Here is a 115343-nt window from a genome sequence, read left to right as displayed (position 1 = left end):
TAACCCGGGCAACACTTGAATCCTCCGACACCGTTACTTTGGGTGATACTTCCGTGGGCGTCGTTGCCCTTTCCCGGAACCACGGCGGGGCTCCGTCGTCGCCGCTGGTGGATTTCAATCGCTCCCCGCGTGTGTTGCCCAGGTTCGAGTCGCCCAAGCGCGTGCCGCCTGCGGGGCCGAAGCGCCCGGAACACCAGCCCTTCCCTTACATCATGCTGATCGCGCCGCTCCTGATGGGCGGCGTGCTCTTCGCTTTCACGCAAAACCTGCTCTCCGTGATTTTCATGGCGATGATGCCGCTGTTCATTGTGGGGCACTATGTGGACCACAAAATGCAGAGCAAGCGGCAGGCCAAGGAAGGCCACAAACAGTTCAAAGCCGCCATGCTGGCGTTCCGTGAGGACATCGACAAGCAGCAGAACATTGAGCGCGCTGTCAGGCTCCAGGAAGCGCCGTCCGTGAGCGACACCGTGGACGCGATCTACAAACTCGGGCCCCTTCTCTGGACGCACCGCCCGGAGCATCAGCACTTCCTGGGGGTGCGCTTCGGATTGGGCTCCGCACCATCGCGCATCCAGTTCGACGAACCGGGCGCCAATGAAACTGAACCGCAGTACATGCGGGAAATCCAGGAGTGCCTGCAGCAGGTCCGGGTCATTGAAGGCGTTCCGATCGTGTCGCAGCTGCGCACCTCGGGTTCCTTTGGCGTGGCGGGGGACCGCAGCGTGGTGGACGACGTGGCCCGCGGCATGGTCCTCCAGCTGGTGGGACTCCATTCACCGGCCGAAGTTGTCCTCACGGCACTGACCTCGGCCCGTTCCCGTGAGCGCTGGGACTGGCTGCAGTGGCTCCCGCATGTCGGTTCAGGCCACAGCCCCATATCCGGCGATCATCTCGCTGCCGGCCCCGGTGCCGGTGCTGCCCTGTTGTCGCGGCTCGAAAACCTCGTGGAAGAACGCGAATCCATGGCCAAGGAGCCGGGCCCGCATCCGCGGCCTGGGCTGAAGAACGAGCATGAAGAAGTTCCCGGTCCCGTGGTTCCGGCCGTCCTGGTGATCGTTGAAGACGACGCCCCCGTGGACCGTGGCCGTCTCACGCGGTTGGTGGAACGCGGCCCCGACTACGGCGTGCACGTCATGTGGGTGGCGGCCAACGTACAGTCCCTTCCCGCGGCATGCCGTGACTTCCTCTCGGTGGACGGCGATCACGGCACCACCACCGGCCAGGTCCGGTTGGGCCGCCACACGTACCCGGTGAGCTGTGAAAGCCTCGATGCGGACCTCGCCACGCAGCTGGCACGCATGATGTCGCCGCTGGTGGATGTTGGAAACCCGCTCGACGACGACTCCGACCTCCCGCGCGCTGTCTCCTACGCCACGCTGATCGGCAAGGATCTGATGGACAATCCACAGGCCGTGGCCGAGCGTTGGCAGGAGAACAACTCTGTCCACGCCACGGCCGTGCCCAACCGGAAGGACAACGGCAGCCTCCGCGCGCTGGTTGGTTCCAAAGGTGTGGAGCCGTTCTACCTCGACCTCAAGAACGAAGGTCCGCACGCACTGGTCGGCGGAACCACGGGTGCCGGTAAATCCGAGTTCCTCCAGTCCTGGGTGATGGGCATGGCTGCCGCCTACAGCCCGGACCGTGTCAGCTTCCTGTTTGTGGACTACAAGGGCGGCGCCGCATTCGCCGACTGCCTGCACTTGCCGCACACCGTTGGCCTGGTGACCGACTTGTCCCCGCACCTGGTTCGTCGTGCGCTGACATCCCTGCGGGCAGAACTCCACTACCGTGAACGGCTCCTGAACCGTAAGAAAGCCAAGGACCTCTTGGCGCTGCAACGCGAAGCCGATCCCGAGGCACCCCCGTACCTCATCATCATCGTGGACGAATTCGCGGCGCTGGCTACCGAAGTTCCCGAGTTCGTTGACGGTGTGGTGGACGTCGCCGCCCGTGGCCGGTCCTTGGGCCTGCACCTGATCCTGGCCACGCAGCGGCCCGCCGGTGTCATCAAAGACAACCTGCGTGCCAACACCAACCTCCGCGTTGCCTTGCGCATGGCCGATGAAGTGGACGCAACGGACATCCTTGGCGTCCCGACAGCCGCTTACTTTGACCCGTCCATTCCCGGCCGTGGTGCCGCGAAGACAGGTCCCGGCCGCATCCAGGGCTTCCAGACCGGCTACGCCGGCGGCTGGACGACGGAAAAGCCCCAGCGACCCCGGATCGACATCGTGGAGATGGCGTTCGGGTCCGGCCCCACATGGGAACCGCCCTTGGTGTCGCAGGTTGAAGAAGAACCCGCCGGACCCAACGACATTGCCAGGATGACCGGAAACATCATCCGGGCAGCTGACGTCCTGTCCATCGAGCCTCCCCGGAAGCCATGGCTCAACGAACTCGCCACTACCTACGATTTCTCCAAGCTTCCCAACCCGCGGACCGATGAGCGGCTCTTGCTCGGCGTGGCGGATGACCCCGCCCACCAGGACCAGCCCACAGTGTTCTACGAGCCGGACAAAGACGGCAACATGGCCGTCTACGGCACGGGCGGATCCGGTAAGTCGGCGGCACTGCGCGGGATCGCCATCGCCGCAGCTGTCACACCGCGTGGTGGGCCGGTTCACGTCTATGGCATCGACTGTGGTTCCTCGGGACTCAAGATGCTTGACGGCCTTCCGCACGTTGGCGAAATCATTAACGGCGACGACGTGGAGCGCGTAGGGCGCCTGCTGCGCTGGCTCAAGGAAGTGGCGGACGACCGGGCAGCACGGTTCGCTGAGGTCCGGGCCTCCACCATCGTCGAATACCGGCAGCTGGCCAACCGCCCGGAGGAGAAGCGCATCTTCATCCTGGTGGACGGAATGTCTTCGTTCCGTGAATCCTACGAGTACAGCAACTTGTCTGCGCTGTGGGACATCTTCCTGACACTGGCCACCGACGGACGTCCCTTGGGCATCCACCTGGTAGTCAGCGGTGACCGCACCAACTCTGTTCCGGCGTCGCTCCTTGCCTCCATCCAGAAGCGGCTGGTCCTGCGCCTCAGCTCCGAAGACGACTATATGACCCTGGACGTCCCCAAGGATGTCCTCAACGCTGCATCGCCTCCCGGGCGTGGCCTGCTGGACGGGTTGGAAGTTCAGCTCGCCGTGTTGGGAGGGAACTCGAACCTCGCGCTCCAGGCCCGGGAAGTGGCCAAGCTCAGCCAGGCGATGCTCCGCCAGGGACTCGAGCAAGCACCGCAGATCCAGCGGCTTCCGGAACTGGTGGACCTGGACATCCTGCCCACCGGCGCCCCGGACAACCCAGTGATTGGTGTCGACGACGAAACGCTGGGTTCGGCGGCCATCGCCGCCAAGGGATCACTTCTGCTGGCTGGCCCCCCAGGCGCCGGACGCACAGTCGCCCTGGTCACCTTGGCCTACGCCTTGCGGCGTTCCAACCCGCGCACTGATTTGATCTACATCGGTTCCCGGCGTTCCGCCGTGGCATCACTGAACATCTGGAGCAGGTCATTGGTGGGGCCGGACGAGGTCTCGGACGTAGTGGACGACCTGATCGACAAAGCCTCGGATAACCCTGGCACCATGGCCATCTTCATCGAGGGCCTCACTGAGTTCACGGACACCTTGGCCGAATCCGGCGTGGGACGTTTGGTCACGGCCGCAATCAAGGCTGATCAGTGGGTGGTGGGCGAGTCTGAGACCTCCACATGGTCCCAGGCATGGTCCCTTGCCCAGCCGTTCAAATCCGGACGCCGCGGGCTTCTGCTCAACCCCGGAGATGTGGAAGGCGACAGCCTCCTCAACACCTCCTTGGGCCGCATCAGCAAGGACTTCATCCCGGGCCGCGGATACATCGTGGGCCGTGGAAAGGTACGCAAGCTGCAAATCGCCATGCCGCCTGAAAACCGTAGCTAGGAGGCTGCCTACATGCGACGCCCCGTAATTCCAGCCGTGGTGCTGGCTGTTGGATTGCTGTGTGCGCCCGCTGCAGCCGCACACGCTGCGCCGTGCGATGGGAAGATCCTCTGCGTACCCTCGGAGGCACCCACGGAACCGGAAGCCACGCAGCCCGGGCTCGCTCCGGAAACGGACAAGATTCCGTCATCCAAACCGGAGCCGACCCGGGTCAGGGAGCCTGAGGTTGCTCCTGCGCCTGCCCCGCCGGTTCAAGCCCCGCCGGTGCAAGCCCCGGTTCAAGCCCCGCAGCCTGTTCAGGTTCCGCCACAACCGGCGGCGACCCAGTTCGTCACCGTAGCGCCTCAGGGGACCGATGCGGCGTCGAACTCGGCCGAACCCACCGCAACCTCTGGTGCGACGTCCGCGTCAGCAACGCCGTCGTCCTCTCCTTCCACTGGTTTCGCAAGCGCAAGCCCGGGCAAGTCCTCCAACTGGAACACGCCGGTGGATAAGGGCAAGGAGACGGAAGCGGCCGCGTTGGCTTCGAGCTCATTCTCGGGTCCCAACATGCTCGGACTGTTCGGCCTCCTGGGGGCCGTCCTGGTGGTTGGCCTGGGAGGGCTGGCATTCGCGTTATGGAGCAAGAACCGGCTGTCGTCCCACTAGCAGCTCTTTAATGTCCGTGGGTTACGGCAAGATAGACCTGTGAGCACACCAGAGAATCCGGATCCGGTCGACACCACAACCCAAGACGCCGCTGCGGCAATCGTCGCGGAGGAAGGGACTCCGCCGTCGGAGTCCCTGCGGGATGAGTACGAGCAATTAGCGGACCTGGTCCGTAAGTACCGGTATGCCTACTACCAGGAAGACTCGCCAACGGTTTCCGATGCGGAGTTCGACGAACTGTACCGCCGGCTGGAGGAACTGGAAGCACTGCACCCGGAGCTCGTCTCCAATGACTCGCCCACCCAGGAGGTTGGTGGCGAGGTCTCGTCCGCTTTCGCGGCGGTGGAGCATCTGCAGAGGATGTACAGCCTTGACGACGTCTTCTCCTTGGACGAGCTTGAAGCCTGGGTCCGCAAGGCTGCAGCGTCGGTGGCGAAGCTCGGCGATTCCGTCCCGCCCATCGCCTGGCTGACTGAACTGAAGATCGATGGCCTTGCCGTCAATCTGCTGTACCGGGACGGGAAACTGGTCCGTGCCGCCACCCGGGGCGACGGCACCACAGGTGAGGACATCACTCACAACGTCCTCACCATCAAAGAGATCCCACGGCAGCTCAGCGGTTCAGGCTATCCGTCGGAAGTAGAAATCCGTGGCGAGGTGTTCATCCCCTCCAAGGCCTTCGTCGAGTTCAACGAGACGCTCGTCGCCGCCGGCAAAGCACCGCTTGCCAACCCCCGCAACGCCGCCGCTGGATCGCTTCGCCAAAAGGATCCAGCTGAAACCGCCAAGCGTCCGCTCAGCATGTTCGTCCACGGCATCGGCGCCCGTGAAGGGCTCGAAGCGAAGAGCCAGTCAGAAACGTACAAGCTCCTTGAAGAATGGGGGCTCCCGGTCAGCCCATACCTCAAGGTGTTGGACACGTTCGACGACGTCCTGAAGTTCATCGCCGACTATGGTGAGCGCCGGCATAAGCTCCTGCATGAGATCGACGGCATCGTGGTCAAGATCGATGACTTCGCCACCCAACGTGCACTTGGTTACACCTCCCGGGTTCCCAGGTGGGCTGCTGCCTACAAGTACCCGCCCGAAGAAGTCCACACCAAGCTCCTGGACATCGCCGTGAACGTTGGCCGAACAGGGCGTGTGACTCCCTTCGGCCTGATGGAGCCGGTGAAGGTGGCCGGTTCCACGGTGGGAATGGCTACCCTGCACAACCAGGACGTGGTCAAGGCCAAGGGTGTCATGATCGGCGACATCGTCGTTCTCCGTAAGGCAGGAGACGTCATTCCGGAGATCGTCGGCCCGGTGCTGGCCCTGCGTGACAAACAGGATCCGCCGGTTCGCGAATTCGTGATGCCCACGGAATGCCCGTCATGTGGCACGCCGTTGGCGCCGTCGAAGGAAGGCGATGTGGACATTCGTTGCCCCAACGCCAAGTCCTGCCCCTCGCAGCTGCGGGAGCGCGTGTTCCACCTCGCGGGCCGCGGCGCGTTCGATATCGAGGCGCTCGGGTGGGAGGCCGCTATTGCCCTCACACAGCCGGCTGAGCCTGAGACGCCGCCCCTCACCAGTGAGGCCGGCCTGTTCAGCCTGACGCGTGAAGACCTGGCGGACGTCAAGATCCGCAGGGAAAAGCGGTCCAAGGGTGTGGGAACGGGCGAATACGAGCTCGTCCCGTACTTCTACACCAAGGGAACGGCCAAGTCTCCCTCCAAGCCCACTGCAACGACGGAAAAACTGTTCGTGGAGCTGGAAAAGGCGAAGACGCAGCCGCTGTGGCGAGTACTTGTAGCGCTCTCCATCCGGCACGTCGGGCCAACTGCTTCGCGTGCTCTTGCCACCGCATTCGGAAGCATGGATGCCATTCGCAATGCCACGGAAGAGCAAATGGCTCACGTTGACGGCGTCGGACCCACCATTGCCGTGGCGCTCAAGGAATGGTTCGCCGTGGACTGGCATAACGAGATCGTGGACAGCTGGGCGGCCGCCGGGGTGCGCATGGAGGATGAACGGGACACCTCGGTGCCCCGCACCCTTGAGGGGCTCACGGTGGTAGTTACCGGTACGCTGCCTAACTTCAGCCGCGACGAAGCCAAGGAAGCCATCATCATCCGCGGCGGCAAAGCCTCCGGCTCCGTCTCCAAGAACACCAGTTACCTGGTGGCCGGTGAAAGTGCCGGCACCAAGCTGGACAAGGCCGAGCAACTCGGCGTGCCGGTGCTGGACGAGGACGGCTTCCGCGAGCTCCTGGCCAACGGGCCGGCACAGACCGGGACGGAAGCTGAAGCCGCAACGGATGAAGCAACCGTAGTGGATAAAACAGCAGCGGAAGCGGCCTCCGAATGACGGACGCCGGAGAACTGCTTGCTGTAGCAAAACGTGCGGCGGCTGCGGGCGCTGCTGTCCTTGCACAGTGGTCCGCCACCGGCACGGGCGGCGACGGTCTGGAAACCAGCAACAAGGGCGAGGCCGGTGACTGGGTCACCGCTTTTGACGTCGCAGCTGAGAACGCGGTCCGTGAAGCGATCATTGTCGAACGGCCCCACGACACGATCACGGGGGAGGAACACGGTACTATCCGGCCCGAACGGCCCTCGGGATACCGCTGGTCCATCGATCCCCTGGACGGGACCACCAACTTCATCCGCAACATCGTCTATTACGCCACCTCCGTTGCCGTAGCAGATTCCGACGGCGTCTGGCAGGCCGGCGTGGTTCACGCGCCGGCGTTGGGGCGCATCTATTCCGCGGCCCGCGGACATGGCGCGTGGATGGAAGCCGGGGGAGAGGCGACGCGCCTGGCGGGTCCGGTTCCCGGGCGCACCGGCCTCATCCTGGCCACCGGCTTCAGCTACGATCCCGCTACCCGGGCAAGCCAATCTGAAGGCCTCGCAGGGCTCATGGACGGATTTGCCGACGTCCGACGTTTGGGCTCGGCTGCACTGGACCTCTGCTTGGTGGCGGACGGAACCTTCGACGCCTACGGTGAGCGGGGCCTCAACGAGCACGACTTCGCTGCAGGTGCGCTGATTGCGGAAGAAGCGGGTTGCTGGGTGCGCCGGCCTCGCCTGGAGAGCCCACTGGATGGCGGTCCGAGCACAAAAGACCGGTTGTCGGCCTGGATGTGTGCAGGGACCTTGGAACTCTCCGGCAAATTCCCGTTGTGACTATTCGCAAGTGACCATCAACCATTGATCAAAGCACTCGCCATCGCCAACTACCGGTCCATCCGGGATCTCGCCATCGAGTTGCATGGCCTGGACATCGTGACCGGAGCCAACGGCAGTGGGAAGTCCTCCCTCTATCGGGCACTTCGGCTGCTCGCCGAATGCGCCGGCGGTGACTCCGGAAACGTGGTGGGCTCCCTGGCCCGGGACGGCGGGTTGGCTTCCACACTGTGGGCTGGGCCCGAGTCCATCAGCGAGGCTATGCGCCGTGGTGAAGTACCCGTCCAAGGGACGGTCCGTCGGGAGTCGGTAAACCTGAAGCTGGGCTACTCCAGTGACGACTTCGGTTATCTGGTGGACCTTGGCATGCCGGCATCCAGCGGCGCCGGGTTTGACCCGGAAACCGGCCGTTCCCGGCCTTCGGCCTTCAGCCTGGACCCGGAGATCAAACGGGAACAGATCTTTTCCGGTCCCGTGGCACGGCCCGGTTCGTTGCTGGTGGACCGCAAGGGCAGCCTCGCCAAGCTGCGCGGACCGGATGGCGAGTGGACCGAACTGTCCCGGCGTTTGGACACCTTCCAGAGCATGCTGACGGAGGTCTCGGACCAGGACCGTGCACCGGAAGTCCTGCGGGTCCGTGACTCGGTTCGTTCATGGCGCTTCTACGATCATTTCCGCACTGATGCCGAAGCTCCTGCACGTCAGGCGCAGCTCGGGACACGCACCCCTGTGCTGCATCACAGCGGCAAGGATCTCGCCGCCGCACTCCAAACGCTACGCGAGGTGGGCTTCGAGCGGCAGTTGGATGCCGCCGTCGACCACGCCTTTCCCGGAAGCCGTTTGGAGATCGCCGTCAGCGACGGCCGGTTCAGTGTGGAGTTGCGGCAGCCGGGCATGCTCCGGCCCATGAAAGCCGCTGAACTTTCGGACGGAACGCTGCGCTTCCTCCTGCTCACCGCTGCATTGCTGACGCCGCGGCCCCCGGAGCTCATGGTCCTCAACGAACCCGAGACAAGCCTTCACGTTGACCTGATGCCGGCACTGGCCGGACTGATTGTCCAGGCCAGTGCCAACAGCCAGATGATCGTGGTGACCCACTCCGAGGCCTTGCTCAAGGCACTTCGCGAAAGCGGAGCCGCCCACGAGCATGAGCTCTACAAGGACCTGGGCGAGACCAGGATCAAGGGTTTGGGACCGCTGGAAGGTCCGTTGTGGAGCTGGCCCAAGCGTTGAAGTGCTTTACCTCAAAGAACGACGACGACGGGCCGGCTCAGTCAGCCACACCGGTTCATAGCCGGCATCAGCTGCGTTGAGGGTTGTTCCGGGCGGCACGATCTCGTCGATCCTGTCCAGCACATCGGGGGACAACGTGAGCTTGTCTGCCCCGAGAGCTGCTTCGAGGTGGTCGAGGGTTCGTGGACCGATGATCGCCGAGGTGACGGCAGGGTGTTCGAGAACGAAGGCCAAGGCCAGATGAACCAAGGAAAGCCCGGCCTGTTCCGCCAGCTCCGTCAGCTCGAGCACGGCCTTCGTCTTGAGGGCGTTCCCGGGAAGGTTCGGGTCGTGCCGGGCTGGTTGGCGGGCCGCTCGGCTCGACGCAAGGTGACCGCCGTCGGCCTTGATCCTGCCTGACAACCACCCACCGGCGAGCGGACTCCATGGCAGGACGCCGAGTCCGTGCTGCTGCGCCAAAGGCAGGACTTCGCGCTCGGCGCCCCGTGCCAGGATCGAGTAGGGCGGTTGTTCGGTGACCGGCCGCTCCCGATGGCGCTCGCGGGCCACGTACTGGGCTTCGACGATCTGGCCGGGGAGGAACGTGGACGTGCCGATGTAACGGATCTTGCCTTGGGTGACGAGGTCGCTGAGCGCTCCCAGGGTCTCGTCGATGTCCGTGTCGGGATCGGGCCGGTGCACCTGGTAAAGGTCGATCCAGTCTGTCTGCAGCCTGCGGAGGCTGTCCTCGACTTCCCGGATGATCCAACGCCGCGAATTGCCGGCTTGGTTCACGTCGTCGCCGAGGCGTCCGTGGACTTTCGTGGCCAGAATGACCTGATCGCGCCGACCCTGCAGGGCCTTGCCCACAATTTCCTCTGACTCGCCCTGGGAATACACGTCGGCGGTGTCCACCAGGTTGATGCCGGCGTCCAGTGCCCGATGGATGATGCGGATGCTGTCATCGTGGTCGGGATTTCCGATGGCCCCGAACATCATGGTCCCCAACGTCAGCTGGCTGACCTTGACGCCCGTTCGGCCCAGGTTCCGGTATTCCGTCATCAGAACGCCGACCCGATGGACGTGAGCTGCTTGCCCTCGGAACCGGCAAAACGGTTTTCAGGCCGGGCCAAGCCGTAGTGCCCCCGCAGTGTGGACTCGGTGTATTCGGTGCGGAACAGGCCGCGTTGCTGGAGGATCGGCACCACCTGGTCGACGAAGATCTCCAAACCGGAGGGGAGGACCGGCGGCATGATGTTGAAGCCATCTGCGGCGCCGGCAAAGAACCAGTCCTGGATGGCGTCGGCAACCTGTTCGGGTGTTCCGGAGAAGGTGCGGTGCCCTCGTCCTCCACCCAGGCGGCCGATCAGCTGGCGAACGGTGAGCTGCTCGCGGCGGGCCAGTTCCACGATCAGCGTGTAGCGGCTCTTAGCTCCTTCAATATCGTCCTCGGAGGGCAGGTCTGCGGGCAGTTGGCGGTCCAGGGGAAGGTCTTCCGGGGCCAGGCGCAGTGTCTTGGCCAACTGCTCCCGGGCGTACTCGGGCTTGATGAGTTCGTCGAGCTCGCGCTCAAGCTTCAGGGCTTCAGCCTCCGTGGAACCTATAACGGGGACGATGCCCGGCAGGATCTTGATGCCTTCCGGGTCGCGGCCCACGGCTGCTGTACGTGCCTTGAGATCCGAATAGAAGGCCTGGGCATCGGCCAAGGTCTGGTGGGCGGTGAAGACAGCTTCGGCGTACTGCGCCGCCAGCTTCTTGCCGTCCTCGGAAGAACCGGCCTGCACGATCAGCGGGTGCCCCTGCGGCGAACGGGGGACATTGAGCGGTCCGCGGACACGGAAGTGCTTGCCTTCGTGCTCAATGGCCCGGATCTTGCTGTCATCGCCCCACACGCCCTCGGCCTTGTCCGCCAGCACGGCGTCGTCTTCCCAGCTGTCCCAGAGCTTCTGCGCCACCTCAATGAACTCGGCAGCCCGCTCATAGCGGACGGCGTGTGCCGGTTGGTCATCGACGCCGAAGTTGCGCGCGGCATCCGGTCCCGCCGTCGTGACGACGTTCCAGCCGGCGCGGCCGCCGCTGACCCAGTCCACTGAAGCAAAGCGGCGTGCCAGGTTGAAGGGGTCGTTGTAGGTAGTCGAGGCGGTGGCGATCAAACCGATCCTCTGCGTGACCGCTGCAATGGCGGTCAGCAGTACCGTGGGCTCCAGTTTGCCAGCAGGACGGCGACCCACCTCGCCGAACAGGACGGGCGAGTCGGCGAAGAAGATGGAGTCCAGCTTTCCGCGTTCAGCGGTGCGGGCCAGATGCTGGTAGTGCTCCACCTTGGTGGAGGACAAAGGGTCGCTTTCGGGCAGCCGCCACGATGCTTCGTGATGGCCTGTGCTCATGAGGAAAGCGTTCAGGTGAAGTTTGCGCTGTGGTTCGGTCATGGGGTTTCTCCTTGGATTGAATATGAGGGTTTAGGCAGCAGCGTGGACGCCGAGGGCTTCGAGCAGTTCGCCCCTCAGCGTTGAATGGTCGACGGCGGTCCCGGCTTTGCGCTCAAGGGAGACGCGGCCGTCGCGGAGGACGACGACGCGGTCGGCCAGCGTGATGGCTTCGTCGACGTCGTGGGTTACGAGGAGGACCGCCGGGCGATGGGCGGCGACGAGGTCCTTCAACAGCACATGCATCTTTAGCCGGGTGAGGGCGTCGAGGGCACCGAAGGGTTCATCGGCCAAGAGCAGCTTGGGTTCACGAACCAGCGACCACGCCAAAGCGACGCGTTGCTGTTCACCGCCGGACAGCTCATGCGGCCAGGCCTTCTCGCGGTCGGCAAGTCCCACCTCGGCGAGGGCGTGGCGCCCGCGGGCATCGGCGTCGTGATCCCTGAGTCCCAAAGTGACGTTGCCCAGTACGCTGTCCCACGGCAGCAGGCGGGAATCCTGGAAAACTACGGACACCTGGTCCGGCACCTTCACCACGCCGCTGCCCCGGACATCGCGGTCCAAGCCTGCGAGGGCCCGCAGCAGGGTGCTCTTGCCGCAGCCGCTCGGGCCGAGGAGGGCCACAAACTCGCCGGGTGCAATGTCGAGGTCGACTCCGTTGAGGACGCCCTTCGGGCCGAAGCTGCGGATGAGGTTGCGGACAGAGACCTCGTGGGAGGGGCCGGTGCGCGGTGTGCCTAGCCCGCCAGCGTGCGTTGCCATGACAGTGCCTTTCGTTCGAGGAGCCGGACAGCGGCGTCGGAAAGCAGGCCGAGGATGCCATAGACGGCCAGGCCCAGGACGATGATGTTCGTTTGGCCATACGTGCGGGCGAGCTCCATCATGTAGCCGATGCCACTGGTTGAGTTGATCTGTTCCACTACCACCAGCGACACCCACGCGCCGGTGACTGCGAAGCGGAGTCCCAGGAAGAACCCCGGCAGAGCCCCCGGCAAGACGACGCGGCGGATGAATCCGGCCCGGCTAAGGCCGACGGTTTGTGCCAGTTCGACATACCGCAGGTCTATGCCCCGCAAACCGGCATGAGTTTGGAGATAGATCGGAACGAACACTCCCAGAGTGATGGTGAGGACCTTCATGGTTTCGTCGATGCCAAACCAGAGGATGAGCAGCGGGATCAGGGCGAGACCGGGAATCGCCCGCTTGATCTGCACCGGACCGTCGATCAGGGATTCGCCCACGCGGCTCAATCCGGACAGGACCGCAAGCAACGCACCCACCACGATGCCGAAGAAGAGGCCCAAACCTGCCCGCTGTGCCGAGATCGCCAGGTTCTCCTGTAGCCGGCCATCGGCGATCAACTCGCCCGCCGTGGACACCACGGTCCACGGTTCGGACAGGATGCGCGGGTCAAGCAGGCCTGTAGCCGAGGCAACCACCCATATCAGGATCAGCGCGGCCGGACCCACCAAACCCGCAAAACGGCGACGCTTGCCAGGACCCAGTCGACGGCTCGTCGGGCGGACGTCAGGCCTTCCCGTGAGGGCCGGGTCAAGGTGAGGCTCGACGACGGCACCCGGGGGAGCTGCGACGTCGCCCCTTGGCGGGGGAGTGGTCGGCGTAGTTGCGTGCCGGGCGGCAGTTGTAGTCATGGCTATGCTCCCTTCCCGGCTGCCGCGTAAGCCGTCCCGGCAATGGCCTCGAACCGGAGGTCGTACAGCTTGGCGGCGTCCAGCTCGGGCTTCTTCTGTTCCTTGGCTAGGAGGTTGATAGTCTGCTGGTGGCGGGAAATGGCTTCCGTCCATGAGGTGGGGAGGTCGCGCTCGCCGGCGGCATCAATCAAGTACTGGCCGTCCTCAGCGGATAGCCCTTGGTTCTTGACGTAGTAGCCTTCGAGCCATTCTTTGGGGTGGTCTTGGATCCAGCGTTGGGCCTGGCCCCAGAGCTCGACGTATTGGGCAAGCGCTGCCGCTTTGGCTGGGTCATCCAGCACCTTGGCTGGCGCGTAGAGGTGGCCGGGGTCATCCCTGAGACCGTGCCGCAGGGTGGTTCCGCCGTCGGCGCCGTATTTGGCGAGGTAGCGCTTGATCTGGACACCGCCGAGTGGCGCGGCGTCCACCTGCTTGCTGGAGAGGGCTGTGGAGTAGGTGTCGCCGGTGCTGGGCAGTTCCACGAGCTTCACGTCGCTTTGCTGGAGTCCGGCCTTTTCGAGGATCCGCAACACCAAGGCGCCCTGTGCCTGGCCGGGGCTGTAGGCGATTTTCTTGCCGCGAAGGCCTTGAAGGTCGGTGATGCCGGCCCCGGGTGCCACGCCGAGTTCGTACAGGGGGTGGTTCACGGCATCCTGCCGATAGACGCTGGCGACGATGCGGACATCCAAGCCGGTCCATGTTGCGTGAATGGGTGGGATGTCGGCCACGGATCCCACATCAAGGGCGTTGGCCCGGAACGCTTCAGTAGTGGCAGGGCCACCGGAAATGTTGGCGAACTTCACGGGGAAGCTGAGTTTCTTGTCCAAGCCGGACAATTCCAGTGCGACTTGTACGGAGGGGTCGCCCACCACCAACGTGGTCCCTTCCGGGACGTTGGTTGCCAGTGGTGCCGTGACTTGGGCCGCTTGCGTTGCTTGTCCGCCTGCGGTGGCTGCTCCGCCGCAGGCGGTGAGCAGGCCGAGGGCGGGAATGGCCAGGAGGGCGGCAAGGACGTGGCGGCGGTTGGGTGTTTTGGGGAGTTTTTGGGCGCGGAGGGACGCGGGTAGCATGCAAAAGCCTTTCAGGTGCGGGAGGGTTTCGCTGGACCGGAGCCGAAGGCTTCAACGGGCAGCGCTGCAGATCGCTAGTTCTGAAGGCAGGACGGACAGCAGGAGTGAGCCTGCGCTACGTTTGTTTGGAAATCGGTCGCGGGCATCTGTTCCTCCTGTTCTGTATCCACGAAGTTGTCACGGCTATGAAGGCGTCAGTACTTCGCCGTGTGGCAACTCAAGCACGCCCGCAATACCCTGCGCCAGCGTTTCGACATTTGCCCGCAACAGCACGAAACCGGGGTTCACGGCACGCAACGCGGCTCAATTGGACGCCACAGGAGGCAACACAATCGGCAGCCCGACGGAACCGGAGAGGAACAGCGGGAGTCAACCACCCGGCGTCGTGCGTTCCGTTCGAGACTGATAGTTCCATCACGGAAAGGCGCATTTAGCGTTGTTGGTGCGTGAAGGGCGACTACCATTGGTAGGTGCTTTCGCCGATTACCGTCCGTCCCGCCCTGCCCGAAGACTACGACGCCGTTGCCCGCATTACGCAGGACTCCTACGTCACCGCGGGGTATTACGGCGACGCCGATCACCCGTACCTGAAGAAGCTCCAGGACGTGGCCGGACGCGCGGAGCACGCAGAGATCCTGGTGGCAGAGCGCAACGGTGAGGTCATCGGCTCCGTGACGGCAGCACCGGCAGGCGGCGGCTTCTCCGACATCGGCCTGGAAGACGAACTTGAACTGCGTACCCTCGTGGTGGATCCGGCAGTCCAGCGCTCCGGTGCGGGCCGCGCGTTGGTGCAGGCCGTCGTCGACCAAGCCAAAGCCATGAATGGCATCAAGGCTGTGTCCCTGACTACGGGCGCCACGTGGGAAAGCGCCAACGCCCTCTATGCGCGGACGGGTTTTGAGCGGGCCCCGCACCGCGACTGGTTCGTTCCCGGCACCGACATAAAGCTGTTCGTTTACCGGCTGGACCTCCCGCGGTCATAAAGTTTCCTTCGTAAACGCCGGTCAACGGACCGTGCGAAAGCGACAGGAAAGGCGCGGCATGCGCAAGACATTCGGCACGGGTTCAGTCTGGGAGCAGACTCTGGGTTACTCCCGCGCAGTCCAGGTGGACAACACACTCTTCATTTCTGCCACGGCTGCCTCAGGGCTCGTTGATGGCAAACAGGCGATTGTTGGCGATGACTTCTACTCGCAGACCAAGTACATCCTGGAGAAGCTCGGCGCTGTGCTCGAAGACGCCGGGTTCTCTTACGATGACGTCGTCCAGTCCAAGCTGTACCTGACGGACATCAGCAAATGGGAGGACGCCGGCCGCGCTCACGGTGAGGTCTTCGGCGAGATCCGTCCCACGCTGGCCTTGGTGCACGTCCTGCCATTCCTGGATCCCCAGATGCTGGTGGAGATCGAGCTCGTGGCGCAGAAGTCCGCGTAACCCACCTACCGCGCCCAACTAAGTCGCATTTGTGCGCGTTTTGAGCCCTCAAAACGCGCACAAATGCGACTTAGTTGGGTCAGGCGGGGACGCCGTAGCGGTGTTCGGGGCGGCCTGTGCTTCCGTAGCGCAGTTGGATTTCGACGGCGCCATCGTCCGCTAGCGAGGACAGGTACCTTTGCGCTGTGGCCCGGGAAACGCCTACCCGCTCAGCAACCTCGGCGGCCGAATATTGCTCTCCGGGAAGCAACGATTCCAGAACCGCCGCCTCCGTCGCGGACCGCGGCTTGGCTGACGGTGTTACATCGCCCGGAATCAGGGACCGCTTGGCTCGCTCAATGGTGGTCTGGTCAACGGCTGTCTGCTGCCCCAGAATCCGGCGATACCGGGCGTAGGACCGGAGCTGTTGAGAAAGGGACTCGGCCGTGAACGGCTTCAGCATGTATCCCAAGGCGCCGCGCCGCAGTGCAACCTTGATGGATTGCGCGTCGGAGGCAGCAGTAAGCATGATCGCGTCAACGTCCAGCTGACCCAGCAGGTCCAAGCCTGAGCCGTCCGGCAAATACACGTCCAGCAGCACCAGATCGGGACGCAGGCTGTGGATCGCCTGCAGCGCTTGGGAAACCGACCCCGCCGGCGCCAAGGCCATGAAGCCGGCCACGGAATCCACATAGGCTGCATGGAGTCTTGCCACGTGGAAGTCGTCATCCACGATCAATACCCGCAAATCCTCAGCCATTGCTGTCCTCCCTCAACGTTAAGTCCGCCCCTGCGCCCGCGTGCTCCGCGGAATCCATGACGCCAGGGATGGCGGCCATGAACACTGCCCCGGGTCCGCCGTGGCTGCCGGGCTCCAGAACGCGGACATCACCTCCGCGCCGCCGCGCAAGCTGCCGCACCAGCGCCAGCCCCAAACCTTGTCCAGCCCCCGAGCGTACCGGTCGTTCCGACGTCGTAAATCCCTCGGCGAAAACCTCCTCCGGCTCCAGGCTCCCCAAGCCGTCGCCCGAATCGCCCACCACCATGTGCAGGGTTCCACCGGTTTGGGTGACATCATCCAGCAGCTCAACTTCCACCCAACGTTCCGTTGAAGAACCGCCGACGGCGGCACTCACCGCGTTGTCGATCAGGTTGCCGAGCACGGTGGTCACGTCCTGGGGATCGGCCACGTGTCCACGGACCAGCGTTTCGGGTCCGATGCGGAGGGATACCCCGCGCTCGGATGCTTCCACCCCCTTGGCGCCAATGAACGCCTGAAGGTACGTATCCTGGAGCAGTTCGGCCTGCTCCACCGGGAACTTCAATGGCCCTGTGGCCGAGATGCGGGCGAGGTACTCTTTGGCGGCATCATGCTGGCCGATGCTCATGAAACCGGCGATGGTATGCAGTTGGTTGGCGAATTCGTGGCGCTGGGCGCGGAGGGCCGTGGACATGGTCCCCACGGCGTCGAGCTGGCGGGTGAGTTGCTGCAATTCCGTACGGTCGCGCAGCATGACAACCCAGCCCAGGTCCTCCTGGCGGTGCCACGCTTTGCGCGCGCTGGCGACCAGGACGCGTCCGCCGGCAACAATTTCCACGGCTTCGGCGTCACGGGCTGCGGGCTGGGTGAGCTGCTTGAGTTGCTCGGGAACGGTGGCGGACGCCCAGTCCTGACCGGTGGCGTCGGGCATGTCCAAGAGTCGTGCAGCGGCGGCGTTAAACACCGAGATGCGTCCGTCCGCGGCGATGCCGATCACGCCATCATCCACACCTTGGAGCACGGCAACCTGGTCGTGGACCAGGGTGCTGATTTCTTCCGGTTCCAATCCGAGTGTGAGCCGCTGCAGCCTGCGCCGGAGCAGGAAGGACGCCAGGACGCCGGCAAGAAGTGCACCGCCGGCGGTGAGTGCAATGGGCACGATGTCGCGGGCCAGGCTGTTGCTGAACGACTCCACGGAATAGCCAACGCTGACTTCGCCCACGATCGAGTCAGAACTCTCCGGCGCGAACACGGGGACCTTCGCCCCTGCCGATGGTCCTAACGTTCCCGTGTTGCGTGTGGTGATTTCCTGCCCGCCCAGTGCAACTGATGGATCCGTGCTGACGCGTTCGCCCAATCGTGCCGTGTCCGGGTGGGCCAGCCTCAGCCCCGTTTCATCGGTGATCACCACGAACAGGGCCCCGGTCCGGATCCGAACCGCTTCGGCCGCAGCCTGCAGCGTGCCGCCGGCGAGGACATCCGGGGGAGGCGTTCCTTCATCTTTGCTGATGGCTTGGACGCCGGACCTTATATCCGGATCCGCGGCGACCGTCCTTGCAAGGGTGAGTGCTTGGTTTTCGGCTTCGGTACCGATCCGTTCGTACACTAGCCAGGCATGGACCGTGCCGCTGAGCAGGACCACCAGCAGGACAACCCCCAACTGCAGGAGAAGGGTTTGGGTGGAGAAACGCATGCTGACCCTGCTGTTGCGCGGCACCTTTGCTCCTTTCCTCCTGATCCATTGAATCACTGAGCACAATGCGCAAAACGTTCGCAACGAGCAGTATTCCCAACAATTCCCGGAAACCCCTGTCCGTGACGGCCGCCACCATATCGTCTGTAGTGCGCATCACACCGACGTGGCGCCATTCACAGTAGTAAGGAGCCGGCCGTGCTGGTTTTGCTTGGATTCGCAATGATTGCGGTATTCATGGTCCTGATCATGACCAAAAAATTGACGCCAGTACTGGCGCTGATCATCGTCCCCACAGTCTTCGGCCTTTTCGCCGGAGCGGGTCTCGGCATCGGCGACATGGTGATGGACTCCATGAAGTCCATGACGTCCACGGCCGCGCTCCTCATGTTCGCCATCATCTACTTCGGCCTGATGATCGACGTCGGACTGTTCGACCCCCTGGTGAAGTTCATCCTGCGCAAGCTGGGCAACGACCCCGCGAAGGTTGTCCTCGGCACCGCCATCCTGGCGGCCGCTGTCTCCCTGGATGGCGACGGATCCACAACCTTCATCCTCACCACGGCTGCCATGCTCCCGGTCTACCTGCGTCTCAAGATGAGCCCAGTGGTCCTCACCTGTGTAGCGGGCCTCGCCAACGGCACCATGAACATCCTGCCCTGGGGCGGCCCCACGGCGCGTGCAGCCACCGCGCTTAAGCTTGATGTGAACGACGTCTTCGTGCCTATGGTCCCTTCGCTGATCGTCGGCCTCATTGTGGTCATGGTCTTCGCGTGGCTGCTCGGCCTCCAGGAACGCAACCGCCTCCGTACCACTGCCCCCGAGATCTGGGGCGACGTCGCCGATCCTTCGGAAGCGTTCGACGGCGGCACGGGCCGTGGCGGTTCGGTTGCCGCGGGTTCGGGTTCAGGATTTGGCGCTGGTCGTTTCGGCTTTGGCCGCACCGGCGCAACTGCAGGCAAGCCTGGCAGCGGCGGAGGTTCCGGCGTCGCGGTTCTTGAAGATCCGGCCACACTGGTGGACGATCACGACACCGCCATGGCAGACACTGCCCTTGACCCCAACCGCTCAACGCTGCGTCCCAAGCTGTTCTGGTTCAACCTGGGCCTGACCGTTGCCGTCATGGTGGTCCTGGTGGCCAACATCGTTCCGCTGCCGTTCGTTTTCATGGTCGGCTCCGCGATCGCCCTGCTGGTCAACTTCCCCAAGGTCAAGGACCAAGGCGCACAGCTGATCGCCCACGCGCCGTCCATCGTCGCCGTCGTCAGCATGGTCATGGCCGCCGCGGTGCTCACAGGTGTCCTCAACGGCACGGGCATGGTCAAAGCAATGTCCGAGTGGCTGGTCCAGATCATTCCCGCCGAGATGGGCCCGTTCATGGCGGTCATCACCGGCCTCCTCAGCATTCCGATGACGTTCTTCATGAGCAACGACGCCTTCTACTTCGGAGTCCTGCCGGTCCTTTCCGAAACCGCCGCGCACTACGGCGTAGATGCAGTGGACATGGCCCGCGCCTCCATCACCGGGCAGCCTTTCCACCTGCAAAGCCCCTTGGTTCCGGCGATCCTCCTGCTGGTCTCCCTCGCCAAGGTAGACCTGGGCGACCACCACAAGAAGGTCCTCTGGCGCACGGCAGTCATCTCGGTGGTCATGCTGGCGGTAGGAGTCCTGACCGGAGCCATCGGCATCGGCTAGCTAAATGGCGCGGCCTAAAGCGGCCGCCCTCCGGCCGCTGCGGAGTCAGACCCAGTCCGCCCCCGCAAACCCACCCATTCCCCAACCCAAAACAACAAACGAGACAGCAAAGCGCGAATGGTCCGCTTTGCTGCCTCGCTTGTTGTGGGTGACTCGGCGCTGGGTGGGCACTGACCGCAAGGTGAGCTGGCCACAAGGCGGCGGTCGGGGACATCGCGCAGGCTGCGTCTAAGCGAGGAACGAGCGAGCAGCTAAGGGATCGTCCCCGGCAAGCCGCCGTAAGGCGACTAGCCGCCCTGCGCGTCAGCGCATCAGTTCGAAGGCGACCCACAGCCAAGTAGACTGGTTCGGAAAACCATTTGAACTTTGCAGGGGAGATCCATGGCTGCGATCAACCGTGACGACGTCGCGCATCTTGCGCGTCTGGCTCACATTGAAATGAGTGCCGAAGAACTGGACAGGATGGCTGTTGAGCTTGCTGTCATTGTGGATTCGGTGAAGAGCGTGAGCGAAGCTGCGGGGGAGGACGTCCCGGCGACGTCGCACCCGATTCCGTTGACCAATGTGTTCCGCGAGGACGTTGTGGGCCACACGTTCACGGCTGAGCAGGCGTTGTCCGGCGCTCCGGATGCTTACGAGAACCGTTTCAAGGTCCCGGCAATCCTGGATGAGGACTAATCACTATGACTGAGCTGAAGAACGAACTCATCCACCACTCCGCTGCCGATCTCGCTGCGAAGCTGGCCGCCCGTGAGGTGACCGCCGTCGAGGTGACGCAGGCGCATCTTGACCGCATTGCCGACGTCGATGGTCAGGTTAACGCCTTCCTGCACGTCAATACTGAAGAGGCTTTGGCCGTTGCCGCCGAGGTTGACGCTGCCCGCGCCGCCGGTGGTTCCGCTGCAGAGGAGCTGCATGCCCTCGCTGGTGTGCCGATCGCAGTGAAGGACCTTATTGTCACGATCGGCCAGCCCACCACGGCTGGTTCGAAGATCCTTGAGGGCTGGCACAGCCCGTACGACGCTACCGTGGTGAAGAAGCTGCGCGCGGCTAAGATGCCCATCCTGGGTAAGACCAACCTGGACGAATTCGCCATGGGTTCCTCCACGGAGCACTCGGCGTACGGCCCCACCCGCAACCCGTGGGATCTGGACCGGATTCCCGGCGGTTCGGGCGGCGGTTCTGCTGCCGCCGTCGCCGCTTTCGAAGCGCCGCTGGCGCTCGGTACCGATACCGGTGGCTCGATCCGCCAGCCGGGTGCCGTCACCGGAACCGTTGGCGTGAAGCCGACGTACGGTGCTGTTTCCCGTTACGGTGCCATTGCCATGGCGTCGTCGTTGGACCAGATCGGCCCGGTTTCCCGTACGGTCTTGGACTCGGCGCTGCTGCAGGAAGTCATTGGCGGCCACGACCCCTTTGACTCCACGTCGCTGACCGATCCGTTCAACGATCTTGTTGCTGCCGCGCGCGTGGGCAACGTTGCCGGCATGAAGATCGGCATCGTCAAGGAACTCCACGGCGAGGGCTACCAGGCCGGCGTCGAGAACCGTTTCAACGAGTCCCTCCAGCTGCTGAAGGATGCCGGCGCTGAAATCGTCGAGGTTTCCTGCCCCAACCTGAAGTACGCCCTGGGCGCTTACTACCTGATCATGCCGTCCGAGGTGTCCAGCAACCTGGCCAAGTTCGACGGCGTCCGCTTCGGCATGCGCGTGCTGCCCAAGGATGGTCCCATGACCATCGAGCGCGTCATGGGTGCTACCCGTGCTGCCGGCTTCGGCGACGAAGTGAAGCGACGCATCATCCTGGGGACCTACGCGTTGAGCGCCGGCTACTACGACGCTTACTACGGCTCGGCACAGAAGGTCCGGACGCTGATCCAGCGCGACTTCGACGCCGCCTTCGCGAAGGCCGACGTCCTGATCTCCCCGACGGCGCCCACTACGGCGTTCAAGCTGGGGGAGAAGCTGGACGATCCGCTGGCGATGTACCTGAACGACGTCGCCACCATCCCGGCCAACCTTGCTGGTATCCCGGGCCTGTCCCTGCCGGGCGGCCTGGCTGACGAAGACGGCCTGCCCGTCGGCATCCAGCTGCTGGCTCCTGCCCGCCAGGATGCCCGTCTGTACCGTGTGGGTGCTGTCCTCGAATCCATCCTTGAAGAGAAGTGGGGCGGCCCGATGCTTGCGCAGGCGCCTGTTCTTGGTTCTGCCACAACCACCGCCGGAGGTTCCAACTAATGTCCGTCGATGCAACCCTGAGCTTCGAAGAGGCTATGGAGAAGTACGATCCTGTCCTGGGGTTCGAGGTCCACGTGGAGCTCAACACCAAGACCAAGATGTTCTCCTCCGCACCGAACGTCTTTGGCGACGAGCCGAACACCAACGTCAATGAGGTTGACCTGGGCATGCCCGGCGTCCTGCCCGTGGTGAACAAGACGGCCGTGGAGTCCTCCATCAAGATCGGCCTTGCCCTTAACTGCAAGATCGCCGAGTCCTGCCGCTTCGCCCGGAAGAACTACTTCTACCCGGACACCCCCAAGAACTTCCAGACCTCGCAGTACGACGAACCGATTGCCTACGACGGTTACCTCGACATCGAGCTTGAGGACGGCACGGTCTTCCGCGTGGAGATCGAGCGCGCCCACATGGAAGAGGACGCCGGCAAGCTGACCCACATGGGTGGTGCTGCGGGCCGTATCCAGGGTGCCGACTACTCACTGGTGGACTACAACCGTTCCGGTGTACCGCTGGTTGAAATCGTCACCAAGCCGATCGAGGGCGCCGGTAGCCGTGCGCCTGAGCTGGCCAAGGCGTACGTCGCCGCAGTCCGTGAGATCGTGAAGAACCTTGGTGTTTCCGACGCCAAGATGGAACGCGGCAACGTCCGTTGCGACGCCAACGTTTCCCTGCGCCCGCACGGCCGGGAACGGTTCGGCATCCGTTCGGAGACCAAGAACGTGAACTCGCTGCGCGCCGTCGAGCACGCCGTCCGTTACGAGATCCAGCGCCACGCTGCCGTCCTCGATTCCGGCGAGCCGGTCATCCAGGAAACGCGACACTGGCACGAGGACACACGTTCGACGACGTCGGGCCGGCCCAAGTCCGATGCTGACGATTACCGCTACTTCCCGGAGCCGGACCTGGTTCCCGTCGTTGCCTCCCGTGAGTGGGTAGAGGAACTTCGCGCCACCCTTCCCGAGCCGCCGGCCGAGCGCCGCAAGCGCCTCAAGGAAGCTTGGGGCTACTCGGATCTGGAGTTCCGCGACGTTGTGAACGCCGGCGTCATGGACTCCATCGAGGAAACCATCGCAGCAGGTGCGTCCGCGGATGTCGCCCGCAAGTGGTGGATGGGCGAGATCGTGGGCCGCGCCAAGGTTGCCGACGTCGATCCTTCCGAGCTTGGTGTCACACCGCAGGTCATCGTCGAGCTGAACAAGTTGGTTGAAGACGGCAAGATCAACAACAAGATGGCCACCCAGGTCCTGGACGGCGTGCTCGCCGGCGAAGGCACCCCGGCGGAGATTGTCGAGAAGCGCGGCCTCGCGGTTGTGTCCGACGACGGTCCGCTCCTGGAAGCCATCGACGCAGCACTGGCAGCACAGCCTGACGTGGCGGAGAAGATCCGTGGTGGCAAGGTCCAGGCCATTGGCGCGATTGTTGGCGGCGTCATGAAGGCCACCCGTGGCCAGGCCGACGCCGGACGTGTCCGCGAACTCATCCTGGAGAAGCTCGGCGTCGAGGGCTAAGTCCCGCAGTTTGATGCCCAGGTAGCTCGCAGTTGTGGTTGTTTGAAAGCTCAGAACAGCCACAACTGCGAGCTGCTTTTGTGTGGAGAGGGCGCACAATGGATGCATGGCCACTCTCAAACCGGGCCTTCGCAAGGGCCTTCTTGCCGGCGGCATCGCTGTCGCCCTGACCGGCGGCGGGGCCGCCGCTGTGTGGGCGGGCACCCAACCCAGCCCTTCGCCGTCGAGCTCTTCTACTTCTCCCGGCTCTTCCGCATCAGGGAAGGCCAAGTCCACAGAAGGCCGTGGGCAGGCTATCCACGGCGAACACGTGGTGAAGCAGCAGGACGGGAGCTACCGCACCGTCGTGACGCAAGCCGGAACCATCGAATCGGTGAGCGACACCGAAATGACCGTGAAGAGCGAAGACAGCTTCACGCAACGGTATTTGATCACCGCGGATACACGGATCACCCAGGTTCCCACCGACCTTTCCGAGCTCAGGAACGGCAGGGGCAGGCCATCGCTGCCTGCCGCCACCGTTGCCGACCTCAAGGCCGGCGACAAAGTAAGAGTCAGCGGCGCCAAGGACGGCGACGCCGTGACAGCGACAAAGATCGTGTCAGGAGAACTGCCGGCGGGCGTCAAGGGTCACGGACCAAAGCGCGGCCACGGCCCCAAGTTTTAGAGCGCCACAGTCCTGAAGCCCAGGTTGCCACTGGCAGAGTCCGGCGTGTTTGAGCTCCGCGCTGCGAGGCGGTAGCGGTTGCAGTACGAGTCGTGGCAGAGGTAGGAGCCACCGCGCATGACCTTTCCGCGGCCGACGCTGGGCCCTTGCGGGTTCTCCACCGTTCCTTGTGCCAGGCACGTCTTGTAGTACTTGGGCAGGAACCAGTCGCTGCACCACTCCCAGACATTTCCGCTGGTTTGGTACAGCCCGTAGCCGTTGGGGCGGAATGACCTGGCGGGCGCGGTGGTGAGGTAACCGTCGTCGATCGTGTTGCGGGACGGGAATTCCCCTTGCCAAATATTGCAGTTATGAGCGGCTTGGTTGGACGCATCGTTGTGCAGGTCATTGCCCCAGGGGTAGCGCTGCCCGGACAGCCCGCCGCGGGCCGCGTATTCCCACTCGGCTTCCGTGGGCAGCCGGCGGCCGGCCCATTGGCAGTACGCCAAGGCATCGTTGTGCGAAACATGCGTGACGGGATGGTCGGGGATGTCTGTCCAGCTGGAGAGTGGTCCGGCCGGGTGCGCCCAGTCGGCACCACGGACGTTGAGCCACCACGGGACGTTGTTGACCCTGTTGAGGATGTCGCGTGCATCTGCCTTCACGGCAAGGTGGAACACTGCTGACGTTCCGTAGGTTTCCGACTCGGTGCGGTGGCCAGTGGCGTCGACGAACCCGGCGAACTCTTCATTGGTTACGGTGGTGGCGCTGATCCTGAATTTTGAGACGGACACTTCGTGCACAGGCGACTCGCCGTCGTCGCCGTAGCCCTCGTTGAAGGGATCGCCCATGGCGAAGGTTCCCGCGGGAATCTCGACATCGTCGCCTTCGTCTACATGTGAGGCACCGCCGGCGGCGGAAGGTTCGACGGCGGTGCGCGCCTTCGGATGGTCGCCGGCCATTCGAAGGGGGAGTCCCAGCCCCGGCTCGGAGTGCGCCCGGGCGGCGGCGCCGGGGCTACAGCAATCTGCCATCTCAACCTTCTGTCTGATTTCCACCTGTTAGTACTTTAGCGGGGTCCGGTTGCCTGCTACACGCTCCCGCTCAACCCCTCGCGAGCGCGCCCGCTGCTAGGCGTACCCGCTGCTAGGCGCATCCTCGTACGCTTGTGGTGCACCCCTTGCCGCCGTCCGCACCACTCATACGCCTGTGGCGCACCCCTTTCCGCCGGGCGCGCCCGTTCTTACGGAGGCGATCGGCGGGAACGGGTGCGGGCGAGATTCGAACTCAGCCCCTCCCCGCGCACGCCACCACCGTACCCAGGTTGGCGCGCCCCGTTTCCGCACGCGCACCGCTTGCCGCTCGGCGCGCCCGCTTCCGCCTCGCTCACCACCCGTACGCCTGTGGCGCGCCGTTTTCCGCCGGGCGCGCCCGTTCTTACGGGGGCGATCGGCGGGAACGGGTGCGGGCATCGGGCAGCCCCGCACGCGCAGAGTGATGAAAAGTGATTTCTGTGGTCAGTTTCGATCATCATCTTGCAAAAAGCGATGCGAGTCACTTATGGTTTGTTAAACGGTTAACGAGCGTGGTCTAAATCACATTAGTGGTTTCGGCTCAGCACTTGAGGAGACAGCATGAACTCGACGACGGAACAGGCTCCGGCATTGCCCGAAGCTCGCCGAGTCCCGGGTCCGCCAGGCGGAAACGCCTCCGGACCCGGTCATAAGAAGCGGAAGAGGAGCAAGGTCCCGCAGCAGAGTTTCCGATCGCGCCTGCGACGCGACAAGCAGATGCTGCTCATGATGCTCCCGGGTGTGGCCTTCCTATTGCTCTTCTTCTACATACCGATCCTCGGCAACGTCATAGCGTTCCAGGACTACCAGCCCTATCTGGGCATCGGTGACAGCCTGTGGGTCGGCTGGCAGAACTTCGTAGACCTTTTCGGTAATCCGGACTTCGTTCACGCCTTCTGGAACACCTTGTACCTCGCCGCCTGGCAGCTGGTCTTCCTGTTCCCCGTGCCGCTGGTATTGGCGCTGATTGTGGATTCACTGATCAGCACCCGGGTTCGGCGGATCTTCCAAAGCATCGCCTACTTGCCGCATTTCTTGTCCTGGGTGTTGGTGATCGCGTTCTTCCAGCAAATGCTGGGCGGTGCAGGCTTCGTCAACAACCTGCTCCGGGACTGGGGCATGGAGCCAATTCCCTTCATGACCAACCCGGAGACGTTCCCGGTGATGGTGGTGGTCCAGATGATCTGGAAAGACGCCGGCTGGGCCATGATCATCTTCCTCGCTGCGTTGGCCAGCATTGATGCTTCGCTCTACGAAGCTGCAGCGGCTGACGGTGCGGGACGATGGCGCAGGATGTGGCACATCACCCTGCCCGGCCTCAGGCCCGTGATCGTCCTCCTCCTCATCCTTCGCATCGGCGACATTCTTTCCGTCGGATTTGAACAGTTCATCCTGCAGCGGGACGCCGTGGGAGCCGGAGCCGCGGAAGTACTGGACACCTTCACCTACTACACCGGCGTGGTAGGAGGCGGCTGGAGCTCGGGCGCGGCCGCCGGCCTGGCCAAGGGCGTAGTCAGCGCGCTGCTGATCTACGGCGCCAACAAACTTGCCCACCGCTTCGGCGAAGACGGAATCTTCGCAAAACAAGTGCGCTGAAAGCCACGCTGACCCGCGCGCCTGTCGCACAAGGAGAACCCCATGGCAACAACACTTTTCACCAAGAAACCCCGGGAGCTTAGCTACAACCCCAAGCGCCCCGTGTGGAAGGAAAAGCCTTCCGCCCTGTATCAAACGGTCAAAGCGGTAGTCCTGATTGTCTTCAGCTTGTCCATCCTGACGCCCATTCTGCTGGTGGTCTCAACCTCCCTCGCTGACACCGAACAACTCGTGGAGGCCGGCGGGTTCGTGCTCTGGCCCGAACGTCCCACCCTGGAGGCCTACGCCACCATTTTCAAAGGCCCCATGGTGTTGCAATCACTCGGGGTCAGCATGCTGGTCACAGCCGTCGGCACCATCCTGGCGCTGTTCGTGACCATCACCATGGCCTACGCCACCAGCCGTACGGTTCTCTTTGGCCGACCGGTGATCCTCGCAGTCTTGTTCACGCTCCTGTTTGCGCCAGGCCTGATTCCGTCATTCCTGATGATCCGCCAACTCGGTCTGCTGGATTCGTTGTGGTCGCTGATCCTCCCGGGAATCTTCGGGGCCTTCAACTTTGTGGTGATGCGTTCGTTCTTCATGAACATCCCGGGCGAACTGATCGAAAGTGCCAGGATCGACGGCGCCAACGACTGGCAAATCCTGTGGCGAATTGTGATGCCGCTGTCCAAAGCCGTGATCGCCGTCGTCGGACTGTTTTACGCGGTCGGGTTCTGGAACTCGTTCTTCAACGCCCTGCTCTACATCAACGATCACAGCAAGTGGCCCATCCAGTTGCTGCTCCGCAACTTCGTGGTCCAGGGCAGTGGTGCAGCGGACCAGTTGGGAATCACCACCACTCCGCCGCCGCAGTCCATCCAGATGGCCGTCGTGGTGGTGGCACTCGTCCCGATCCTGATGGTCTACCCGTTCCTCCAAAAGCACTTTGCCAAAGGCGTCATCACAGGCGCCGTCAAGGGCTGATACAGCTCCTCAATGACCGAAACTCAAAATCCTCAGAAATGAAGCAAGTAACCAGAAAGGGTTATGCCATGACGAGCACTACCTCTCAGGCTGGATTCAGCCGCCGCGGTTTCCTTGGCCTTGCCGGCCTGGCCGTGACCGCTGCAGGTTTGTCCGCCTGCGGTGGTGGCGGAGCCGCGAGCAACGGAGGCGCCGCTGCCTCCGCGTCGGTCAAGCTGCCAACGTACAAGGAATTCACCGGCGTCACCCCGGACATCGCCGGCAACGCCAAGGGCCTCCAGGCCGGCTACTTCAAACTGCCCACTGCTGTGCAGTCCGTCAAGACGCCGCCGCTCAAGGGCAAGGTCACCGGCCTGACCGAAACCTTCGACACCATGAGCCCGGGCCTGAAGGACAATCCCTTCTGGCAGCGCCTCAATGCCAAGCTCGGCGGCGACCTGGAGCTGCAAATCGCCGAAGACATCGGAGACGGGTACCCGGCCAAGTTCGCCACTGTCCTGGCCAGCAACGATCTTCCGGACATGATGTGGGTTCCGCCGAACCAGGGCATCCCCAACGTCGGTCCGATGCTCGAAGCCAAGTTCCAGGACCTGACGCCGTATCTCTCCGGTGACGCTGTCCTTGAGTACCCCAACCTGGCCGCACTTAAGCCCGATTCCTGGAAGACCGCCGTCGTGAACGGCAAGATTTGGGGAGCTCCCATCCCCAGCACCCCGTTCGGTCAGGTGTACCTTGGCAACCACGATATGTGGGCCCAGGTGGGTGGCTTCGAAGCGGCCAGTGCCGAAGAATTTTTGGAAAAAGCCAAGGAACTGACCCGTCCGGGCGACCAGAAGTACGCGCTGGAACCCGCGTACATCAACGCCCTCCACATGGTCACTGAATGGTTTGGTGCCCCGAACAGCTGGGCCGTCAATAAGGACCGCACCCTCACCCACCTGTACGAAACCGACGAATACATGGCCGGCGTCGAGTTCACCGCCAAGATGTTCGCAGCGGGAGTCTTCTACCCTGACTCCAAAGCGACGGATATCCGGTCGCGCGTCGCCAACGGCAGCGTGGCAGCCCAGGTGGTGGTGGGGCCGCACGACATCCGCAGCTACCGTGCCCTGAACAAAGACGCCCAGTTCGACATCCTGATTCCATTCAGTGCAGACGGCAAGGTCAAGCCCGTCTACGACATGGGCTACGGAACCGTGGGCTTCACCCCGTTCAAGAAGGCTGAAGAGGGCAAGATCCGCGAGCTGCTGGCGCTGATCAACTACCTGTCGGCGCCGTTCGGCACGGTGGAGTATATGCAGAAGAACTTCGGCGAGCTGGGCCAGGACTACACCATCGACGCCGCGGGCAACCCGGCGCGCACCGAAACAGGCACCACCAATGCGCCCGGCCTGGTTTCGGCGTTGAACATCATGTCCAGCCCGGAGAACGTCATCTTCAATCCGGGTTTCGACGACGACACACGATACGTCAGCCAGCAGGAAGAAAAGCTGCTTGAGTTCGCGTGGCGCAACCCCACCAACGGTTCCTACTCGGACACCAACGCCAAGGTGGGCGCCAAGATCACGAAGCAGCTGCGCGACAAGGTAGTGGACATCATTACCGGCCGCGCCAAGATCGACGAACTCAAGGACGCGGTCAAGCGCTGGAAGAGCGAAGGCGGCGACAAGATGCGCGATGAATACCAGGCCGCGTTGGACCCCAACGCGCCGGTATTCAGGAGCTAGCCTCAAACCAACAACGAACCAACACGCAGATACGAAGAACACAGCAGGGGGAACCATGGCAAAAGCGGGCAGCACAGGAGTCAGGCCGACCATCCGCATGGTGGCCGAACTGGCGGGCGTCTCCACGGCCACGGTTTCCTACGTGTTGTCGGGCCGCCGCGGTGATGGCGGACCAGGAGTGTCGGATCCGACGGCGGAAAAGGTCAAGGCCGCTGCGGAGCGGCTTGGCTACCGCCCCAACCAGGCGGCCCGGGCCATCCGGACGGGACGCACGAATACAGTGATCCTGTCATTGACCATGCTGTCCGATCCGTGGTCGTTGTCCGTCATTGAGGCTGTTCAGAAGGCGGCAGTCCCGCAGGGCGTCACACCGATGATCCTGGGCGACGCCGATTGGGTCAAAGTTCTGGGTACTCATAATGCCGATGCTGTGTTCGTGGATGCGGTCCGTCCTGACCAGCGGGACGCCCTGCGCAAGCTCGCCGAGCACGGCACCACGCTGGTGGTCTTTGACGAAGAGGTACAAGCGGACGGCTTCGATGTCATCCGTTCCATCGCCGGACCCGGCTGCCGCATGGCCGTGGAGCATCTGCTCCACGGCCACCGGAGGGTTGCCTGCCTGACCCCGGCAACGGCAGCGGGCACCTCTGGCGGGACCAGGTACCGGGCCTACTCGGATGCCTTGGCCGCGGCGAAGATCCAGGAACGGGACGACTACGTGGGCCTGTTCGACGGCACCAGCGCGGGGGCGTACGCGGCGGCAACGCGACTGTTGAGCCTGCCGGACCGTCCCACCGCCATCTATGCCACCACGGACTACGCAGCAGTAAGTGCCATCAACGCAGCCCAGCGCCTGGGCCTCGCCGTGGGCACCGACGTGGACATCATCGGTGTGGGCAACACCGTGGAGGGCGAACGGATGTCACCGTCACTGAGCACCGTGGGCCCTGTTGACTTCTTCGACAAACTCGCCCGTCTGCTCCTACGGCGGGCAACAGGTCACCCCGCGCCGGAGTCACCCGGCGTCCTCGACTTCCCCTGGCACTTGTTCGTGCGAGAATCGGCGCCGCACCGCAGCGCTGCAACCAAGCTTTACTAGGAATCAGCAGAAGGAAATTGCACATTATGGAAAAGGATTTGAAGGTCGGCATCGTGGGTTTCGGCCTGCGTTCAGGGCTGTGGAAGCACGCCCACAAGCCGGGCCAAGGCTCCGAGGTCACTGTTGTTTGTGACCTCAGTGAACGTGGCCGGGCAGACGCCGCTGAACGCATCCCGTCGGCCCGCGTCACAGGGGATCTTGAGGAGCTGCTGAGCAGCGGGATCGACGCCGTCCTGGTCCTGACCCCCGATAACCAGCACGCCGCCGTCGCTGTCCGAACGCTCAAGGCGGGTATCCCCACCTTCTGTGAAAAGCCACTGGACATCACAGTGGAGGCTGCGGACCTGATCCTGAAGACGGCCTACGAGTCCGGGACGCGTTTGTACGTGGGCCACAACATGCGCCACATGCCCGTGGTGGTCCAGATGCGCCAACTGATCGAGGACGGCAGGATCGGCGACGTCAAAGCTGTCTGGTGCCGCCACTTTGTGGGGCACGGGGGAGATTACTACTTCAAGGACTGGCACGCCCAGCGCGCCAACGTCACGTCCCTTCTCCTCCAAAAAGGTGCCCACGACATCGACGTGATCCACTGGCTGGCCGGCGGATACACCAAGCGGGTTGCCGCCGTCGGAGATCTTGCGGTCTACGGCGACGTGGCCAACCGCAGCAACAACGCCGGCAAGCGCATGGGGGACTGGTTCTCCATGGACAACTGGCCTCCCACCGAGCAGAAGGACCTGGCGGAAGTGATCGACGTCGAGGACATTTCCATGATGAATATGGTGCTGGATAACGGCGTCCTGGCCAGCTACCAGCAGTGCCACTTCACGCCGGACTACTGGCGGAACTACACCGTCATCGGCACCAAGGGCCGGATCGAGAACCTTGGCGATGGACCGGGGGAAACCATCAACGTGTGGACCAGCCGGACGTCCGGCTATGCGGCGCCGGACGAGGTCATCACCATTCAGGACGGCGAGGGTGGCCACGGCGGTGCCGATCCCCGGTTGATCGAGGAATTCCTGCGCTTTGCCTCCGACGGCGGCCAGACCCAGACAAGCCCGATTGCAGCGCGACAGGCTGTAGTGGCCGGCATCCTCGCGGCAGAATCCCTACGCGGTGACGGCTCGGCCCGCGAGGTACCGGAGCTGCCGGCCGAACTGGTGGAGTATTTCGACGCCGGCCAGCCCGCCCTGGTCCGCGACTGAGCAAGTAGGTCGCAGATGAGGCCGTTCTCAGCACTCATAACGGCATGTGCTGCTACCTAGTTGGGCGAGCGGGGGCTCGATAGTTCGACAAGCTCGGTCATGACGGTTTGAAGTGACTCGCAAACCGTCATGACCGATTTTCGCTTCAGTGTCTCCGGCCGGGCCAGGATGTCGATCTTGCGAACGGAATTCACTCCCGACAGCGGACGCAGCAGCACTCCGGCGTCCAACACACGGCGTGCCGTGAACCGCGGCAACAGCCCGATCGCGCCACCGGCAGACACCAGCGCGGCCACCGTCGAATAGTCGTTAATGCGGTGCAGCACCTCGGCCGGTCGTCCGCTAACTGCAACGACGGCGGCAAGGACGTCTGCAGGGGAGTAGCCGTCGCGGCTGGTCACCCAGGATTCACCCACGACGTCGGACGGCTCCAGTTCGCGCCGGGATGCCAGCGGGTGATCCGCGGGGAGCGCAACGTCCAGAGGCTCATCGGCGAGTGGAATCACCGCTACCTTGTCTTCCGGCCAGGACGGGCTGTTGTCCATGCGGTGAGCCAAAACGAGGTCGTACCGTGCGGCCAACCCCGGGAAATCCTCCTGGGCCACATCCTCATCGGACAGGCGCAGGCGAGGCGACTTCCCGCCGTCGGACGCCAACAGTGCCGCCAAAGGCGCAAACAGCGCCTGCCCCGCGCTGTGAAAAGCGCTGACGCTCACCGGCGCGTCCGGAGCGTCGTGATAGGCGCCGATCGCGGCCCGCGCGTCTGCCATGGCGTTCACGACGGCGGCACCCGCCTCTGCCAGGACGCGGCCTGCATCCGTGAGCACCAGAGCCCGGCCTTCTTTGCGCGTCAACGGCACGTCCACAGATTTCTGTAGCAGTGCGAGCTGTTGTGAAACTGCCGACGGAGTCACCATCAAAGTCTCAGCGACAGCCTTCACGCTTCCCAGGTCTCCGAGTTCGCGAAGCATCTGCAACTGATGAATTTCCATTAGCAAATACTAAATCGTTGATTGAGAAGATTCTAGTTGTGCTAAATCATGCGCCGGGGCTCTAATGGATTCAGCAGCAGTGAAGCAGCCCCGGCAGTGAGGAATTCCATGAAGGCTCTCTACAAATCCGGACCCCACGCAGGGTTCGAACTCGTCGATCGTCCAGAGCCCCAAGCGGGCCCCAGCGACGTCAAGATCCGTGTGATGACCACCGGTATCTGCGGCACCGACCTCCACATCCAGAGCTGGGACGCCTGGGCGCAGGGCATCATCGAAACGCCTCTCATAGCCGGCCACGAGTTCTATGGCGAAGTAGTGGAAATCGGTGAGGATGTCCGTGACGTCAAGGTAGGGGACAAGGTCTCCGGCGAAGGCCACGTGGTGTGCGGAATCTGCCGCAACTGCCGTGCTGGACGTCGCCAAATGTGCATCCACACCGTCTCCGTCGGCGTGCAGCGCGACGGTGCCTTTGCTGAATACGTCGTCATCCCGGAAACCAATGTCTGGGTCCACCACGACGAGTCAGTTACCCCTGAACTTGGCGCCATCTTCGACCCCTTCGGCAATGCCGTCCACACCGCACTGAGCTTCCCGCTGGTCGGCGAAGACGTGCTCATCACCGGTGCCGGGCCCATCGGACTGATGGCCATCGCCGTCGCCCGCCACGCAGGTGCCCGCAAGATCGCGATTACGGACGTGTCCGCACCGCGCCTGGAGCTGGCCCGCCAGATGGGCGTGGACCTTGCAGTCGACGTTTCAAAGATGCGCGTTCGCGAAGCGCAGCAGGAACTGGGCATGCGCGAAGGCTTCGACATCGGACTGGAAATGTCGGGACACCCCACGGCACTGCCTGAGATGATCGACAACATGAACCACGGCGGCCGCATCGCCATGCTTGGCCTACCCAGCCAGTCCATCGACATTGATTGGGGCAAAGTAGTGACCCACATGCTCACGCTTAAGGGCATCTACGGCCGTGAAATGTTCGAGACCTGGTACGCCATGAGCGCCATGCTGTCCTCCAACCCCGTGCTGCACCGCAGCATCTCCGCCGTCGTCACAGACAAACTGTCCGCAGCCGACTGGGAAAAGGGCTTCGAAATTGCCCGCAACGGAACCGGCGGCAAAGTGGTCCTCGACTGGACCGAACTGTAACCGGAACGCACTGCCAACGGATCCCCAAAGACTTTAGGAGCACCATGTACTCAGCCATCAAAGACCAACTGCAGGGCGAACTGGACGAGATCCGCAGCGCCGGACTCTTCAAGACAGAACGCCACATCGATTCCCCGCAGGCCAGCCACATCGCAGCGGGCCAGCTCGGCGAGCCGGCCAACAAGGTCCTGAACTTCTGCGCCAACAACTACCTGGGCCTGGCCGACCACCCGGACATCATCGCCGCCGCCAAGTCAGCGATGGACGAGCGCGGCTTCGGTATGGCGTCCGTGCGCTTCATTTGCGGAACCCAGGACCTTCACCTGGAGCTTGAGAACCGCGTCTCCAAGTTCCTGGGGACCGAGGACACCATCCTCTTCTCCAGCTGCTTCGACGCCAACGGTGGCGTGTTCGAGTCCCTCTTCGGTCCTGAAGACGCCATCATCTCCGACTCCCTGAACCACGCGTCCATCATCGACGGCATCCGCCTAAGCAAGGCCAAGCGCTTCCGCTACGCCAACCAGGACATGGCAGACCTCGAAGCCAAACTGGTTGAGGCCGAGGGCTCCCGCCGGAAGATCATCGTCACGGACGGCGTCTTCTCCATGGACGGGTACCTCGCTCCGCTTGAGGCCATCTGCGACCTCGCCGAGAAGCACGACGCCTTGGTCATGGTGGACGACTCCCACGCCGTCGGCTTCATGGGCGAAACCGGCGCCGGCACCCCTGAGCACGCCGGCGTTTCCGAGCGCGTAGACATCTACACCGGCACCTTCGGCAAGGCTCTCGGCGGCGCCTCGGGTGGTTACGTTTCCGGCCGCGGCGAAATCGTGGCGATGCTCCGCCAAAAGGCGCGCCCGTACCTGTTCTCCAACTCGCTTGCCCCGGCCATCGTTGCGGCGACCATCAAAGCGATCGAACTCGTGCAGGAGTCCGGCGAACTCCGTACCCGCCTGTTCGAGAACGCAGCGCTGTTCCGTCGCCGCATGAGCGAAGAAGGCTTCGAACTCCTCGAGGGCGAACACGCCATCATCCCCGTGATGTTCGGCGATGCCGTGGTTGCTGCAAAGATTGCCGACGAAATGCTCAACAACGGCGTTTTCGTCACGGCCTTCAGCTTCCCTGTGGTGCCGAAGGGTGTGGCCCGCATCCGCGTGCAGCTCTCCGCTGCGCACAGCGCGGACGACGTCGAAGCGTGCGTTCAGGCGTTCGTCAAGAGTCGCGCCGCGGTCGCCTAAGCAACGCTCTCTCACATCCCGCGGGTTTGGGGCGGACCGTCTCTCACATCCCGCGGGTTTGGGGCGGACCGTCTCTCACGTCCCGCGGGTTTGGGGCGGACCGTCTCTCACGTCCCGCGGGTTTGGGGCGGACCTTCTCTCACGTCCCTAGGGTTTGGGGCGGACCGTCTCTCACTTTCTTGACGAAAGTGAGTGAGCCTTCGGCTGAAGGGCTTGGGATGTGAGAGAGCGTCCGGTCTGTCAGGATGGAGCCATGGCTTCGAACTATGACGTGGTAATCGTTGGCGGCGGCATTGGCGGACTCTCGTTGGCTGCGGCGCTGGCAGGCAAGTGCACTGTAGCCCTTGTCGAGGCTGAGCAGTCCCTGGCTTTCCACACTTCTTCCCGCTCTGCCCGGCAACTGATCCCCAGCTACGGTCCGGCGGTGGTCCAGGATCTGACCATCCACACCCTCGAAATGCTTGCCGCCCGGGACGCAGAGGCAACAACGCCTATCCTCACACCCCGTGGCTTCATGCTGGTGGGCGACGAAGAAACGGTAAAGGCCGAGGCCAGCGGCAATATGCACACCATTACCCACGACGAGGCGATGAAGCTGTGCCCGGCACTGAAGCCCGCATCCTTCACAGCAGCAGGACTGGATAACGGATCTTTCGGCTGCAACGCGCCCCTGCTTCTCGAGGAGCACCGGCAAACGGCGGAATCTGCGGGCGTGGACATCATCACCGGGGCCAAAGTGCACTCAGCGCAGCGGCTGGGGAGCGGCTGGCAGCTGGGCGCGGGTACGGAGGGTTTCCAGTCCGGCGTCGTGGTTAACGCAGCGGGTGCCTGGGCGGACGAGTTGGCTGTCATCAGCGGTGTGGAAAAGCTGGGACTGCAGCCGTACCGCCGGACTGCGGCGATTGTGAACGTTGAGAATCCACTGACGCCGGAAACGCCCATGGTGTGTGCCGCTGATAACTCGTTCTACTTCCGCGCTGAGGGCAACCAGGTGTTGATTTCGCCGTCGGAAACCGTGCCCAGCGGAGCCGAGGACGCCAAACCCTACGCCGGGGACGTGGAGACATTGATCGCCAAACTCAACACGGTCACTTCCCTTGGAATCCGCTCCGTGGACCGTGCCTGGACGGGCCTCAGGACAGAAGCGGCAGACGGAATCCCGGTAGTGGGTTTCGACGCCGAAGCGCCAGGTTTCTTCTGGCTCGCCGGTCAAGGGGGCTACGGTTTCCAAACATCCTCCGCCATTGCCGGGCTGGCCGCAGCACTGATCCTCGGCGAGGTGAAGGAGGACAGTCCGGAATCCCGGACAGCGGAGCAGCTTGCGGCCGTACGCTGGTCCATCCGACGCTGAACAATAGGGGCATGAGCGGAATCACGAGCGGGAATAAAAGCAGCACCGTCATTACCAACATCGGCGAACTGATGACCCAGGACCTGGAGCGTCGGGTCCTGAAGGATGCCGCCATCGTGATCGAAGGCGAACGGATTTCATGGATCGGCACTGCCAAAGACGCCCCGTCCGCTGACGAAAGGATCGACGCCGAAGGCCGCGCCGTCCTGCCCGGCTGGGTTGACTCGCACTCGCACCTCGTCTTCGCAGGTGACCGCACTGCCGAGTTCGAGGCCCGCATGGCCGGTGAAAGCTACAGCGCAGGCGGGATCGCCGTCACCACGGGTGCCACGCGCAGTGTCAGCGACGACGAACTTACCCGCCTCGTGCGGGACCGTGTAGCCGAAGCGGTCTCGCAAGGAACCACGTACTTGGAGAGCAAGACCGGCTACGGGTTGGACGTGGAGAACGAGGCCCGCAGCGCCCGCATCGCAGCAGCCGAAGTGGACGAGGTCACCTATCTGGGCGCGCATCTGGTTCCGAACGGCTCCGATCCTGAGGAGTATACGGACCTGGTGTGTGGCCCCATGTTGGAAGCCGTCCTGCCGCATGTCCGCTGGGCTGACGTCTTCTGCGAGCGGGGTGCGTTCACGGAGGATCAGTCGCGTCGGGTCCTCACTGCTGCCCGCAACGCCGGGCTGGGCCTCAGGGTCCACGGCAATCAGCTCGGGGAGGGCCCGGGGGTGGCGCTGGCTGTTGAGTTTGCGGCTGCGAGCGTGGACCACGTCAACTATCTATCGGAAAAGGACATCGCGGCGCTCGCGGAAACGTGGGAGAGCTGGGACCCTGCCAGTGGCACGGGTAATCGCGGTACCGTCGCAACCTGCCTTCCTGCTTGTGATCTGTCCACCCGGCAGCCCCTGGCGCCAGGCCGTGAGTTGATCGACGCCGGCGTTCAAATCGCCCTTGCGGCCAACTGCAACCCGGGGACCTCGTACACCAGCTCCATGGCCTTCTGCGTCACCACGGCTGTGCTTCAGATGCACTTGAGCGTTCACGAAGCCGTCCGTGCAGCGACGTACGGCGGCGCTTTGGCGCTGGGCCGTGAGGCCGGGAACGACGTCGACGGCGAACGGGCGGTGGGTTCGCTCGCAGTCGGACATCGCGCAGATTTGCACATGCTGAAGGCTCCGTCGGCCACGCATCTGGCGTACCGTCCCGGGATTCCGTTGACTCATTCGGTGTGGCGGGCCGGCGTCCGGGCTGTCTAAGGACAGCAGGACAAACAGCAAAGAGGGGCGGCGTTCCGGTGGGAACGCCGCCCCTCTTTGCTGAGGGATGAACAGGACTTACGCGCAGCTGAACTTCGCGTCCGCCCAATCACCCCAGTCGTCGCCAGCGTCGTCGCCGTTCTTGTCAGCGATCAGCTCGACGTTTTGGACACCGGTGATGTCCACGTTGAGGGGGAGTGCGGCTGAGTCGGCGCTGAGAACGGGAGTCCGCAGCAGTTCACGGCCATCACCCTTGACGATGAACACCACTGATCCGTGCAGTCCCTTGTTCAGCTTGGCGTCGTCCACTCCCGCCACGGCGGTGAAGGCCGTGCACTTGGCCTCGGTGGCGATGCTGATTTTCGAGTCGGCGTGGACTCCAATGCCTTTGGAATATACGACGCCGTCGAGCCGCAATGCTGGTCCGTCACCGGCGTTTTGCTCACCGTTGGCCCGGTCCCGTTCGGCGGGGCCCCAGCCGTTGGTGCTGCCGATCCATGGCAGGTCCGAAGCGAAGACGGTGCCGGAGAGGACGGGGGCCGGAGGTTCCTGCGAGGTGGACGAACAGGTGAACTTGGCATCGGCCCAGTCGGCGTGGTCGTTGCCGTTAGAGTCGCCGGCGTCGTTGGCTACCAGTTCAACGTACTGGGCGCCGGTGACGTCCACGGTGAGTGGCAGGGGAGCGCTGGTCGCTCCGAGTACCGGGGTGGTAACCCTGGTGGTGCCGTCGGCTACCACGGAGAACTTCACGCTGCCCCGCGTCGGCTGGGCGTCATCAATTCCCACTGTTGCTGTGAAGGCGGTGCAGTAGCCGCCGAGGTAGTAGCGGACAGTACCGTTGGCGTGGGCGCCGAGGCCCTTGGCGTAGACGGTTCCGTTCAGGGTGAGCGGTGTTCCGTCGCCGGCCCCGGTTCCGCCGTTGGATTGGTCCTTTTCAACAGGTCCCCAGCCGTTGGTGGTGCTGACCCAGGGGTGGTCGCTGGCGAACACTGTGGCCTGCGGCGGCTTGGGCAGCGTCCGCACGGTGGTGGTGGTGCTGATGGTTCGGCTGCCGGCCGGATCGGTCCCTGAAGAAGCGACCGTGTAGCTGGCCTTGGCGGTAACGGGGTAGTCACCGTCAGCGGAAGCCGGTGCGGTGATCTTCCACGTGGTGGTGAGGGTTCCACCGGCGGGCAGTGTCGGAGCCGTTGCAGGCGTGGAAGGAGTTGCCGTCCAGCCTTCAGGGAGTTCCAAAGCAACGGCCAGATCGCTGATGGGGGCTGGTTCATCGGAGACAAACGTGGTGACGAAATCCTGGGCCTTGCCCTGCTGGACTACGTCGCCCTGAAGTTCTGTGGAGAGTTGGGCACAGGCCGGGACGGCTTCCGAGGCGCCCAGGTCTTCCACCAGGAAGTTGTCCAACGTGAAATCAGAACCGTTTGAGCTACCCGTGCGCTGCAGCCCCACAAAGTAGTCTCCGCAGAAGCCCGTGTCCAGGATCTGCTCGAACCGTGTGGTGGAGGTTTTCGCGTCGATTGCCTGGCTGCCCGTCACTGCCGGCCCTGCTTGTGAGTCGTAGCCGGAAACCCAGGCGTACTGCCCGGCTTTGGAGTTCTGGTAGTCGAAAGACACCTTGTACTTGTGGCCGGCTTGGAACGGCACGGATGCCTCGGTGGTGCGGTAGACCATGCCCGGTCCGCCATTGGGAGCGCGGTTTTCGTCATGCGCGATCAGCGACCACGTGCCGTCCAGGACTTCGTCGATGACGTTGGCGTCCCAACCTTTCTGGGTGAAGGGTTCGTGACGTTCGGTGATGTGCGTCCGCGGGTCCGTGGAACCTCCGGCGTCGCCCTTCACGAAGGGCCCCCAGCCTTGGTCCACGTTTTCGAAGTCTTCGCTCAGCACCCCGGTGGTGGCCACCCGGGTGGTTTTCACCGCCCGGAAGTCGTCCACGCGGACCGTCGCGTCGCCGTCGGCCGCTTTGACAGAAACGGTGGCCTTGCTGTTGTTCCCGGGCACGTCCACCAGTGCGCGAATGCGCTGGAATGACGTCCCGTGCTTCTCGTCACCGGCCACGTAGTTTTCGGCGTTGGACGAATCGATGGTGATGCTCTCGGTCTTGCCGTCGATGTCCACGGAGAGCGTGGTGGGCCGGATCTTCCCGGGCTGGATTTCAACCCATGCGCTGACGGATTGCGTTCCGGCGTCCAGTTCCACTTCCTGGCTGATCGACGACGGCGTTGCTCCCAGTTCGGCGAAGCGGCGGCCTTTGTCGTCACGGACCTGGGTAACGTTGCCGGTGGGATTCCATGGGGAAAGATCTGCGCCGTTGAAACCGGGGTCGTTGAAGGCGGTGCCTTCGCCGAAGCCGGCCTGATTGGGCAGGTCTGCCTTGTTGTTCTTGGGAGCCAGGACGTAGGGCTGCCCGGGGTCGGCAGTGACGGTGACCTGTCCGTTGACTACGGCGACGTCCGAGACCTTCACGCGTCCGTTGTCGGTCAGCTTGAATAACTCAAGCGAGCCGGACTTGGCGAACTCCGTGGTGAGCGTCCACGTGCTTGCTCCACCGGCGGGGTTGTAGTGGTAGAGCTTGTCTGCCTTGCCGTTTTCCTTGGAGGACCATGGCAGCAGGTATGTTGCACCCTGTAACACGGAGGTCCCGCCTACCGTGATGTTGCGTTGCTCAGCAGTGTTTCCTGTGACCGACACGCCGTCGGCGAGGTCGATCCGGTCACTGGTCCACTTGGTGATTTGGTGGTGTTGCAGGAACTTCGCCGGGAGGTTCGCAGTCCACACGTTCTCACTGAAAGCGTTGAAGTCGTTCTGCCCGGTCCAGCCTTCGAACTCCACAATGTGACTCACCCCCAGCTTGGGGTCCGGGTTCCAGACGTCGGACTGCGTGTTATTGATGAAGCGCAGGATCTGGGAGTTGACGCCCTTGTTGGTGGAGCCGCCGTATTTTTCGTCGTTGGCCCAGTGGGACCAGGTGTTGTTCCGCGAGAGGTGGTCAGCCCATTCGGAGCCGACCCGGAACCCGTTCTTCACCAGCTCCTGCTGCAGCCTTTCGGCGAGCCAGCCGAATTCGTAGTAGACGTCCACATAGGCAAAGTCGAGGTTCTTGTCCGTGGCCTGGCGCAGTTCCTTGATGCGTTGGGCGAGCTTGCCGGAGGTGATGTCCTCCCGCTGGTTCATGTAGTACGACTGGTCCAGCCAGTTCCAGCCCAGGCCCTTGTCTGCGCGGAGAAGGTCTTCGCTGAATGACTTGGCTTCAGGATAGATCTCGGTGGCATTGATGTGGACGCCGAAGCTGGCGTTCCAGTCCTTGCCTTCCTTGACCAGCTTGTTAAGGTCCTCGAGGCCGCCTGCACGGGTGTTGAAGTTGTTACCGTAGTCCGTGTTGGCGGAGTCGTGGCCTTCGCTGGTGTAGCCCTTGAGCATGGCCACTTGGCCGAGGCCGTCCGTCGCCAGGGAAATGCGCTTCACGTCATCAAGGGTCCGCAGGAACGGGTGTGTCGCTTGTGAAGCAAAGTTGAACGGGATATGGGTGATCACGTTGTCCGGGGTCTGTTCGCCCTTGTTGGGGCTGACCTGAATGGACCTCATGGCGATCGCCGCGTCCTGCCAGTCCACGCCGCCGTCAGCATTGGCATCGGCGGTAATGGCTACCCGTGTCCACGGAAGTTCCTCCGTAGTAGTGGAGCCTTCTGCACGGTAGAGCCATTGTCCGCTGGCGACTCCCATGGAAACGCCACCGGCCCCATCGCTGACTGCCTGGCGCCAGAATCGGCCGCGGTCCTTGGCTCCAGGACCTGACGACGTGTCGTACAGGGTGTTGGATTCGACGGCGGCACCCAGGGTTGATGTGTTGGCCAGGGCGTACGCAGAGCTTTTGGCGTCTGCAGCCAGTGGGGTCGAAGCGGTGATCGGAGTGAACTCGTCACCAGTAACGCCCCGGTCCACCGAAAGGTTGGCCGTGGATACCTGGGCGCCGGGTTGCGCCGACCCTACGGTGACCAGGTTCAGCCGTGGGAGTTGCAGCGTCCTCACCAGGTAGTCCGCGGAGTCGTTGATTTCCGTGACGTTGAACGAGACCACGTTCTTCTTCACTGACAGCCGGGCTTTGATCTGCGTGTTGCCGAAGTCCGGGACGTTGAGCAGGTAGTCCCTTCCGTCTGGTCCGGAAGGGACGGAGGTTCCGGTGACACCGTATTCCACGCCATTGAGGGTGATGCTGTTGAGTCGGGTGAGAGTGCCATCGAGGCGGGCCGTGGTTGCGGCATCGGCGTAACCGAGGACTTGGGGGAACGAGGTGGCGACGTCCACACGGAGGTGGTCGGACGAAATGGTGGCAGTGTCGGCGGCGCTGACAACGTCTGCCGGTTGGGTAGCCGGGGCGGCGGTGGCGGGCTGCACAGCCAAGAGACCTAGCGAGGACGAAGCGACGACGCAGGCCAGGCTCAGCGTGGTGAGGCGTCTGGGGGATGACAAGCCGAGCATGATGCTCCTTCTTGATTTTTCCGAGCGGGTAACGAGCATGTTCTTGCGGACCAGATCAACACTGCGGCATGAAACAGAAGTTGACAAGAGTTAACAAGCAGTTAACTAAAATGCACATCCCGGCACACTCTTTCTCTTATGGACGTCGACTGCGCGTAACGCGCAGTTAGTGTGCAGCCTTTGCACTCGGATGATCCTTGTGAGATCGAAAATGATCGTTTAGTGTTTCTATAGATCAGAAAACGTCATTAAGCTGAGCGGGAGCGGAACACACGATGAGCGAGAACACACTGGGTGCCTTCATGGAAGAAGAGCTGGTTTCCCAACCCGAGGTTTGGCAGCGCGCCGTGGAGCAGGCCCGTACGGAGCAGTTGCTTCCAGCGGACGGCAAGCGCATCGCCGTGATCGGCTGTGGCACATCGTGGTTCATGGCCCAGAGCTACGCCGCTGCCCGCGAATCCGCCGGTAAGGGGGTCACCGATGCGTTCGCCGCGTCGGAGGCTTTCCTGAACAGCAACAGCGCCGATCGCCAGTACGACGCCGTTGTGGCCATCACCCGGTCGGGTACCACCACTGAGGTGCTCGAGATTCTGGCTGAGTTGAAGGGGATTGTCCCCACCGTGGCCATCATCGGTGACACCTCCTCACCGATCGTCGGGCTGGCAGACGCCGTGGTGGGCCTCCACTACGCCGATGAACGCTCCGTGGTTCAGACCCGCTTCGCCACCACGGCGCTGGTCTACATGCTGACCAGCCTTGGCATCGATGTGCAGCAGGCAATTGAGGATGCCCGTGACGCAGTGACGGCAGAGGTCTCCCAGGAACTCCTGGACGCCGAGCAATTCACCTTCCTCGGCACCGGCTGGACGGTTGGGCTGGCCCACGAAGCCGGTTTGAAAATGCGCGAAGCCGTGCAGGGTTGGACCGAGTCATACCCTGCCATGGAATACCGCCACGGCCCCATCTCCATCGCTGCCCCCGGCCGGGTCACCTGGCTGTTCGGAACCCAGCCCGAGGGTTTGGACAGTGACATGGCCGTCACCGGCGCCCTTTACATCCACACGGATAAGCACCCCCTGGCCGAACTGGCACGTGTCCACAAAGTCACTCTGGAGCGTGCACGCGTCCGTGGGCTGAATCCGGACCTGCCCCGCAACTTGACGCGCTCCGTTATTCTCGACGCCTCGGCCTAGGCAGTCGATCATGGTTCTCGGAGCCGCAGAATCACCGGTCCTGTCTTTCGACGTTGGCGGGACGGACATCAAGGCTGGTTTGGTGGACGCCGGTGGAGCCGTCCTGGGCATGCGCCGCGTCCCTACGCCGTTGGATCCGGCCCGCCCCGGCGAAGCGGTCCTGGACAGGCTAGCTGGGCTTAAAGCCGAGTTGGCCTCGGAGTTTCCGGAAGCCCCCGCCAAGGCAGCAGGCATCATCGTCCCCGGAATCGTGGACTCCGTGGCCGGAGTGGGTGTCTACTCCGCCAATCTTGGATGGCGCAACTTCCCGTTCAAAGCCGAAGCCGAAAAGCGGCTCGGCATACCCGTCGCGTTCGATCACGACGTCCGGTCCGCTGCAGCTGTGGAACACAGCTTTGGCGGTTCCAAAGAGTTCAACGATGTTGTGGTGATGGTGGTGGGAACCGGCATTGCTGCAGCTGTGTTCTCGGGCGGCAAGGCCGTTACCGCAGGGGGATTCGCCGGGGAACTCGGCCACGCCCAGGTCCCGGACCCCGACGCCACAGGCTCCACCATCCTGGAAGCAGTGGGCTCAGCAGGCGCAATTGCCAAGCGTTACCACCGGGCATCGGGCACCAGCGTGAACGGTGCCCGCGACGTCCTGCTCAAGGCCAAAGCCGGCGACGCGCTCGCGGCCCGAATCTGGAGTGAAGCTGTTGATGCCCTGGCCTTCACTATCTGCCAGTGCGTGAACATCATGGGAATAGAAGCCGTGGTGATCGGCGGAGGCCTCGCTGAAGCAGGCGACGAGCTGCTCGAGCCACTCCGTAAGCGGGTTGACGCCATCCTGGACTTCCAGCGCAGGCCCCATCTCATCCGTGCGCAACTGGGGCAGGACGCCGGCTTGCTCGGCGCGGCACTGAACGCCCGGGCACTATTGGGAGGCACACGATGAAGCGAGCCAACGTGAACCGCATTATTACCGTCACTCCCAACCCGGCCATCGACATGACCTACACCGTCCACGGAATCACCGAGGGCTCCAGCCACCGGGTACCCACGCCCTTGAGCCGTGCGGGAGGCAAAGGCATCAACGTAGCCCGTGTCACTCACCAGTTGGGGTACCCCGTGCTCGCCATTGCCCCCACCGGTGGTGCGGCAGGGCAGACCCTCGCAGCCGAACTGTGGACCAGCGGCGTGCCGCACACCCTGGTGGGAGTCGCAGCTGAAACCCGCCGCAGCATCGCGCTGGTGGACACCGTTGCAGGGGAAACGTCCATTTTCAACGAGGAGGGCCAGGCACTTCTGCCGGATGACTGGCGCTCATTGCGGATCGCCGTAGTGGAGGCCGTGAGCGGGAACCGAAACCTGCCGGCCTCCGTCCTGGTCGGTTCGGGAAGCCTGCCGCCGGGCGCTCCCGCGGACTTTTACCCGGAACTGGTGCGCCTGGCCCACGACGCCGGTATCCCGGCCATCATCGACACCTCCGGCCCCGGGATCATCGCTGCGGCCAAAGCCGGCGCCGACATCCTCAAACCAAACCATCACGAGCTGGCCGAAGCAACGGGCGAGTCCAGCCTTGAAGCAGCCGCCCTCGCCCTGATCGACATGGGTGCCCGCACGGTCCTCGTCAGCGCCGGCGCGGACGGCATGCTCGCCTTCGACCACGCCGCCCCGGGCGGCTACTGGAGCGCCCGCTTACCGGAAGCGCTCAGCGGCAACCCCACAGGGGCAGGCGACGCCGGTGTGGCGGCTGCCGCCGTCGCACTCGCCGAAGGCATCACCGAGCCCCGCGAAATCCTTCGCCGGGCCACCGCATGGTCGGCCGCGGCCGTGCTCATGCCTGCCGCAGGTGAAATTTCGCCGCGATACCAGGAACTCCAGGACCAATTGATCGTGACATGGAAGGAGACCCGGTGACCCTGGTCAACACTCGGGAACTCATGGACAGGGCCGCCGACGCGGGAACAGGCCAAGGTGCGTTCAACATCATCCACATCGAAACTGCCGAGGGCCTGGTGGCAGGGGCCGAAGCGGCCGGCGTCCCACTGATTCTGCAGATTTCCGAGAACTGCGCCAAGTACCACGGCGGACTCGAACCCATCGCTTCGGCAGCCCTGGCAATCGCGCGCTCCGCCGCTGTACCCGTTGCCCTTCACTTGGACCACGCAGAATCCGAAGATCTCGCGATCGCCGCCGTGGACCTTGGTTTCGGTTCCGTCATGTACGACGGCGCTCACCTGCCGTACGAATGGAATGTGGAAGTCACGCAGCGCGTGGCAAAGTATGCCCACGAGCGCGGTGTCTACGTGGAAGCCGAGCTTGGAAAAGTGGGTGGCAAGGACGGAGCCCACGCTCCCGGTGTCCGAACAGACCCCGGCGAGGCCCACTCATTCGTTGAGGCAACCGGCGTGGACGCGCTCGCCGTTGCTGTCGGCTCCTCCCACGCCATGACCGAACGGAGCGCCGCGCTGGACCTGCACCTCATCACCAGACTGAAGACCGCGGTGGGAAAACCACTGGTCCTCCACGGCTCCTCCGGTGTGACAGATGACATGCTCATAGCCGCTATCCGTTCGGGTATGACTAAGATCAACGTATCCACACATTTGAACGGGTTCTTTACCCGCGCCGTCCGTGAGTACCTCGATGCCAACCCTGCAGTGGTGGATTCCCGGAAATACGTCAAGGCCGGCCGGGATGCCCTTGTGCTGGAGTCCGCACGTATGCTGACGCTGTTCGCCAAAGCGAATTAGCTGGAAACCCGCGAAAGGCTCGTCATGACCCGCACCGATCGGCTCACTGCCATACTCGACCTCCTGGCCGAGTCCGGCCATGTGGAAGTCGAGGACATCGTGACCCGCCTGGGCGTCTCACCTGCCACGGCCCGCAGGGATCTCGACAGCCTTGCCAAGCAGCGGCTGCTCAGCCGCACCCGCGGCGGCGCCACCACTGGTTCCGTGGCCTATGATCTCCCAGGGCGCTACAACAGGGACGACCACGCCGTGGCCAAGCAGGAGATCGCTCTGGCAGCGTCTGCGCTGATCCGTCCCGGTGCTGTGATCGGGCTCAGCGGTGGCACCACCAACACGGCGTTGGCGCAGCTACTCTCCACCCGCGAGGACCTCAACGCGCCGTCCCACACGCCCACGCTGACCGTGGTCACCAACGCCATCAACATCGCTTCCCAGTTGGCGGTGCGGCCGAACATCAAGATCATGGTCACCGGCGGGATCCTCAACCCCCGCTCCTACGAGCTGGTGGGTCCGTATACAGACGTCATCATGCAAAAAGTTGCCCTCGATATTGCGTTCATCGGTGTCAACGGCGTCGACCCGGACCTCGGCCCCACCATCACCGACGAAGGCGAAGCCATGGTCAACACGGTGATGGCACGCCGTGCCACCGAGTCCTATGTGGTGGCCGACTCTTCCAAAGTGGGCCGCCGCTCCTTTGCCGCCATGGCAGGCTACGACTTCAGGCACCTCATCACGGACTCCGGCATCAGTGCCGAACATAAAGCTGCGTTCGAGGCCAAGGGCACCGAAGTCATCGTCGCACCCGCCGGCTGAGACCAGCCGGCTGAGCTGGAAAGGCTAGAAGCGCATCCTCGGTGCGTGCAGCACTGAGTCGTCTACCTCCCGGGGCACCCACTGGCTGAACGGTATATCCAGGCTGTACTGGTCGTCGTCGTTCTTGATCAGGGTCCGAAGCTCGGCGTTGTCCGGGTTGTTGAGCGACTCGAAGTACTCCACCGTCCAGTGGAACCAACGCATGCAGAAAAGGCGCATGGTCAGCCCGTGCGTGACCAGGAGCGTGTTTGGTGCGTAAGTAGGCTTCTGCCAGTGCCGGTACAGCGTCTCCATGAAGGAAGACACCCGGTCATAAACGTCCGAACCGGACTCGCCCTCACGGAACCGATAGAAGAAATGGCCGTAGAGGTTGCGCAGTTCCTTTTGGTCCTCGATCTCCCCGGCGATCTGGAAGTTGGCCCAGTCCTGCTCGCGAAGCCTGGGTTCCTCAATCACCCGCTCGATCAGGGAACCGAGGTTCATGGCTTCGAGGGTCTGGTACGCGCGCAAATAGGGGGAGACGTAGACGCAGACCTGTTCTCCATCGAGCTTGCGGCGCAGGTCCTCCCCGGCAATCCGGGCCTCCTCCACTCCGCGCTCCGTCAGCGGGATCCGGTAGTCCGGCACACGGTTGTAGATGGACGTGTCGGCATTCGCGGCAGACTGGCCGTGCCGGATCATGAAGATTCTCTCAGGGGCACCCATCCCACCAAGCATAGGGTGGGTATATGTTCCTTGCTTCCCGTCGCCGGCTGCGCGCCGAAGTACTTATTGTGCTGGGCCTGTCCTTGGGCCAATCAGCCGTCTACTCCGTAGTTCAGCTGCTGGACAAGATGACGAGGGCACCTTTGGCGGATGCCACGTCAACGCTGAACAGGTCCCAAAGCACGCGTGAGTACTTCGACCTCACCTACCAATTGCTGGACATCGTGTTCGCTTTGGTGCCCGTGGCCTTGGTGTTCTACTTCCTGTCCACCCATGCACCTGGCGGCCGGGAAGGCGGGGGCGGCTCGGCGTTCGCCCGGCTTGGCTTCAATTTTGCCCGGCCCGGCAAGGACCTTCTCCAAGGTGTTGGTCTGGCCGCTTCGATCGGCATCCCCTCGCTCGGCCTGTATGCGGCCGGTCGTGCGCTGGGAATCACCACTGCAATTGTGCCCAGCGGCCTTGACGCTTACTGGTGGACGGTGCCGGTGCTGGTCCTTTCGGCCATGCGCCATGCGATCGTGGAAGAAGTGATCGTGGTGGGGTACCTCATGGACCGCTTCGGCAAATTCGGGTGGAGCATGCCGGTGGCCATTGTGGTCAGTGCCGTCCTGCGGGGAAGCTACCACCTGTACCAAGGCTTTGGGCCGTTCATAGGGAACGTGGTCATGGGTTTGCTGTTCGCGTGGATCTACACCAAGACCAAGCGGGTAATGCCCTTGGTGATTGCCCACGCACTGTTGGACATCGTGGCGTTCGTTGGATTCAGCCTGTTCGGCAAGGCAATGGGCCTGGGGTAGAGGTCCGTTAAAAGTATCCGGCCGCCATCTATGGGTGACGTCGTTGGCACCCGCTGATGGCGGCCGAAGCTTAGCCCGGACATGATTGACTCCGGACATGGCTGACCGGGGCCGGGACCAGCCCGGATGGATGGATCGGTCAGATGGTGACGGCTCCGGAGGCGGTTTCGAAAGTTACAGCGAGGATGCCTGGAGTGCCGTGCGGTGCCATCCACTGGACGGCGACATCCTCAAGCGGCTTCTCCACTGGTTCGCCCAACCATTCGGTGACGCGTTCAGCCGAGCCCGCAATGGTGAGGCTGGACATCTTGACGTCGCTCTCGTAGATCCTTGACGGGTGCAGCGAGGGGTCGCCCTCCCATTTGAGCAGGTAGGGCACTTGGGGATCCGCGATCAGGCCGAGGATGCCAATCTGTTGCCACACCAGTTCGCGTCCGTCGGGGAACTTGCGGTTGCCCGGAACAGCCGAGCGGCCAAGGCGGTCTTCGAACGGGGCAAGGTCGTCAACGGCGACGCACCAGCCCATCCATCCACCACCGGCAGCCGAGCGGGCACGGACGGCCTGGCCAAAGGGTGCTTTGTCGGAAGCGGGGTGGTCCAGGACCTCCACCACTTCCAGGTACTTGTTATCCGCAAGGGGAATGATCATGTTCCGGGTACCGAAGCGCGGGTGCACTCCGCCCCGGACAGCGTCCACTCCCAATGCCGCGGAAATTCGTTCGGTAGTGGCCAAAAGGCCATCTCGTTCACAGGCGTAAGAGACGTGATCCATGCGCATGGCTTCATCTTGGCACTTTGTGATCGGGGTCTCAGCTAAGTCAAGCCTAACTAAGGTGGGATGTGTATAACCGGTGGTAAGGGGCGTCATGGAGGGACGCGGGAAGACCGAAAGATTCCACAGGCGTCACAAAGCTGTCTTCGCCTCCGGACAGTTCCTAGACTGGCCCCAGCTCACACCGCTTCACCCTGCCTGCCAAACCCATGCGTCACGAACAGGAGAACTCCATGTCCCAAGGATGGTCTTTCGAAACCCGCCAGATCCACGCCGGCCAGGAGCCCGACGCCGCCACAGGGGCGCGCTCGCTTCCGATCTACCAGACCACGTCCTTCGTGTTCCCCAGTGCCGAGAGCGCCGCCAATCGCTTTGCCCTGGCCGAGCTCGCTCCCATTTACACCCGAATCGGCAACCCGACGCAGGATGCAGTGGAGCAGCGGGTTGCGAGCCTTGAGGGTGGCCTCGGTGCCCTCTTGCTCAGCTCCGGACAGGCTGCGGAGACGTTCGCCATCCTGAATATCGCCGAGGCGGGCGACCACATCGTAGCGAGCCCCAGCCTGTACGGCGGCACGTACAACCTGCTGGCGCACACGCTGAAGAAGTTCGGCATTTCGGTCACGTTCGTCGAGGACCCTGACAATCTGGACCAGTGGCGTGACGCCGTCCGGCCGAACACCAAGTTGTTCTTCGGCGAGGTCGTCTCCAACCCGCGCCAGGATGTCCTGGACATCGAGGGCATCGCCCGCACCGCACACGCGGCCGGCGTTCCCCTCATTGTGGACAACACCCTGTCCACGCCTTACCTGATCCGGCCCATCGAGTGGGGAGCGGACATCGTGGTCCATTCCGCGACCAAGTACCTGGGTGGTCACGGCTCGGCAATCGCCGGTGTGATTGTGGACTCCGGCAACTTCGACTTCGGCAAGGACCCGGAGCGCTTCCCTGGTTTCAATACCCCGGACCCCAGCTACAACGGTCTGGTCTACGCCCGGGACCTCGGCAAGGACGGTGCACTGGGCGCGAACCTCTCCTACATCCTCAAGGCCCGAGTCCAGTTGCTTCGCGATCTCGGCTCTGCCGTGTCCCCGTTCAACGCCTTCCTCATTGCCCAGGGACTGGAGACCTTGAGCCTGCGCGTGGAACGCCATGTTGCCAACGCCACCAAGGTGGCCGAATGGCTTGAAAACCACGACGACGTCGAATCGGTCGCCTATGCGGGCCTGCCGTCCAGCCCGTGGTACGACCGCGGCCGGAAGTACGGACCCAAGGGCACGGGCGCCATCGTTGCCTTCAACGTCAAGGGCGGCGTCGAAGCCGGCAAGCGCTTCGTGGACGGCCTGGAGTTGCACTCGCACGTTGCCAACATCGGTGATGTCCGCTCGCTGGTCATCCACCCGGCGTCGACTACACACAGCCAATTGACGGTGGAACAGCAGGTCGCTGCCGGCGTTAACCCCGGCCTCGTGCGCTTGTCCGTGGGCATTGAGCACGTTGATGACATCATCGCCGACCTCGAAGCGGGCTTCCGGGCCGCCAAGGGCGCCTAACGCCGCGGCTTTGAGTCTCAGCCCGGCTGCCGCCCGCGTCGACGATTATTCGCCGGGCGGCAGTTCCGGGTGCTCGTTCGTGAACGAAGACGCCCCAAACCGTCACACTGTTGTCACATTCTTCGCCAGAACCACCCTGCATTTCCTAGACTCTTGGTATTAGGTCATGAGTGCCAGCACACAGCCCCGGCTTGCTGGCCGGCAACCCTCCTACGCGGTGGGGTGCCCCGGGTGAAGACCTGGCCTGTTCGCACGCAAGGCGACGGGCAAGCGCGAGGTTAAGGTGTCAAAGGAATGACCATTACTGCTACAGCCCTTCCCAAATCCGGAGAAGAAGACGGAACCGTCAAGTACGCCGGCATCGGGCCGTTGGAACTTGAGGCCGGCGGATTCCTCCCCGATGTCGTCCTCGCTTATGAGACCTGGGGGCAGCTGAATGCCGAGGCCTCCAATGCCGTCCTCATCCAGCATGCGCTCACGGGCAGCACTCACGTAGCCCGTGGAGCCACCGACGAGCAAGGTTGGTGGGAGCAACTCGTTGGCCCGGGTGCCACCATCGACACCAACAAGTTTTTCGTCATTTCCATCAACATCGTGGGCGGTTGTTATGGCAGCACCGGCCCATCGTCAGAAGCACCGGACGGACGTCCTTGGGGCTCACGTTTCCCGTTGGTCACGCTGCGCGACAGCACGGAGGCTGAGGCGCGCCTCGCCGATGCCTTGGGAATCGATGCCTGGCACGCCGTGTTGGGCGGTTCCATGGGCGGCGCCAGGGCCCTTGAATGGGCTGTGACGTTCCCTCACAGGGTCAAACGCTGCGCCGTAATTTCGGTGGGCGCCTACAGTACGGCCGAGCAGATTGCCTTTGCCCAAGCCCAAACCTTGGCCATCAGGCAGGACCCGAACTTCAAAAACGGTGATTATTACGGCGGCACTGCACCCGAACATGGTTTGGCACTGGCCCGACGCATCGCCCACATCACTTACCGCTCAGCCTTGGAGTTGGATTTCCGCTTCGGCAGGGAAGCACAGCACCAGGAGACACCACTCGCTGCCGCGGTGTTGGGGGAGCGTGGCCGCTACCAGGTGGAAAGCTATTTGGACCACCAGGGAACCAAGCTGGTCCGCCGTTTCGATGCCAACAGCTACATCGCCATCACCGAAGCCCTGATGTCCCACGACGTCACCAGGGGCCGCGGCCCGCTGGAACAGGCGTTGTCGCGCGCTACGGCTGAGTTCTTCGTGGCGGCGGTGGACAGCGACAGGCTCTACTTCCCTGCACAGTCGCGGGAACTTGCCGCGGCGCTACCTGGGGATGTGCCGGTCCACCTCATTGAGGCTCCGATTGGTCACGACGGCTTCCTCACTGAGATCGGCCAGCTCTCGGCACAACTCCGGGAATCATTCTTCGCCTAGCCCTAGCCGTTCATGATTTCGCCGCGCTGCTTCATGTAATCCTCCATGGCGATCTCGCCGTTGCTGAACTTCGTGTCCAGCTCCGCCAGCTTGCGAGCGCGGAATCCCTGCGGCTCCGAAGCGCCAGCTGAGGGGAACGGTGCGGGGGATGAAGGGTTCGACGGCGGCCCGGCCTGCGGTGTCGAATCCGCGGGGCGGAGGACGGTCGGCTCGGAAGGGTACCCGGGGTAATTCTGACCTGGGTAACCCTGCGTCGGGTATCCCTGACCTGGATAATTCTGCTGCGGGTAATTCTGTGGTGGATACCCTGGTCCGGGCAGATTCTGCTGTGGGTAGCGGGGGTCGCGGAAGTTATTGTCCTGGATCCGACGCGCCCGGGAGCGGTTGTACATGCGGATCCCGAGCGGAATCAGCCAAGAGCAGACGATGATCCAGAAGATCAGATTGTTCACAGTGCAGGCCTCCTAGGTCTCATCCCAGCTTAGTCCTGACCAGCAAAACCACTGCGGCTGCTTCAGACCAGCTCGGTCTGCATGCCCAGGAACCGGCCGTAGCGATCCACCTCCGACTGCAGGGCCTCCTGCTCTTTTGCGGTGGTGGGCCGGTTCATTCGGACGTCCACTTCGCAGGTTCTGCCGGAGAAGCCATGCCGCCACCATCCGGCCAACCTGCCGTCCAGCAGAACCACGTGCATGGGTCCGTTGTCCTCGGGGAAGATGGGCGCCGTGCCACCAAGGAAGTGCCGGGACTGTGAGTAGCCCATCACGTATTCGTCGTAGCACTGGATGAGGTCGACGCGGGGAAGCCCGGGATCCTCGGCGGGCGAAGGATCGCCACCACCCGCGAGAGCGTCCACTTCCTCGGGAGCCAGATAAAAGTCGAAACCATCACACTGCGCCGCCCCCAAACTCCCGGGGGACATGGCACCCGCCACCTCGATTCCCCGCTTTACGTCTTTCATGGTCAACCCGGACCACGCCGCACAGTCCTTGACCGTGGCGGGTCCCCGGCTGGTGAAGTATCGGAGTGCCAACCGTCCAAGAGCCTGTTCGCGGCCTTCGGCGGTCAGAGGCGTAAGAGCCGAACCGGGTACCCGTTCGTCGAACAGGGCATACGTTTGTTTCAGGGCGCCGCCTGCGGAACGGACGGGTGTGCCGCTGACCAGGACACCGCTGATTTCCGCGTGCATGAGGTGGTAGATGAAGCCCAGGCCCTTGCTGGGAAAACCGGACTGTCCCAGGACATCGGCCAGTTCCTCGCGCGTCTTGTGGGCTCCATCGGCCACAGCGGCGGCGAGGATTCGGCCGCTCTTGGCAGCAGAGTCGTCATCGATTCCTGTTTGTCGGTACATGCCTTTGTTGCCTTGGTGGAGGCGATCTGCGGACAACGCCATCAACCAGCCAAGATCGTCCCGATGCACGAAATGCCACGTGGGCCGGAGAATATGCGTCCGCAGGATGGTTCCGTCGGCTACCGCCTGCTCAACGCTTAAGGCAGTGACCATCGATGAAGCGCTGGTGGAGCTTCTCTGTGCGAGAGTCCACCTCGCATAGGGGAACTCTTGCGATTGGACGGCCAGAAGGTTGCGGACCACGTCCCCGGGACTTCCGGCGTAGGGAGCCCGCAACTGCTGCCGCCGCAACCGAATCCTCCGAATAGCCTCCGCATGCAGGGAGCCGGCACCCGACGTCACGTCAGCGGCGCGGCAGCAAGGTGCCGGTGGAACCGAAGACGGGTCCCGGCGTCGGACGCTTTGGCGTGATTCCGTCGCCGGAGGACTGATGCCGAAGGCGCCGGATCACCCATGGGACAAAGAACTCACGTGCCCAGACAAGGTCGGAAGACCGGGCCTGACGCCACGTGCGCGGCGGAAGGGGCTTGGGCATCAGGGGCTCAAGCGTGTGCTCGACGTTCAACGCCTCCAAAACCATCATGGCGATGGTGTGGTGGCCCAGCGGCGAGAAGTGAAGGCGGTCAACGTTCCACATCTGGGGATCCGCCAACTGCCGCAAGGACCACATGTCCGCGATGATGGCATCGTGCCGCGCAGCGACCGTCCTGAGGTTCTCGTTGTAAATGGCCACCTTGCCGCGGATGCGCCCGAGTACTGATGCTGCCGTGTCCGGGCCATTGAAAAGCACCACGGTGGCACCTCCCGAGCTCAGCTCCGCGACTGCGGCGTCGAGTTTTTCCGCCAACAGGTCGGGATCGCCGCCGGGACGGATGAGGTCGTTGCCGCCGGCTGAAATGGACACGAGGTCAGGCTGCAGTTCCAAACAGGGGCCTACCTGTTCATCGATAATCTGCTGCAGCAACCTGCCACGGATAGCAAGGTTGGCGTAGGCGAAATCTTCCTGGCTGCGGCCCAGTTCCTCGGCAACCCGATCCGCCCAACCACGATAACCGCCGGGGTTCTGCGGCTCGGGGTCGCCGATGCCCTCCGTGAAGGAGTCACCCAGGGCCACATAACGGGTCCAAGGGTGCTTTTGAACGGGCTCGCCCGGCTTCAGTAAAGGATTGTTCTCACTCACGCTCATATCCTGCACCGTGACGTCGACCCTACGCCACCGTAGGTTGTTACTGGTGGGTAACTGTAAGAATGGACCCATGACTGAAGCACCCACATTTCCCGCTCCCGTTGTCCTGTGGTCCCACGACGAATCCGAGCGTGCAGGCAAGCCACTCCTGGTCCTGCTGCACGGCTACGGCTCCAACGAGGACGACCTGTTCAGCCTGGCCGGATTGCTGCCCGAGGGTTTTGTAGTAGCCGCCCTCCGAGCACCGATGCCCATGGGGCCGGGCTTCACATGGTTTCCTCTCACGGCGTCCATCGACTACTCGTTGGAAGCTGTAAAGCAGGCAGCCGAGTACGCCCTTGAGTGGCTGGACACAGTCAAAGCCAACCACTCGTCCGTGACGTTGCTGGGCTTCTCCATGGGCATGGCCATGGCCACCACCATGCTCCGCTACCGTCCCGCGGACTTCGCTGCTGTCGTCGGGCTTTCAGGCTTTGTGATCGACGCCGGCGCTGACGCCGCATTCCGGGACGACGAACTGGACGGAACGCTACCGATGTTCTGGGGCCGCGACCAGCAGGATCCCGTCATCACCCAGGACAAAATCGAATACACCATGGGCTGGGTGCGCAAGCACGTCGACCTCACCAAAGTGCTTTACACGGGGATGTGGCACGGCATCAACCAGCAGGAGATCGGACACGTGGGCGAATTCCTCACCCACAAGGTGCTCACTGACTGAGGTTCCGATGTGTCAGGCGGCGGTGATCCGGACCGTCTGGCCATTGACGGTCACGGTATCGCCGACGTGGAGCTGGCGTCCGCGGCGGTCATCGATTTCGTTGTTGACTTTGACCAAGCCGTTCTTGATGAGCTCCGTGGCTTCAACGCCGTCCTCCACCAAGTTTGCGAGCTTCAACAGCTGGCCGAGTCGGATCATGTCGTCGCGGATGGGGATCTCTTCAATTTCGGGGTTGCTCATACAGCAATGATGCCTGAAGTAGTGTGGTGACGGTGCCGCAGCCTTCTCCCCGTCCCGCCCTTCCGCTGGTCATTGGCCTTCCCATTGCAGTAGCGACGGGCCTGGTGATCCCGCTTCAAGGGAGGATCAACGGGGCCCTCGGCGCCAAACTGGACGACGGCATCGCCGCGGCTGTGGTGAGCTTCACCACAGGACTCCTGCTCATTAGTGCCATCTCACTTGCCACCCCCAAAGGCAGGGCGGGGCTCCAGCGCATCATTCCTGCCGTCCGGAACCGCAGCTTCCCCCGGTTCTACGTCATGGCCGGTGCCATCGGCGCGTTGTTCGTCTTTGCCCAGTCGTTCACTGTTGCCCTGTTGGGTGTCGCGTTGTTCACAGTCGCAGCGGTGACCGGCCAGACGTTGAGCGGACTGCTCGTGGACCGAATGGGTATTGGCCCGGGAGGAAAACGCGCCATCACGGGAGTCCGGGTCCTGGGCAGTGTCCTGACGGTGGCCGCCGTCGCCTGGGCAGTTTCCCCGCGCTTCAGCGGCGACACGGACATCGCCTCGCTCGTCCTGCCCGTCCTCCTGCCGCTGGCCGCCGGTTTCTTCATGAGCTTCCAGCAGGCAATGAACGGAACTGCCACAGTTCATTACGGGACGCCCATCGCAGCCACGCTGGTCAACTTCATTGCCGGGTCAGTCATTCTGTGGATTGCGTGGATGATCAAGCTGGCTGTGGCCGGGCCGGGAAATCCGCTTCCCAGTGAGTGGTGGTACTACCTTGGCGGCCCCATGGGCTGCCTCTTCATCGGCCTGGCGGCGCTGCTGGTCCGTAGCCTTGGGGTCCTGATCACCGGTTTGGGCATGATCGCCGGGCAGTTGGTGGGGTCGCTGGTGCTCGACGTCGTGATCCCCAGTCCCGGCGCAGTGGTCGCCTTGCCCACGGTGCTGGGTACGGTCCTGACGCTCGCCGCGATCATCGTGGCCACACTGCCCTGGCCCAAGGGAGCTTTCGCACGAAGAGTCCCTCCCAAAGGCCGGTAGGGTAGGAATCAACAAACTTCCCCCCAATACCCCGCCGGACAACCTCGTCCGGATTCCGGGGCAAACCACCGCGGACCGCACCCAGCGGCCCTGTAGAACAAATGGAGTTACCCATGGCAGCAAAATCCGTCCTTGACCAGGTCATTTCCCTCTCCAAGCGGAGGGGCTTTGTCTTCCAGGCCGGTGAAATCTATGGTGGCTCCCGTTCGGCCTGGGATTACGGTCCCCTCGGCGCTGAACTGAAGGAAAACATCAAGCGCCAGTGGTGGCAGAGCATGGTCCGCGGCCGTGAGGACGTTGTAGGCCTGGATTCCTCCGTCATCCTTCCCCGCCAGGTATGGGAAGCATCCGGCCACGTGGATGTCTTCTCCGACCCCCTGGTTGAATGCCTTTCCTGCCACAAGCGCTACCGTGCCGACCACCTCGAAGAAGAGTACGAAGAAAAGAAGGGCCGCCCGGCAGAAAACGGCCTGGCGGACATCGCCTGCGCAAACTGCGGCACCCGCGGCCAGTGGACCGAGCCCCAGGAATTCTCCGGCCTGCTCAAGACTTTCCTCGGCCCGGTGGCCAGCGACGAAGGCATGCACTACCTGCGTCCGGAAACCGCCCAGGGTATCTTTGTGAACTTCAACAACGTCCTCACCACCTCGCGGAAGAAGCCGCCGTTCGGCATTGGCCAGATCGGCAAGTCGTTCCGCAACGAAATCACGCCGGGCAACTTCATCTTCCGTACCCGCGAATTCGAGCAGATGGAGATGGAGTTCTTCGTCGAGCCCGGAACCGATGAAGAGTGGCACCAGTACTGGATGAAGGAGCGCATGTCCTGGTACACGGACCTGGGCATCCGTGAAGACAACCTCCGTTTCTTCGAGCACCCGCTGGAGAAGCTCAGCCACTACTCCAAGGGCACCACGGACATCGAATACCGCTTCGGTTTCCAGGGCTCCGAGTGGGGCGAGCTCGAGGGCATCGCCAACCGCACGGACTTTGACCTTTCCACGCATGCCAAGGCTTCCGGCACGGACCTGAGCTACTTCAACCAGGCCACCAACGAGCGCTACACCCCGTTCGTGATCGAGCCCGCCGCCGGCCTGACCCGCTCCTTCATGGCTTTCCTGATCGACGCCTACACCGAAGACGAGGCACCCAACGCCAAGGGCGGCGTCGATGTCCGCACAGTGCTGAAGCTGGACCCGCGCCTGGCCCCGGTCAAGGCCGCCGTCCTGCCGCTGAGCCGCAACGAGGACCTGTCCCCGAAGGCCAAGGCTTTGGGCGCTCAGCTGCGCAAGAACTGGAACATCGACTTCGATGACGCCGGCGCCATCGGCCGCCGTTACCGTCGCCAGGACGAGATCGGTACCCCGTTCTGCATCACAGTGGACTTCGACACCCTTGAGGACCAGGCCGTGACCATTCGTGAGCGCGACACCATGAGCCAGGAACGCGTGTCCCTGGACAAGGTTGAGGGCTACCTGGCTGCACGCCTGATCGGCGCCTAGTCGTGGCTTTGGAGTACCGCGAATGGAAGGAGGGCGACGACCTCGCCCTCTTGGAAATCTGGGGCGGCCCGGAGACCCTTCCCGCCGAGCAGTTCCGTGCAGCCCTGGCGCCGTCCAGCAACCAGCCCTGGCGCCGCTGCATCGTGGCCGAGGACGTGGTGGACGGCGTGCGGATTCCCGTTGCCGCCGGCGTTGTCCACGAGGCATCCCTGCACCCGGAGCGACTCTGGGCCTACATCGAGGTTGCCAAGGACCACCGCCGTGAAGGCGTGGGTGCAACCCTGCTGACCATGCTTCGCCGCGAAGCCGGGAACTCGCCGTCGGGCGTTTCCAAGCTGCGCAGCAAGGTGGAGCCGGATACCGCAGGTGCGGCATTCGCTGCGGCTGCGGGGCTTGCGCCCATCCAGCGTTCGCAGCTTGTTGTGGTGGCACCTGAACCCCTGTCATTGCCGCGGTTCGGCGATGGTTCCGAGGAAGCCGCTTCCGAGCGCGTGGAGGACCTGGCCACGGGTTCGGTGGAGCTGAGCGACGTGGTGGGGAAGTACTACTCGCATGTCCACCACTGGGACAGCCCGGGGGAGCTCAGCATCCCCACGGTGCAGCGCTTGTTCCTGCATGACCTGACTGGCGCCCACGGCGCAATCGTCCTGCGCGCGCCGAAGGCCAGTGCCTTCGGCCAAGGCGTTCCGGCGAGCCGCAAGGGCAAAATCCAGGCGTTCGCCATCAGTTACGCCCAAGGCGACTCGGATGAGCCTTCGGATGTCTTCCTTGGACACGACCCCCAGCTGTCCGCCGAGGAAGCAGCTTTTGCAGTGCGTGACCTCTTGGCGCTCATCGCCTACCAACACCCGGTCCTGCTGGAAGTTGACGAGTCCATGACGGCACTGCGCACGGTTCTTGATCCGCTGTTGGAATCCGGAAAAGCCCACGTGCGGGGTGCCGACACCCTGATCGTCAGCGACTGATCACAGCTTTCGCGCCAGGATCCCACGCCGCCCGTTTTCTGCGGGCCGCGTGGGATCTTGCGTTAAGTGACTGACTTGCGGGTGTTCGGTCCCGCGTAGGGTTAAGGGCATGAGGTTTTGCTGCTGATGGGCCACTCCCACGGTCATTCTGAAAATTCCGAGCCAACGCCGCAGGCTCTTGCATCGCGGAAGAGGGCCAACTGGATTCTGGCGGCCATCCTTATTCCGCTGGGCGTCCTGACGCTCGTGGCCATGATGGTCATGTGGCCCTCAGGCAGTCGGGAAGGGATCTCGTTCTCGAGCCCGTACCAGGCTGCCCCCGGGGTCACGTTCGATACCGGCCGGATTCAGAGCGTGGTGGTGGAAAGCTGCACGCAGACGGGCCAAAGCAACACGGGCCAGCCCAACACCGGCCAGACTGACACTGGCCCAACGGACACCGGTCAAAACAACCAGTCCGGCGGGTCGCAGTGCACCTTCGCCTTCACGGAGCCGGACAAAGGCGGGGACGTGGTCAAGGTGGTCATCAACCCTGACGTCGCCATGTCCCACGGCGTGGACGTGGGGGACTCCATCCGGTACCTCAACCTGTCCGCGGTTCAAGGTACGAACGCCGGAAGCGGCGCTCCTGCCTACGTTTTCGTGGACTTTGTCCGCAGCATCCCCATCGCGCTCCTGGCAATCCTGTACGCAGCGGTCGTCATCGCGGTGGCCCGTTGGCGCGGCTTCCGGGCACTTCTTGGCCTGGTGGGTGCCTACTTCGTCCTGGTCAGCTTCATCCTGCCGGGCTTGGTGGAGGGCAAGCCGCCACTGTTGCTGGCGTTGGTGGGATCCACGGTGATCATGATCGGGGTCCTGTACTTCGCGCACGGATTCTCGGCGCGAACGTCCACCGCTTTGTTGGGCACAATTTTCGGGCTTAGCATCACAGCCCTGTTGGCGGCGTGGGCTACGGACGCCGCCAACCTGGCGGGAGTGGGAAACCACGATGCCTCCACGCTGGTGAACATGTCACCCCAGATCTCCATTTCAGGGATCATCCTGTGCGGCCTCATCATCTCCGGCCTGGGCGTGCTCAACGACGTCACCATTACGCAGTCCTCTGCGGTGTGGGAACTCTACGAACTCGCGCCCAACACCAGTGCCCGTAAGCTGTTTTCCTCTGCCATGAGGATCGGCCGGGACCACATTGCCTCCACGGTCTACACCATCGCTTTTGCGTACGCCGGAGCCGCGCTTCCGATCCTCATCATCGTGATGCTTTATGACCGCCCCCTCGATGAAGCACTGACCAGTGCTGAGCTATCCGAGGAAGTAATCCGTACCCTGGTGGGGTCCATCGGCCTCGTCCTCGCCATCCCGGTCACTACGCTGATTGCCGTCCTGGTGGTTAAAGCCACCGGAATGAAGCGCGTCGTCGCAGCCGGTGGGCTGACCGTAAATGCTGATGAGCTTAACGACAGCGGTTCGCTGGCAGCAGCCGCCGCCGTCGTAGGTTCAGATCAGCATGACAAGCACGACGCCGGTACGCGCCTTGACGATTCCGGCAAGCCGGCGCGGCCGGGCAGCCGCCGTGCGCAGCGGGAAGCTGAGCGGCGTGGAGACACGAACGACGCCACCTAAACCCGAGCCCTGCTCTTGTTCGCCACACCCGCCGTACTGCGTACGCGTGGGCGAACAAGCACGGGATTCGGCTGGCTGTCCGCCGATTTGCCCCGCTTTGCAACAATGGATAGGTGACTGTAGTAGCGACGCCCCCTGCACCAAAGCTCGAGCTCCCTCCTTTGAAGCTCGGTGGGATCACCGTGGACACCCCGGTAATCCTTGCCCCCATGGCGGGCATTACCAACTCTGCCTTCCGCAGGCTGTGCCGTGAATACGGTGGCGGGATGTACGTGGCCGAGATGGTGACCTCCCGTGCCTTGGTGGAGCGCACGCCGGAATCGTTGCGCATCATCTCGCATGATGAGGACGAGAAAGTCCGGTCCGTGCAGCTCTACGGTGTTGATCCCGTGACGGTAGGCGCCGCAGTACGGATGCTCGTGGAAGAGGACCGTGCGGACCACATCGACCTCAACTTCGGCTGCCCGGTGCCTAAGGTCACCCGGCGCGGTGGCGGCTCGGCCCTGCCTTGGAAGATCGACCTCTTCACCTCCATTGTCCAGACAGCGGTCAAGGAAGCGTCCAAGGGCGATATTCCCTTGACCATCAAGATGCGCAAGGGCATCGACGAGGACCACCTGACATACCTCGACGCCGGTCGAATCGCGCGCGACGCAGGAGTGGCCGCTGTTGCCCTCCACGGCAGGACCGCAGCCCAGTTCTATTCCGGACAGGCCGACTGGTCCGCCATTGCCCGGCTTCGTGAGGCGCTCCCTGACATCCCTGTACTGGGCAACGGTGACATCTGGTCAGCCGAGGATGCTGTCCGGATGGTGCGCGAGACCGGCGTCGACGGCGTGGTTGTGGGCCGCGGCTGCCAGGGCAGGCCATGGCTGTTCGGTGACCTGCAGGCCGCCTTCGAAGGCAGCGACCAGCGGCACCGCCCGGGTCTCCGCGAAGTTGCCGAAGGCGTCTATCGTCACGCCGAGCTCATGGTGGAAACGTTCGGGAACGATGAATACAAGGCACTCCGCGAGATCCGCAAGCACATGGCCTGGTACTTCAAGGGCTACGTAGTGGGCGGCGAGCTCCGCGCCAAGCTGGCCACCGTACCCACCCTCGAGGTGCTGCGCGAATACCTTAACGAACTGGACATGGACGCGCCCTACCCCGGAGTCGATTCCGAGGGACCCCGCGGCCGCGCCGGTTCGCCCAAGAAGCCTGCGCTGCCCAAAGACTGGCTCGTGAGCCGTCAGCTGAACGCTGAACAGAGCGCGGATATCTCGGCCGCGGAGCTGGACGTTTCGGGCGGCTAGCCTCACACGTGTAAGACTGACTCAAGAAGCTCCACACCCCGGCGCTTGAAGGAGGCAGATACCCATGGGAACCGAAGCGATACTTGGCCAAGACGGGACGGCTCACGATTTTGTGCTGGCCATCCCCGGTTACGCCGAGGCAGATTCCGCGCGGTGGGTCGAAGAGCCACGCAAGAGCAACTATCGCTCGGATTTTGAACGGGACCGCGCGAGGGTCCTGCACTCCTCGGCGTTGCGCAGGCTGGGCGCCAAGACTCAGGTAGTCGCACCGGACACGGACGACTTTGTCCGAACCCGGCTCACACACAGCCTCGAAGTAGCCCAGGTGGGCCGCGAACTCGGTCGCTCCCTAGGGTGCGATCCTGACGTGGTGGACACTGCCTGCCTGAGCCATGACCTCGGGCATCCGCCCTTCGGCCACAACGGTGAGTCCGCCCTGAACGAAGTAGCGCACACCATTGGTGGTTTCGAAGGCAACGCCCAGACCCTGCGGTTGCTGACCCGGCTCGAACCCAAGGTACTCGCTGAGGATGGCAGGCCGGCAGGACTCAACCTGACCCGCGCCAGCCTGGATGCTGCGTCCAAGTACCCGTGGTCCGCCGTCGACGCCCCCGTCATCCATGGCCACCGCACCAGTAAGTTCGGCGCGTACGAAGACGATCTTCCGGTGTTCGAATGGCTCCGGGAAGGCGCACCGGGCAACCGTTCGTGCATCGAGGCCCAGGTGATGGACCTTGCCGACGACATCTCGTACTCGGTCCACGACGTCGAGGATGCGATCGTCGCCGGCCATTTCCAGCTCAAATGGATGGAAAACCCGGACCATCGTGCGCGCGTGGTGGGGTACACCAAGCAGTGGTACCTGCCACACAACGATCCCGCTGACATTGATGCCGCCCTTGCGCGGCTGGAGGCCACCAAAGTCTGGGTCCGCGAAGCTGATGGCAGTCGGAAATCCATGGCTGCCTTGAAGGACATGACCAGCCAGCTGATCGGCCGCTTCTGCCAGAGCGCGATGGAAACCACGCGCGCTCATTTCGGACCAGCAAATCTGACCCGCTATGACGCTGAACTCATGGTTCCCGAGGACACCGTCACCGAGATCGCGGTCCTCAAGGGCTTGGCTACCACCTTCGTGATCTCCACAGACCATCGCCAGCCGGTGTACGAGCGCCAACGCGAAGTGCTTCATGCGCTGGTAGGTGTTTTGAATGCCACGGGCGACCGTCACCTTGAGCCGATGTTCGCCGCGGACTGGCGTGACGCCGTCGACGACGGTGCGCGTTTGCGCGTTGTGATCGACCAGGTGGCGTCGCTGACGGACGTGTCTGCCCTGGCCATGTATGAGCGGCTTGTGGGCAGCCTCCCGTCGCTCTGGTAACCCTTCCTGCTTTCCGTTAACGGCGGGGACTCTTGGGGCAAGCGACTAGGATGGTCACGTGGCTGGCCTGATCAAACGTGAAGATATCGACGAAGTACGCCAGCGCACGGATATCAAGGAAGTCGTTGACGGTTACGTCACCCTCAAGGGCGCCGGGCTGGGCAGTTTCAAGGGCCTGTGCCCCTTCCATGACGAACGCTCGCCCTCCTTCACTGTTCGCCCGCAGGTGGGCAGGTACCACTGCTTCGGCTGCGGCGAGGACGGCGACGCCATCTCCTTTGTGCAGAAGATGGACCACAGTTCCTTCCACGAGGCTGTCGAGAAACTTGCCGCCAGAATCGGTTACGAGCTGCGCTACGAGGACGGCGGCACCGGTCCCAGTCGTGAGGAAGTGGGCAAGCGCCAGCGCCTGCTGGACGCCCACAAGATCGCCGATGAGTTCTTCCGCGCCCAACTGCTGACCCCCGGCGCGGCCGAGGGGCGCAACTTCCTGGATGGCCGTGGCTTTGACCGCGCCGCTGCCGAACACTTTGGCGTGGGATACGCGCCCCAGGGCTGGGACGCGTTGCTCAAGCACCTCCGCGGACGCGGGTTCACTGATGCGGAACTGAAGCTCACAGGCATGTTCTCCGAAGGAAACCGGGGCATCTACGATCGCTTCCGCGGCAGGCTGATCTGGCCCATCCGGGACATCGCGGGCGACACCATCGGGTTCGGTGCACGCAAACTCTTCGAAGACGATCAGGGCCCCAAATACCTGAACACCCCTGAGACCACGCTCTACAAGAAGTCCCAGGTCCTCTACGGGATCGACATCGCCAAGCGGAATATCGCCAAGGAACGGCAACTGGTAGTGGTCGAGGGATACACCGACGTCATGGCCTGCCACCTCGCAGGGGTCACGACGGCGGTGGCCACCTGCGGTACTGCCTTCGGTACCGAGCACATCAAGGTTGCCCGGCGGCTGCTCTCGGACGACGGCAGCGGGGGAGAGGTCATCTTCACTTTCGACGGCGATGCAGCCGGCCAGAAGGCCGCTCTGCGGGCTTTCGAGGAAGACCAACGCTTCACCGCCCAGACATACGTCGCAGTGGAGCCCTCCGGCGCCGACCCCTGTGATCTTCGCCAACTAAAGGGCGACGCCGCGGTGCGCGAGCTCATCAGTACCCGCAAGCCACTCTTCGAGTTTGCTATCCGGGCCACTCTCCGCCGCCACAATTTGGACACCGTGGAAGGCCGTGTAGCTGCCCTGCGCGAAGCCGCCCCTGTGGTGGCACAGATCCGGGACTCCGCCACCAGGCCTGGCTACACACGCAACCTGGCAGGTTGGTTGGGCATGCCCATCGAGGAAGTCAGCGGTTACGTCGGGGCGGCCGCCAAGCGAGCCGCTTCCGGCGGCACCGCTGGTGCCAGCACTGCAGGCCCGGCCGGACAGGCGACGACGGCGGCAGCACCGCCGTCGAGCGGCCCGGTCTTCCAACGACCCGACCCCAGGGACCCCATAGCCGGTATGGAACGCCAAGCGCTCGAGGTTGTCCTCCAGGAGCCGGGAGTGCTCGGCGGGGGGGCCTGGGAACGCTTCGAGGCCTCACACTTCACTACGCCTGCTTATGCGGCCGTCCACACTGCCGTGCGGGCTGCGGGCCTCGCCCACTCGGATGACCCTGTGGCCTGGGTGGAACAAGTCCGCCAGGAAGTCCCGGAACCGCTACGGCCTTTGGTCTCGGAGTTGGCCGTAACGCCCCTGCCGGCGAGCACCCCCGAGGCCATGCAGCGATACTGCCGCGACATCCTGGCCCGTCTCTTCGAATTGCAGATCACTCGGATCAAGGCCGACAAGATGGGGCAGCTGCAGCGCTTGGATGCAGGAGCCAATCCGGAGGAATTCCAGCGGCTGAACAGGGAGCTGATGCAGCTTGAAATGGAGCGCAGGGCACTACGCTCGGACGGCTAAAAGCCCCGATTTCGTTTTCCGGCGGGCCCCTGTTAAGCTAGTAACCGCTTCATTCCTCCGTAGCTCAATTGGCAGAGCATTCGACTGTTAATCGAAGGGTTACTGGTTCAAGTCCAGTCGGAGGAGCGCACAATACCCCCGTTCCGATCTTTCGGAACGGGGGTATTTTTATACCCCCTAGGGGTATCCGGCGCCGATTTCGCATTCCGGTAGAACCTTTGCTAAAGTCATAACCGCTTCATTCCTCCGTAGCTCAATTGGCAGAGCATTCGACTGTTAATCGAAGGGTTACTGGTTCAAGTCCAGTCGGAGGAGCATAAGGACCCCGTGCCGGCATCACTGCTGGTGCGGGGTCCGCCTTTTATCAGACGAAATCCATCTCCACTTGCAGGAAACGGGCGGCCTCGGCCACCGCAGCCAGGAATGAATCCTGCTCGGTTGGCGGAGTCCTGGGCTCGCGGGGATGCCACTCGTGGGGCGCCGAGTAGACGCGGGTGAAGCCACCACCTGGCGGGGCATAGAAGATGCCGAAGCGCTGGACCGGCCATTCAGGTGAGGTCTCCGGCGCGACCAGGAGCGCGGCGTCCGTTTCGGGGTTGTACCACTGGGCAATCGGGCGGCGACGGTCGTCTGTAAAGAGCCCGGCGGCGTAGAGGGCGGCCGACTGGGGACTGGTCACGGAGCACAGCCTGTCCCACCACAGCGGCAGGATGCGTTCATCCCGACGCTGCCACGGTGCCGGTAGCGGCTGCAGCTCTTGCCAGTGTGGCACATCTCAACTTTATCGCCCGGGCGTGGGCCGGAAAAGGGTAAGGCCTACTTGGACAGGCCCAGCCTCGGATAAAGAACCTCAAAGCCCTTCGTGAGTCCCGCATTCAGCGCCAGGCCCACGTGACCGCCGTTGGGCACCTCGTAGTACGTCACAGTCATTCCTGCATCCCGGGCGGCTGCGGAGACCGCCTTGGCCGCCGCCACATAGGTTGTGTCGTCCGAGCCCACGGTGAAAACGGCCGTCGTATTGGGGAACTGCCTGCCTTTCATGATGTTGATGGGCTTCTGGGCGTCGTAGGCAGCCTGGTTGCCGTTGAAGATCGCCGCGAGGTTGCCGGCCGGATCCTCTGCGCCAGGGAATTCTTCGCCGGAGATGTCCACCACGTTGCCCCACATCTGCGGGTATTTGACCGCGAAGGAAATGGCACATTGGCCGCCGTTGGAGTACCCGGCTATGGTCCAGTGTTCGCGGTCAGGCAGAATGTTCAAATTGGCTTTGGCCCAGTTCACCACGTCCTCGTTGATGTACTTCTCCACGTTGCCGTACTTGGCGGTGTCCAGGCAGAGGGTGTCATTTTGGTCCGGGCCTATCTGGTCCGCGACGATCGCGATAGGGGCCAGGCCGTTGTTCCTGGCAGCGAACTCGTCCAAGGCGGCCGAAACGTATTGCGGATCAGGGAGTCCCGGCTGGCCCATCATGAGGACGAACAAGGGCAGCTTGGGCGGATTGGCAGTCAGGGCGGCAGGGGGCAAATAGATGCCCGCGGGTCTGGCATCGAAACCGGAGGCGGTGGCTGGAATGACCTGGGTGCCCGCTTCGCCCTTCGTGTGCAGGTTGGCCGGGGACTTCCAGCTTTGCCACAGGGGACCCGCCGGAATGGAGGCGTCCGGGTCCGGTTTGGCCAGTTGAATGGCATCCTCCGTAGAGATTCCCAAGGCCGAGCCCAATGTCTTGTTCAGTCCGAACTCCGTGTTGATGCCTAGGGCCGCGACCACCACGAACACTGGAATGGACACTGCAGCCACCGTTTTCCGCCACCGTGGGCTATGACGGAAGCTAACCACGGCAAGACCCAGGGCCGCGAAGCAGGAAATCGCCCAGAACCACACCCGCGGGGTGAGCCCCACATGGAAGACGTCCATCACGTCCTCTACGATCCACACGGTCAACCATCCCAACAGGGCTGCGACCACGACGGCCGTGATCGCGGTGAGGGCCCAGCGCGCGGACGGCCTGAGGAACAGCAGCAGGAAGAACCCGACGCCGATCACCCCGGCAATCGTCATGACCACGGGTCCGCTGATCTCGAGCTTCAGAATCTCGTTCATGGCCGGGAGACCCGCTTCGGTGTCATGCGGCGGGCTCCTTGGCTACCATCTGCCGCAACAGCCCCGCGCTTTGTGCGGGGGAGAGCCCCGGCAGGTAGGCGGAACCCACAGCGATACCGATGGACGGCAAGGCCAACGGGTCCTGGTAGTACATGTACAAGGTCCGATGCTCAGGCTGGAAACGGGACTTGAAGGCGGCTAACGACTTGAAACCGTACATGGGTTCCAGTGCGTTCCCGAGAAGCGCAAGGACCCGGTCCAGGGTGCTGTGGTCCACGGTGCTGTGGTCTCCCTCGCCGGCATCGGATCCTGCATTGGCAAGCGGAGAGCCGGACAACGAGATTTGGGGTACTTCTTCTTTGAAGTGCGTCACGGCAGAAGCAATGAGGAACTCCATGACGCCCTTGAAGCCTGTGGTGCGGCGGCGCATGAAGTCCAGGGTCCACCCTGAGATGACCCCGTCGCTGAAGACGGGCAGCCAACTGGTGACTCCATGGACCAGGCCGTCATCGTCCACGGCTACACAGCAGAGCACCTCGGGGTCTTTGAGCTCATTCAAGCCACCCAAGGTGAAGCCCATCTCAGGAAGTGCTTTGTCAGCCACCCACTCTTCGGAAATCTCGGCGAGCTGTGCCCTGATTCCCGGCGGCATCCCGGGGTAGCTGTACCAGTGGTCCTTGATGGAGAGCTTGTCTGCGCGGTTCAGTGCCGTGCGGACGTTCTGCCATTCCTTCCCCTTGAAGGTCATGGCCTGGACGTTGAGGAGTGTCTCTTCCGCTACTTCCAGTTTCCTGAAGCCATGGGGGATGAGCGCAGCGTCGAGCTCTGCCGTGGCTGAGTAGAAGCACGGAACCAGCCCAAGGCTGGAGCAGTGCTTTACGAAGCCCGTGGCCGCCTCAGGATGGAGTTCGCCTGCGCCAAAGGGCCCCGCAACGGTGAGGGCCACGCCGTTGTGGACCTGGTACGCAACACCGGCCTTCCTGTTCGGGGTAAACCAGTACTGGTTGTTGTCCCATAGAGCCATCCAGGACAGCGTTCCGCCGCCGTCATGCAACAGCTCCCTGGCATGGCCCAGATCTGCTGCCGGATCAGTGGCGAGCATCCGGAACCGACGGAAGTTGTTCAGGACAAGTACAAGGATGCACAGCCAAATGATGTCCCCGCCCAGTCCGTACACCACCGTGCTTAGCAGGCCTTGCGGGAGAGCCACCACGAACGGGACAGGGAAGGGAACCAGAATGTGTGTCAGCTGCCCGGCCAGATCCAGCAGCGTGGAGCGTCCCGGGTTGCCTTCGATGAACCAGAACGCGACGTAGAAGATCACGGCAGCAACGGCGAGGATGAGCGAGGTCCGGCCAAGGACCCTGTAACCGGCGTCGCTCGACTCGACCCGGAACTTATGCCGGTTTACCAGAAGCAGCGCCACGATGATGACAGGGGCGAGGACCGCAGGGACCGCGTACAGGAGGAGGTACGCGAAGTCGTCGTCGCCTAACGTGACGTCCGGATCTGTAACGTACTGGACGATGGACAGGACGGTTACGGCAGCCAGATACAGCTGGATAACGAGTGTCAGCCTGTATGCGAGCCGGCGGCCACGCCGGAGCCCCTCGGCGCAGACGAGCAGCAGAAGAACCGGAATCAGTGTCAGGATCGCCGCTCCGAAGCTCTGGACGCCGACGATGCTCTGCAACGTGACACAGTTGTTGTCGTTATTGCACGCTTCCTGCACCTCATCGGCGTCGGGACTGGCCTGGAGCATGACCTCGGAAACAACGGAGAGGGGCCCGATTTCCCACGTTCCGGTCAGTTGGGTGAGCAAAGGTCCAACCGCGAAGACACCCACCACGGTGCCCACCAGGAAGCGCGTCTCTCGAAGGCTTGAGGAGTGGAGCGATCCCGCCCGGTGGCGCAGCACCATCGACTGGATGACCCAGCCCGCCAGGATGCCGATCACGGCTCCGGCAAGAGCCTGCAGGGTTTGGGCGACCCCCACGAACAGGGCAAACATCAGCGTCGCGGCCAGCAGCCACGTCCTCAGGCGACGTCGCCACAAAGCCTCGAGTGCCGCCGTCGAGCACCCTAACGCAGCGGCGGCGCCGCCGTAGGCACCCACAACGTATTCGCCGCCCAGGAAACTGAGCCATTGGTCGCTGGCATCCGTTCCGAAGGTTACGAGTGCTACAAGCACAAGGGCGCTGAGGGCTGAACCGGCTACGAAGGCGGCCAAAGCAAGCCAAGGGCCCATGACGCGTTCGGCGATGCCGACACCCACCAGGATCGCGGCTGTACAGGCCAGGTAATCCAGCAGGGAGGAGGCGAAGAATGCTGATGTGAAGATGGACCACCACGGTCCGGGTTCCACCGCCAGGCCGATTCCCACTTGATCCAACAAGACTTGGCCGGGGCCGTTGACGAGGCTACCGGAGACGGCACCCAGCACCCAGAAGAGCCCTACGAGACCCAGCGTCAGCGGCAACCTCCGCACGGTTGCCAGCCCGCGCACGTTGCCCCGAAATCCAACAGCCGTGCTCATGTGATGTCCCCTTCACCGGTTGCAGCACCGGTAACCCCGGCTGGCCACCATTCTGCCCTGCAGCAGGCGGTTAGGGGAGGGTTTGGTAACTCTCGACGGCGGCGGGTCGCCGGTGGCAGTTAGCCTAGTCCCGCTTCCAAGGGCCAGGATTCACGCGGTACAGCACAGCGGCGCCGATCACGGCACCCAGGATGGCGCCAAACAGCGCACTGCCGGCGGCGCGACCGAGAAGGGCACCGGCCACGGCGCCGAGCAAAGCACCGAGGAACAAGCCCCTGCCGTTGCGGTGCGGTTTATTAGTCATGGTCACAGCCTACGGGGCTGCTGCTAATGGATGGAGGGAACAGAGCGGGGCCGGACTACCAGCCACAACGCGGCAATCGCGCCGGTGATGCAGGCCGCCATGACGGCGCCCATGGGGACGGCGGAACTGACGCCCAACCAACCGACGACGGGCGGGACAATTCCGGCCATCATGAACTGGGACGCGCCCAGGAGGGATGCAGCGGTGCCCGCTTGTGCGCCGTGGTTGGCCAAGGACAGCACCTGGACGCACGGGAACATGAAGCCGGTTGCGCAGATGTAGAACCACAACGGAACGAGGATTCCCCACAGCCCCACATGGAACAGGTCAAGCGCCACGATCAGCAGGGCAGTGAACAGCATGAAGACCGTGGCCCCCGCCACGATCCACTGCGGGGCCACCCGCCGGATCAAGCGCGAGCTGATCTGCACGCCTGCCACGATACCCAGGGAGTTGATGCCGAACAGGATGCCGTATTCCTGCGGGGAAAAGCCGTAGACGTTCTGGAAGAGAAAGGTGGAAGCCGAGAGGTAGGCGAAAAGCCCGCCAAAATTCAGGCTTCCTACCAGAACCATGCCCACGAAGATCCTGTCCGTCAGGACGGTCTTGTAGCGTTGCCCCACTGTGATGGTGGACTTTCCGCGCTGGGCTGCCGGAAGTGTCTCCCGAATGAAGAAGATGGAGGCAATGATCACCAGCAGGCCATAACCGGCCAGGAAGTAGAAGATGCCCGGCCAAGGGAATGCCAGCAGCAGTTGGGATCCTATGACCGGTGCCAGGATCGGTGCCAGGCCGTTGACCAGTGACATCCTTGAAAACATCCGGACCATGGAGTAGCCGTGGAAGAGGTCCCGGACCATGGCCATTGCCACCACGCCACCTCCGGCAGCACCGATTCCCATGAGCACGCGGAAGAGGGAGAGCATCCCGATGTCCGTGGCCAGCGCCGCCCCCAGCGAAGAGCCGATGTGCACAGCCGTCGCCAGGATCAACGGCAGCCGGCGCCCCACTTTGTCGCTGAAGGGCCCCACCAATAGCTGGCCGAGCCCGAAGCCAACCGTTGTCCCGGTCAGAGTGAGCTGGATTGCTGCCGCCGAGACATCAAAACTCTCTTCCAAGGCGGGGAACGCCGGAAGGTACAGGTCGATGGTGAAAGGACCCAGGGCCGTCAGTGCACCCAGCAGGAGAATGTAGACAAGTTTTTCGCGTCGGCTCAGAGAATCGCCCGGAGCAATGGGAGGGGTCACGATCATCTATCCTATGGCCCGGATCATATTTATTGGATGTATGACAGGCGCGCCACGGCGGGATCCCGAAAGTTCAGCAGGAACCTGAATGATAGCTTTGAGGACAGGTGTCCGTGGCAATGGTTTTCCGCCGCGTTCGCCCTACACGATGCCCAGAGGAAGCAGTTAGGCGGAACCCATGAGTGGACGTCACACCGGCCGGCCCAGTCAAGGACCAGCCATTCGTACTTTGCCAAAGACCCTCAAGCTCGTAGCAAGGCTGGCTCCGAGGCAACTCAACGACGAAATCGCCCTTGCGAAGGTAGAACTCAAGCGAAAGGCCACTCAGGTTGGCATCGCCGGCGCCTTCTTCGGAGTGGCGCTTGTCTTCCTGGCGCTACTGGTGATTGCGCTGGTTGTCGCGGCGATCCTTGGGTTGGCCACCATCATGCCCGGCTGGCTCGCGGCACTCATTGTTGCAGCCTTTTTCCTGATAGTTGTGGCTATCGCATCCTTGATCGGCATCGCCAAGTTCAAGAAGGCCATGCCCTTGGTTCCCGAGGACACCATCCGGGGAATCAAGCACGATCTCGGAATCGCCAAGGAAGGTTCCGACTTCGACGAGTCGATCCTGGATCCCAACTCACCTGCTGCCAAGGCTGCCAAGGCTGAAAAGGAAGCAGCGGCAGAGAAGGCCAAGGCAGAAAAGGCCGCGAAGGAAGCCGCCAAGGAAGCAGATGCCGTCAAGGCGCCCACCGAAGCTGAGCTTCGCTCGCGCCTGAAGCGGCGCCGTGAACACCTGACCGGTGTCCGCGATGAACTTGGTGAACAGCTGGACGTCAAGAAGCAGGGCCAGGCTTTGCTGGAAAGCGCGAACGGAAAGTTCCAGGAAGGCAAGGAATTTGCTGCAGCGAAGTTCGCAGCCCTTGAAGACTCTGTCCCCGAAAGCCTGACCGAACGGCTTGCGGCCCGGTGGAAGGACCTCGCAGCGTTTGCCACTGCTGCCGTGGTCTTCGTTGTTGCGCTGCGGAAGTTGCTGAAGAAGTAGCAACTGCCGGCGGCGCCAAACACGAAAGACGAGGAAGGGGGGACAAGATGAGATTGATCGGAGCTGGGTCGCACCCCGACCGTCCGCAGGTTGATCATGACCTCATCTTCACTGTCCCCAACATCCTTACGGTCCTTCGCTTCATGGGTGTTCCCTTGTTTGTCTGGCTCGTGTTGTCGGAGCAGGAGTATGGCTTCGCGGTACTGGTGCTGGTGATCATGGGCAGCACCGACTGGGTGGATGGCTACATTGCCAGACGCTTCGACCAGACCTCCAAACTTGGCCGGATACTGGACCCGATGGCCGACCGGGCCGCCCTCCTTGCCGTCGCGTTCACGTTGGCGATTGCCGGCGTCGTGCAGTGGTGGTACCTGGCCGCGCTGCTGGTACCTGACGCCGTCCTGGCCATCGCATCTTTGATCTACTTCCGCAGCCATCCGGACCTGCCGGTGAGTATCATCGGAAAAATCCGCACGGCTCTGCTGCTGGTCGGAACTCCATTGCTTGTCCTGTCCAAGCTGCCCATTGCTTTTACCGAGGTCTACTTCGTGGCTGCTTGGACGTTCCTGGGCTTCGGCCTGATCGGCCACTGGATTGCGGCCTACAACTATTTTTGGGCCATCTTGCGTAAGGGTAAAGAATTGAAAACCGACGATGGCGGACGAGGCTGATGGTCTGGCTGGCGGTATTTCTCGCGGTAGTTGGTGCCTTCTTCCTCGCTATCGGTGCCCAGCGGCAAGGCAGCGCGGTGAAAGCCGATACCGGGGGCCTGGCGCTCAGCTCCAATGGCTTCCTGAGGCTTCTGCGTAATCCCCGCTGGATGCTCGGGCTGTTGTTCCTTGCCCTCGGGATGGTGATGAACGCTATAGCCTTGGTGTCCGCACCCCTCACCGTGGTGCAGCCGATCGGTGCCATCGCGTTGGTCATCACCACGGTGGTCAACGCCAAGGACCAAGGCCTGAGCATCAACCGTGCCACTGTGGTTGCCATCAGCGCCTGTGTTACGGGTTCAGCGCTGTTCGTGCTGCTGGCAGTCAATGTCACGCAGGAGAATCATCACGTCAATAGCGACGACGAACTGACGATTGTTCTCCTCCTGGCTCTTGCAGTGGGCATTTTTGGAACCCTGGCCGTCATGTTCAAGCACCGCATGAGTGCCTTTATCTACATCCTGGGTGCCGGTGTCCTGTTCGGCTTTGTTGCCGTCCTGACCCGGATCATCGGCAAACACTTGCTCGATCCCAACGGCCTGTTCCTGCTCAACGTCCAGTGGTACACCCTCATCGCCATCGTGGCCGCCGGAGGGCTGGGCTCCTGGTTCGTGCAGAGTGCATACTCGGGCGGTCCGCCGGATCTGGTCATCGCAGGGCTGACCGTTATCGACCCCATGGTGGGCATTGCAATCGGCATCGTGATTCTGGGTGAGCTTCGTCCCGATGTCCACGCCGTGATGGCCATCGCCATGGCCGCGGCCGCTACGCTTGCTATCGTGGGGGTTATTGCCCTGAGCCGGCACCATCCGGAAGTCACCAAACGCAAGAAGGACGCGAAGGCGGCTGCCAGCCGGAAGGCTTAGGGCAGGGCTTTACCTTGCGCCGCCCCTATTGCGGGCGGCAACCCGGCGACATCGCAGCATTGCCACAGGCAACGCTGTCCGCACCGTGACCATCAGGAGTTCTCCACGTGACCATTCCCGACACCAACAAGCCCCTCACTATTCTGATTGCCGCGGATACCTACCCGCCGCACGTCAACGGTGCCGCCCAGTTCGGCTACCGCCTGGCCAAGGGGATGACTGCACGTGGGCACAACGTGCATGTGTTGGCCTGCCGTCCGGACACGGGCAAGAGCTACACAGAGTTCCGCGACGAAGCCACGGTTCACCGGCTCCGCTCCCATGGCGTCTTCACCCACGAGTACTTCCGGATCTGCTTCCCGTGGGAAATCAAGAAGGAAATCAGCCTTCTTTTCGACAAGGTCCAACCGGACGTAGTCCACATCCAGAGCCACTACATGATCGGCGAACACGTCCTCTATGAGGCTGTTAAGCGCGGAATCCGGATTGTTGCCACCAACCACTTCATGCCCGAGAACCTCAACCCGTTCCTTCCGTTCCCGCAGTGGTTCAAAGACATCGTTGGCCGTATTTCCTGGAAGGACATGGGCAAGGTCATGGGCCAGGCGGATGTGGTCACCACGCCCACGCCCCTTGCTGCCAAGGCCATGCACCAGCACGCCTTCCTGCGCAAGGTCCTGCCCCTTTCCAACGGCATCGACTCTTCGGCCTATGAGCTCCAGCCCGGTGAGACCATCGAGCCCCACGCCAACCCCACGGTCCTGTTCGTGGGCCGTCTTGCCGAAGAGAAGCACATCAACGTGCTGATCGACGCCGTCGCTAAAACCCCTCGCGAACTGAACGTGAACCTGGAAGTAGTGGGTGGCGGCGAAGTCCGCCCTGCCCTTGAGGCCCAGGTTGCGAAGCTTGGCCTGGGAGATCGGGTGAGGTTCCTCGGGCTGGCCAGCGACGAGGACCTGCGTGAGGCGTACATCAAGGCCGATATCTTCTGCATGCCCGGTACGGCCGAGCTCCAGTCACTGGTGACCTTGGAAGCCATGTCGGCTTCCACTCCTGTGCTGCTTGCCAACGCCATGGCGCTTCCTCACCTTGTTCGTGACGGGGAGAACGGCTACCTCTTCACCCCCAACGACAGCAACGAACTCGCTGCCAGGATCACCCAGCTCGTGGAGCTGCCCAAGGACGAGCTTGATGCCATGGGCAAGCTGAGCCGGGAGATGGTGGAGCCGCACAGCATCAACGGCACCCTCCAGACATTTGAGGACCTCTACCGGGGCGCTTCTTACGAGGACATGGTGGTGTGACAAAAGCACTCCCCGGCACCTATTAGAATTGCTGGAGTGCTTTGCCCGGAACTGTTGCTTTGCGGCGGCTCTCCCGGGCATCACGGGGCTATAGCTCAGCTGGTTAGAGCGCGGGACTCATAATCCTAAGGTCCTCGGTTCAAGTCCGAGTAGCCCTACATTTCACACGGGAGCCGTGGCCGACGATTCATTCTTCGTCGCCCACGGCTCTTTTGCCGGCCTTTCAGCCCAATGCCGCTGCCAGTTCGGAGCGTATGCGGGTTTCCTCCCCGCTTCCCGTGGTCGGCAACCGCAGAAGACGGATCTTATGTGCACGGCAGATGGCATCTTTGAGGTCATCCCGGACTTGCTGCGCGGGATTGTTTTCGTGGTAAGCGAAACCGTCAACTTCAATGGCCAGGACGGGCATGTTGGTGACGCGGTTATAGACCACGAAGTCCAGGCTTGCCCGGTTCTGGACAAAAGAAGCCTGTTGGGACGTGAGCATCGCAGGATCGCGAAGCAAATTCTTCAGCAGGACCTGTGGCGCCACAGCTAAGTCGGAGAACAGTTCGTCCTCGAGGATCTCCGACAGGAGGGTCCAGATAATATTCTCCGACGTGTACGTGGAGCTGTTCCGGAGCCGGGCGGCCAAAGGGCGCAGCAGTGCTGAGTATTCTCTGTACAGGAGGTCAAAGACGGACAGGACGTTGCTGTCGAAGACGCCATCCTCCGGATTTCGGTAGCGAATAAAGTGCACCAGGTCTCGAAGGTGTCGGCTTTTCGGCAGCATCTCATTGTTGGTAACAAGCACGAACCGTTTCACTGCGCGGGAAACGGCGACGTTGACGAGGTGCGGGTCATCGACGAAGCTGACGCCTTGGTGACCGCTGTTTGTCTCGTCCAGGACTGTGCTCATGATGATCACGTCCTTCTGCCGCCCCTGGAACTTGTGGACTGTGTCGGCGTGGATGCTGTTGAGCAAGGCCTCGGTTACTTTGTCCACTTGCCGTCGATACGGGGTCACCACGCCGATCTGCTCGTTACTGATACCTGAGCAGAATTGCCCGAGGACCTCCTTGGCAATAACGTCCGCTTCACGCTGGTTGGTTCGGCCCCCGCTGTTGTGCTGCCGCATGTGGTTCCCCTCGGCTGTCCGGACCACCACCAACGGCTGACCGCCCGACCCGCTAGAGGTGTAGGGGACCAGCCTCCCGCCGTAGAACTTCCTGTTGCAGAAGTCGATGATCGCCGGATCGCAGCGGTAATGCTCCCGAAGCATGGTGCGGGGAAGGTCATCGCCGAACTGATCGATGATTGAGGACAGAATGTTGTGCTTCCTGTAGTCCACACTGGTGGACGGGGCCTTCTTGGAGTTCCTTGATGCTCTCTCATCGGCGATGTGCTGCAGTTGCTGAAGGTCGCCGACCACAATGACGTTCCGGGCGCGGGAGAGTGCCAGGCCAGCGGCGAGCAGATCAACTTGGGAGGCCTCGTCAATGATCAGGTAATCGAGGAGCTGTCCTGTAGGAACACTTCGTCGCAGGGAGTGGCACGTGCTCAGAATTACCGGGTAGTCAGCGGTGAATTCCGCGTAGGTTGACCTGTACGTGGCTTCTGAGTGGACCCGCCTGCGCGTCTGGGCGTAGCGGCTATGGAGAGATGCTTCGAGCGTCTGCCTGGAAGCCAGCCGATGCTCCTCCTCAAGACGTCCGTAGTCTTCATTCGCCAGCAGCTGCCCCGCTTGATTGATACGCTCTTCAAGCTCCTTGACCTTGCTGTCATAGTAGGCGCCCTGAAGCCGCAGAACGACGTCAGTGTCGTGGGGATCAACTCGTCCGAGTGGTCCGTATCGGAGGCGAAGTCTCAGGCGGCGGAAAAGTTTTCGGACCCGTCCGGACTCGACAGGCATGAATGCGGTATCGGCCAGGAATTCGAGGATCCGAGCGGACGGAGCACGCAATAGCGGGACGCCTTCCAGTGCGGGCAACTCACGGGTATCGGCCTGGAGCAGGAAATGACGCCTCTCGAGCTGGTAGGCGTCGAGCTCTTGCTTCCACATGGCCAGTTGTCTGGCGGTCCCTTGCAGGGTCTGCAGGCGGCTGTCGAGTTCGGCCACATATTCTGCCGGGGGTGCCTTGGCGGGTGATTGGCCGGCGAATTCATCGACCGCGGCGTTCCTGGCTTCCTGCCTGGCGAAGAATTCGGCAATTTTCTCCTTCCGACCGAGGTCAGCCACGATGTGTCCGTAGCCTTCCTCGGCCAGTTTGTCCCGGACATTTTCCACGGCGGCGTTGTTGAAGGAGACGATTCCAACTCTCTGGCCCGGAACGGTAACGATGTTGGCCACAAGGTTCAGTATGGTTTGGGTTTTTCCCGTGCCGGGTGGACCGTCGATCACCGTTATTCGATTGCTAAGTCCTTTCAGGAGAGCTTCGCGCTGGCTGATGTTTGACGAGAAAGGCAGTATCGGATGCCGCTGAATCTTCTCCGGGGAAGTCAGGGTTTGGCGCTGGAGCAGGACTTCCAGGGCGCTTCCTGCCGGGACGCGCTTGAAGTCCTCGTATTGCCGGCGTAGCGGATCGTCCTCCCTCAGTTTCGAGGCGACGTCACGCCAATAATCCAGCACGACCTGGGCTTCTATTTCTTCCTCGGACGGCTGGGAGATTGTTATCTGGGTGTCTCGACAGGTTTCATATCCGGGTCCTGCGTCACCCGTGTGAAACACGCGCAACCAGGTTCCGTGGGGCGAATCGAAACGGAGGACCTCGGTGACTGCCTCAAACACTTTGCCCCGCACCGTGACTGTGTCGCGCGGCTTGAGGAAGATGGGCGCTGGATTTCGGAGAACAACGACCTTGTCGGCCGAGTATTTGTATGTCTTTCCGGAACTAAAGGTGATGTGCGTGAAAGCACCGGCGGGACGATACCTGGTCACCTCCGGGGTCTTGTCATCGAGGCCATTCTGGTGACGATTGCGGACCAGAATCGCCTCGTAACGTGGATTGATCACTGTGCTTCCCCCAAATTCATCTGCACCGTTGCACTACCGACGTTACAGAACTGTCCGCTGCGACAAGAGTTCTTTGGAACCAGAAAGGAAAACTCCGTTGCGGGGAACGAAGAACCTGCGGTATGTTACTGATCAGTAACTTACTACTCGCCGGTAACTTGGCCGCCCTGGCGCCCCTTGGGTTCAGCGCGGTTGGTCCGGATCTGATGTGGTCGCAGGTGACCACCCTTGAAGGAGCGAATATGTCCAACGCTGCATTTGACGCCGCAAACCTTCCGTATGCCGACGGCGACTTCTATGCCTTTGAGCAGATGCTGACAGAAAAAGAGCAAGATCGCCTGGCGGAGGTCCGCGAATTTCTTACACGTGAGGTCAAGCCCATCGCGGTGGATTGCTGGAACCGTGGCGAGTTCCCGATGGATCTCATTCCCAAGCTCGGCGAACTTGACCTTGTCAGCCCCGTCAGCCGCCAGGGGTACTCCAACTTGTTCGCCGGCATGCTCCATGCGGAAGTGACCCGTGCGGATGCTTCGATTGCAACCTTTATGGGTGTCCACGACGGCCTCTTCACGGGCTCGATTGAAGCCCTCGCATCGCAAGAGCAGAAGGATGCCTGGCTGCCGGACATTTACTCCCTGAAGAAGATCGGCGCCTTCGGGCTGACCGAGCCGCTGGGTGGCTCGGACGTAGCAGGTGGAACGCGCACCACCGCCCGGCGCGACGGTGACAACTGGATACTCAATGGCGCCAAGCGCTGGATCGGCAACGCCACGTTCTCCGATTGGGTGGTCATCTACGCCAAGGACTTGGCAGACAACCAGGTCAAGGCGTTCCTGGTGGACACTTCGCTGCCCGGCTACTCGGCCACCAAGATTGAAAACAAGATCTCCCTGCGTACTGTGCAGAATGCGGACATTATTCTTGACAATGTGGTGGTGCCGGACTTCTTCAAGCTCGCCAACGGCAATAGTTTCCGCGACACAAACAAGGTCCTCAAAGTAACCCGCCTGGCTGTCGCGTGGCAGGCCGTGGGGCTGCAGATGGCTGCCTTCGATGTCGCCCGCAGCTACGCCGTGGAGCGTCAGCAGTTCGGGCGTCCGCTTGCAGCGTTCCAGTTGGTGCAAAACCAACTGGTGCAGATCCTCGGAAACACTGTGGCCTCCATGGGCATGATGGTTCGTCTGGCCCAACTCGAAGACGCCGGAGTGGCCAAGGACGAGCAGTCAGCCCTGGCAAAGGCCTTCACTACGGCGCGCATGCGCGAAAGCGTCGCCCTGGGACGCAGCATCCTGGGCGGCAATGGCATCGTCACGGACTACGGCATGGCCAAGATCTTCTCGGATGCCGAGGCCATCTACTCCTACGAGGGCACACACGAGATCAACACCTTGGTGACCGGACGTGCCATCACAGGCGTTTCGGCCATCGTCTAGAACATTCGCTGACCTGGCGGGGAGATGCGGCGGGAACGCGGCGGGGACTTGGACGTTGCCGGGGGCTCCGTGGAGCGGCAGCAGTATGGATGGCCGCATGTCCGATACGAAGCCCAACGGATTGACGTAGTCCTCGCCGCGCCGCACCCCCCAATGCAGGCAGGTGGCGCTGCTGCAGTGGCCGGGTTCCAGGGTGCCGATGACCTGTCCCTTGCGGACAGCGTCACCTGTTTTCAATTCGCTGGTCACAGGTTCGAAGCTGCTCTTGAGGCCGTTGCCTTGCTCGATGGCTAGTACCGGACGATCAACTACGACGCCGGAAAAGGTCACCACGCCATCAGACGGCGCGGTGACGGGAGCGCCGTCGTGAGTTGGCCCCAGGTCCACGCCCCGATGCCCGCTGAGCCACGGTTTGTCCGGTGGGTCGAACGTCCGCAGGACGGAAGGCTTGGGGGAGAGCGGCCAACTCCACTGTGGTTCGGCTGGAGCAGCTGCGCCTGCGCTGCCAGTAACGACGGTGGAGACTAGAAGTGTGGTCAATGTGAGCTTGAAAACGGTCATGGAACCAGCCTCCCGGGGCAACCCCGGCGACGCGATACGTTGACTGCCGTATGTGGACAACGGGTGGTTTCCCGCGGTCAAATCGGTGGGGTCGCTGTAGTACACTTGGTGGAGCAGTTTGCTGTGCCCTCAAGCTTGTTCAGGAGCATGTCTCATTCAGATATGTGAGGGTCCCAGGCTGACTACGCGTATCCAGCCCTCCACCAGCTAAGCTTCAAGGCTTTATGCTGCGGAGGATTGCGCCTCTTGCGGTCCGGCCGAGCTCAGGCTCCGTGCCGGATGAGAAGTGCAATGGATGCCAGGAGCCACGCCCAACCGGGCAAAGGCTAAATAACCGTCAACTATTGGCAGGGTAAGAGCAGCCCCATGGGCTCTCTCATGAATGACCTGCCGGAAGGAGCGTCGGCATGCCCGTCGTAACTATGCGCCAGCTGCTTGACAGCGGCGTCCACTTTGGACACCAGACCCGTCGTTGGAACCCGAAGATGAAGCGCTTCATCTTCACGGAGCGCAACGGCATCTACATCATTGACCTCCAGCAGTCGCTGTCCTACATCGACCGCGCCTACGAGTTCGTCAAGGCTACTGTCGCCCACGGCGGCACCGTCCTGTTCGTTGGCACCAAGAAGCAGGCTCAGGAAGCAATTGCCGAGCAGGCTACCCGCGTTGGCCAGCCGTATGTCAACCAGCGTTGGTTGGGCGGTATGCTCACCAACTTCCAGACCGTCGCCAAGCGTATCCAGCGCATGAAAGAACTCGAAGAGATCAACTTCGACGACGTCGCCGGCTCGGCTTACACCAAGAAGGAGCTCCTGCTCCTCAAGCGTGAACTCACCAAGCTTGAATCCAACCTCGGTGGTATCCGCAACCTGACCAAGGCTCCCTCGGTTCTCTGGGTTGTTGACACCAAGAAGGAACACCTTGCTGTTGACGAAGCCAAGAAGCTGAACATCCCGGTTGTTGCCATCCTGGACACCAACTGCGATCCCGACGAAGTTGACTTCCCGATCCCGGGTAACGACGACGCCATCCGCTCCGTCAACCTGCTCACCCGCGTTGTTGCCGACGCCGTAGCTGAGGGCCTCATCGCCCGCAACCAGCGCGCAACGGGCACCACCGAAGCTCCGGAAGAGCCGCTGGCTGAGTGGGAGCGCGAGCTCCTCGAAGGCAGCAAGGCCGAAGAAGCAGCGGCAACCGAGGCTCCGGCAGCAGAAGCTCCCGCAGCCGAGGCTCCCGAAGCGACTGAAGCTGCAGCCGGCGAAGCCGAAGCAGCCAAGTAAATCTGGACCTTCCCTGATGCTGGATACAGCGTCAGGGGCAACTGACAGGATGGCGGCTCACACGGTGGGCTGCCGTCCTGTCAGTCCGTAAACACACAAATTTCTAGACAGAGGGGTTCACATGGCGAACTACACTGCTGCTGACATCAAGGCCCTGCGCGAGCGCACCGGCGCCGGCATGATGGACGTCAAGAAGGCTCTTGACGAAGCCAACGGTGACGCTGAGAAGGCCATCGAGATCATCCGCATCAAGGGCCTCAAGGGTGCTACCAAGCGCGAAGGCCGTTCCACTGCTGAAGGCCTGGTTGCTGCCAAGGTCAACGGCGGCGTCGGCGTAATGATCGAGGTCAACTGCGAGACTGACTTCGTCGCCAAGGCTGACAAGTTCATCCAGCTGGCCGACAAGGTCCTCAACGTTGCAGTCGAGTCCGGTGCAGCCGACCTCGAGACCCTGCTGGCCACCGAGGTCGACGGCAAGCCGTTGTCCGAGGTTGTTGTCGAAGAGGGCGCAGTCCTCGGCGAGAAGGTTGTTGTCCGCCGTATCTCCCGCGTTGAGGGCACCACGGTTGACGCTTACCTGCACAAGACGTCCAAGGACCTCCCGGCTCAGGTCGGCGTCCTGTTCGCTGTCGACGGTGAAGGCGAAGCCGCTGCCACCGCCGCGCACGACATCGCTGTCCACGTTGCAGCCATGGCTCCGAACTACCTGACCCGCGACGACGTCCCGGCCGAACTGGTAGAGTCCGAGCGCCGCATCGCCGAAGAGACCGCAAAGGCTGAAGGCAAGCCCGAAGCTGCTCTTTCCAAGATCGTGGAAGGCCGCGTGACGGGCTTCTACAAGGGTGAAGTTCTGGTTGACCAGGCATTCGCCAAGGACTCCAAGAAGACTGTTGCACAGGTCCTCGAGGAAGCCGGCGTGAAGGCTACCGCAGTAACCCGTTTCCGCGTCGGAAACTAGTAATTCATGAAAAGGGGTGGTCACTTCGGTGGCCGCCCCTTTTTCATGCACCCGTCCGGGTAGTACCTGCGCGGACCCACAGCACGATAATCTAGCCAGAGTCCACCAACGGGAAGGCACCATGGAAACCGTCAACACTGCTATCCAGCCCGAGAAGACCCGCCGACGTGTACTTCTGAAACTTTCCGGCGAGGTCATCGGCGGAGGCAAGCTCGGCGTCGATCCCGAGACCGTACGCGCCATCGCCAAGCAAATCGCGGCAGCAGTCACCGAGGTAGAAGTGGCAATCGTTGTCGGCGGCGGTAATTTCTTCCGCGGCGCCGAACTGTCGCAAAGCGGTATGGATCGCTCCCGCGCCGACTATATGGGCATGCTGGGCACTGTGATGAACTGCCTGGCGCTGCAGGACTTCCTGGAGCAGGCTGGTGTAGAGACCAGGGTCCAGAGCGCTATCACCATGGGCCAGGTCGCGGAGGCCTATATTCCCCGCCGCGCCATCCGCCACATGGAAAAGGGCCGCGTGGTCATTTTCGGCGCAGGCGCCGGCTTGCCCTACTTCTCCACCGACACCGTGGCGGCACAGCGGGCCCTTGAAGTGCACGCAGACGTGGTCCTCATGGCCAAGAGCGGTGTGGACGGCGTCTACACCGCCGATCCCAAGAAGGACCCCACAGCCGAGAAGTTGGATGTCCTCAGCTACGACGACGCCCTGCGCCGTGACATCCGGGTCATGGACCAGACTGCAATGACCATGTGCAAGGACAACAGTCTTTCCATGGTGGTGTTCGGCATGGAGGGCGAGGGCAACGTTACCCGCGCCATCCTGGGCGAAACGCTGGGAACCTTGGTTACTCCCTAGCAAGGGCTAGGATATTTCTAGGACCGTCCGCCCCTGGTGGCGGATCTTTACTGTGCATTGATTTACTGTGCATTGCCGCCTGCAGTTGGGTAGCAACTATTTCTGAGGAGAAACCCGTGATCGAAGAGACCTTGCTCGAAGCCGGCGAGAAGATGGATAAGGCGGTGGAGGTAGCCAAGGACGATTTCGCGTCGATCCGCACTGGCCGGGCCAACCCCGCCCTGTACAACAAGGTGATCGTCGAGTACTACGGCACACCTACTCCGCTTCAACAGCTGGCCTCCTTCGGTGTGCCTGATGCCCGGACCATCCTGATCACCCCTTACGACAAGACAGCGCTGCGCGACATTGAGAAGGCACTGAGCGACTCTGAGGTTGGCGCCAACCCTTCCAACGACGGCAATGTCATCCGCGTGACCATCCCGGAGCTCACCAAGGAGCGCCGCAAGGAGTACGTGAAGATCGTCAAGGGCAAGGGTGAGGACGCGAAGGTATCCATCCGAAGCATCCGCCGTAAGGCCAAGGACTCCCTGGACAAGCTCGTCAAAGACGGCGAAGCCGGAGAAGACGAGGGTGTACGCGCTGAGAAGGAACTCGACGCCCTGACCAAGCAGCACGTGGACAGCATCGACGAACTGCTCAAGCGCAAGGAAGCCGAGCTGCTCGAGGTCTGATGAACCAGGCTGAGCCGGCACCCGCTGAGCGGGTCCCGACACGCGATACCCCCAAGCGCGTCAGGCGCGTGCGGAAGAACCCCACACCCAAGGCAGGCCGGAATCTTCCGGCGGCCATCGGCGTCGGGCTTGCCATGCTTCTGGCCGTTTTGGGTGGATTGCTTTTCCTCCCGCTGGGATTCGTCCTGCTCACTACTGCTTTCGCGGTACTGGGTGTTTGGGAGGTTTTCCGGGCGCTTGAGGCGCAGGGAACCAGGATGCCGATCGTTCCCGTGATGATCGGCAGCCTGCTGATGCCGGTGTCGGCCTACTTTGGCGGACTTGAGGGTTTGCTTTTCACTATGACGGCGAGTTCGGTGGCGGTTTTGCTGTGGCGCTCCATCGAGAGCGCTGCGGGGGCGCCGCGCAGCGTGTTTGCCGGCGTTTTCACCCTGGCTTGGATTCCGTTCCTCATCAGCTTCGCGGCATTGCCGCTCCACGCCACCGGTGGTGCCACCCCGTTCGGCTTTTGGCCGAACGGGATACCCGACGGCGCGTGGCAGATAGCGACTTTGTTGCTGTTGGTGGTCTCGAATGACACGTTCGGCTACATCGTTGGTGCTACTTTCGGTAAGCACCCCATGGCCCCCAAGATCAGCCCCAAGAAGTCCTGGGAGGGCTTCGCGGGATCAGTGGGCGGGGCCATGGTCATCGGCGTCCTTGCCTGCATCTTCCTGCTCGACAAGCCTTGGTGGGTGGGCCTTGTGCTGGCCGTGGGCATGGTCGCCGCATCAACCGCCGGAGACCTCGCCGAGTCCATGGTCAAACGCGAACTTGGCGTCAAGGACATGAGCAGCATCTTGCCCGGCCACGGTGGCGTGATGGACCGCTTGGACTCCATCGTGTTCGCAGCCCCTGTAGCCTATGTTCTGTTCGCGCTGCTGAGCGGCGTCTGACAACCAATGAAGGAAAATTAGTGGCCTTGGATATTCGACGCCAGATTCCCGCAACGTTCGATCGCGTGGAGCGGAGCAAGTACGGCTATAACGCCAAGCAAGTGGATGAGTTCCTCCAGCGAGCCAGGACGTCGTTTGAGAATCCTGTGGGCACGGCCGACCAAGTGGCCAGCGTAGATGTACGTGCTGTGGCTTTCGACCCCGTCAAGGGCGGCTACGACGCCAACAGTGTGGATGCTGCGCTGGACCGGCTGGAGGACGCGTTTGCGCGTCGGGAGAGGGACGAGCTCATCAGCCAGCAGGGCGAAGAGGCCTGGCTGCGCGAGATCGGCAAGCTCTCCGGCATCCTGCGCGGCAGGCTGCACCGCCCTGACGGCGAGCGCTTCCGGCGCCCGTCCGGGAAAAGGACCCGCAGCTACAACGTCCAGGATGTCGACGCCTTGTGCGCCGAGCTTATTGGGTACCTCGAGCACGATCAGGCCTTGAGCGTGGACACAGTGCGGCGTGCTGTTTTCCGTGCGGCCAAGGGCGCCGATGGCTACGAAGAGGCACAAGTAGATGCCTTTCTCGCCCGTGTTGTAGAGCTCATGGCGGCCATCGATTAGTTCGAAGGGTGGGCTAATGCGGGGTGGGGGAGATTGGCTGGTTGATCTTCCACACCGCGTAATACCGGCGCCCGCCGCGGACCATGGTGAATGCGAAAAAGGCCAGTGCGGCCACCACGGCCACGCTGATTGAGACGGGCGCGGGCACCTGAAGGACAGTCAAGACTGAGCCGATCAGCAGTGCAAGCAACGCCGAGTTGGCCGTCATGATGAACATCATGCTGCTGCCTGCTACTTGGCTGAATGAGCCCCGCCCGCCCAGGAAGTAGTACGTCCGCTCCGAGCCTGCCTCGTCGTCGTGGTAGCCCGCCATCAAGTAGCGCGCCATGCCGGGATCGAGTTCGACGTAGGCGGCACGCAACCTGTTCATGGCGATGACGTACATGAGGTCCTCCATGCCGACGTTCAAGACCCGGATCTGTGTTAGCAGTCCTACGACGACGTCGATGCTGAGAATCGTCAGCGCGAAGGCCCTGAAGTCATCTGAAAATTGGGTAGCGTTACCAACAAGCGCCACACTGAGCAGGCTTGCCGAGGTAAACGTCAGGAACATGCTGATGCGGGTGAGGACTTCGCCTTGGGTGGTGCTCCTTGAAGCGAGCAGGCTCCAGTGCTCCGTAGCCAGCAATTGCGCCCGGACGCTGGGAGATAGCTCCGTCGTGGGCGCCGGCGGTTCGGGACCAGCTGCACCCGCTTCATCGGACATGGCGTCATTGTCCACCCTGTAGCGGCCACGGACAACGGCTTGCTGCCGCTATCGCTCCGTGACTACCGGACGTTCCGGCACATGCAGGCGTGACATTACCCGGTTCACCGAGGCCGGTACGCGGTTCTTCGTCATGATCGACACCGTCACGGTCACCGCGAAAGCGGCCGGGACGCTCCACGCTGCAGGCTGCGCCAACCACGCGGGCGCGTTGCCTGGGCCCATGAGGGTGCCCGCCACCATGGCGCCGCCACAAAGAAGCGCACCAATCAGCATCCCCGCGATGGCGCCCGCATCCGTTAGCCCATGCCACCAGATCCCGAGCAGCAGCACCGGGCAGATAGTGGATGCCGTGAAGGCAAAAACCAAGCCGACGCTTCCAGCCAGCGCAAGTGTGTCAGTCATCAGGGCAAAGCCCAAAGGCACGACGGCGGCGAGTAACGCCGCGAGGCGGAAGCCTTTTACGCTTCCCCCAAAGAGGTCCTGGCTGATGACGCCGGACAGCGAAACCACCAGCCCGGACGTCGTGGACAGGAAAGCGGCGAAGGCGCCCGCCACCACCAACGCAGACAGCATGTCACCGGCCACACCGCCGACAAACCTCCCGGGCAGCAACAGGACCAGGGCGTCGGCCTGGCCGGACTGCGCGAGGTCGGGTGCGAACATCCTCCCCAAGGCACCCGACAGCGTTGGAAACAGATAGAAGACGGAGAGCAGCCCCAACACGATGAGCGTGGTCCGGCGGGCCGATTGGCCGTCGGGGTTGGTATAAAACCTCACCAGGACGTGCGGTAGGCCCAGGGTTCCGAAGAGCAACGCCACCAAGAGCGATATGTGTTGGTACGCCCCGGCGGCACTTTGGCCGGTGGGGTTGAGGGGCAGGGGCGCCTGTGGTTGCGCACCAGTGCCTGCCAGTACCAGAAGAACGAAGACCACAGGCACTGCCAAAGCGGTCAGTTTCAGCCAGTACTGAAAGGCCTGAACAAAGGTAATGGAGCGCATTCCACCTGCCACAACCGTGAGGCACACAACCAGAACCACCGCCGTCGAACCTACCCACGACGGCAGTCCTGTGGTGATCCGGATTGTGAGCGCTGCGCCATGGAGTTGGGGAACGATGTACAGCCAGCCGACGGCCACCACCACCAGGCTTGTCACCCGTCGGACCAGCTTGGAGTCCAGCCGGGCTTCGGTAAAATCCGGAATGGTGTAGGCGCCGGAGCGGCGCAGGGGAGCGGCCACGAAGAGCAACAGCATCAGGTAACCGGCGGTGTACCCCACGGGGAACCAAAGTGCGTCAGTTCCGGAAAGCAGGATCAGCCCCGCGACGCCCAGGAAGCTGGCGGCGGACAAGTACTCGCCGCCGATTGCGGATGCGTTCCACCATGGGGGGACTGTTCGGGAGGCGACGTAGAAGTCGCCGGTTGTGCGTGAGATGCGCAAGCCGTAGAAGCCAATGACCGCCGTCGCGATGGAAACGGCCAGAAAAGCGATGAGCCCAACAGCAGGGTTCACTTATCCTCCACAAGGTCCTGGTAACGCGCCTCATTGCGGGCTGCCGCGCGATTGTAGAGCCAGGCGCTCAGTCCGATGACGGGGTAGATGCCCGCGCCCAGGACCAGCCAATCCAAGGGAATGCCGAAAATGCGGGTCTCCGCCACCCCGGGTCCATAGACCAGGAATACTGCGATCACGGCAAGAATGACCAGGAACCCGCAGGCCACCACCAAGGCCAACCGCAGCTGGGAGCGGATGAGCGAGCGGATGAAGATCCGGCCGGCATCGGAGTCCTCGGCAAGTTCCCCCGGGTACGGCAACTTTCCCGAGGCCCCCGGTGTCGCCGTGGCTGATTGGCGCGGGGCAGTGACGCGGACGCGTGTCATCCTTGGGGCCGGATGCGGGTGGACTGCAGCTTGTCCCTTACCGATGGCAGGTGCCTGCGGCTGATGGGCAGCTCGGCGCCGGCAACTGCCACGCTCGGCCCCGTGGCCGAAAGCTTGAGGTGCTGCACATGGTTCAAGGCGATGAGATACGAGCGATGAATCCGGATAAAGCCGGCGTCTGCCCACTTCTGTTCAAGGTCGCTGAGGGGAACACGGATCAGATAGCTGGCCTCGGCCGTGTGCAGTCTTGCGTAGTCACCCTGGGCCTGCACGTAGGTTACGTCGTCGCGGCGGATCATGCGGGTTGTGCTGCCGAGGTCCACCGTGATCATCTCCGGCGCGGGGGTTCCGTCCTTGATGAGCTCACTGATGCGGTCCACGGATCGTGAAAGCCGTTCAGCGCGCAAGGGCTTCAGCAGATAGTCGATGGCGGCGAGGTCAAAGGCTTCAAGTGCGCAGTCTTCGTCTGCGGTGACAAACACGACTGCCGGCGGACTGCTGCTGCGGGATATAGCGCGTGCGATGTCCAACCCTGAGAGCGCCGGCATGTGGATGTCGAGGAATACGGCGTCCACTGACTCTGTTTCCAAGGTCCGTAGCGCCTCTGCGCCGGACGATGCCCGGTGGATGGCGCCAATCCGCTCATCCCGGCCCAGCAGGAAGGCGAGCTCCTCCACGGCGGGCAGTTCGTCATCAGCGACGAGGACGTTGATCATGATTAAAGACTAACCGGCCTCAGGCGTCGTGCCCGGGCTGCGATTTCGGCACCCGCATGGTGATCATGGTTCCTTCGCCCGGGGCCGTGTCGATGATGAGTCCGTGCTCGTCGCCATAGACCTGTCGCAGGCGGGCGTCCACATTGCGAAGTCCCACGTGGACCCCGTCCGTGTGCCCTGCGAGCACAGACCGCAGATGCTCCGGGTCCATGCCGACGCCGTCGTCCTCGATGGTCACTTCGGCGAACGCGCCGGAATCATTCGCGCAAATGGTGATGTGTCCGGGTCCTTCCTTGGCCTCCAAGCCGTGCCTGACGGCGTTTTCAACCAGCGGTTGGAGGCTAAGGAACGGGATGACCGTGCTGAGGACCTCCGGAGCGATCCGCAGGCTCACTTGGACCCGCTCGCCGAACCTTGCGCGCTCCAGCAAGAGGTAGCGATCAATGCAGCGGAGTTCCTCCGCCACAGTAGTGAAGTCGCCATGCCTCCGGAACGAGTACCGGGTGAAATCGGCGAATTCCACCACGAGCTCCCTGGCCCGGGCCGGATCGGTGTTGATGAACGAGGCAATGGCATTCAACGAGTTGTAGATGAAGTGTGGGCTTATCTGGGCCCGCAGGGCACGGACCTCGGCCTCCATCAGGAGGGTGCGCGAAGATTCCAGCTCCGCGAGCTCCAGCTGCGCGGCAATCCAATCGGCCACCTCGCTTGTTGCCCTCACCAAACCGGCCCCGGCCGCAGGGGCAAGCGCGGCCACAGAGCCGACAACCCTGGATCCAGCCCGGATCGGTGCGATGACAGCACTGAAGTCGTGGTTGCCGTGATCCGGCTTAGCGGCTGAGGGGTACCCGACAGCCACTACCACCGTCCGGCCAGTGGTTAGTACTTCCTCCGCGAGCCGCATCAGCGATGGCCGGAGTTCCTCGGCGGCACCATCCCAGGCGAGCACGGCGTCGGTGTCCGTGATGGCCAGGGCATCGCAGCCCAGCAGCGCCCGTAATTGCTTGCTGGCCTTGGCTGCGCCGGCGGGATGGAGACCAGCACGAAGATGCTGCCCTGCCCTGGAGGCTGCATGGAGTGTGTTGTAGGTTGCACGTTCGGCGTCCGTGCCAAGGTCGCGGAACGAGCGGATCACTTTGAGGCCAACGCCCACGACGACGGCGACTGCCAGCACGATCACGGCGATCGCGGCTGCGGTGAAAAGCGGGGAATCGGGCATAAGGCCAGCGTAGCCGGACGCACTGGCGGGTCCGCCCGGTTGCCCTGATGCTCCCTCACGGCCACCGTTTGGCGCAACGTCGCAACCGTTGGGCGACGGCAGTGGACGTTTCTCTGGAACAGGTGCCACAGAGCGTTCGATAGTGATTGCAGTCACATTGGCAATGCGTGTGGAGCTGATGTGGACACATCACAATCAGGAGGAACCATGGGTAATGAGGCCCAACCCCAGGACGCAACGGCGTCCGTGGACTTCCAGGAAGTCCAACAGACGGAACGGTTCAAGACACTGCGCAAGCGGCATCGCAGCTTTGTCTTTCCAATGGCAGTGGTATTCCTGCTCTGGTATTTCGCCTACGTTCTCTTGGCCGACTACGCAGTCGGCTTCATGTCCATCAAGGTTTGGGGCAACATCAACGTCGGCCTGATTCTCGGCCTGCTGCAGTTCGTCACCACCTTCGGCATCACGGCCTGGTACGTGAGCTACTCCAACAGGAAACTGGATCCCATCGCTGCTGAAATCCGCAACGAGATCGAGGGCCACGAATTCGATAAGGACGGCAATGTGATCAGCGGGGCAGCCAAATGAACACCATCGTCCCGGCAGCAGTGAACGTCGAAGCGCTGAAAGACACCACCCTGCTCAACATGGGCATCTTCGCCCTCTTCGTGGCGGTCACCATGGTGATCGTCTTCCGGGCAAGCCGGAACAACAAGACCGCGGCAGACTACTACGCTGCCGGCCGGTCCTTCACCGGCTCCCAAAACGGCACGGCCATCGCCGGGGACTACCTTTCGGCGGCATCATTCCTTGGTATCACCGGTGCCATTGCCATCAACGGCTACGACGGGTTCCTGTACTCCATCGGCTTCCTTGTTGCCTGGCTGGTTGCCCTGCTCCTGGTGGCTGAACTGCTCCGCAACACCGGCAAGTTCACCATGGCTGACGTCCTGTCCTTCCGCTTGCGCCAGCGCCCGGTCCGTATCGCGGCGGCGCTGTCCACCCTCGCCGTTTGCTTCTTCTACCTTCTCGCCCAGATGGCAGGTGCAGGCAGCTTGATTTCGCTCCTGCTGGGAATCAGCGACTGGGGTGGCCAAGCCTTGGTGATCATCGTCGTCGGTGCCTTGATGATCATGTACGTACTGATCGGCGGCATGAAGGGCACCACCTGGGTGCAGATCATCAAGGCCATCCTGCTGATTGCCGGTGCCGGAGTCATGACGGCTATGGTGCTTGCGATCTATGGCTTCAACCTGTCCAGCCTGCTGGGCTCCGCAGCCGAGGCCGCCAACAACCCGGCCATCCTGAACCCCGGCCTGCAGTATGGCAAGACCGAAACATCCAAGCTCGACTTCATGTCCCTTGGACTCGCCCTGGTTCTCGGAACCGCGGCCCTGCCACACGTCCTGATGCGCTTCTACACCGTCCCCACGGCAAAGGAAGCCCGGAAGTCCGTTGTCTGGGCGATCTGGCTGATCGGCCTGTTCTACCTGTTCACACTAGTGCTGGGCTACGGTGCTGCAGCCCTGGTGGGTGCAGAAACCATCAAATCCGCACCCGGCGGCGTCAACTCCGCCGCACCGCTGCTGGCCTTCCACCTGGGTGGGCCGTTGCTCCTGGGCTTTATTTCGGCGGTTGCCTTCGCCACTATCCTGGCAGTGGTGGCCGGCCTGACCATCACGGCGGCGGCATCCTTCGCCCATGACATTTACGCCAATGTCATTGCCAAGGGCAAAGCCGATGCCAATACCGAGGTGAAGGTGGCTCGGCGAACGGTACTGGTGATCGGCGTCCTGGCTATCCTAGGTGGCATCTTCGCCAACGGCCAGAATGTGGCCTTCCTGGTGGCTTTGGCCTTCGCAGTTGCAGCCTCGGCTAACCTGCCCACCATCGTCTACTCCCTGTTCTGGAAGAAGTTCACCACCCAGGGCGCGGTCTGGAGCATGTATGGCGGCCTGGCTGCGGCCATCCTGCTGATCACTTTCTCGCCTGTAGTTTCGGGAGCCAAGACCTCCATGATCCCGGGAGCAAACTTTGCCCTCTTCCCGCTGAGCAACCCGGGCATCGTATCCATCCCGCTGGCATTCTTCCTCGGCTGGCTGGGTACGGTCCTGGACAAGCGGCGCGAGGATCCGGCCAAGCAGGCGGAAATGGAGGTGCGCTCGCTGACCGGCGTCGGTGCTGAGAAAGCTGTAGACCACTAGCCCTGCCGGCACCGAGCCAAGCAGGGCCAACGCAACAGAAGGCTCCTCCTGCAAACATCAGGAGGAGCCTTCTGCAGTCAGGATCATTTACTTCTTCAGGTTCAGCCACTCCTTTAGCTGCTCCAGCGGCCACGTGGTGACAATCCGTTCCTTCGGCACCCCAAGGGCTTCCGCCCGCTCCGCTCCGTATTGCAGGAAGTCGAGTTGGCCGGGGGCGTGGGCATCGCTGTCGATACTGAACAGGCAGCCGGCGTCGAGGGCCATCCTGATGAGGTTGTCCGGTGGATCCTGCCGCTCTGGCCGTGAGTTGATTTCAACAGCCACACCCCATTCCGCACACTCTTTAAACACTTTGGCCGCGTCGAACTCAGACTCAGGCCTGGTACCCCGCGATCCTTGGACAAGGCGGCCCGTGCAGTGCCCCAGGACGTTGGTATGGGGATCACTGATGCCGCCCAGCATTCGTGTGGTCATGGTCTTCTTGTCTGACCGAAGTTTCGAGTGAACGCTAGCCACCACTACGTCCAGACGGTCCAGCATGTCCGGTGTCTGGTCCAAGGTTCCATCCTCAAGGATGTCCACCTCGATGCCCTTGAGCAATCGGAAGCCGTCCTGGGCAGCATTGATGCCTTCCACCACGCCCAGTTGTTTCTCAAGCCGTTCGACGCTGAGGCCATTGGCGATGGTGAGGTTGGGGGAGTGGTCCGTCAGGGCAAGATACTCCCGGCCGAGAGTGCGGGCTGCGGCAACCATGGTTTCGATCGGTGAGCCGCCGTCGGACCAGTTGCTGTGGCTGTGAAGGTCGCCGCGCAAGGCGGCCCGCAGGGTGTCGCCGCCGGCGGCCAAGGATTCTGTTCCGCGTTCACGCAGATCGGCCAGATAGTCGGGGGTACGGTCCTCCATGGCCTGCGTGATGACTTCGGCACTCCGGCTTCCGACGCCTTTGAGGCTGGTTATCCGCCCGCTGCTGACAAGCGTCGCCAGATCGTCCGGCGCAAGCTGCCGGACGGCGTCGGCTGCCTTGCGGAAGGCTTGGACCTTGAACGTGGGAGCTTGGCTTCGTTCCAGCCAAAAGGAAATTTCGTCGAGCGCCTCGATGGGATCCATGGCTCCATGATCCACGAACCAGGCGCACCATCAACAGTGGGCAGTGTTAATGGTGCGCCGGTCCAGCCGCCGCCTAGTGGTGGCGACCCGGGTCCAGGGCGGGATTGGAGCCCTGGCCGTTGTTTCCGTCCGGCGACTGGCCGTGTTCGCCATGGGGGACGGCGTGCTGCCCGGCCATCGAGGCTGCCAGGCCGGGTGTTGCCACTGTTGCAACAACGACGGCGGCTCCGAACGCGGCTGCCAGAAGCCGCCCGGTCCTTGGCTGGCCGTGGGCGCCGCCGTCGTTGGTCTTGTGCTGCCGCCTCAACCAGCCCGCTCCGGCTAGCGCCATGAGCGTCAGGCCGAGGGCGGCGAGGTGGCTCACGTCAAGTGAGCGCTGGGTGGAGACGCCGGCCGCCATGACTGCGACGTGGGCCGCGGCAGCCACTGCCAAGGCTGGAACGGCATAGCGGGCGAAGACAAGTGCGTTGCGATGCAGGCCCCACAGAGACCAAGCCAGGAAGGCCAAGCCAGCCGTGAGGGTTGCCACACCGGCAATGACCAAACCGGGCGTCACCGAGTTGATGCCGGTGAGATACCCGGCGGCAAGGGAAAGCTCGACCATCCCGGCCGCCATGGCAGCGAAGTACACGAACAGTAAGCTGGCTGCCTTCAACGTGGGGTGATTTCTGCTTTCCATGGCTCCCGCCGTCCTTTCGCTTTTAGTGGCGCGTAGTGGGTGATCAGGCGCGGGCGGAAGCTACGGCGGCCTTGTCCTGGGACAGTGCGACACCCAACAGGACAACTGCGCTGGCAAGGTGCAGCACGTTGTCTGCTCCGTTGAGGGCGATGATGTTCAGTGAGGAACCCACCAGGAAGAGCCCGAGGATACCCACCAGAAGGTAGACGCCTCCTACAGCCGTATTCACGGATTTGGACAGCGTGACGCTGTTCATGCCGGCATAGAGAAGGGCAGCGCCGATGGCCAGGTGGATGATGTTGTGAAGCGGGTTCACAGCGAAAATGATCAGGTTGGCGCCCTCGGTGGCGAAGAAGCCGATTCCCGAGGTGACAAAGAATCCGAGCACGCCTACCAAGAGGTAAACGGCTCCGAAGATGGTGGCGATCAAGCGATTGGGCGAAGTACGCATTGGTCCGAACCTTCCGGTGATGGCCGGAAATCCCGGCCGTCCTGCTGAGCCCCGGGTGGGGCTCTCAGGAAGTGATTCGGACCATTCGCGCAGGTGGATGGGTGGTGGGAAGGATTATTTTCCTGTCACTTAGGGGCGGAGTCGGATGCTGCTCATCTTCAGCTCGTTGGTGCCCTCGAAGATGTATTGAAGATCGATGGTCTTGCCGTCGCATTGGAGCTTGCCGGCAAGGTCCGCCTTGTTGTTTCCGTTCTCCGAGTTCACGTTCACGGAGTTGTAGTTTGGTTTGCATGAGCTGTCCAGCTCCAGGCTGGCAATGCCATCAACGAACGATTGCTTGTCCAGTTCATCCTTCAACGGCTGGCTCAGGTAGTTGTCGTAGGCCTGCTCCGTTTGGCCTGACACCACCAGATTAGTGAATTCATCGGCCAGGGATCTTGCCTTGGAGGTTGCGTTGCCCACCACGTTGACGAGCACCAGTATGCCCACCACGGCCAGCACAACAACTCCCGCCACAACGCTGAGGACGATCCACAGCAATTTCCGGCTCTTTTTCGGTGGCTGCTGGCCGTATTGCCCCGGGGAATATTGCCCTGGCGGGTACTGGCCGGGCGGGTACTGGCCCGGCTGGTATTGGCCCGGCGGGTATGGGTTTTGGGGCTGGCCCGGCACGCCGTATTGCGGGTTGCCCTGGGGAGAAGCGGGCGACGGCGGCTGTTGCCACTGCGGGGAGCCACCACTCTGCGGGGGGTACCCGGGTCCCGGCGGAACCGGCGGCGGGTTATACCCGGGTTGGTGATCCGGCTGGCTGGGTTCTTGCGGATTGCTCACGGTAGTGCCCCTTTCGGCAGCCTTCGGCAGCGCCACCACCTGGCCGGGAACCTCTGGACGGTCCCCGATGCGTCCTCTTGCATCAAATCGCATGTCCGCTTCCATGGGCAAGAGCGCGCCAGGAATAACTGCAGGTAGAAAGGGAATTCAGGCCTTCGTGCGCCGCCCCAGCAATGGTTGCACCCGATAGGGGATCATCTCGCGCATGGCCAGTGCCGTATCCGTCCGCTCCACGCCGTCGCAGCCGAGGATCTTCCCGTTGATCCGGTACAGGTCTTCCGCATCCAGGGCCACAACCCGCAGCAACAGGTCCGCGGAGCCCGTCAGGCCGAAACCTTCCAGGATCTCCGGAATGTCCGCGAGGTCCTGGGCAAGTGAGGCCAATTTCTGCTGTTGCACATGGACCGTGATGAACGCCGTCAACGGATAGCCGAGGGCCACCGGATTGATTCGCCGCTCGAATGACAGGAACGCGTGTTTCTTCTCGAGCTGGGCCATGCGGGCCTGCACTGTATTGCGGGACAACCCCAACTTTTGCGCCAGTGCCACCACCGTCCCGCGGGGGTCCTTGGCCATGGCGGAAAGGAGCCGGGTGTCAGTGCCATCCAAGGGTTGCATAATGCGCAAGATTAGCACGGAGCCTGAGCTCAAAACAGGGCAGAATGCTCAATTTGAGCAAGGGTAGTTGTACCCGATGCGCGTTGTGAGTAGGGTCACAATTAACTCCGGCGAAGGTGCCGGAGGGCCGGTCTGCGACAGGATCACAAGTCCCGCCAGCGCCGACGAAAACGAGCCGGAAGGTTGCGATCACCTGTGTTAACGGATCAGGCGGGCAAGGGAGTGCACCACGACACTCCACGCCCAGGACATAGTGCACAAAATCCCTTGAGGACTGGCGGCGATCTGCTCCAGTTGGTGTCGCCGGACGGCGAGCGCATCAGCCACCCCGAATTTGATATCTGGGTCAAGGACGTCGGCGATGAGCAACTGTGCTCCTTGTATGAGGATATGACGGTGATTCGCCGTATCGATGCGGAAGCTACGGCGTTGCAGCGGCAGGGAGAGCTTGCATTGTGGCCCCCGTTGCTGGGGCAGGAAGCGGCCCAGATCGGTTCAAGCCGCTCGCTGCGGGACGATGACTTCGTCTTCCCAAGCTACCGGGAAAGCGGTGTGGCCTATGTGCGAGGCGCCCACCTCTCCGAAATTGCCCGCGTATGGCGAGGCAACGCCTCCTACGGTTGGGATCCCCTGCGCATCAACCTGGCGACGCCTCAGATCATCATTGGCTCGCAGAGCCTGCACGCCACCGGCTATGCCATGGGTGTCCAGTTGGATGGTGCCAACACTGCGGTCCTTGCCTACTTTGGCGATGGTGCCACGAGTGAAGGCGACGTGAACGAGGCCATGGTGTTCGCCGCGAGCTACCAGGCTCCCGTGGTGTTCTTCTGCCAGAACAACCATTGGGCAATATCCGAGCCCGTTCGTGTGCAGTCCCACGTGCAGTTGGCTGACAGGCCCACCGGATTCGGTATCCCGAGCATGCGGGTTGATGGCAATGATGTCCTGGCCGTCATGGCTGCGACTCGTGTTGCCTTGGATCGGGCGCGTAAGGGCGGCGGACCTACCTTCATCGAGGCGGTTACCTACCGCATGGGTCCGCACACCACCGCTGATGACCCCACACGGTACCGTGACCCCAACGAGCTGGAGGATTGGGCCGCCAAGGACCCGATCCTGAGGCTGCGCAAGCTGTTGGAGGCCAAGGGCCTCCTGACCGAGGACGTTGAAACCCGCGTGAAGGCTAAGGCTGATGCGGTGGCCGCGGAACTTCGGTCCAGCTGCATCGACATGCCGGACCCGCAGCCGCTGGATGTTTTCAACCACGTCTACAGCACCCCCAATTCCTGGATTGAACGCCAGAAGGACCACTACTCGCGCTACCTGAACAGTTTCAACCAGCCTGTCGAGGAAGGTGCACTCTGATGTCCAAGCTCACTTTTGCCCGGGCCATCAATGCCGGCCTCCGGAAGTCCCTCGAGAACGATCCCAAAGTAGTGCTCATGGGAGAAGACATCGGTTCGCTCGGTGGCGTTTTCCGCGTCACGGATGGGCTGCAGAAAGATTTCGGGAAGCACAGGGTGATCGATTCTCCGCTGGCTGAGTCCGGCATTATCGGCACCGCAGTTGGCCTGGCCTACCGTGGCTACCGGCCCGTTTGCGAGATCCAGTTTGATGGTTTCATCTACCCGGCGTTCGACCAGATCGTCAGCCAGGTAGCCAAGATGCATTACCGGACCCAAGGGCGGGTCAAGATGCCCATCACTATCCGTGTTCCATTCGGTGGTGGCATCGGATCGCCGGAGCACCATTCCGAATCACCCGAGGCGTACTTCACGCACACTTCCGGCCTCCGGGTTGTAGCTGTGTCGAATCCGCAGGACGCCTACACCATGATCCAGCAGGCCATCGCGTCCGATGATCCCGTCCTCTACTTTGAGCCCAAACGGCGTTACCACGACAAGGGAGACGTGGACGAGGCCATTGACCTTTCCACTGCGCTTCCTTTGGACAAGGCTGCCGTGGTTACACCAGGTTCCGATGTGACGGTGGTTGCCTACGGTCCACTGGTCAAGACGGCTAAGGACGCTGCCATGGCGGCGGCCGATGAAGGCATTTCCGTGGAAGTCATCGATCTTCGCTCCCTGGCCCCTGTGGACTACCCCCTGGTCGAAGCTTCTGTCCGCAAGACCGGTCGGCTGGTTATCACCCACGAGGCTGGCCAATCCGGTGGCCTCGGCGCCGAAATAGCTGCAAGCATCACCGAACGCTGTTTCCATTACCTGGAGTCTGCTCCGGTCCGCATCACCGGCTTCGATGTTCCGTACCCTTACTCGAAGCTCGAAATGCACCACTTGCCGGACTTGGACAGAATTCTTGACGGCGTGGACCGTGCCTTGGGCCGGCGCAACTCCCTGAGCGGACTGGAAGGATGACCGCCACCATGATCAAGGAATTCAGGCTGCCGGACCTCGGCGAGGGCCTGACCGAATCGGAAATCCTGAGTTGGAAAGTGGCGGTGGGTGACACCGTCACGCTGAACCAGGTCATCGCTGAGGTCGAAACCGCCAAGGCCGTCGTCGAGTTGCCCTCGCCCTTCGCGGGAGTGGTGGCGGAACTTCATGAGCAGCCCGGCACTGTGGTGGAGGTTGGCAAGCCGATCGTTTCGTTCGAGGTTGACGACGCCGGGTCCTCCAACGGGGGCGGCGCACCTATTGCTGTTAAAGAGTCTGCCGGGACGGGGTCCGCAGGTGACCGTGCCGCCGTCGAGACATCTGCCAATGGTGCCGCCGCCGCTCCCGCCGATGGGGTGGGGAGCCCAGCGAAGCGTGAGCCGAACCTGGTAGGTTACGGCGCCGTCGTCGAACATTCCGGTCGCCCGACACGGCGTGCCCGCGTACAGGTACAAAACGTGAAGGCCCCAGCGCCGGAGGCGCCCGCGACCGCCGATCCCGTGGTGCCACGTCAGACGGAGGCCGAAACCTCCGAGCGACCGCGCTCCACCCCTCCGGTCCGGAAGCTCGCCCGTGACCTGGGGGTCGACCTGGAGCTCGTTCCCGGGACCGGGCCGGGTGGGCTCATCACCCGCGAGGATGTTCAGAACTTCTCCGGTACACCGGAAGCTCCAGCTGAGGCTCCAGGTTCTGCTGCACAAGGTGAGCGGGAAACCCGAACGCCCATTAAGGGCGTTCGCAAGTTCACGGCCGCAGCCATGGTGCAGAGCGCGTTCACTGCCCCGCATGTGACGGAGTTCCTCACGGTGGACGTCACGGCAACCATGGAATTGCTGGCCAGGCTCAAGGGCAATAAGGCATTCGAAGGCTACAAGCTGACGCCCCTGACCATTGCGGCCAAGGCGGTTCTGGTGGCGTTGCGGAACAACCCATCGTTGAACTCGCGGTGGGATGAGGCCAACCAGGAGATTGTCCAGTTCAATTACGTGAACCTGGGCATCGCGGCCGCAACACCCCGGGGCCTGACGGTCCCGAACATCAAGGACGCGGACCGCTTGACGCTTCGTGAGCTCTCCACGGCTTTAACTGAGCTGACCGATACGGCGCGGGCAGGTAAGACGTCGCCGTCGGAGTTGTCTGGCGGCACCATCTCCATCACCAACATCGGCGTGTTTGGCATCGACGCCGGCACTCCCATCCTGAACCCGGGCGAGGCCGCGATTGTGGCCCTTGGCGCTGTGAGGAAGGCGCCGTGGGTTGTTAACGGTGAACTCGCGGTTCGGCAGGTCATGTCGCTCAGCCTGTCCTTCGACCACCGCTTGGTGGATGGGGAACAGGGTTCACGATTCCTTGCGGACCTCGGCTCAATCCTGGCCGACCCTGCCATAGTCATGACCATGATCTGACGCGTCCGAAGCTGCGCCGGCCCATCCCTTTACGAGTGCTTGCAGGAAACTGCAGCTAAGGGGTGGGCCGTCGCGCGTCGGCCGGTGGGCGGCGTCAGTCTTCGGTTGGCGTGGTGCGGTTGGAGTGGACGTTGCGCCAGCTATGCTCCGGTTCAAAGCCCAACAGCCGGCGGGCTTTGTCGATGGACAGCATGGTTTCGTGCTCGCCCAGTTCCTTGAGGACCTCGACGCCGGGGAAGACTTCGGCTGCCAATTCGGCGCTGCTTCGACTCATCACGGTATCGGCGGCGGCAATGATGAAGGTCTCGAAGCCCGGTTCCCCATGGTTCAGGGACCGCACCACGGCAAGGGCGCCGTCCCGGGCGTCGATGTAGCCCCAGAGGTTCCATTTCCGGAGCGTTGCGTCGGAGTCGAAGGCCGGGAAAGCGTCGTAATCCTCGGGGTCCATGACATTGGAGAATCGCAGTGCCGTGATGCTCAGTTCCGGATCCCAACGTGTCAGTTGGATGGCCATCTGCTCCTCGAGGTGCTTAACCAGCGAGTAGGTGCTTTCAGGTCGAGCCGCGTACTCCTCATCTACGGGAATGTAGGGAGGCTTGATGTCGAAGGGGAGACCCAGCACGGTCTCGCTGGAGGCGTAGACCACCTTCTTGATGCCCGCCCTCCGTGCCGCTTGAAACACGTTGTAGGTGGACACCATGTTGTTCTCAAAGATCGCGGCGTCCGGGGCCAGTCCCGGAGCTGGTATGGCTGCCAAGTGGACTATCGCGTCCAAGCCGTCGTGTTGGTCATCCAGGCCCAGGACGACGTCCAGGACCTGTCCGTAGTTCCGGAGGTCCACGTTGACGTAACCCCGGCCGCGCGTGCCTGCGCGGTCCATGTTGAGCACCTCGTGGCCGTCCTGCGTAAGACGTCGGACCACGCTCCTGCCCAGTTTTCCGCTTCCGCCGGTGACTGCAATCCTCATGGGGCGCTCCTCGATAGTGGCTGGTACCTAAGCCTGTTGCTTTGTAGATTCAACACGGGTTCGAGTTTCAGCCTAGGCGGCACGGCGGCGGAAAACAGCCTGTCAGGCTGGCCCTGGGAGTCCTAGGTACGCCGGACCGACCCACTGCCGGCTTGTGCGCAGGGCAGTCAGCGGTTTGCAAAATATATAGACCGGTCTATTATTTGTTTATGGCAATAAAAGGGAACCTGACAAAAGCACGGCTCACGGAGTCCATGCTCCAGCTCATCCAGACCAGTGGCTACAGCGGCACGGGGCTGAATGCTGTGATCGAACACGCCGGAGCACCGAAGGGATCGGTCTACTTCCACTTCCCCGATGGAAAGGAGGGTCTGGGCGTCGCAGCGGTCGAGCTCGCCGCGAAGCAGTTCGAAGCACTCATTGCAGAGGCCGCAGTTTCCGCGGGGAGTGCGGCTGAGGCTGCCCGCACCGCGATTGAGGTCTTAGCCGCCATCGTCAGTGAGAGCAACTTCCGGCTTGGTTGCCCGGTCTCCGTCGTCACCCTGGAGATGGGCGCGGAAAGCGAGCGGCTGAGGCAGGCGTGTGCCGCTGCCTTCGAGTCGTGGATAGCTCCGACGTCCGCGCTCCTCGAAGCCGGCGGTCTTGACACCGGGGAGGCCCGGTCCTTAGCAACCGTTGTTGTATCGACGATCGAGGGGGCGGTGATCGTCTCTCGCGCCATGCAAAGCACACAACCCCTGTTTTCGGCCGCTGACGTCGTGGCGGCGCTCATCAACCAGCGATGCAAGACCGTTGGCGGGACGCGATGACACCGCACGAAGACTCCCGCCACGCCCTGGTCTTCGGGGCTTCGGGAATGGTTGGCCGGCACCTCGTGCTGTCCCTTGCTGAAGCTGGCGCTAACGTCACGGCGGCAGTTCGTACCCCAGAGTCCGGAGCGCGGGTCGAGGGATGGGCCAGGGAGCATGGTTTGGTGGGGAGCATCAGCACGACGATCGTCGACTTCGATGCTCCAGAGATCATCGAGGGCGGCCCCTCGGCATTCCCGTTCATCACCGAGATCCATAACTGCGCCGGGTTGTATCGATTCGGAATGACCGCGCAGGAGGCACGCAATGCGAACGTCGGCATCGTCGAGAAGCTCATTGACTTTGCCGGAGAACTCCCCAATCTGGGGCGTGTCGTCCACGTCTCAGGCTACCGCGTCGGCGGGCAGGACCCTGCGACCGTTCCATGGTCAGAGGACCATCGCACCGCCGTCTACGAGGAACTTGGCGCCTATGAAGCCTCAAAGGTTGAATCCGACGCCATCTTTCAAGCCCGGACGCTAGAGCGGGGAATCCCCTGGACCATCGTCAATCCGGCCAGTGTGATCGGGGACAGCGTGACCGGTGAGTCCGATCAACTCATCGGGCTGGCCACCACTATTGGGCAGATCTGGGACGGCACCATGGCCGCACTGCCTGGAAACCAAGAGACATTCCTCCCGGTCGTCACGGTCGACTATCTGGCGGCCTTCATGACTGCAGCGGCGGTCGATCCGGTTGCTGACGGCAAGGCCTATTGGATTCTCGACGACGCCACCCCGCCGCTTGCAGATCTGCTCACGCACGTTGGCCGTCATCTCGGCGTCAAGGTCCCGCGGGTAAGAATGCCGATCGGTGTCATCAAGCGGCTCCCGCAGCGGATCACCAAGGCAGATCCCGAGACGCTGACGTTCATGTCCGCTGACCGCTATCCGACAGATTCAGCCATCGAGTTCGCCGCCAGGCATGGGATCCCGATGCCGGATGTGCTGGTGTCGCTGGAGCGGTGGGCCGACCACCTGGCTGCGCATCGGTTTGGCGCCGTCACGGCTGACGGTCGCCGATTCGCCGACGTTGGCGGTCTAAGGACATTTGAGCTCGGCGTAGCCAGGTCCAGCAGGGTGGTCTTTCCCGGCTTACCGGTCAACGCAGATACGTGGGCCGAAGTGGCGTCGGGCATCGGCGCCCGGGTTGTAGACCTGCCCGGACTCGGCCTCAGTGGTGGAACAGGCGTTCAGGACTGGGAAAAGTGGCTGCCTGCTGTGTTGGGTGGGGAACCTGCTGACCTCATTGGCCACTCGATCGGTGCGGCTGCGGCGGTAGTCGCGGCTGACCGGCTCCCGGGGCAGGTCAAGTCCCTCACGCTGATAGCACCGTTCTTTCTCCAGGTCCCGATGGGTGGCCCGGCCAGACTGCGGCCGCTCGTGTCCGCCTACTTGCGACACGTCAACCCGGCGCGGCTGTCACACCAACTGACCGGATCAGGAGGGAGCGCGGCTGCTCTGGAGTCCAGTCTCGGTGACCTCAAGCGAAGCAGCGCCAAGACGGTATCCGAGCACCTCGCCCTTGCGGGATCGAAGCCGTGGCGCACCGACCTCCGGGAAGCGCTGGGGCGATTCACCGGCACGGTCCGCATCGTCACTGGAAGCGATGACCCCCTGGCCCCGGGTGTGGTTGAGCAGCTCAAGTCACATCCGAATGTTCAGCTGATCTCGGTGCCGGGTGCCGGGCACCATCCGCAACTGACGCATGGTGATGATCTCGTCACGCTCATCAAGGGATCGCTCGAGTGAACAGGGCGCCCCGCACCGTGCGAGAATCCGCCAACGAGGCGTGTCGATCACGCTGAAGTGAGAGCCGCCAAGGCCATCTGCTCCAGGATGGGCCTGGCGGACTTCACTGCGATCTTCCTGCCGTGGTGGCGCACCGAGTGGGGTGTGGAGTTGATCAAACCAAAGGCTGCGTGTGCACGGACACGGAGGCCGGGGACGTCTGCGTCCGTGTGAATGCGGGCCAAGACGTCTACCCACGTTTCGACGTAACTGCGCTGGAGGGATCTGACTTCTGCCTGGTCGGCGTCGCTGAGACTTCCGAAGTCCCGGTCCTGGACACGGATGACGTCAGGATTGCTGAGGGCGAAATCGACCTGGAACTGGATGAGTCCCTTCAGCGCGGTCCGGGGATCTTCGGACTCCGACACCACCCGCAATCCACCGTCCAGCAAGTCACGGCTGACGCTGAGTAGTAACTCTCCGAGGACCGCTTGCTTGCCGGGAAAATGCCGGTAAACGGCGGGGCCACTGACGCCTGCGGCTGCTCCGAGGTCCTCGAGCGACACGCGGGTAAAACCGTTCTCCGCAAACAGTCCGGCAGCAGCGGACAACAAGGCCAATCTGCGGAGCTCCTTCGCCTGGCCGCGTTGCGTGGCGGCGGCGCGGGTGCCGTTGATGCTTGCTTCCTGACCTGCGGTCACATCTTCCTCCTTGCGCCAGTCCGGCCCAGCGCTTGCTGGGCCGCCTGTGCTGGACATCACAGTTAATAAAGACTAACCTAAATTTCAGTTACGTGGCACTAACCGAAATGGCCTGCGGCCGGGAATGGAACAGGGGTCAATGGAGACAATTGCCAGTCTGACGGGAGCCGCCAGTGGCACCTTTGAGACCAACCAGCAAGCGCAACTGGCCTTGGTGGAGGAACTGAGGGAGCGCCTGGCGACGGCGGCCCTTGGCGGCCCTGCCAAGTCCCGGGAACGGCACATCGCCCGCGGGAAACTGCTGCCGCGGGAACGCATTGACCACTTGCTCGATGACGGCAGCCCCTTCCTTGAGATCGCACCCTTGGCTGCGAATGGCATGTACAACGACGATTCTCCCGGAGCCGGAGTGATCGCCGGCATCGGCCTCGTCCATGGCCGGCACGTCCTGGTGATCTCCAATGACGCCACGGTCAAGGGCGGCACTTACTATCCCATGACCGTGAAGAAACACCTCCGGGCCCAAGAGATCGCCTTGGAAAACAAGCTTCCGTGCATCTACCTCGTGGATTCCGGGGGAGCTTTCCTGCCCAAGCAGGATGAGGTCTTCCCGGACAAGGAGCACTTTGGCCGGATCTTCTATAACCAAGCCAAAATGTCCGCCGCCAAGATCCCGCAGATCGCCTCCGTCATGGGGTCGTGCACGGCCGGCGGTGCCTATGTACCCGCCATGAGTGATGAGACCGTCATAGTCCGGAACCAGGGCACCATCTTCCTGGGCGGTCCGCCCCTGGTAAAGGCAGCGATTGGTGAGATCGTCACAGCAGAGGAACTTGGCGGCGGCGACGTCCATTCAAGGATTTCCGGGGTCACGGACCACCTGGCCGAGAATGACCAACATGCCTTGGAGATCGTTCGGGACATCGTGGCGACGTTGCCGAAGCCGGCGCAGCCGGCCTGGGACGTGTCCGACGTCGTCCTGCCGCCCGTCGTCGATCCTTCAGAGATCTACGGTGTGGTTCCCACGGACGTCAACGCCCAATACGACGTCAGGGAAGTCATCGCAAGGCTGGTTGATGGATCCGAATTCCACGAGTTCAAGAAGAACTACGGCACCACCCTGGTGACAGGATTCGCGCACCTGCACGGCCATCCCGTGGGCATCGTGGCCAACAACGGCGTCCTCTTCAGCGAATCTTCCCTGAAGGGCGCACACTTCATTGAACTCTGCGATCAGCGCGGCATACCGCTGATCTTCCTGCAGAACCTCTCCGGCTTCATGGTGGGCAAGGACTACGAGCAAGGCGGCATCGCCAAGAACGGCGCCAAAATGGTCACAGCAGTGGCTACTGCCCGTGTGCCCAAGCTGACGGTTGTCATCGGTGGTTCCTTCGGGGCAGGCAATTATTCGATGTGCGGTCGGGCTTACTCGCCGCGGTTCCTGTGGATGTGGCCCGCGGCCCGCATCTCGGTAATGGGTGGAAACCAGGCCTCCAGCGTCCTGGCCACCGTCAAGAGGGATCAATATGAGGCGGCGGGCCAGGAATGGTCCGCGGAGGACGAAGAAGCCTTCAAAGCTCCCATCAAGCAACAGTATGAGGACCAAGGAAGCCCCTATTACTCCACCGCAAGACTGTGGGACGACGGCATTATCGATCCTGCTGACACACGGCGCGTCCTGGGAATGGCCTTGGACGTCGTCTCACGCCAACAACTGCCCGAGACCTCCTTCGGTCTCTTCAGGATGTGACCATGAGCCTCCCAACAACAACCACAGCCCCACCCAGCGCGGCGGTCCAAGCCCGTACCTTCAGCGCCGTCCTTGTTGCCAATCGCGGGGAGATCGCCTGCCGCGTCATCAGGACCCTGAAGGAGATGGGCATCCGCTCCGTTGCCGTGTACTCGGACGTGGACAAAGATGCCAAGCACGTAGCCCTCGCCGATACCGCTGTCGCCATCGGTGGCACGGCGCCCTCGGAAAGCTACTTGAAGATCGATGCCGTCATCGACGCGTGCCGTCGAAGCGGGGCGGAGGCAGTCCACCCGGGATACGGCTTCTTGTCCGAGAACGTGGAGTTCGCCAAGGCGCTGGACGCCGCCGGCATCACGTTCATCGGGCCGGGAGTTGGTGCCATTGAAGTCATGGGCGACAAGATCCGGTCCAAGAACCACGTGATGGCCTACGACGTTCCCTGCGTACCGGGCATCGCACAACCAGGACTCACCGATCAGGAGTTGATCGAGGCGGCGCCGGGGGTCGGTTTCCCCTTGCTGATCAAGCCGTCCGCTGGTGGAGGCGGCAAAGGCATGCACATCGTGGAACGGCCCGAGGACATGGCCTCCACGCTCGTCACGGCAAGACGCGTGGCAGCGTCCGCCTTCGGCGACGACACTCTCTTCCTTGAGCGGCTCATTCGCGCGCCCCGGCACATCGAGGTCCAGGTCCTGGCAGACAACCACGGCAACGTCATCCACCTCGGCGAGCGCGAGTGCTCACTCCAACGGCGCCACCAGAAGGTCATCGAAGAAGCCCCGTCCGCCCTCTTCGAATCACTGCCCGACGGCGCAGGGGAGCGGGCCCGCATCGGCGAGGCCGCCTGCAACGCGGCACGTTCGGTCAACTACAGCGGCGCGGGAACCGTCGAATTCCTGGTCTCCGACGACCACCCCGATGAGTTCTTCTTCATGGAGATGAACACCCGGCTGCAGGTAGAGCATCCTGTCACGGAGATGGTCACGGGCATCGACCTCGTCGAATGGCAGGTGAGGATCGCCGCAGGTGAGGTGCTCACCGTCGCGCAGTCCGACGTCGTACTTAACGGCCATGCCGTTGAGGCGCGCGTTTACGCCGAGGTGCCCGAGCGGAATTTCATGCCGTCGATGGGGCGCATCGTGGAGCTCGCAGAGCAGGGCGCAGCGGATGCGACCGTGTCCGGGCACCGACAGGCGCATGCGAACGTGCGGATTGATTCCGCCATGCGGGACGGGCTGGAGATCACAGGGGACTACGATCCCATGCTCGCCAAGGTCATTGCATGGGGCGAGGACAGGGCAGCGGCGCTGGATACCCTTGACGCTGCGCTCGGCCGTTACACACTGCTGGGTGTCGACACGAACGTTGAATATCTGCGGTTGTTGATCAATGATCCCGAGGTCCGCGCCGGGCAGCTCGATACGGGACTGATCGAGCGCAAGCTGCCGTCCCTGGAATTCAGGCACGTTGGTCCCGCTGAACTGATCGCCGCAGCGCTCACCCTCTGGCTGGAACGGACCGGTGCGGTGCTGGCTGGCGACGCGTGGAAGAGTGCCGACTCCTGGCGCGTCGGCGGCCGCGGCGCGTGGACAGTCACCTTTGGTGTTCCGGGCGGTGGAGTCGTTGCGGTGTCCATCACCGAAGAGGACAGTACCCTCACGGCAAGCATCGACGGCGGGAATCCCTCCAGCATCAATGCGGTGGATCGGACCGCTACCAGCATCGCGGTGGAGCTCGACGGCGACCTGGTCACCTTCGCGGTGGGCATGACCCAGGGTGATGCCCAGGAAATCTACGTCGGCAACGATGGCTGGTCCTGCAGGCTCGAGGTACTGAATCGTGCAGAGCGGCTGCGGCGGATGCTCGCCGGCATCGAGCGTGAAGACGGGGCGGCGGACCCGGAGGTGCGCTCGCCGATGCCCGGGACGGTGGTTTCCGTGTCCGTGGTCGACGGTGACTTGGTCGAGGAAGGCCAGGTGCTCCTTGCCGTGGAAGCGATGAAGATGGAGCACCAACTGGTGGCGTCCGTTGCGGGGACCGTCCACCTCACCAGCAAACCCGGCGACCTGGTCAAAGCGGACCAGGTGCTCGCCACCATTCACGTAGACAAGACCAGCACAGACGAGGAAGTCCAGCGATGAGCACGTTTGAACTCAATGAGGAATACCAGGACCTTAGCGACTCCGTCCGCGAATTCGCCGACGAAGTTGTGGCACCGGTTTCCGCCAAGCACGACGAAGAGCACAGCTTCCCCTACGAGGTTGTGAAGCAGATGGGGGAGATGGGTTTGTTCGGCCTCCCCTTCCCGGAAGAGTTCGGCGGGATGGGTGGAGACTATTTTGCCCTGGCGCTGGCATTGGAGCAGCTGGGCCGCGTTGACCAGTCTGTGGCCATCACCCTTGAAGCCGGTGTGTCGCTCGGGGCCATGCCGGTGTACCGCTTCGGCACGGAGGAACAGAAGCAGGAGTGGCTGCCCCAGCTGGCGTCCGGACGTTCCTTGGCCGGCTTCGGCCTGACCGAGCGCGAAGCCGGTTCGGATGCCGGCGGCACCAAGACCAACGCCCATCTGGAAAACGGCGTATGGGTCATCAACGGCAACAAAGAGTTCATCACCAACTCCGGCACGGATATCACCACGCTGGTCACCGTCACGGCGGTTACGGGACATAAAGAGAACGCTGACGGCAGTACCAAGAAGGAGATCTCCACCATCCTGGTACCGACTGAAACGCCCGGTTTCAGGGCGGAAAAGCCGTACAACAAGGTGGGATGGAACGCTTCCGACACTCACCCGCTCACCTTGGACAATGTCCGGGTGCCTGAAGCGAACCTCCTGGGCGAGCGCGGCCGGGGTTATGCCAACTTCCTTTCCATCCTTGATGAGGGCCGCATAGCCATCGCCGCACTGGCCACCGGCGCAGCCCAGGGTTGCGTGGACTTGTCCGTGAAGTACGCGAAAGAACGCAGCGCGTTCGGGCAGAACATCGGCAAGTACCAGGCCATCCAGTTCAAGATCGCCCGGATGCAGGCAAGGGCCCACACTGCCCGCCTTGCCTATTACGACGCCGCCTCCAGGATGCTGGCAGGCAAGCCGTTCAAGACCGAAGCGGCCATCGCTAAGATGGTCGCAGGCGAGGCAGCCATGGACAACGCGCGGGACGCCACCCAGGTGTTCGGCGGCTATGGCTTCATCAACGAATTCACGGTGGCACGGCATTACCGCGACTCCAAGATCCTTGAAATCGGGGAGGGCACCACCGAGGTTCAATTGATGCTCATCGCCCGCGAGCTGGGTCTGTAACCGTACGGGAAGGATCAAGGATGATTGACAAGGTTGTTGCCAGCGCCGCGGAAGCGGTGAAGGACATCCCGGACGGTGCCTCGCTGGCCGTCGGAGGTTTCGGTTTATGCGGTATCCCCGTTTCCCTGATCGATGCAGTCCACCAGCAGGGCACTACGGATCTTGAAACGGTCAGCAACAACTGCGGCGTGGACGACTGGGGCCTTGGCATTCTCCTCAAGGACGGACGTATCCGTCGAACCATCAGCTCCTACGTGGGCGAGAACAAGGAATTTGCCCGGCAGTATCTGGCGGGGGAGCTGGAAGTAGTCCTTACTCCACAGGGCACCTTGGCTGAGAAGCTTCGCGCCGGTGGTGCCGGCATTCCGGCCTTCTACACCAAAGCAGGTGTGGGAACCCAGGTGTCCGAGGGCGGCCTCCCGCAAAAGTACGACGCCGACGGGAACGTTGCGCTGGCCTCTTCACCGAAGGAGGTGCGCACCTTCAATGACGCGGACTATGTGCTGGAAGAGTCCCTGACCCCGGACTTCGGCCTTGTCCACGCCTGGAAGGGAGACCGGCACGGCAACCTGGTCTTCCACGCGACAGCGATGAACTTCAACCCCCTCTGTGCCATGGCGGCCAGGACCACCATTGCCGAAGTGGAGGAGTTGGTGGAACCTGGCGAGCTTGACCCGGAGCACATCCACACCCCGGGGATCTTCGTCCAAAGGGTAGTGGTGGCAACGTCAAACGAGAAGCGGATAGAAAAGCGGACGGTAGCGCTGACGGCAGGAGCGGATCGATGACCGACAATACCTACCACGACATCCCGCCCCGCCCGGAAGCCGTCCGGCACGAGTACCGTCGCGCCGACGTCGAACATCACGAGGCCAAAGGCTGGACCCGCAACGAACTGGCCGCCCGCGTTGCCAGGGAACTCACCAACGGGCAATACGTGAACCTGGGAATCGGGATGCCCACGCTGATCCCCAACTACATTCCCGATGGTGTGGAGGTCATTCTCCACTCCGAGAACGGGATCCTTGGCGTTGGTCCCTACCCCGCTGAGGACAGGGTGGATCCGGACCTCATCAACGCGGGCAAGGAAACGGTCACCACGAATGCGGGGGCGGCGTTCTTCGACTCGGCGTCGTCCTTCGGCATGATCCGCGGCGGGCACGTGGACGTTGCCGTCCTGGGTGCCATGGAAGTGGCCGCGAACGGAGACCTGGCCAACTGGATGATTCCCGGCAAGATGGTCAAGGGCATGGGCGGTGCGATGGACCTGGTGTTCGGCGCCAAGAAAGTCATTGTCATGATGGAACATGTAGACCGCAGCGGCCGGCCGAAAATCGTCCAGGACTGCACGCTCCCCCTCACAGGTAAAGGCTGCGTGGACCGGATCATCACGGATTTGGCTGTTATCGACGTCGTGAAGGACGAAGGTGACCCGCGCCTTGTCCTCCGTGAGTTGGCACCCAACGTCACCCTTGAGGACGTTCTGGCTGCTACCGGCGCCGAGCTGTTCGAGGAAGACCAGGAGCTCACAGTATGACGCGGGTGGTTGAGCAACGCGGGTTGTACTTCGATGAACTTGAAGAGGGCGTGATTTACGCCCACAAACCCGGCCGCACTGTCACCGAGGCTGACAATGTCCTTTTCACCACCATGACCATGAACACGCAGGCGCTGCATCTGGACGCGGCCTGGAGCTCCGGGCAGCCGTTCGGGCAGCGCCTGATGAACTCCATGTTCACCCTGTCCACCATGGTGGGGCAGTCCGTGACCCAGCTGACGCAGGGGACAATCATCGCGCAGTTGGGTTTGACGGATGTCACCTTCCCTCACCCGCTGTATCACGGCGATACGCTGTACACGGAAACGGTGATCACGGGAAAACGGTTGTCGTCGTCCCGCCCGGGGCAGGGCGTGGTGACCATGCAGCACACCGGCCGCAATCAGGACGGTGCAGTGGTGGCCTTGGCAACCCGGACCTGCCTGATGTGGACCAAGGAAGCGCACGCCGCGCAGTCCTAGCCCACCATTTCCAAACTCTGTAGGACACCAGCAGCAAGGACCTCCATGCTTTCTTCCAACGCGACTCCGTTCACCATGGGCCCGGCCCTCTTGTTCTGCCCTGCGGACCGTCCGGAGCGTTTCGGCAAGGCCGCTGATCGATCCGATGCCGTCATCCTGGACCTGGAAGATGCCGTGGCTCCTGCGGACAAACCGGGGGCCCGCGAAGCGATTTTGAAACAGGCGGGTACGGGTGGCCTGGAGCCAAGCCGCACCATTGTGCGCGTCAATCCAGTGGGGACGCCCGAGTTCGACCTCGACCTTGAGGCTCTGGCAAGAACGCCCTACCGCACGGTGATGCTGGCCAAGGCGGAGACTGCGGAGCAGCTCAGGTCTTTGGAGGGCTATCAGGTCATCGCGCTATGCGAGACTGCGGCGGGTATCGTCAACGCCTCCGCTATCGCCGCCGAACCGAACGTCGTGGGGCTGATGTGGGGTGCCGAGGATTTGTTGGCGTCACTGGGTGGCCTCTCCAGCAGGAACGACGACGGCGGCTACCGGGCTGTTGCCCTGCACTCCCGGTCCGCTGTACTGCTCGCCGCCAAAGCCGCGGGCAAGGAAGCCATCGACTCGGTGTATGTGAACATTCCGGATCTCGAAGGCCTGTTGGCTGAGTCGCGCGACGCCACTTCCAGTGGTTTCGGTGCGAAGGCCTGCATCCATCCGAACCAGGTAGCAGTGGTCCGTGAGGCTTACGCTCCCACTCCCGAGGTCATAGCCCAGGCCACCGAGCTCCTGGAAGCGGCAGCATCTGCGGGCACGGGAGTGTTCCAGTTCAAGGGCAAGATGATCGACGGACCCATTCTCAAGCACGCCGAAGCGACACTTCGCCGCGCCGGACACCCCGTGAAATGACAGTTAACACCCATGTTCGGCGAAAACATGGGTGTTAACTGGCAACTCGGCGGGCGGCCAGAGCGCTAGGCGCGCACCGGCGTCGTAAGATCCACCAGTTCCGTCAGTTCAACAACGGCGGGTCGGGAAGCAGTGCTCTTGATCGCGACCGACTGCCCGCTCTTGGCCGATTCCAGCACCGATTCCATGACTTCCAAGGCATGGAAAGCGAGTTGGCCGCCGGCGCGGGGTTCGTGTCCGGCCGGCGTCGTTGCGAGGTCGGCGATTCCAAAACCGCGCCCTGAATCCACGTAGCCGGCAGAGACGGGGAGCGTCTCCCAATCCTCGGCGCCCAGTGCGAACAACTGCACATCGCCGTCAAAATAATTGGGGTCCGGGACGATCAGCGAACCAGTTTCACCGTGGATCTCGATGTTGGGGCTCTTCGTTTTGACGGCGTCGAAGCTCATGAACAGTGTGGATAGAGCTCCGGACCCATGCACCAGGACTCCGGTGACGTGCGAGTCGATATCCACCGGGACTTTTTGGCCTTCCCTGGGACCCGACCCAATGGTGCGCTCGCTGCGGGTGTGACTGGCAGCGCCCACCACGGACACCACGGGTCCCAGCAGCGTGACAAGGGCCGAGACGTAGTAGGGACCCATGTCCAGCAAGGGTCCACCGCCGGGCTGGTAGTAGAAGTCGGGGTTCGGGTGCCAGCGCTCATGACCTGGCGTTGCCATGGTGGCAGTAGCGGAAACGGGTGAGCCGATCAGGCCGTCGTCGATCGCCTTCCGGGCCGTCTGGATGCCGGTACCGAGCACAGTGTCTGGTGCGCAACCAACCACAACGCCGGCCGCTGCCGCGGCGTCGAGTACTTCCCGGGCCTCCGCGGTGGTGGCAGCCAACGGCTTTTCACCGTAGACGGACTTGCCGGCCGCGATGGCCCTGAGCGCGATGTCGGCATGCGCTGCGGGAATGGTCAGATTAAGGACGAGGTCAACGTCGTCCGCGGCCAGGAGGTCGTCCACGGTCAGTGCCCGGACGCCGTCGTATGAGTCCGCGACGGTCTGTGCCCGGGCAGGATCAAGGTCCGCAACCGCCACGAGGTTAATGGAATCCAGCCGGCGGAAGTTGGCCAGGTACTGGGCGATGATGGCACCACAGCCGATGACTCCCACGTTCAGCGGTGTATTGGTGTTCAGCGGCTTGGCCTCGTTTATCGGGATGCCCACAGCATGCCCCTTTCGATGATGGTGCGGACGTTGCTGTCCTGGAGAATTTCCACGCGGTGCCCAGGGGTGCAGACAAAGATCTTGCCTTTGCCCCACTGACGGGTCCAGATGGCTGGTGAGGTGACTTCGCGGTTCCACGGGTCCCACTCGCGGACTTTCTGGGTGGTGGTAGCCAAGACGTCGATGTAGTCGTCTGACAGGACCCAGTACTGTTCCGTGACGAGGTCGAAGTCGCCGATGCCCCGCGTGATCGGGTGTTCGGACGCAGCGGGCAGCATGTTGACGGTGTAGGGGACGTAGTTGTCTGACTGCTCGCCGATCCGCTCGTCAGCATGTTTGCCGGGGTGGCAGGCGAACTGGCCGCCGATCAGGTGCAGGTAGTCGGAGTTGTTGCGGTAGGAATCGGCGATCCCGCCGTGCCAGCCGGCCAGTCCGGTGCCGTTCTCGACCGCAGCGCGCAGGCCCTCGAACTCATCCTTCTCAATGGTGGTCATGGTCATGCATTGCACGATCAGGTCCACGGTTGCCATATATTCGGGGTCGGCGTAGATCTTGGGGGATTCCTCCACGCGGACGTCGTAGCCGTTGTCCTTCAGGTACGGAATGAACAGCTCTGTGGCTTCCACCGGTTGGTGTCCATCCCAGCCGCCGCGAACCACCAGCGCTGTCTTGTTGTTGCTTGTCATGGTTTCCTTCGTTTGGGGCGTGTTTGAGTGCGTAAAGGTGTTGGGATCAGCGCGTTGCAAAGGCAGAGTCAAAAGCGGCGGCCGGTGGGCGTATGGCGGCCAGTTCCCGGACCATGCGCAGCGCTTGCGGAGCTCCTATGAGTCGGTCCATGCCGGCGTCCTCCCACTCGATGCTGGTTGGTCCTTCGTAGCCAATGGCGTTGAGGGTGCGGAAGATTGGCTCCCAGTTCACGTCCCCGTGGCCGGCTGTGACGAAGTCCCACCCCCGGCGTGGATCAGCCCATGGGAGATGCGAACCCAGCCGTCCGTTCCGTCCGTTGAGTTGCCTGACGGACTCCTTTACATGGACATGGAAGATCTTGTCCGCAAAGTCCTGGAGGAACATCACCGGGTCCAGGTCCTGCCAGATGAAATGGGACGGATCGAAATTGAGGCCAAAGTTCTCCCGATGTCCTACCGCGTCCAATGTTCGTTTGGCCGTCCAGTAGTCGTAGGCGATTTCAGAGGGATGGACTTCCAACGCGAATCGGACGCCCACTTCGTCAAAGACATCCAGGATGGGATTCCACCGGTCGGCAAAGTCCTGGTAACCACGCTCGATCATGGCATCCGAGGCGGGTGGGAACATGGCCACGCACTTCCAAATCGACGAGCCTGTGAATCCTGTGACCGTCTTTACTCCCAGCCTCGCGGCAGCTCGTGCCGTGGTCTTCATGGCCTCCGCAGCCCGCTGGCGAATGCCCTCCGGCTCACCATCGCCCCAGACTGAGGGGCTGAGGATGTCCCGATGGCGTTCGTCAATAGGGTCGTCGCAGACCGCCTGACCGGTGAGGTGGTTGGCGATTGCATGGACGGTCAGCTTGTGCTTTTCCAGGATGTCCAGCTTGCCCTGCAGGTAGTTGTCGTCTGCCACAATGCGTTCGGGATCGAGGTGATCGCCCCAGCAGGCGATCTCCAATCCGTCGAAACCCCACTCTCCAGCCAGCCGTGCCACTTCCTCGAACGGAAGGTCGGCCCACTGACCAGTAAACAGGGTGATGGGTCGGTTCATGGTGTTGCCTTTCACAGGTTCTGCCAGCGGCTTGCGTTGCCTGCGCTTGTCTCGACGGCGGCCAGCACCTTTTGCACCTGTAAGGCGTCAGCGAACGACGGCGAGGGCTGCTCGCCTGCGCTGATGGC

At 62.7% G+C, this 115343-nt stretch carries 101 protein-coding genes, 3 tRNA genes, 1 pseudogene and 1 riboswitch (2 of these 106 only partly in view); of the genes and pseudogenes, 66 read left to right on the top strand and 39 right to left on the bottom strand.

Annotation, left to right across the window (positions count from 1 at the left end; all coding sequences use genetic code 11):
* The 5 genes in view from ACZ881_RS19140 to ACZ881_RS19120 are tightly spaced (at most 39 nt apart) and all read left to right on the top strand, a layout consistent with a single transcriptional unit that may run on beyond the window.
* Positions 1-3920 carry the 3' portion of an FtsK/SpoIIIE domain-containing protein gene (locus ACZ881_RS19140; protein ID WP_476117612.1) on the top strand. The gene continues 535 nt to the left of window position 1, outside the view, so the window shows 3920 of its 4455 coding nt (coding positions 536-4455); its start codon lies beyond the left edge, outside the window; its stop codon occupies positions 3918-3920.
* A 12-nt stretch (positions 3921-3932) separates the two neighbouring features.
* Positions 3933-4568, top strand: coding sequence for a hypothetical protein (locus tag ACZ881_RS19135; protein WP_476117611.1), 636 nt, complete (start codon positions 3933-3935; stop codon positions 4566-4568).
* A 39-nt stretch (positions 4569-4607) separates the two neighbouring features.
* A complete protein-coding gene (ligA, locus tag ACZ881_RS19130; protein WP_476117610.1) occupies positions 4608-6914 on the top strand; it encodes an NAD-dependent DNA ligase LigA in 2307 nt (768 codons plus the stop codon).
* The gene (locus tag ACZ881_RS19125; protein ID WP_476117609.1) at positions 6911-7735 is read left to right on the top strand and encodes an inositol monophosphatase family protein; all 825 of its coding nucleotides are present in this window, start codon (positions 6911-6913) and stop codon (positions 7733-7735) included. The genes ligA and ACZ881_RS19125 overlap by 4 nt, the downstream gene beginning before the upstream one ends.
* 24 nt (positions 7736-7759) lie before the next feature.
* Positions 7760-8968 (top strand): AAA family ATPase, encoded by a 1209-nt coding sequence (locus ACZ881_RS19120; protein ID WP_178996500.1) that lies wholly within the window; start codon positions 7760-7762, stop codon positions 8966-8968.
* A 6-nt stretch (positions 8969-8974) separates the two neighbouring features.
* Here the strand turns inward: ACZ881_RS19120 and ACZ881_RS19115 are convergent, their stop codons facing one another.
* The 5 genes from ACZ881_RS19115 to ACZ881_RS19095 are packed head-to-tail and all read right to left on the bottom strand — an operon-like array spanning position 8975 to position 14134.
* Positions 8975-10009, bottom strand: a complete 1035-nt coding sequence (locus ACZ881_RS19115; protein WP_476117608.1) for an aldo/keto reductase — start codon at positions 10007-10009, stop codon at positions 8975-8977.
* Positions 10009-11376, bottom strand: coding sequence for an LLM class flavin-dependent oxidoreductase (locus tag ACZ881_RS19110; protein ID WP_476117607.1), 1368 nt, complete (start codon positions 11374-11376; stop codon positions 10009-10011). Before ACZ881_RS19110 ends, ACZ881_RS19115 begins: the two co-directional genes overlap by 1 nt.
* Positions 11377-11406: 30 nt before the next feature.
* A complete protein-coding gene (locus ACZ881_RS19105) occupies positions 11407-12135 on the bottom strand; it encodes an ABC transporter ATP-binding protein (RefSeq protein WP_476117606.1) in 729 nt (242 codons plus the stop codon).
* On the bottom strand, positions 12111-13025 hold the full coding sequence (locus ACZ881_RS19100) for an ABC transporter permease (protein WP_476117605.1): 915 nt from the start codon (positions 13023-13025) through the stop codon (positions 12111-12113). The genes ACZ881_RS19105 and ACZ881_RS19100 overlap by 25 nt, the downstream gene beginning before the upstream one ends.
* Before the next feature lie 2 nt (positions 13026-13027).
* A complete protein-coding gene (locus ACZ881_RS19095; protein WP_476117604.1) occupies positions 13028-14134 on the bottom strand; it encodes an ABC transporter substrate-binding protein in 1107 nt (368 codons plus the stop codon).
* A gap of 470 nt (positions 14135-14604) precedes the next feature.
* Between ACZ881_RS19095 and ACZ881_RS19090 the strand changes: the two genes are divergently transcribed.
* Both ACZ881_RS19090 and ACZ881_RS19085 read left to right on the top strand, forming a co-directional pair.
* Positions 14605-15117, top strand: a complete 513-nt coding sequence (locus ACZ881_RS19090) for a GNAT family N-acetyltransferase (RefSeq protein WP_178996488.1) — start codon at positions 14605-14607, stop codon at positions 15115-15117.
* A gap of 58 nt (positions 15118-15175) precedes the next feature.
* Positions 15176-15568 carry a RidA family protein gene (locus tag ACZ881_RS19085; RefSeq protein ID WP_476117603.1) on the top strand — a complete coding sequence of 131 codons (393 nt, stop codon included), beginning with the start codon at positions 15176-15178 and terminating at the stop codon, positions 15566-15568.
* 79 nt (positions 15569-15647) lie between these two features.
* On the opposite strand, the gene ACZ881_RS19080 is transcribed toward ACZ881_RS19085, so the two are convergent.
* Together ACZ881_RS19080 and ACZ881_RS19075 are read right to left on the bottom strand one after the other, a co-directional pair.
* Positions 15648-16307 (bottom strand): response regulator, encoded by a 660-nt coding sequence (locus ACZ881_RS19080; RefSeq protein WP_178996484.1) that lies wholly within the window; start codon positions 16305-16307, stop codon positions 15648-15650.
* On the bottom strand, positions 16300-18000 hold the full coding sequence (locus ACZ881_RS19075; RefSeq protein WP_476117636.1) for a sensor histidine kinase: 1701 nt from the start codon (positions 17998-18000) through the stop codon (positions 16300-16302). The genes ACZ881_RS19080 and ACZ881_RS19075 overlap by 8 nt, the downstream gene beginning before the upstream one ends.
* Before the next feature lie 198 nt (positions 18001-18198).
* Between ACZ881_RS19075 and ACZ881_RS19070 the strand changes: the two genes are divergently transcribed.
* The 5 genes from ACZ881_RS19070 to ACZ881_RS19050 all read left to right on the top strand — a co-directional run bounded on the left by ACZ881_RS19070 (position 18199) and on the right by ACZ881_RS19050 (position 24107).
* A complete protein-coding gene (locus tag ACZ881_RS19070; protein WP_178996482.1) occupies positions 18199-19695 on the top strand; it encodes a CitMHS family transporter in 1497 nt (498 codons plus the stop codon).
* 381 nt (positions 19696-20076) lie between these two features.
* Positions 20077-20373: an Asp-tRNA(Asn)/Glu-tRNA(Gln) amidotransferase subunit GatC gene (gatC, locus tag ACZ881_RS19065; RefSeq protein ID WP_017199363.1), complete on the top strand. Its 297-nt coding sequence runs from the start codon at positions 20077-20079 to the stop codon at positions 20371-20373.
* 5 nt (positions 20374-20378) lie between these two features.
* Entirely contained in the window at positions 20379-21932 is a 1554-nt protein-coding gene (gene gatA, locus ACZ881_RS19060) for an Asp-tRNA(Asn)/Glu-tRNA(Gln) amidotransferase subunit GatA (RefSeq protein ID WP_178996480.1), read from the top strand.
* Positions 21932-23440 carry an Asp-tRNA(Asn)/Glu-tRNA(Gln) amidotransferase subunit GatB gene (gene gatB / locus ACZ881_RS19055; protein ID WP_089594286.1) on the top strand — a complete coding sequence of 503 codons (1509 nt, stop codon included), beginning with the start codon at positions 21932-21934 and terminating at the stop codon, positions 23438-23440. Before gatA ends, gatB begins: the two co-directional genes overlap by 1 nt.
* Before the next feature lie 106 nt (positions 23441-23546).
* Entirely contained in the window at positions 23547-24107 is a 561-nt protein-coding gene (locus ACZ881_RS19050) for a DUF5666 domain-containing protein (RefSeq protein ID WP_476117602.1), read from the top strand.
* Here the strand turns inward: ACZ881_RS19050 and ACZ881_RS19045 are convergent.
* Positions 24104-25120, bottom strand: coding sequence for a formylglycine-generating enzyme family protein (locus ACZ881_RS19045; protein ID WP_476117635.1), 1017 nt, complete (start codon positions 25118-25120; stop codon positions 24104-24106). The two genes, ACZ881_RS19050 and ACZ881_RS19045, sit on opposite strands and share 4 nt — an antisense overlap.
* A gap of 600 nt (positions 25121-25720) precedes the next feature.
* Here ACZ881_RS19045 and ACZ881_RS19040 point away from each other — a divergent pair.
* From ACZ881_RS19040 to ACZ881_RS19020, 5 genes are all read left to right on the top strand, one after another.
* Positions 25721-26755: an ABC transporter permease gene (locus tag ACZ881_RS19040; protein ID WP_091466297.1), complete on the top strand. Its 1035-nt coding sequence runs from the start codon at positions 25721-25723 to the stop codon at positions 26753-26755.
* Positions 26756-26797: 42 nt separating this feature from the next.
* Positions 26798-27721 carry a carbohydrate ABC transporter permease gene (locus ACZ881_RS19035; protein ID WP_091466299.1) on the top strand — a complete coding sequence of 308 codons (924 nt, stop codon included), beginning with the start codon at positions 26798-26800 and terminating at the stop codon, positions 27719-27721.
* Between the two features lie 68 nt (positions 27722-27789).
* Positions 27790-29448, top strand: a complete 1659-nt coding sequence (locus ACZ881_RS19030; RefSeq protein WP_476117601.1) for a type 2 periplasmic-binding domain-containing protein — start codon at positions 27790-27792, stop codon at positions 29446-29448.
* A 55-nt stretch (positions 29449-29503) separates the two neighbouring features.
* Positions 29504-30547 carry a LacI family DNA-binding transcriptional regulator gene (locus ACZ881_RS19025; protein WP_476117600.1) on the top strand — a complete coding sequence of 348 codons (1044 nt, stop codon included), beginning with the start codon at positions 29504-29506 and terminating at the stop codon, positions 30545-30547.
* 17 nt (positions 30548-30564) lie between these two features.
* Positions 30565-31758, top strand: a complete 1194-nt coding sequence (locus tag ACZ881_RS19020) for a Gfo/Idh/MocA family protein (RefSeq protein WP_476117599.1) — start codon at positions 30565-30567, stop codon at positions 31756-31758.
* A 56-nt stretch (positions 31759-31814) separates the two neighbouring features.
* Here the strand turns inward: ACZ881_RS19020 and ACZ881_RS19015 are convergent, their stop codons facing one another.
* Positions 31815-32750: a LysR family transcriptional regulator gene (locus tag ACZ881_RS19015; protein ID WP_429331629.1), complete on the bottom strand. Its 936-nt coding sequence runs from the start codon at positions 32748-32750 to the stop codon at positions 31815-31817.
* 108 nt (positions 32751-32858) lie between these two features.
* Between ACZ881_RS19015 and tdh the strand changes: the two genes are divergently transcribed.
* From tdh to hutI, 4 genes are all read left to right on the top strand, one after another.
* Positions 32859-33905 carry an L-threonine 3-dehydrogenase gene (gene tdh / locus ACZ881_RS19010; RefSeq protein WP_476117598.1) on the top strand — a complete coding sequence of 349 codons (1047 nt, stop codon included), beginning with the start codon at positions 32859-32861 and terminating at the stop codon, positions 33903-33905.
* A 44-nt stretch (positions 33906-33949) separates the two neighbouring features.
* A complete protein-coding gene (locus ACZ881_RS19005; RefSeq protein ID WP_476117597.1) occupies positions 33950-35143 on the top strand; it encodes a glycine C-acetyltransferase in 1194 nt (397 codons plus the stop codon).
* A 253-nt stretch (positions 35144-35396) separates the two neighbouring features.
* Positions 35397-36494, top strand: coding sequence for an NAD(P)/FAD-dependent oxidoreductase (locus ACZ881_RS19000; RefSeq protein WP_476117596.1), 1098 nt, complete (start codon positions 35397-35399; stop codon positions 36492-36494).
* Positions 36495-36505: 11 nt separating this feature from the next.
* A complete protein-coding gene (hutI, locus tag ACZ881_RS18995; protein ID WP_476117595.1) occupies positions 36506-37744 on the top strand; it encodes an imidazolonepropionase in 1239 nt (412 codons plus the stop codon).
* Between the two features lie 78 nt (positions 37745-37822).
* Here hutI and ACZ881_RS18990 read toward each other — a convergent pair whose 3' ends face one another.
* Entirely contained in the window at positions 37823-42220 is a 4398-nt protein-coding gene (locus tag ACZ881_RS18990; RefSeq protein ID WP_476117594.1) for an endo-alpha-N-acetylgalactosaminidase family protein, read from the bottom strand.
* 275 nt (positions 42221-42495) lie between these two features.
* Here ACZ881_RS18990 and ACZ881_RS18985 point away from each other — a divergent pair, with 275 nt between their 5' ends.
* Genes ACZ881_RS18985 through ACZ881_RS18965 form a run of 5 tightly spaced genes read left to right on the top strand, consistent with a single transcriptional unit; the run spans position 42496 to position 46964 of the window.
* Complete coding sequence (locus ACZ881_RS18985; protein WP_476117593.1) at positions 42496-43413, top strand: SIS domain-containing protein; 918 nt, start codon at positions 42496-42498, stop codon at positions 43411-43413.
* A 10-nt stretch (positions 43414-43423) separates the two neighbouring features.
* Positions 43424-44347 (top strand): ROK family protein, encoded by a 924-nt coding sequence (locus tag ACZ881_RS18980; RefSeq protein WP_476117592.1) that lies wholly within the window; start codon positions 43424-43426, stop codon positions 44345-44347.
* Positions 44344-45312 (top strand): 1-phosphofructokinase family hexose kinase, encoded by a 969-nt coding sequence (locus tag ACZ881_RS18975; protein ID WP_017199380.1) that lies wholly within the window; start codon positions 44344-44346, stop codon positions 45310-45312. Before ACZ881_RS18980 ends, ACZ881_RS18975 begins: the two co-directional genes overlap by 4 nt.
* The gene (locus ACZ881_RS18970; RefSeq protein ID WP_476117591.1) at positions 45294-46148 is read left to right on the top strand and encodes a class II fructose-bisphosphate aldolase; all 855 of its coding nucleotides are present in this window, start codon (positions 45294-45296) and stop codon (positions 46146-46148) included. Before ACZ881_RS18975 ends, ACZ881_RS18970 begins: the two co-directional genes overlap by 19 nt.
* 24 nt (positions 46149-46172) lie before the next feature.
* The gene (locus tag ACZ881_RS18965) at positions 46173-46964 is read left to right on the top strand and encodes a DeoR/GlpR family DNA-binding transcription regulator (RefSeq protein ID WP_178996457.1); all 792 of its coding nucleotides are present in this window, start codon (positions 46173-46175) and stop codon (positions 46962-46964) included.
* A gap of 24 nt (positions 46965-46988) precedes the next feature.
* On the opposite strand, the gene ACZ881_RS18960 is transcribed toward ACZ881_RS18965, so the two are convergent.
* Positions 46989-47669, bottom strand: coding sequence for a histidine phosphatase family protein (locus tag ACZ881_RS18960; RefSeq protein ID WP_476117590.1), 681 nt, complete (start codon positions 47667-47669; stop codon positions 46989-46991).
* Between the two features lie 23 nt (positions 47670-47692).
* Between ACZ881_RS18960 and ACZ881_RS18955 the strand changes: the two genes are divergently transcribed.
* The gene (locus tag ACZ881_RS18955) at positions 47693-48466 is read left to right on the top strand and encodes a CPBP family intramembrane glutamic endopeptidase (protein WP_476117589.1); all 774 of its coding nucleotides are present in this window, start codon (positions 47693-47695) and stop codon (positions 48464-48466) included.
* 139 nt (positions 48467-48605) lie between these two features.
* Here the strand turns inward: ACZ881_RS18955 and ACZ881_RS18950 are convergent, their stop codons facing one another.
* On the bottom strand, positions 48606-49244 hold the full coding sequence (locus ACZ881_RS18950; RefSeq protein ID WP_026005588.1) for a VOC family protein: 639 nt from the start codon (positions 49242-49244) through the stop codon (positions 48606-48608).
* A 203-nt stretch (positions 49245-49447) separates the two neighbouring features.
* Here ACZ881_RS18950 and ACZ881_RS18945 point away from each other — a divergent pair, with 203 nt between their 5' ends.
* Both ACZ881_RS18945 and metX read left to right on the top strand, forming a co-directional pair.
* Positions 49448-50788, top strand: a complete 1341-nt coding sequence (locus tag ACZ881_RS18945) for a bifunctional o-acetylhomoserine/o-acetylserine sulfhydrylase (protein ID WP_476117588.1) — start codon at positions 49448-49450, stop codon at positions 50786-50788.
* 162 nt (positions 50789-50950) lie between these two features.
* Positions 50951-51067, top strand: a riboswitch (SAM riboswitch).
* Positions 51068-51082: 15 nt separating this feature from the next.
* Positions 51083-52204: a homoserine O-acetyltransferase MetX gene (metX, locus tag ACZ881_RS18940; RefSeq protein WP_476117587.1), complete on the top strand. Its 1122-nt coding sequence runs from the start codon at positions 51083-51085 to the stop codon at positions 52202-52204.
* A gap of 2 nt (positions 52205-52206) precedes the next feature.
* Here the strand turns inward: metX and ACZ881_RS18935 are convergent, their stop codons facing one another.
* The 3 genes from ACZ881_RS18935 to ACZ881_RS18925 all read right to left on the bottom strand — a co-directional run bounded on the left by ACZ881_RS18935 (position 52207) and on the right by ACZ881_RS18925 (position 54741).
* Complete coding sequence (locus tag ACZ881_RS18935) at positions 52207-52656, bottom strand: hypothetical protein (RefSeq protein ID WP_476117586.1); 450 nt, start codon at positions 52654-52656, stop codon at positions 52207-52209.
* Between the two features lie 62 nt (positions 52657-52718).
* On the bottom strand, positions 52719-53846 hold the full coding sequence (locus tag ACZ881_RS18930) for a winged helix DNA-binding domain-containing protein (protein ID WP_476117585.1): 1128 nt from the start codon (positions 53844-53846) through the stop codon (positions 52719-52721).
* A gap of 52 nt (positions 53847-53898) precedes the next feature.
* Positions 53899-54741: an SGNH/GDSL hydrolase family protein gene (locus tag ACZ881_RS18925; RefSeq protein ID WP_178996450.1), complete on the bottom strand. Its 843-nt coding sequence runs from the start codon at positions 54739-54741 to the stop codon at positions 53899-53901.
* Between the two features lie 70 nt (positions 54742-54811).
* Here ACZ881_RS18925 and ACZ881_RS18920 point away from each other — a divergent pair, with 70 nt between their 5' ends.
* Positions 54812-55462 (top strand): alpha/beta hydrolase, encoded by a 651-nt coding sequence (locus ACZ881_RS18920; RefSeq protein ID WP_091466330.1) that lies wholly within the window; start codon positions 54812-54814, stop codon positions 55460-55462.
* 12 nt (positions 55463-55474) lie between these two features.
* Here ACZ881_RS18920 and ACZ881_RS18915 read toward each other — a convergent pair whose 3' ends face one another.
* Entirely contained in the window at positions 55475-55702 is a 228-nt protein-coding gene (locus ACZ881_RS18915) for an RNA-binding S4 domain-containing protein (protein ID WP_062067368.1), read from the bottom strand.
* A 23-nt stretch (positions 55703-55725) separates the two neighbouring features.
* Between ACZ881_RS18915 and ACZ881_RS18910 the strand changes: the two genes are divergently transcribed.
* From ACZ881_RS18910 to ACZ881_RS18870, 9 genes are all read left to right on the top strand, one after another.
* Entirely contained in the window at positions 55726-56730 is a 1005-nt protein-coding gene (locus ACZ881_RS18910) for a DMT family transporter (protein ID WP_476117584.1), read from the top strand.
* Positions 56731-56843: 113 nt separating this feature from the next.
* Positions 56844-58229 (top strand): glycine--tRNA ligase, encoded by a 1386-nt coding sequence (locus ACZ881_RS18905; RefSeq protein WP_091466335.1) that lies wholly within the window; start codon positions 56844-56846, stop codon positions 58227-58229.
* A 2-nt stretch (positions 58230-58231) separates the two neighbouring features.
* Entirely contained in the window at positions 58232-59194 is a 963-nt protein-coding gene (locus tag ACZ881_RS18900) for a GNAT family N-acetyltransferase (protein WP_178996446.1), read from the top strand.
* Between the two features lie 126 nt (positions 59195-59320).
* Positions 59321-60817, top strand: coding sequence for a YibE/F family protein (locus ACZ881_RS18895; RefSeq protein WP_476117583.1), 1497 nt, complete (start codon positions 59321-59323; stop codon positions 60815-60817).
* A gap of 113 nt (positions 60818-60930) precedes the next feature.
* Positions 60931-62112 carry a tRNA dihydrouridine synthase DusB gene (dusB, locus tag ACZ881_RS18890; protein ID WP_179019072.1) on the top strand — a complete coding sequence of 394 codons (1182 nt, stop codon included), beginning with the start codon at positions 60931-60933 and terminating at the stop codon, positions 62110-62112.
* Between the two features lie 64 nt (positions 62113-62176).
* Positions 62177-63493 carry a deoxyguanosinetriphosphate triphosphohydrolase gene (locus ACZ881_RS18885; protein WP_091466343.1) on the top strand — a complete coding sequence of 439 codons (1317 nt, stop codon included), beginning with the start codon at positions 62177-62179 and terminating at the stop codon, positions 63491-63493.
* A gap of 58 nt (positions 63494-63551) precedes the next feature.
* Complete coding sequence (dnaG, locus tag ACZ881_RS18880) at positions 63552-65447, top strand: DNA primase (RefSeq protein ID WP_429331637.1); 1896 nt, start codon at positions 63552-63554, stop codon at positions 65445-65447.
* A gap of 53 nt (positions 65448-65500) precedes the next feature.
* Positions 65501-65573: transfer RNA gene (locus ACZ881_RS18875), tRNA-Asn, on the top strand.
* 116 nt (positions 65574-65689) lie between these two features.
* A tRNA-Asn gene (locus ACZ881_RS18870) sits at positions 65690-65762 on the top strand.
* Positions 65763-65811: 49 nt separating this feature from the next.
* Here the strand turns inward: ACZ881_RS18870 and ACZ881_RS18865 are convergent.
* The 5 genes from ACZ881_RS18865 to ACZ881_RS18845 form a co-directional block, all read right to left on the bottom strand.
* Entirely contained in the window at positions 65812-66219 is a 408-nt protein-coding gene (locus tag ACZ881_RS18865; protein ID WP_011774207.1) for a hypothetical protein, read from the bottom strand.
* 44 nt (positions 66220-66263) lie between these two features.
* Entirely contained in the window at positions 66264-67547 is a 1284-nt protein-coding gene (locus ACZ881_RS18860) for an alpha/beta hydrolase (RefSeq protein ID WP_476117582.1), read from the bottom strand.
* 22 nt (positions 67548-67569) lie between these two features.
* Positions 67570-70083, bottom strand: coding sequence for a bifunctional lysylphosphatidylglycerol flippase/synthetase MprF (locus tag ACZ881_RS18855; RefSeq protein ID WP_476117581.1), 2514 nt, complete (start codon positions 70081-70083; stop codon positions 67570-67572).
* A gap of 124 nt (positions 70084-70207) precedes the next feature.
* Complete coding sequence (locus ACZ881_RS18850; protein WP_017199401.1) at positions 70208-70387, bottom strand: glycine zipper domain-containing protein; 180 nt, start codon at positions 70385-70387, stop codon at positions 70208-70210.
* A gap of 23 nt (positions 70388-70410) precedes the next feature.
* Positions 70411-71640 carry a multidrug effflux MFS transporter gene (locus tag ACZ881_RS18845; protein ID WP_179019066.1) on the bottom strand — a complete coding sequence of 410 codons (1230 nt, stop codon included), beginning with the start codon at positions 71638-71640 and terminating at the stop codon, positions 70411-70413.
* A gap of 172 nt (positions 71641-71812) precedes the next feature.
* Here ACZ881_RS18845 and ACZ881_RS18840 point away from each other — a divergent pair, with 172 nt between their 5' ends.
* The 5 genes from ACZ881_RS18840 (at position 71813) to ACZ881_RS18820 (ending at position 75699) form a co-directional block, all read left to right on the top strand.
* Positions 71813-72661: a phage holin family protein gene (locus ACZ881_RS18840; protein ID WP_091466352.1), complete on the top strand. Its 849-nt coding sequence runs from the start codon at positions 71813-71815 to the stop codon at positions 72659-72661.
* A gap of 47 nt (positions 72662-72708) precedes the next feature.
* Positions 72709-73332 (top strand): CDP-alcohol phosphatidyltransferase family protein, encoded by a 624-nt coding sequence (locus ACZ881_RS18835; RefSeq protein WP_178996431.1) that lies wholly within the window; start codon positions 72709-72711, stop codon positions 73330-73332.
* Positions 73332-74237 (top strand): DMT family transporter, encoded by a 906-nt coding sequence (locus ACZ881_RS18830; protein ID WP_091466355.1) that lies wholly within the window; start codon positions 73332-73334, stop codon positions 74235-74237. The genes ACZ881_RS18835 and ACZ881_RS18830 overlap by 1 nt, the downstream gene beginning before the upstream one ends.
* Positions 74238-74344: 107 nt before the next feature.
* Complete coding sequence (locus ACZ881_RS18825) at positions 74345-75541, top strand: glycosyltransferase (RefSeq protein ID WP_091466357.1); 1197 nt, start codon at positions 74345-74347, stop codon at positions 75539-75541.
* An 84-nt stretch (positions 75542-75625) separates the two neighbouring features.
* Positions 75626-75699, top strand: a tRNA-Ile gene (locus tag ACZ881_RS18820).
* A gap of 65 nt (positions 75700-75764) precedes the next feature.
* On the opposite strand, the gene ACZ881_RS18815 is transcribed toward ACZ881_RS18820, so the two are convergent.
* Positions 75765-78533, bottom strand: coding sequence for an AAA domain-containing protein (locus ACZ881_RS18815; protein WP_476117580.1), 2769 nt, complete (start codon positions 78531-78533; stop codon positions 75765-75767).
* 242 nt (positions 78534-78775) lie between these two features.
* On the opposite strand from ACZ881_RS18815, the gene ACZ881_RS18810 reads away from it, so the two are divergent.
* Both ACZ881_RS18810 and ACZ881_RS18805 read left to right on the top strand, forming a co-directional pair.
* The gene (locus ACZ881_RS18810; RefSeq protein WP_476117579.1) at positions 78776-79966 is read left to right on the top strand and encodes an acyl-CoA dehydrogenase family protein; all 1191 of its coding nucleotides are present in this window, start codon (positions 78776-78778) and stop codon (positions 79964-79966) included.
* Between the two features lie 24 nt (positions 79967-79990).
* Entirely contained in the window at positions 79991-80260 is a 270-nt protein-coding gene (locus ACZ881_RS18805; protein ID WP_476117637.1) for a hypothetical protein, read from the top strand.
* On the opposite strand, the pseudogene ACZ881_RS18800 reads toward ACZ881_RS18805, so the two are convergent.
* Positions 80144-80527, bottom strand: a pseudogene (locus tag ACZ881_RS18800) (M23 family metallopeptidase); the annotation flags it as partial. The gene ACZ881_RS18805 and the pseudogene ACZ881_RS18800 sit on opposite strands and share 117 nt — an antisense overlap.
* A gap of 407 nt (positions 80528-80934) precedes the next feature.
* On the opposite strand from ACZ881_RS18800, the gene rpsB reads away from it, so the two are divergent.
* The 6 genes from rpsB (at position 80935) to ACZ881_RS18770 (ending at position 85838) form a co-directional block, all read left to right on the top strand.
* Positions 80935-81807, top strand: coding sequence for a 30S ribosomal protein S2 (gene rpsB / locus ACZ881_RS18795; RefSeq protein ID WP_017199410.1), 873 nt, complete (start codon positions 80935-80937; stop codon positions 81805-81807).
* Positions 81808-81928: 121 nt separating this feature from the next.
* Positions 81929-82765 (top strand): translation elongation factor Ts, encoded by an 837-nt coding sequence (gene tsf, locus ACZ881_RS18790; protein WP_026541489.1) that lies wholly within the window; start codon positions 81929-81931, stop codon positions 82763-82765.
* Positions 82766-82886: 121 nt separating this feature from the next.
* Positions 82887-83624: a UMP kinase gene (gene pyrH, locus ACZ881_RS18785; RefSeq protein ID WP_014921238.1), complete on the top strand. Its 738-nt coding sequence runs from the start codon at positions 82887-82889 to the stop codon at positions 83622-83624.
* 116 nt (positions 83625-83740) lie between these two features.
* Complete coding sequence (frr, locus tag ACZ881_RS18780) at positions 83741-84298, top strand: ribosome recycling factor (RefSeq protein ID WP_476117578.1); 558 nt, start codon at positions 83741-83743, stop codon at positions 84296-84298.
* The gene (locus ACZ881_RS18775; RefSeq protein WP_476117577.1) at positions 84298-85233 is read left to right on the top strand and encodes a phosphatidate cytidylyltransferase; all 936 of its coding nucleotides are present in this window, start codon (positions 84298-84300) and stop codon (positions 85231-85233) included. Before frr ends, ACZ881_RS18775 begins: the two co-directional genes overlap by 1 nt.
* A 20-nt stretch (positions 85234-85253) precedes the next feature.
* Complete coding sequence (locus tag ACZ881_RS18770; RefSeq protein WP_179019056.1) at positions 85254-85838, top strand: DivIVA domain-containing protein; 585 nt, start codon at positions 85254-85256, stop codon at positions 85836-85838.
* Positions 85839-85851: 13 nt separating this feature from the next.
* Here ACZ881_RS18770 and ACZ881_RS18765 read toward each other — a convergent pair whose 3' ends face one another.
* Genes ACZ881_RS18765 through ACZ881_RS18745 form a run of 5 tightly spaced genes read right to left on the bottom strand, consistent with a single transcriptional unit; the run spans position 85852 to position 90362 of the window.
* On the bottom strand, positions 85852-86544 hold the full coding sequence (locus ACZ881_RS18765) for a hypothetical protein (RefSeq protein WP_476117576.1): 693 nt from the start codon (positions 86542-86544) through the stop codon (positions 85852-85854).
* Positions 86545-86592: 48 nt separating this feature from the next.
* Entirely contained in the window at positions 86593-88059 is a 1467-nt protein-coding gene (locus ACZ881_RS18760) for a sodium/solute symporter (RefSeq protein WP_476117575.1), read from the bottom strand.
* Entirely contained in the window at positions 88056-88427 is a 372-nt protein-coding gene (locus ACZ881_RS18755) for a DUF485 domain-containing protein (protein ID WP_091466368.1), read from the bottom strand. The genes ACZ881_RS18760 and ACZ881_RS18755 overlap by 4 nt, the downstream gene beginning before the upstream one ends.
* Entirely contained in the window at positions 88424-89143 is a 720-nt protein-coding gene (locus tag ACZ881_RS18750; protein WP_091466370.1) for a LytR/AlgR family response regulator transcription factor, read from the bottom strand. Before ACZ881_RS18750 ends, ACZ881_RS18755 begins: the two co-directional genes overlap by 4 nt.
* 19 nt (positions 89144-89162) lie before the next feature.
* Positions 89163-90362 (bottom strand): sensor histidine kinase, encoded by a 1200-nt coding sequence (locus ACZ881_RS18745; protein WP_091467619.1) that lies wholly within the window; start codon positions 90360-90362, stop codon positions 89163-89165.
* A 207-nt stretch (positions 90363-90569) separates the two neighbouring features.
* Here ACZ881_RS18745 and ACZ881_RS18740 point away from each other — a divergent pair, with 207 nt between their 5' ends.
* Together ACZ881_RS18740 and ACZ881_RS18735 are read left to right on the top strand one after the other, a co-directional pair.
* Positions 90570-90950, top strand: coding sequence for a DUF485 domain-containing protein (locus ACZ881_RS18740; RefSeq protein ID WP_017199418.1), 381 nt, complete (start codon positions 90570-90572; stop codon positions 90948-90950).
* Positions 90947-92566, top strand: coding sequence for a solute symporter family protein (locus ACZ881_RS18735; protein ID WP_178996417.1), 1620 nt, complete (start codon positions 90947-90949; stop codon positions 92564-92566). The genes ACZ881_RS18740 and ACZ881_RS18735 overlap by 4 nt, the downstream gene beginning before the upstream one ends.
* Before the next feature lie 87 nt (positions 92567-92653).
* On the opposite strand, the gene ACZ881_RS18730 is transcribed toward ACZ881_RS18735, so the two are convergent.
* From ACZ881_RS18730 to ACZ881_RS18710, 5 genes are all read right to left on the bottom strand, one after another.
* Positions 92654-93673 (bottom strand): PHP domain-containing protein, encoded by a 1020-nt coding sequence (locus ACZ881_RS18730; RefSeq protein ID WP_476117574.1) that lies wholly within the window; start codon positions 93671-93673, stop codon positions 92654-92656.
* Between the two features lie 73 nt (positions 93674-93746).
* On the bottom strand, positions 93747-94352 hold the full coding sequence (locus ACZ881_RS18725; RefSeq protein ID WP_476117573.1) for a hypothetical protein: 606 nt from the start codon (positions 94350-94352) through the stop codon (positions 93747-93749).
* Between the two features lie 43 nt (positions 94353-94395).
* A complete protein-coding gene (locus ACZ881_RS18720; RefSeq protein WP_011774231.1) occupies positions 94396-94803 on the bottom strand; it encodes a DUF4383 domain-containing protein in 408 nt (135 codons plus the stop codon).
* A 129-nt stretch (positions 94804-94932) separates the two neighbouring features.
* The gene (locus tag ACZ881_RS18715) at positions 94933-95634 is read right to left on the bottom strand and encodes a hypothetical protein (RefSeq protein ID WP_476117572.1); all 702 of its coding nucleotides are present in this window, start codon (positions 95632-95634) and stop codon (positions 94933-94935) included.
* A gap of 147 nt (positions 95635-95781) precedes the next feature.
* Positions 95782-96252: an Lrp/AsnC family transcriptional regulator gene (locus ACZ881_RS18710; RefSeq protein WP_091466379.1), complete on the bottom strand. Its 471-nt coding sequence runs from the start codon at positions 96250-96252 to the stop codon at positions 95782-95784.
* 195 nt (positions 96253-96447) lie between these two features.
* On the opposite strand from ACZ881_RS18710, the gene pdhA reads away from it, so the two are divergent.
* Genes pdhA through ACZ881_RS18695 form a run of 3 tightly spaced genes read left to right on the top strand, consistent with a single transcriptional unit; the run spans position 96448 to position 100051 of the window.
* The gene (pdhA, locus tag ACZ881_RS18705; RefSeq protein ID WP_476117571.1) at positions 96448-97617 is read left to right on the top strand and encodes a pyruvate dehydrogenase (acetyl-transferring) E1 component subunit alpha; all 1170 of its coding nucleotides are present in this window, start codon (positions 96448-96450) and stop codon (positions 97615-97617) included.
* Positions 97617-98627 (top strand): alpha-ketoacid dehydrogenase subunit beta, encoded by a 1011-nt coding sequence (locus tag ACZ881_RS18700; protein ID WP_476117570.1) that lies wholly within the window; start codon positions 97617-97619, stop codon positions 98625-98627. Before pdhA ends, ACZ881_RS18700 begins: the two co-directional genes overlap by 1 nt.
* Positions 98624-100051: a dihydrolipoamide acetyltransferase family protein gene (locus ACZ881_RS18695; RefSeq protein ID WP_476117569.1), complete on the top strand. Its 1428-nt coding sequence runs from the start codon at positions 98624-98626 to the stop codon at positions 100049-100051. The genes ACZ881_RS18700 and ACZ881_RS18695 overlap by 4 nt, the downstream gene beginning before the upstream one ends.
* Before the next feature lie 94 nt (positions 100052-100145).
* On the opposite strand, the gene ACZ881_RS18690 is transcribed toward ACZ881_RS18695, so the two are convergent.
* The gene (locus ACZ881_RS18690) at positions 100146-101018 is read right to left on the bottom strand and encodes an NAD-dependent epimerase/dehydratase family protein (protein WP_476117568.1); all 873 of its coding nucleotides are present in this window, start codon (positions 101016-101018) and stop codon (positions 100146-100148) included.
* Between the two features lie 209 nt (positions 101019-101227).
* On the opposite strand from ACZ881_RS18690, the gene ACZ881_RS18685 reads away from it, so the two are divergent.
* On the top strand, positions 101228-101827 hold the full coding sequence (locus tag ACZ881_RS18685; RefSeq protein WP_476117567.1) for a TetR/AcrR family transcriptional regulator: 600 nt from the start codon (positions 101228-101230) through the stop codon (positions 101825-101827).
* Positions 101824-103617: an alpha/beta fold hydrolase gene (locus ACZ881_RS18680; protein ID WP_476117566.1), complete on the top strand. Its 1794-nt coding sequence runs from the start codon at positions 101824-101826 to the stop codon at positions 103615-103617. The genes ACZ881_RS18685 and ACZ881_RS18680 overlap by 4 nt, the downstream gene beginning before the upstream one ends.
* A 47-nt stretch (positions 103618-103664) precedes the next feature.
* Here ACZ881_RS18680 and ACZ881_RS18675 read toward each other — a convergent pair whose 3' ends face one another.
* On the bottom strand, positions 103665-104297 hold the full coding sequence (locus tag ACZ881_RS18675) for an SACE_7040 family transcriptional regulator (RefSeq protein ID WP_091467621.1): 633 nt from the start codon (positions 104295-104297) through the stop codon (positions 103665-103667).
* Between the two features lie 139 nt (positions 104298-104436).
* Here ACZ881_RS18675 and ACZ881_RS18670 point away from each other — a divergent pair, with 139 nt between their 5' ends.
* From ACZ881_RS18670 to ACZ881_RS18640, 7 genes are read left to right on the top strand one after another with little or no spacing between them, the layout of a single operon-like run.
* Entirely contained in the window at positions 104437-106047 is a 1611-nt protein-coding gene (locus ACZ881_RS18670) for a carboxyl transferase domain-containing protein (protein ID WP_091466391.1), read from the top strand.
* A 2-nt stretch (positions 106048-106049) separates the two neighbouring features.
* Positions 106050-108191, top strand: coding sequence for an acetyl/propionyl/methylcrotonyl-CoA carboxylase subunit alpha (locus ACZ881_RS18665; RefSeq protein WP_476117565.1), 2142 nt, complete (start codon positions 106050-106052; stop codon positions 108189-108191).
* A complete protein-coding gene (locus tag ACZ881_RS18660) occupies positions 108188-109351 on the top strand; it encodes an acyl-CoA dehydrogenase family protein (protein ID WP_476117564.1) in 1164 nt (387 codons plus the stop codon). The genes ACZ881_RS18665 and ACZ881_RS18660 overlap by 4 nt, the downstream gene beginning before the upstream one ends.
* A gap of 20 nt (positions 109352-109371) precedes the next feature.
* On the top strand, positions 109372-110139 hold the full coding sequence (locus tag ACZ881_RS18655) for a CoA transferase subunit A (protein WP_178996401.1): 768 nt from the start codon (positions 109372-109374) through the stop codon (positions 110137-110139).
* The gene (locus ACZ881_RS18650) at positions 110136-110888 is read left to right on the top strand and encodes a CoA transferase subunit B (RefSeq protein ID WP_364305595.1); all 753 of its coding nucleotides are present in this window, start codon (positions 110136-110138) and stop codon (positions 110886-110888) included. The genes ACZ881_RS18655 and ACZ881_RS18650 overlap by 4 nt, the downstream gene beginning before the upstream one ends.
* Positions 110885-111370 carry a MaoC family dehydratase gene (locus ACZ881_RS18645; RefSeq protein WP_476117563.1) on the top strand — a complete coding sequence of 162 codons (486 nt, stop codon included), beginning with the start codon at positions 110885-110887 and terminating at the stop codon, positions 111368-111370. Before ACZ881_RS18650 ends, ACZ881_RS18645 begins: the two co-directional genes overlap by 4 nt.
* 45 nt (positions 111371-111415) lie before the next feature.
* Positions 111416-112264, top strand: coding sequence for an HpcH/HpaI aldolase/citrate lyase family protein (locus ACZ881_RS18640; RefSeq protein ID WP_476117562.1), 849 nt, complete (start codon positions 111416-111418; stop codon positions 112262-112264).
* A gap of 65 nt (positions 112265-112329) precedes the next feature.
* Here the strand turns inward: ACZ881_RS18640 and ACZ881_RS18635 are convergent, their stop codons facing one another.
* The 4 genes in view from ACZ881_RS18635 to ACZ881_RS18620 are tightly spaced (at most 46 nt apart) and all read right to left on the bottom strand, a layout consistent with a single transcriptional unit that may run on beyond the window.
* A complete protein-coding gene (locus ACZ881_RS18635; protein WP_476117561.1) occupies positions 112330-113478 on the bottom strand; it encodes a Gfo/Idh/MocA family protein in 1149 nt (382 codons plus the stop codon).
* Entirely contained in the window at positions 113463-114164 is a 702-nt protein-coding gene (locus tag ACZ881_RS18630; RefSeq protein ID WP_476117560.1) for a ThuA domain-containing protein, read from the bottom strand. Before ACZ881_RS18630 ends, ACZ881_RS18635 begins: the two co-directional genes overlap by 16 nt.
* Positions 114165-114210: 46 nt before the next feature.
* Positions 114211-115215, bottom strand: coding sequence for a sugar phosphate isomerase/epimerase family protein (locus ACZ881_RS18625; protein WP_476117559.1), 1005 nt, complete (start codon positions 115213-115215; stop codon positions 114211-114213).
* A gap of 11 nt (positions 115216-115226) precedes the next feature.
* A protein-coding gene (locus ACZ881_RS18620; protein WP_017199441.1) for a Gfo/Idh/MocA family protein crosses the window boundary here: on the bottom strand, positions 115227-115343 show its 3' end. The gene runs 1104 nt beyond the window's last position; the window shows 117 of its 1221 coding nt (coding positions 1105-1221); the start codon falls outside the window, past its right edge; the stop codon is at positions 115227-115229.

Source organism: Paenarthrobacter sp. TE3676 (assembly GCF_056279165.1).
The sequence above is the reverse complement of the archived record's forward strand: the minus strand, read 5'-3'. Positions and strand labels throughout refer to the sequence as shown.

What these genes read in the sequence shown, in the direction of transcription:
- hutI (WP_476117595.1), top strand. Translation starts at nt 36,506, where the DNA reads ATGAGCGGAATCACGAGCGGGAATAAAAGCAGCACCGTCATTACCAAC.
- ACZ881_RS19115 (WP_476117608.1), bottom strand. Translation starts at nt 10,009, where the DNA reads ATGACGGAATACCGGAACCTGGGCCGAACGGGCGTCAAGGTCAGCCAG.
- ACZ881_RS18960 (WP_476117590.1), bottom strand. Translation starts at nt 47,669, where the DNA reads ATGGGTGCCCCTGAGAGAATCTTCATGATCCGGCACGGCCAGTCTGCC.
- ACZ881_RS18950 (WP_026005588.1), bottom strand. Translation starts at nt 49,244, where the DNA reads ATGCGCATGGATCACGTCTCTTACGCCTGTGAACGAGATGGCCTTTTG.
- ACZ881_RS18690 (WP_476117568.1), bottom strand. Translation starts at nt 101,018, where the DNA reads ATGAGGATTGCAGTCACCGGCGGAAGCGGAAAACTGGGCAGGAGCGTG.
- ACZ881_RS18945 (WP_476117588.1), top strand. Translation starts at nt 49,448, where the DNA reads ATGCGTCACGAACAGGAGAACTCCATGTCCCAAGGATGGTCTTTCGAA.
- ACZ881_RS18810 (WP_476117579.1), top strand. Translation starts at nt 78,776, where the DNA reads ATGTCCAACGCTGCATTTGACGCCGCAAACCTTCCGTATGCCGACGGC.
- ACZ881_RS18975 (WP_017199380.1), top strand. Translation starts at nt 44,344, where the DNA reads ATGAAGCGAGCCAACGTGAACCGCATTATTACCGTCACTCCCAACCCG.
- ACZ881_RS18895 (WP_476117583.1), top strand. Translation starts at nt 59,321, where the DNA reads ATGGGCCACTCCCACGGTCATTCTGAAAATTCCGAGCCAACGCCGCAG.
- ACZ881_RS18695 (WP_476117569.1), top strand. Translation starts at nt 98,624, where the DNA reads ATGACCGCCACCATGATCAAGGAATTCAGGCTGCCGGACCTCGGCGAG.
- ACZ881_RS18740 (WP_017199418.1), top strand. Translation starts at nt 90,570, where the DNA reads ATGGGTAATGAGGCCCAACCCCAGGACGCAACGGCGTCCGTGGACTTC.
- ACZ881_RS19000 (WP_476117596.1), top strand. Translation starts at nt 35,397, where the DNA reads ATGGCTTCGAACTATGACGTGGTAATCGTTGGCGGCGGCATTGGCGGA.
- tdh (WP_476117598.1), top strand. Translation starts at nt 32,859, where the DNA reads ATGAAGGCTCTCTACAAATCCGGACCCCACGCAGGGTTCGAACTCGTC.
- ACZ881_RS18775 (WP_476117577.1), top strand. Translation starts at nt 84,298, where the DNA reads ATGAACCAGGCTGAGCCGGCACCCGCTGAGCGGGTCCCGACACGCGAT.
- ACZ881_RS18680 (WP_476117566.1), top strand. Translation starts at nt 101,824, where the DNA reads ATGACACCGCACGAAGACTCCCGCCACGCCCTGGTCTTCGGGGCTTCG.
- ACZ881_RS19050 (WP_476117602.1), top strand. Translation starts at nt 23,547, where the DNA reads ATGGCCACTCTCAAACCGGGCCTTCGCAAGGGCCTTCTTGCCGGCGGC.
- ACZ881_RS18955 (WP_476117589.1), top strand. Translation starts at nt 47,693, where the DNA reads ATGTTCCTTGCTTCCCGTCGCCGGCTGCGCGCCGAAGTACTTATTGTG.
- tsf (WP_026541489.1), top strand. Translation starts at nt 81,929, where the DNA reads ATGGCGAACTACACTGCTGCTGACATCAAGGCCCTGCGCGAGCGCACC.
- ACZ881_RS18735 (WP_178996417.1), top strand. Translation starts at nt 90,947, where the DNA reads ATGAACACCATCGTCCCGGCAGCAGTGAACGTCGAAGCGCTGAAAGAC.
- gatB (WP_089594286.1), top strand. Translation starts at nt 21,932, where the DNA reads ATGTCCGTCGATGCAACCCTGAGCTTCGAAGAGGCTATGGAGAAGTAC.
- rpsB (WP_017199410.1), top strand. Translation starts at nt 80,935, where the DNA reads ATGCCCGTCGTAACTATGCGCCAGCTGCTTGACAGCGGCGTCCACTTT.
- metX (WP_476117587.1), top strand. Translation starts at nt 51,083, where the DNA reads ATGACCATTACTGCTACAGCCCTTCCCAAATCCGGAGAAGAAGACGGA.
- ACZ881_RS19135 (WP_476117611.1), top strand. Translation starts at nt 3,933, where the DNA reads ATGCGACGCCCCGTAATTCCAGCCGTGGTGCTGGCTGTTGGATTGCTG.
- ACZ881_RS18725 (WP_476117573.1), bottom strand. Translation starts at nt 94,352, where the DNA reads ATGGAAAGCAGAAATCACCCCACGTTGAAGGCAGCCAGCTTACTGTTC.
- ACZ881_RS18665 (WP_476117565.1), top strand. Translation starts at nt 106,050, where the DNA reads ATGAGCCTCCCAACAACAACCACAGCCCCACCCAGCGCGGCGGTCCAA.
- ACZ881_RS18850 (WP_017199401.1), bottom strand. Translation starts at nt 70,387, where the DNA reads ATGACTAATAAACCGCACCGCAACGGCAGGGGCTTGTTCCTCGGTGCT.
- ACZ881_RS19085 (WP_476117603.1), top strand. Translation starts at nt 15,176, where the DNA reads ATGCGCAAGACATTCGGCACGGGTTCAGTCTGGGAGCAGACTCTGGGT.
- ACZ881_RS18915 (WP_062067368.1), bottom strand. Translation starts at nt 55,702, where the DNA reads ATGAGCAACCCCGAAATTGAAGAGATCCCCATCCGCGACGACATGATC.
- pyrH (WP_014921238.1), top strand. Translation starts at nt 82,887, where the DNA reads ATGGAAACCGTCAACACTGCTATCCAGCCCGAGAAGACCCGCCGACGT.
- ACZ881_RS18990 (WP_476117594.1), bottom strand. Translation starts at nt 42,220, where the DNA reads ATGCTCGGCTTGTCATCCCCCAGACGCCTCACCACGCTGAGCCTGGCC.
- ACZ881_RS18980 (WP_476117592.1), top strand. Translation starts at nt 43,424, where the DNA reads ATGGTTCTCGGAGCCGCAGAATCACCGGTCCTGTCTTTCGACGTTGGC.
- ACZ881_RS18845 (WP_179019066.1), bottom strand. Translation starts at nt 71,640, where the DNA reads ATGATCGTGACCCCTCCCATTGCTCCGGGCGATTCTCTGAGCCGACGC.
- ACZ881_RS18965 (WP_178996457.1), top strand. Translation starts at nt 46,173, where the DNA reads ATGACCCGCACCGATCGGCTCACTGCCATACTCGACCTCCTGGCCGAG.
- ACZ881_RS19095 (WP_476117604.1), bottom strand. Translation starts at nt 14,134, where the DNA reads ATGCTACCCGCGTCCCTCCGCGCCCAAAAACTCCCCAAAACACCCAAC.
- ACZ881_RS18750 (WP_091466370.1), bottom strand. Translation starts at nt 89,143, where the DNA reads ATGATCAACGTCCTCGTCGCTGATGACGAACTGCCCGCCGTGGAGGAG.
- ACZ881_RS19035 (WP_091466299.1), top strand. Translation starts at nt 26,798, where the DNA reads ATGGCAACAACACTTTTCACCAAGAAACCCCGGGAGCTTAGCTACAAC.
- ACZ881_RS18720 (WP_011774231.1), bottom strand. Translation starts at nt 94,803, where the DNA reads ATGCGTACTTCGCCCAATCGCTTGATCGCCACCATCTTCGGAGCCGTT.
- ACZ881_RS18830 (WP_091466355.1), top strand. Translation starts at nt 73,332, where the DNA reads ATGGTCTGGCTGGCGGTATTTCTCGCGGTAGTTGGTGCCTTCTTCCTC.
- ACZ881_RS18755 (WP_091466368.1), bottom strand. Translation starts at nt 88,427, where the DNA reads ATGACACGCGTCCGCGTCACTGCCCCGCGCCAATCAGCCACGGCGACA.
- ACZ881_RS18710 (WP_091466379.1), bottom strand. Translation starts at nt 96,252, where the DNA reads ATGCAACCCTTGGATGGCACTGACACCCGGCTCCTTTCCGCCATGGCC.
- ACZ881_RS19045 (WP_476117635.1), bottom strand. Translation starts at nt 25,120, where the DNA reads ATGGCAGATTGCTGTAGCCCCGGCGCCGCCGCCCGGGCGCACTCCGAG.
- ACZ881_RS18835 (WP_178996431.1), top strand. Translation starts at nt 72,709, where the DNA reads ATGAGATTGATCGGAGCTGGGTCGCACCCCGACCGTCCGCAGGTTGAT.
- ACZ881_RS18805 (WP_476117637.1), top strand. Translation starts at nt 79,991, where the DNA reads ATGCGGCGGGAACGCGGCGGGGACTTGGACGTTGCCGGGGGCTCCGTG.
- ACZ881_RS19080 (WP_178996484.1), bottom strand. Translation starts at nt 16,307, where the DNA reads ATGGCTGAGGATTTGCGGGTATTGATCGTGGATGACGACTTCCACGTG.
- ACZ881_RS19015 (WP_429331629.1), bottom strand. Translation starts at nt 32,750, where the DNA reads ATGGAAATTCATCAGTTGCAGATGCTTCGCGAACTCGGAGACCTGGGA.
- ACZ881_RS18640 (WP_476117562.1), top strand. Translation starts at nt 111,416, where the DNA reads ATGCTTTCTTCCAACGCGACTCCGTTCACCATGGGCCCGGCCCTCTTG.
- ACZ881_RS18730 (WP_476117574.1), bottom strand. Translation starts at nt 93,673, where the DNA reads ATGGATCCCATCGAGGCGCTCGACGAAATTTCCTTTTGGCTGGAACGA.
- ACZ881_RS18920 (WP_091466330.1), top strand. Translation starts at nt 54,812, where the DNA reads ATGACTGAAGCACCCACATTTCCCGCTCCCGTTGTCCTGTGGTCCCAC.
- ACZ881_RS18650 (WP_364305595.1), top strand. Translation starts at nt 110,136, where the DNA reads ATGACCGACAATACCTACCACGACATCCCGCCCCGCCCGGAAGCCGTC.
- ACZ881_RS18905 (WP_091466335.1), top strand. Translation starts at nt 56,844, where the DNA reads ATGGCAGCAAAATCCGTCCTTGACCAGGTCATTTCCCTCTCCAAGCGG.
- ACZ881_RS18885 (WP_091466343.1), top strand. Translation starts at nt 62,177, where the DNA reads ATGGGAACCGAAGCGATACTTGGCCAAGACGGGACGGCTCACGATTTT.
- gatC (WP_017199363.1), top strand. Translation starts at nt 20,077, where the DNA reads ATGGCTGCGATCAACCGTGACGACGTCGCGCATCTTGCGCGTCTGGCT.
- ACZ881_RS19110 (WP_476117607.1), bottom strand. Translation starts at nt 11,376, where the DNA reads ATGACCGAACCACAGCGCAAACTTCACCTGAACGCTTTCCTCATGAGC.
- ACZ881_RS18985 (WP_476117593.1), top strand. Translation starts at nt 42,496, where the DNA reads ATGAGCGAGAACACACTGGGTGCCTTCATGGAAGAAGAGCTGGTTTCC.
- ACZ881_RS18645 (WP_476117563.1), top strand. Translation starts at nt 110,885, where the DNA reads ATGACGCGGGTGGTTGAGCAACGCGGGTTGTACTTCGATGAACTTGAA.
- ACZ881_RS19100 (WP_476117605.1), bottom strand. Translation starts at nt 13,025, where the DNA reads ATGACTACAACTGCCGCCCGGCACGCAACTACGCCGACCACTCCCCCG.
- ACZ881_RS18855 (WP_476117581.1), bottom strand. Translation starts at nt 70,083, where the DNA reads ATGAGCACGGCTGTTGGATTTCGGGGCAACGTGCGCGGGCTGGCAACC.
- ACZ881_RS19040 (WP_091466297.1), top strand. Translation starts at nt 25,721, where the DNA reads ATGAACTCGACGACGGAACAGGCTCCGGCATTGCCCGAAGCTCGCCGA.
- ACZ881_RS18685 (WP_476117567.1), top strand. Translation starts at nt 101,228, where the DNA reads ATGGCAATAAAAGGGAACCTGACAAAAGCACGGCTCACGGAGTCCATG.
- ACZ881_RS19125 (WP_476117609.1), top strand. Translation starts at nt 6,911, where the DNA reads ATGACGGACGCCGGAGAACTGCTTGCTGTAGCAAAACGTGCGGCGGCT.
- ACZ881_RS19025 (WP_476117600.1), top strand. Translation starts at nt 29,504, where the DNA reads ATGGCAAAAGCGGGCAGCACAGGAGTCAGGCCGACCATCCGCATGGTG.
- ACZ881_RS18745 (WP_091467619.1), bottom strand. Translation starts at nt 90,362, where the DNA reads ATGCCCGATTCCCCGCTTTTCACCGCAGCCGCGATCGCCGTGATCGTG.
- ACZ881_RS18700 (WP_476117570.1), top strand. Translation starts at nt 97,617, where the DNA reads ATGTCCAAGCTCACTTTTGCCCGGGCCATCAATGCCGGCCTCCGGAAG.
- ACZ881_RS19105 (WP_476117606.1), bottom strand. Translation starts at nt 12,135, where the DNA reads ATGGCAACGCACGCTGGCGGGCTAGGCACACCGCGCACCGGCCCCTCC.
- ACZ881_RS18925 (WP_178996450.1), bottom strand. Translation starts at nt 54,741, where the DNA reads ATGAGCGTGAGTGAGAACAATCCTTTACTGAAGCCGGGCGAGCCCGTT.
- ACZ881_RS18660 (WP_476117564.1), top strand. Translation starts at nt 108,188, where the DNA reads ATGAGCACGTTTGAACTCAATGAGGAATACCAGGACCTTAGCGACTCC.
- ACZ881_RS19030 (WP_476117601.1), top strand. Translation starts at nt 27,790, where the DNA reads ATGACGAGCACTACCTCTCAGGCTGGATTCAGCCGCCGCGGTTTCCTT.
- ACZ881_RS18860 (WP_476117582.1), bottom strand. Translation starts at nt 67,547, where the DNA reads ATGAACGAGATTCTGAAGCTCGAGATCAGCGGACCCGTGGTCATGACG.
- ACZ881_RS18655 (WP_178996401.1), top strand. Translation starts at nt 109,372, where the DNA reads ATGATTGACAAGGTTGTTGCCAGCGCCGCGGAAGCGGTGAAGGACATC.
- ACZ881_RS18670 (WP_091466391.1), top strand. Translation starts at nt 104,437, where the DNA reads ATGGAGACAATTGCCAGTCTGACGGGAGCCGCCAGTGGCACCTTTGAG.
- ACZ881_RS18765 (WP_476117576.1), bottom strand. Translation starts at nt 86,544, where the DNA reads ATGTCCGATGAAGCGGGTGCAGCTGGTCCCGAACCGCCGGCGCCCACG.
- ACZ881_RS18840 (WP_091466352.1), top strand. Translation starts at nt 71,813, where the DNA reads ATGAGTGGACGTCACACCGGCCGGCCCAGTCAAGGACCAGCCATTCGT.
- gatA (WP_178996480.1), top strand. Translation starts at nt 20,379, where the DNA reads ATGACTGAGCTGAAGAACGAACTCATCCACCACTCCGCTGCCGATCTC.
- ACZ881_RS18630 (WP_476117560.1), bottom strand. Translation starts at nt 114,164, where the DNA reads ATGACAAGCAACAACAAGACAGCGCTGGTGGTTCGCGGCGGCTGGGAT.
- ACZ881_RS18970 (WP_476117591.1), top strand. Translation starts at nt 45,294, where the DNA reads ATGGAAGGAGACCCGGTGACCCTGGTCAACACTCGGGAACTCATGGAC.
- ACZ881_RS19075 (WP_476117636.1), bottom strand. Translation starts at nt 18,000, where the DNA reads ATGCGTTTCTCCACCCAAACCCTTCTCCTGCAGTTGGGGGTTGTCCTG.
- ACZ881_RS18625 (WP_476117559.1), bottom strand. Translation starts at nt 115,215, where the DNA reads ATGAACCGACCCATCACCCTGTTTACTGGTCAGTGGGCCGACCTTCCG.
- ACZ881_RS19005 (WP_476117597.1), top strand. Translation starts at nt 33,950, where the DNA reads ATGTACTCAGCCATCAAAGACCAACTGCAGGGCGAACTGGACGAGATC.